This is a genomic window from Ruegeria lacuscaerulensis (assembly GCF_013034745.1).
Classification (GTDB): Bacteria; Pseudomonadota; Alphaproteobacteria; order Rhodobacterales; family Rhodobacteraceae; genus Ruegeria; species Ruegeria lacuscaerulensis_B.
Genome location: NZ_WQGP01000007.1, coordinates 55806 through 169962 on the forward strand (window position 1 = coordinate 55806; position 114157 = coordinate 169962).

111 protein-coding genes and 1 riboswitch (1 of these 112 running past the window's edge) are annotated in these 114157 nt (G+C 59.2%); of the genes, 70 read left to right on the forward strand and 41 right to left on the reverse strand.

All coding sequences use genetic code 11. The features are described 5' to 3' along the window. The first annotated feature begins 16 nt into the window (after positions 1-16). Positions 17-433 carry an iron response transcriptional regulator IrrA gene (gene irrA, locus GOV79_RS14690; protein WP_170769903.1) on the forward strand — a complete coding sequence of 139 codons (417 nt, stop codon included), beginning with the start codon at positions 17-19 and terminating at the stop codon, positions 431-433. A 2-nt stretch (positions 434-435) separates the two neighbouring features. On the opposite strand, the gene GOV79_RS14695 is transcribed toward irrA, so the two are convergent. Then, entirely contained in the window at positions 436-1326 is an 891-nt protein-coding gene (locus GOV79_RS14695; protein ID WP_170790344.1) for a LysR family transcriptional regulator, read from the reverse strand. Positions 1327-1412: 86 nt separating this feature from the next. Between GOV79_RS14695 and GOV79_RS14700 the strand changes: the two genes are divergently transcribed. Beyond that, positions 1413-2210, forward strand: a complete 798-nt coding sequence (locus GOV79_RS14700; RefSeq protein WP_170790345.1) for a phytanoyl-CoA dioxygenase family protein — start codon at positions 1413-1415, stop codon at positions 2208-2210. A 68-nt stretch (positions 2211-2278) separates the two neighbouring features. Here the strand turns inward: GOV79_RS14700 and GOV79_RS14705 are convergent, their stop codons facing one another. Next, positions 2279-3142 carry a glycosyltransferase family protein gene (locus tag GOV79_RS14705; protein WP_170790500.1) on the reverse strand — a complete coding sequence of 288 codons (864 nt, stop codon included), beginning with the start codon at positions 3140-3142 and terminating at the stop codon, positions 2279-2281. A 120-nt stretch (positions 3143-3262) separates the two neighbouring features. Between GOV79_RS14705 and miaB the strand changes: the two genes are divergently transcribed. The 10 genes from miaB (at position 3263) to GOV79_RS14755 (ending at position 13805) form a co-directional block, all read left to right on the forward strand. Then, on the forward strand, positions 3263-4582 hold the full coding sequence (gene miaB, locus GOV79_RS14710) for a tRNA (N6-isopentenyl adenosine(37)-C2)-methylthiotransferase MiaB (protein WP_170769906.1): 1320 nt from the start codon (positions 3263-3265) through the stop codon (positions 4580-4582). A gap of 218 nt (positions 4583-4800) precedes the next feature. Continuing rightward, positions 4801-5532 carry an outer membrane protein gene (locus GOV79_RS14715; RefSeq protein ID WP_237218030.1) on the forward strand — a complete coding sequence of 244 codons (732 nt, stop codon included), beginning with the start codon at positions 4801-4803 and terminating at the stop codon, positions 5530-5532. A gap of 156 nt (positions 5533-5688) precedes the next feature. Continuing rightward, positions 5689-6711 carry a PhoH family protein gene (locus GOV79_RS14720; RefSeq protein ID WP_170790346.1) on the forward strand — a complete coding sequence of 341 codons (1023 nt, stop codon included), beginning with the start codon at positions 5689-5691 and terminating at the stop codon, positions 6709-6711. Between the two features lie 38 nt (positions 6712-6749). After that, positions 6750-7244, forward strand: coding sequence for an rRNA maturation RNase YbeY (ybeY, locus tag GOV79_RS14725; protein ID WP_170790347.1), 495 nt, complete (start codon positions 6750-6752; stop codon positions 7242-7244). Between the two features lie 36 nt (positions 7245-7280). Next, complete coding sequence (locus GOV79_RS14730) at positions 7281-8168, forward strand: hemolysin family protein (protein ID WP_170769909.1); 888 nt, start codon at positions 7281-7283, stop codon at positions 8166-8168. Then, positions 8165-9661: an apolipoprotein N-acyltransferase gene (gene lnt / locus GOV79_RS14735; protein ID WP_170790348.1), complete on the forward strand. Its 1497-nt coding sequence runs from the start codon at positions 8165-8167 to the stop codon at positions 9659-9661. The genes GOV79_RS14730 and lnt overlap by 4 nt, the downstream gene beginning before the upstream one ends. A gap of 42 nt (positions 9662-9703) precedes the next feature. Then, positions 9704-9752: riboswitch (SAM-SAH riboswitch) on the forward strand. A gap of 5 nt (positions 9753-9757) precedes the next feature. After that, positions 9758-10939, forward strand: a complete 1182-nt coding sequence (gene metK / locus GOV79_RS14740; RefSeq protein ID WP_170782922.1) for a methionine adenosyltransferase — start codon at positions 9758-9760, stop codon at positions 10937-10939. A 125-nt stretch (positions 10940-11064) separates the two neighbouring features. Further along, on the forward strand, positions 11065-11775 hold the full coding sequence (gene trmB, locus GOV79_RS14745) for a tRNA (guanine(46)-N(7))-methyltransferase TrmB (RefSeq protein WP_170790349.1): 711 nt from the start codon (positions 11065-11067) through the stop codon (positions 11773-11775). A gap of 69 nt (positions 11776-11844) precedes the next feature. Beyond that, positions 11845-13191 carry a 3-phosphoshikimate 1-carboxyvinyltransferase gene (aroA, locus tag GOV79_RS14750; RefSeq protein WP_170769913.1) on the forward strand — a complete coding sequence of 449 codons (1347 nt, stop codon included), beginning with the start codon at positions 11845-11847 and terminating at the stop codon, positions 13189-13191. Continuing rightward, positions 13188-13805 (forward strand): (d)CMP kinase, encoded by a 618-nt coding sequence (locus GOV79_RS14755; RefSeq protein WP_170790350.1) that lies wholly within the window; start codon positions 13188-13190, stop codon positions 13803-13805. The genes aroA and GOV79_RS14755 overlap by 4 nt, the downstream gene beginning before the upstream one ends. A gap of 31 nt (positions 13806-13836) precedes the next feature. Here the strand turns inward: GOV79_RS14755 and GOV79_RS14760 are convergent, their stop codons facing one another. Further along, the gene (locus GOV79_RS14760) at positions 13837-14316 is read right to left on the reverse strand and encodes a YHS domain-containing (seleno)protein (protein ID WP_170769915.1); all 480 of its coding nucleotides are present in this window, start codon (positions 14314-14316) and stop codon (positions 13837-13839) included. A 218-nt stretch (positions 14317-14534) separates the two neighbouring features. Here GOV79_RS14760 and GOV79_RS14765 point away from each other — a divergent pair, with 218 nt between their 5' ends. The 8 genes from GOV79_RS14765 to trpB all read left to right on the forward strand — a co-directional run bounded on the left by GOV79_RS14765 (position 14535) and on the right by trpB (position 22081). Beyond that, positions 14535-15068 (forward strand): hypothetical protein, encoded by a 534-nt coding sequence (locus GOV79_RS14765; RefSeq protein WP_170790351.1) that lies wholly within the window; start codon positions 14535-14537, stop codon positions 15066-15068. Between the two features lie 121 nt (positions 15069-15189). Continuing rightward, positions 15190-16869: a tryptophan halogenase family protein gene (locus GOV79_RS14770; RefSeq protein ID WP_170769917.1), complete on the forward strand. Its 1680-nt coding sequence runs from the start codon at positions 15190-15192 to the stop codon at positions 16867-16869. Positions 16870-17010: 141 nt separating this feature from the next. Beyond that, complete coding sequence (locus GOV79_RS14775) at positions 17011-17304, forward strand: DUF6525 family protein (protein WP_269150140.1); 294 nt, start codon at positions 17011-17013, stop codon at positions 17302-17304. A 225-nt stretch (positions 17305-17529) separates the two neighbouring features. Then, positions 17530-19206 (forward strand): 30S ribosomal protein S1, encoded by a 1677-nt coding sequence (rpsA, locus tag GOV79_RS14780; protein ID WP_170769919.1) that lies wholly within the window; start codon positions 17530-17532, stop codon positions 19204-19206. Between the two features lie 270 nt (positions 19207-19476). Next, a complete protein-coding gene (gene ihfB, locus GOV79_RS14785; protein WP_050603110.1) occupies positions 19477-19761 on the forward strand; it encodes an integration host factor subunit beta in 285 nt (94 codons plus the stop codon). Positions 19762-19767: 6 nt separating this feature from the next. Further along, positions 19768-20118 (forward strand): lipopolysaccharide assembly protein LapA domain-containing protein, encoded by a 351-nt coding sequence (locus tag GOV79_RS14790; RefSeq protein ID WP_170783005.1) that lies wholly within the window; start codon positions 19768-19770, stop codon positions 20116-20118. A 6-nt stretch (positions 20119-20124) separates the two neighbouring features. Further along, positions 20125-20766 carry a phosphoribosylanthranilate isomerase gene (locus GOV79_RS14795; RefSeq protein WP_170790353.1) on the forward strand — a complete coding sequence of 214 codons (642 nt, stop codon included), beginning with the start codon at positions 20125-20127 and terminating at the stop codon, positions 20764-20766. Between the two features lie 67 nt (positions 20767-20833). Continuing rightward, on the forward strand, positions 20834-22081 hold the full coding sequence (gene trpB, locus GOV79_RS14800; protein WP_170790354.1) for a tryptophan synthase subunit beta: 1248 nt from the start codon (positions 20834-20836) through the stop codon (positions 22079-22081). Positions 22082-22201: 120 nt separating this feature from the next. Here trpB and GOV79_RS14805 read toward each other — a convergent pair whose 3' ends face one another. From GOV79_RS14805 to GOV79_RS14835, 7 genes are all read right to left on the reverse strand, one after another. Continuing rightward, complete coding sequence (locus tag GOV79_RS14805; protein WP_170769922.1) at positions 22202-22579, reverse strand: DUF2237 family protein; 378 nt, start codon at positions 22577-22579, stop codon at positions 22202-22204. 9 nt (positions 22580-22588) lie between these two features. Next, positions 22589-23752, reverse strand: coding sequence for a serine hydrolase domain-containing protein (locus GOV79_RS14810; RefSeq protein ID WP_170790355.1), 1164 nt, complete (start codon positions 23750-23752; stop codon positions 22589-22591). Between the two features lie 82 nt (positions 23753-23834). Continuing rightward, entirely contained in the window at positions 23835-24515 is a 681-nt protein-coding gene (gene pth, locus GOV79_RS14815; protein WP_170790356.1) for an aminoacyl-tRNA hydrolase, read from the reverse strand. Between the two features lie 126 nt (positions 24516-24641). Continuing rightward, on the reverse strand, positions 24642-25295 hold the full coding sequence (locus tag GOV79_RS14820; RefSeq protein ID WP_170769925.1) for a 50S ribosomal protein L25/general stress protein Ctc: 654 nt from the start codon (positions 25293-25295) through the stop codon (positions 24642-24644). 247 nt (positions 25296-25542) lie between these two features. Further along, positions 25543-26709: an alpha-hydroxy acid oxidase gene (locus tag GOV79_RS14825; protein WP_170790357.1), complete on the reverse strand. Its 1167-nt coding sequence runs from the start codon at positions 26707-26709 to the stop codon at positions 25543-25545. 153 nt (positions 26710-26862) lie between these two features. After that, positions 26863-27654, reverse strand: a complete 792-nt coding sequence (trpA, locus tag GOV79_RS14830; RefSeq protein WP_170790358.1) for a tryptophan synthase subunit alpha — start codon at positions 27652-27654, stop codon at positions 26863-26865. Positions 27655-27732: 78 nt separating this feature from the next. Further along, positions 27733-28218 (reverse strand): acyloxyacyl hydrolase, encoded by a 486-nt coding sequence (locus GOV79_RS14835; RefSeq protein WP_170769928.1) that lies wholly within the window; start codon positions 28216-28218, stop codon positions 27733-27735. 193 nt (positions 28219-28411) lie between these two features. Here GOV79_RS14835 and ychF point away from each other — a divergent pair, with 193 nt between their 5' ends. Then, on the forward strand, positions 28412-29509 hold the full coding sequence (gene ychF / locus GOV79_RS14840) for a redox-regulated ATPase YchF (protein WP_170769929.1): 1098 nt from the start codon (positions 28412-28414) through the stop codon (positions 29507-29509). A gap of 22 nt (positions 29510-29531) precedes the next feature. Here the strand turns inward: ychF and GOV79_RS14845 are convergent, their stop codons facing one another. Then, entirely contained in the window at positions 29532-29888 is a 357-nt protein-coding gene (locus GOV79_RS14845) for a YybH family protein (protein WP_170782911.1), read from the reverse strand. Between the two features lie 156 nt (positions 29889-30044). Between GOV79_RS14845 and GOV79_RS14850 the strand changes: the two genes are divergently transcribed. From GOV79_RS14850 to GOV79_RS14865, 4 genes are all read left to right on the forward strand, one after another. Then, a complete protein-coding gene (locus tag GOV79_RS14850) occupies positions 30045-30926 on the forward strand; it encodes a LysR family transcriptional regulator (protein ID WP_170790359.1) in 882 nt (293 codons plus the stop codon). Between the two features lie 85 nt (positions 30927-31011). Beyond that, positions 31012-32715, forward strand: a complete 1704-nt coding sequence (locus GOV79_RS14855) for an NAD(P)H-dependent oxidoreductase subunit E (protein WP_170790360.1) — start codon at positions 31012-31014, stop codon at positions 32713-32715. A gap of 14 nt (positions 32716-32729) precedes the next feature. Beyond that, entirely contained in the window at positions 32730-35513 is a 2784-nt protein-coding gene (gene fdhF / locus GOV79_RS14860; protein ID WP_170790361.1) for a formate dehydrogenase subunit alpha, read from the forward strand. A 94-nt stretch (positions 35514-35607) separates the two neighbouring features. Further along, positions 35608-36117 carry a thioesterase family protein gene (locus tag GOV79_RS14865; RefSeq protein ID WP_237217226.1) on the forward strand — a complete coding sequence of 170 codons (510 nt, stop codon included), beginning with the start codon at positions 35608-35610 and terminating at the stop codon, positions 36115-36117. Here GOV79_RS14865 and GOV79_RS14870 read toward each other — a convergent pair. The 4 genes from GOV79_RS14870 to GOV79_RS14885 form a co-directional block, all read right to left on the reverse strand. Beyond that, positions 36111-40184: a translocation/assembly module TamB domain-containing protein gene (locus GOV79_RS14870; protein ID WP_237218031.1), complete on the reverse strand. Its 4074-nt coding sequence runs from the start codon at positions 40182-40184 to the stop codon at positions 36111-36113. The genes GOV79_RS14865 and GOV79_RS14870 overlap by 7 nt on opposite strands. Continuing rightward, positions 40181-41983, reverse strand: coding sequence for an autotransporter assembly complex protein TamA (locus GOV79_RS14875; RefSeq protein WP_170790362.1), 1803 nt, complete (start codon positions 41981-41983; stop codon positions 40181-40183). Before GOV79_RS14875 ends, GOV79_RS14870 begins: the two co-directional genes overlap by 4 nt. Before the next feature lie 325 nt (positions 41984-42308). Next, positions 42309-43295 carry a type I glyceraldehyde-3-phosphate dehydrogenase gene (locus tag GOV79_RS14880; RefSeq protein ID WP_170790363.1) on the reverse strand — a complete coding sequence of 329 codons (987 nt, stop codon included), beginning with the start codon at positions 43293-43295 and terminating at the stop codon, positions 42309-42311. A 54-nt stretch (positions 43296-43349) separates the two neighbouring features. Further along, positions 43350-43673 (reverse strand): hypothetical protein, encoded by a 324-nt coding sequence (locus GOV79_RS14885; protein WP_170790364.1) that lies wholly within the window; start codon positions 43671-43673, stop codon positions 43350-43352. Positions 43674-44067: 394 nt separating this feature from the next. Between GOV79_RS14885 and GOV79_RS14890 the strand changes: the two genes are divergently transcribed. Further along, entirely contained in the window at positions 44068-44424 is a 357-nt protein-coding gene (locus tag GOV79_RS14890) for a hypothetical protein (protein WP_237218032.1), read from the forward strand. 7 nt (positions 44425-44431) lie between these two features. Here GOV79_RS14890 and GOV79_RS14895 read toward each other — a convergent pair whose 3' ends face one another. Then, positions 44432-45367 carry a 2-hydroxyacid dehydrogenase gene (locus GOV79_RS14895; protein WP_170790365.1) on the reverse strand — a complete coding sequence of 312 codons (936 nt, stop codon included), beginning with the start codon at positions 45365-45367 and terminating at the stop codon, positions 44432-44434. A 124-nt stretch (positions 45368-45491) separates the two neighbouring features. On the opposite strand from GOV79_RS14895, the gene GOV79_RS14900 reads away from it, so the two are divergent. The 4 genes from GOV79_RS14900 to GOV79_RS14915 all read left to right on the forward strand — a co-directional run bounded on the left by GOV79_RS14900 (position 45492) and on the right by GOV79_RS14915 (position 49167). Beyond that, a complete protein-coding gene (locus tag GOV79_RS14900) occupies positions 45492-46727 on the forward strand; it encodes an acyl-CoA dehydrogenase family protein (RefSeq protein ID WP_170790366.1) in 1236 nt (411 codons plus the stop codon). A gap of 8 nt (positions 46728-46735) precedes the next feature. Beyond that, positions 46736-47542 carry a thioesterase family protein gene (locus tag GOV79_RS14905; RefSeq protein WP_170790367.1) on the forward strand — a complete coding sequence of 269 codons (807 nt, stop codon included), beginning with the start codon at positions 46736-46738 and terminating at the stop codon, positions 47540-47542. Positions 47543-47614: 72 nt separating this feature from the next. Continuing rightward, the gene (locus GOV79_RS14910; RefSeq protein ID WP_170790368.1) at positions 47615-48262 is read left to right on the forward strand and encodes a DUF1007 family protein; all 648 of its coding nucleotides are present in this window, start codon (positions 47615-47617) and stop codon (positions 48260-48262) included. Continuing rightward, positions 48247-49167, forward strand: a complete 921-nt coding sequence (locus GOV79_RS14915; protein ID WP_170790369.1) for a nickel/cobalt transporter — start codon at positions 48247-48249, stop codon at positions 49165-49167. The genes GOV79_RS14910 and GOV79_RS14915 overlap by 16 nt, the downstream gene beginning before the upstream one ends. Here the strand turns inward: GOV79_RS14915 and truA are convergent. Next, the gene (gene truA, locus GOV79_RS14920; RefSeq protein ID WP_170790370.1) at positions 49164-49931 is read right to left on the reverse strand and encodes a tRNA pseudouridine(38-40) synthase TruA; all 768 of its coding nucleotides are present in this window, start codon (positions 49929-49931) and stop codon (positions 49164-49166) included. The genes GOV79_RS14915 and truA overlap by 4 nt on opposite strands. Positions 49932-50038: 107 nt before the next feature. Between truA and GOV79_RS14925 the strand changes: the two genes are divergently transcribed. The 10 genes from GOV79_RS14925 (at position 50039) to GOV79_RS14965 (ending at position 59762) form a co-directional block, all read left to right on the forward strand. Continuing rightward, complete coding sequence (locus GOV79_RS14925) at positions 50039-51451, forward strand: YcjX family GTP-binding protein (RefSeq protein WP_170790371.1); 1413 nt, start codon at positions 50039-50041, stop codon at positions 51449-51451. After that, positions 51448-51903 (forward strand): GNAT family N-acetyltransferase, encoded by a 456-nt coding sequence (locus GOV79_RS14930; RefSeq protein ID WP_170769943.1) that lies wholly within the window; start codon positions 51448-51450, stop codon positions 51901-51903. Before GOV79_RS14925 ends, GOV79_RS14930 begins: the two co-directional genes overlap by 4 nt. After that, a complete protein-coding gene (locus GOV79_RS14935; protein ID WP_214648134.1) occupies positions 51896-52885 on the forward strand; it encodes a YcjF family protein in 990 nt (329 codons plus the stop codon). Before GOV79_RS14930 ends, GOV79_RS14935 begins: the two co-directional genes overlap by 8 nt. Before the next feature lie 54 nt (positions 52886-52939). Next, a complete protein-coding gene (locus GOV79_RS14940; protein WP_170790373.1) occupies positions 52940-53650 on the forward strand; it encodes a VIT1/CCC1 transporter family protein in 711 nt (236 codons plus the stop codon). Between the two features lie 76 nt (positions 53651-53726). After that, positions 53727-54089: an NAD-dependent epimerase/dehydratase family protein gene (locus GOV79_RS22375; protein WP_331252645.1), complete on the forward strand. Its 363-nt coding sequence runs from the start codon at positions 53727-53729 to the stop codon at positions 54087-54089. A gap of 36 nt (positions 54090-54125) precedes the next feature. After that, entirely contained in the window at positions 54126-55049 is a 924-nt protein-coding gene (locus tag GOV79_RS14945; protein WP_237218033.1) for an SDR family oxidoreductase, read from the forward strand. Next, entirely contained in the window at positions 55049-55528 is a 480-nt protein-coding gene (locus GOV79_RS14950) for a DUF2269 family protein (RefSeq protein WP_170790504.1), read from the forward strand. Before GOV79_RS14945 ends, GOV79_RS14950 begins: the two co-directional genes overlap by 1 nt. A gap of 205 nt (positions 55529-55733) precedes the next feature. After that, complete coding sequence (ileS, locus tag GOV79_RS14955) at positions 55734-58637, forward strand: isoleucine--tRNA ligase (RefSeq protein ID WP_170790374.1); 2904 nt, start codon at positions 55734-55736, stop codon at positions 58635-58637. Between the two features lie 125 nt (positions 58638-58762). Next, positions 58763-59218 (forward strand): methylated-DNA--[protein]-cysteine S-methyltransferase, encoded by a 456-nt coding sequence (locus tag GOV79_RS14960; protein WP_170790375.1) that lies wholly within the window; start codon positions 58763-58765, stop codon positions 59216-59218. Positions 59219-59294: 76 nt separating this feature from the next. Further along, positions 59295-59762 carry a hypothetical protein gene (locus GOV79_RS14965; protein ID WP_170769948.1) on the forward strand — a complete coding sequence of 156 codons (468 nt, stop codon included), beginning with the start codon at positions 59295-59297 and terminating at the stop codon, positions 59760-59762. Here GOV79_RS14965 and GOV79_RS14970 read toward each other — a convergent pair. From GOV79_RS14970 to fsa, 4 genes are all read right to left on the reverse strand, one after another. Further along, entirely contained in the window at positions 59759-60454 is a 696-nt protein-coding gene (locus tag GOV79_RS14970; protein ID WP_170769949.1) for a CDP-alcohol phosphatidyltransferase family protein, read from the reverse strand. The two genes, GOV79_RS14965 and GOV79_RS14970, sit on opposite strands and share 4 nt — an antisense overlap. A 70-nt stretch (positions 60455-60524) precedes the next feature. Continuing rightward, positions 60525-61445, reverse strand: coding sequence for a tyrosine recombinase XerC (locus tag GOV79_RS14975; RefSeq protein WP_170790376.1), 921 nt, complete (start codon positions 61443-61445; stop codon positions 60525-60527). After that, positions 61442-62149 carry a DUF484 family protein gene (locus GOV79_RS14980; protein WP_170769951.1) on the reverse strand — a complete coding sequence of 236 codons (708 nt, stop codon included), beginning with the start codon at positions 62147-62149 and terminating at the stop codon, positions 61442-61444. Before GOV79_RS14980 ends, GOV79_RS14975 begins: the two co-directional genes overlap by 4 nt. 199 nt (positions 62150-62348) lie before the next feature. Further along, complete coding sequence (fsa, locus tag GOV79_RS14985; protein WP_170354905.1) at positions 62349-63002, reverse strand: fructose-6-phosphate aldolase; 654 nt, start codon at positions 63000-63002, stop codon at positions 62349-62351. Positions 63003-63061: 59 nt separating this feature from the next. Here fsa and GOV79_RS14990 point away from each other — a divergent pair, with 59 nt between their 5' ends. The 4 genes from GOV79_RS14990 (at position 63062) to GOV79_RS15005 (ending at position 67979) form a co-directional block, all read left to right on the forward strand. Next, entirely contained in the window at positions 63062-65287 is a 2226-nt protein-coding gene (locus tag GOV79_RS14990) for a primosomal protein N' (protein WP_174839490.1), read from the forward strand. 73 nt (positions 65288-65360) lie between these two features. Continuing rightward, complete coding sequence (locus GOV79_RS14995) at positions 65361-66593, forward strand: MFS transporter (RefSeq protein ID WP_170769953.1); 1233 nt, start codon at positions 65361-65363, stop codon at positions 66591-66593. A gap of 64 nt (positions 66594-66657) precedes the next feature. Continuing rightward, on the forward strand, positions 66658-67530 hold the full coding sequence (locus GOV79_RS15000) for a 50S ribosomal protein L11 methyltransferase (protein ID WP_170790378.1): 873 nt from the start codon (positions 66658-66660) through the stop codon (positions 67528-67530). Next, the gene (locus GOV79_RS15005) at positions 67497-67979 is read left to right on the forward strand and encodes a hypothetical protein (protein WP_237218034.1); all 483 of its coding nucleotides are present in this window, start codon (positions 67497-67499) and stop codon (positions 67977-67979) included. Before GOV79_RS15000 ends, GOV79_RS15005 begins: the two co-directional genes overlap by 34 nt. A 104-nt stretch (positions 67980-68083) precedes the next feature. Here GOV79_RS15005 and GOV79_RS15010 read toward each other — a convergent pair whose 3' ends face one another. After that, a complete protein-coding gene (locus GOV79_RS15010; protein WP_170769956.1) occupies positions 68084-68296 on the reverse strand; it encodes a DUF1127 domain-containing protein in 213 nt (70 codons plus the stop codon). A gap of 332 nt (positions 68297-68628) precedes the next feature. On the opposite strand from GOV79_RS15010, the gene ruvC reads away from it, so the two are divergent. From ruvC to GOV79_RS15100, 18 genes are all read left to right on the forward strand, one after another. After that, positions 68629-69126: a crossover junction endodeoxyribonuclease RuvC gene (gene ruvC / locus GOV79_RS15015; RefSeq protein WP_170769957.1), complete on the forward strand. Its 498-nt coding sequence runs from the start codon at positions 68629-68631 to the stop codon at positions 69124-69126. Continuing rightward, entirely contained in the window at positions 69123-69800 is a 678-nt protein-coding gene (ruvA, locus tag GOV79_RS15020; RefSeq protein ID WP_170790379.1) for a Holliday junction branch migration protein RuvA, read from the forward strand. The genes ruvC and ruvA overlap by 4 nt, the downstream gene beginning before the upstream one ends. A gap of 4 nt (positions 69801-69804) precedes the next feature. Then, positions 69805-70824, forward strand: a complete 1020-nt coding sequence (ruvB, locus tag GOV79_RS15025; protein ID WP_170790380.1) for a Holliday junction branch migration DNA helicase RuvB — start codon at positions 69805-69807, stop codon at positions 70822-70824. A 64-nt stretch (positions 70825-70888) separates the two neighbouring features. Beyond that, on the forward strand, positions 70889-71512 hold the full coding sequence (locus GOV79_RS15030; protein WP_170782890.1) for a hypothetical protein: 624 nt from the start codon (positions 70889-70891) through the stop codon (positions 71510-71512). Further along, positions 71509-71892: a tol-pal system-associated acyl-CoA thioesterase gene (gene ybgC / locus GOV79_RS15035; protein WP_170782889.1), complete on the forward strand. Its 384-nt coding sequence runs from the start codon at positions 71509-71511 to the stop codon at positions 71890-71892. The genes GOV79_RS15030 and ybgC overlap by 4 nt, the downstream gene beginning before the upstream one ends. 111 nt (positions 71893-72003) lie before the next feature. Continuing rightward, positions 72004-72699 carry a protein TolQ gene (gene tolQ, locus GOV79_RS15040; protein WP_170769962.1) on the forward strand — a complete coding sequence of 232 codons (696 nt, stop codon included), beginning with the start codon at positions 72004-72006 and terminating at the stop codon, positions 72697-72699. 1 nt (position 72700) lies between these two features. Continuing rightward, positions 72701-73177 (forward strand): protein TolR, encoded by a 477-nt coding sequence (tolR, locus tag GOV79_RS15045; RefSeq protein WP_170790381.1) that lies wholly within the window; start codon positions 72701-72703, stop codon positions 73175-73177. Positions 73178-73186: 9 nt separating this feature from the next. Then, a complete protein-coding gene (locus tag GOV79_RS15050; protein ID WP_170790382.1) occupies positions 73187-74293 on the forward strand; it encodes a cell envelope integrity protein TolA in 1107 nt (368 codons plus the stop codon). Next, complete coding sequence (gene tolB, locus GOV79_RS15055; RefSeq protein ID WP_170790383.1) at positions 74290-75609, forward strand: Tol-Pal system beta propeller repeat protein TolB; 1320 nt, start codon at positions 74290-74292, stop codon at positions 75607-75609. The genes GOV79_RS15050 and tolB overlap by 4 nt, the downstream gene beginning before the upstream one ends. A gap of 87 nt (positions 75610-75696) precedes the next feature. Next, complete coding sequence (gene pal, locus GOV79_RS15060; protein WP_170769966.1) at positions 75697-76209, forward strand: peptidoglycan-associated lipoprotein Pal; 513 nt, start codon at positions 75697-75699, stop codon at positions 76207-76209. Between the two features lie 4 nt (positions 76210-76213). Further along, a complete protein-coding gene (gene ybgF, locus GOV79_RS15065; protein WP_170790384.1) occupies positions 76214-77038 on the forward strand; it encodes a tol-pal system protein YbgF in 825 nt (274 codons plus the stop codon). After that, positions 77035-78288 carry a tRNA lysidine(34) synthetase TilS gene (gene tilS / locus GOV79_RS15070; RefSeq protein ID WP_170790385.1) on the forward strand — a complete coding sequence of 418 codons (1254 nt, stop codon included), beginning with the start codon at positions 77035-77037 and terminating at the stop codon, positions 78286-78288. Before ybgF ends, tilS begins: the two co-directional genes overlap by 4 nt. Before the next feature lie 76 nt (positions 78289-78364). Next, entirely contained in the window at positions 78365-80281 is a 1917-nt protein-coding gene (ftsH, locus tag GOV79_RS15075; protein WP_170782882.1) for an ATP-dependent zinc metalloprotease FtsH, read from the forward strand. A 90-nt stretch (positions 80282-80371) separates the two neighbouring features. Next, positions 80372-80947 (forward strand): MOSC domain-containing protein, encoded by a 576-nt coding sequence (locus GOV79_RS15080; protein WP_170790386.1) that lies wholly within the window; start codon positions 80372-80374, stop codon positions 80945-80947. A 186-nt stretch (positions 80948-81133) separates the two neighbouring features. Beyond that, the gene (locus GOV79_RS15085; RefSeq protein WP_170769970.1) at positions 81134-82810 is read left to right on the forward strand and encodes a formate--tetrahydrofolate ligase; all 1677 of its coding nucleotides are present in this window, start codon (positions 81134-81136) and stop codon (positions 82808-82810) included. A 58-nt stretch (positions 82811-82868) separates the two neighbouring features. Continuing rightward, positions 82869-83174: a chorismate mutase gene (locus GOV79_RS15090; RefSeq protein ID WP_170790387.1), complete on the forward strand. Its 306-nt coding sequence runs from the start codon at positions 82869-82871 to the stop codon at positions 83172-83174. A gap of 51 nt (positions 83175-83225) precedes the next feature. Next, entirely contained in the window at positions 83226-84116 is an 891-nt protein-coding gene (gene folD / locus GOV79_RS15095) for a bifunctional methylenetetrahydrofolate dehydrogenase/methenyltetrahydrofolate cyclohydrolase FolD (protein WP_170790388.1), read from the forward strand. A 200-nt stretch (positions 84117-84316) separates the two neighbouring features. Then, entirely contained in the window at positions 84317-85054 is a 738-nt protein-coding gene (locus tag GOV79_RS15100) for a LytTR family DNA-binding domain-containing protein (protein WP_170790389.1), read from the forward strand. A gap of 5 nt (positions 85055-85059) precedes the next feature. Here the strand turns inward: GOV79_RS15100 and pdeM are convergent, their stop codons facing one another. The 14 genes from pdeM to GOV79_RS15170 form a co-directional block, all read right to left on the reverse strand. Next, on the reverse strand, positions 85060-85722 hold the full coding sequence (gene pdeM / locus GOV79_RS15105; protein WP_170790390.1) for a ligase-associated DNA damage response endonuclease PdeM: 663 nt from the start codon (positions 85720-85722) through the stop codon (positions 85060-85062). A 44-nt stretch (positions 85723-85766) separates the two neighbouring features. Next, positions 85767-88175 (reverse strand): ligase-associated DNA damage response DEXH box helicase, encoded by a 2409-nt coding sequence (locus GOV79_RS15110; protein ID WP_170790391.1) that lies wholly within the window; start codon positions 88173-88175, stop codon positions 85767-85769. Between the two features lie 39 nt (positions 88176-88214). After that, positions 88215-89522: a DUF8689 domain-containing protein gene (locus tag GOV79_RS15115; protein WP_170769976.1), complete on the reverse strand. Its 1308-nt coding sequence runs from the start codon at positions 89520-89522 to the stop codon at positions 88215-88217. A 117-nt stretch (positions 89523-89639) separates the two neighbouring features. Then, on the reverse strand, positions 89640-90185 hold the full coding sequence (locus GOV79_RS15120; RefSeq protein ID WP_170769977.1) for a prepilin peptidase: 546 nt from the start codon (positions 90183-90185) through the stop codon (positions 89640-89642). A 3-nt stretch (positions 90186-90188) separates the two neighbouring features. Continuing rightward, complete coding sequence (locus tag GOV79_RS15125; protein WP_170790392.1) at positions 90189-91040, reverse strand: tetratricopeptide repeat protein; 852 nt, start codon at positions 91038-91040, stop codon at positions 90189-90191. 11 nt (positions 91041-91051) lie between these two features. Further along, positions 91052-91609, reverse strand: a complete 558-nt coding sequence (locus tag GOV79_RS15130; protein ID WP_237218035.1) for a tetratricopeptide repeat protein — start codon at positions 91607-91609, stop codon at positions 91052-91054. Between the two features lie 50 nt (positions 91610-91659). Further along, entirely contained in the window at positions 91660-92646 is a 987-nt protein-coding gene (locus GOV79_RS15135) for a type II secretion system F family protein (protein ID WP_170769979.1), read from the reverse strand. Between the two features lie 10 nt (positions 92647-92656). After that, positions 92657-93625, reverse strand: a complete 969-nt coding sequence (locus GOV79_RS15140; RefSeq protein ID WP_170769980.1) for a type II secretion system F family protein — start codon at positions 93623-93625, stop codon at positions 92657-92659. A 12-nt stretch (positions 93626-93637) separates the two neighbouring features. Then, entirely contained in the window at positions 93638-95080 is a 1443-nt protein-coding gene (locus GOV79_RS15145) for a TadA family conjugal transfer-associated ATPase (protein WP_170769981.1), read from the reverse strand. 24 nt (positions 95081-95104) lie between these two features. Beyond that, entirely contained in the window at positions 95105-96340 is a 1236-nt protein-coding gene (locus tag GOV79_RS15150; protein WP_170769982.1) for a CpaE/TadZ family protein, read from the reverse strand. Positions 96341-96541: 201 nt separating this feature from the next. Then, on the reverse strand, positions 96542-97177 hold the full coding sequence (locus GOV79_RS15155) for an OmpA family protein (protein WP_170782874.1): 636 nt from the start codon (positions 97175-97177) through the stop codon (positions 96542-96544). A gap of 16 nt (positions 97178-97193) precedes the next feature. After that, the gene (locus tag GOV79_RS15160; protein ID WP_170782873.1) at positions 97194-98600 is read right to left on the reverse strand and encodes a type II and III secretion system protein family protein; all 1407 of its coding nucleotides are present in this window, start codon (positions 98598-98600) and stop codon (positions 97194-97196) included. Between the two features lie 190 nt (positions 98601-98790). Beyond that, positions 98791-99672, reverse strand: a complete 882-nt coding sequence (cpaB, locus tag GOV79_RS15165; RefSeq protein WP_170782872.1) for a Flp pilus assembly protein CpaB — start codon at positions 99670-99672, stop codon at positions 98791-98793. A 458-nt stretch (positions 99673-100130) separates the two neighbouring features. Next, the gene (locus tag GOV79_RS15170; protein ID WP_170769986.1) at positions 100131-100343 is read right to left on the reverse strand and encodes a Flp family type IVb pilin; all 213 of its coding nucleotides are present in this window, start codon (positions 100341-100343) and stop codon (positions 100131-100133) included. A 370-nt stretch (positions 100344-100713) separates the two neighbouring features. Between GOV79_RS15170 and GOV79_RS15175 the strand changes: the two genes are divergently transcribed. Continuing rightward, a complete protein-coding gene (locus tag GOV79_RS15175; protein ID WP_408015521.1) occupies positions 100714-101556 on the forward strand; it encodes a lytic transglycosylase domain-containing protein in 843 nt (280 codons plus the stop codon). A gap of 40 nt (positions 101557-101596) precedes the next feature. Here the strand turns inward: GOV79_RS15175 and GOV79_RS15180 are convergent, their stop codons facing one another. The 5 genes from GOV79_RS15180 to tldD form a co-directional block, all read right to left on the reverse strand. Further along, positions 101597-102223, reverse strand: coding sequence for a CoA transferase subunit B (locus tag GOV79_RS15180; RefSeq protein WP_170782870.1), 627 nt, complete (start codon positions 102221-102223; stop codon positions 101597-101599). Further along, positions 102223-102927 carry a CoA transferase subunit A gene (locus GOV79_RS15185; protein ID WP_170790394.1) on the reverse strand — a complete coding sequence of 235 codons (705 nt, stop codon included), beginning with the start codon at positions 102925-102927 and terminating at the stop codon, positions 102223-102225. The genes GOV79_RS15180 and GOV79_RS15185 overlap by 1 nt, the downstream gene beginning before the upstream one ends. 92 nt (positions 102928-103019) lie before the next feature. Next, complete coding sequence (gene topA, locus GOV79_RS15190) at positions 103020-105638, reverse strand: type I DNA topoisomerase (RefSeq protein WP_170790395.1); 2619 nt, start codon at positions 105636-105638, stop codon at positions 103020-103022. A 142-nt stretch (positions 105639-105780) separates the two neighbouring features. Then, positions 105781-106908 (reverse strand): DNA-processing protein DprA, encoded by a 1128-nt coding sequence (gene dprA, locus GOV79_RS15195; RefSeq protein ID WP_170790396.1) that lies wholly within the window; start codon positions 106906-106908, stop codon positions 105781-105783. A gap of 237 nt (positions 106909-107145) precedes the next feature. After that, positions 107146-108567: a metalloprotease TldD gene (gene tldD, locus GOV79_RS15200; RefSeq protein ID WP_170790397.1), complete on the reverse strand. Its 1422-nt coding sequence runs from the start codon at positions 108565-108567 to the stop codon at positions 107146-107148. A gap of 176 nt (positions 108568-108743) precedes the next feature. On the opposite strand from tldD, the gene coxB reads away from it, so the two are divergent. The 7 genes from coxB to thrC form a co-directional block, all read left to right on the forward strand. After that, positions 108744-109655 (forward strand): cytochrome c oxidase subunit II, encoded by a 912-nt coding sequence (gene coxB / locus GOV79_RS15205; RefSeq protein WP_170790398.1) that lies wholly within the window; start codon positions 108744-108746, stop codon positions 109653-109655. Positions 109656-109728: 73 nt separating this feature from the next. Then, positions 109729-110685, forward strand: a complete 957-nt coding sequence (cyoE, locus tag GOV79_RS15210; RefSeq protein WP_170769994.1) for a heme o synthase — start codon at positions 109729-109731, stop codon at positions 110683-110685. Then, complete coding sequence (locus GOV79_RS15215) at positions 110682-110843, forward strand: cytochrome c oxidase system small membrane protein (protein WP_170782863.1); 162 nt, start codon at positions 110682-110684, stop codon at positions 110841-110843. Before cyoE ends, GOV79_RS15215 begins: the two co-directional genes overlap by 4 nt. After that, positions 110843-111418: a cytochrome c oxidase assembly protein gene (locus GOV79_RS15220; RefSeq protein ID WP_170782862.1), complete on the forward strand. Its 576-nt coding sequence runs from the start codon at positions 110843-110845 to the stop codon at positions 111416-111418. The genes GOV79_RS15215 and GOV79_RS15220 overlap by 1 nt, the downstream gene beginning before the upstream one ends. Positions 111419-111440: 22 nt before the next feature. Continuing rightward, positions 111441-112256, forward strand: a complete 816-nt coding sequence (locus tag GOV79_RS15225) for a cytochrome c oxidase subunit 3 (protein ID WP_170769997.1) — start codon at positions 111441-111443, stop codon at positions 112254-112256. A gap of 155 nt (positions 112257-112411) precedes the next feature. Further along, positions 112412-113089 carry an SURF1 family protein gene (locus GOV79_RS15230; RefSeq protein ID WP_170790399.1) on the forward strand — a complete coding sequence of 226 codons (678 nt, stop codon included), beginning with the start codon at positions 112412-112414 and terminating at the stop codon, positions 113087-113089. Next, positions 113086-114157 carry the 5' portion of a threonine synthase gene (gene thrC / locus GOV79_RS15235; RefSeq protein ID WP_170790400.1) on the forward strand. The gene runs 317 nt beyond the window's last position, so the window shows 1072 of its 1389 coding nt (coding positions 1-1072); its start codon is at positions 113086-113088; its stop codon lies off the right edge, out of view. Before GOV79_RS15230 ends, thrC begins: the two co-directional genes overlap by 4 nt.

Below are 114157 nucleotides of genomic sequence, written 5' to 3' on the forward strand. Positions count from 1 at the left end.
AATCGGTATCGGATTCATGACACCAGAAAGCCAGAGCATAGCCACTAATTGGTTGGTTCACGCCGGATTGCGCCCGACACGTCAGCGCGTGGCCCTGGCGGAGCTTTTGGTGGGTGACGGAAATCATCGTCATGTCACCGCGGAAAGCCTGTTTGAATCGGCCAAAAAGAACGGCGATGCTGTGTCTTTGGCGACGGTCTACAACACGCTGCGCGCGTTCTGCGAGGCCGGGGTGTTGCAGGAAATCACCGTGGACGGTTCGAAAAGCTATTTCGACACCAACACCCATGACCATCCGCATTTCTTCTGGGAAGACGAAGGCCGCCTGAGCGATGCGCCGTCGGACCAGTTGGTGATTCAGCGCCTGCCTGACGCGCCTGAGGGGGTCGAAATCGCGTCGGTCGATGTGGTGATCCGTCTGCGGAAGAAATAACCTTACGTCGATAATTCAGCCAGGACCTGTTGCGCCCGTTCGGTAAGCGCATCCAGCGGTCCCGTACCGTGCCGCGCCAGCACAACCGGCTCGCGCGCGATCTGGTCAGTGACGGGCAGGCTGACCAGCGGCGTTCCGTCGTAGCTGAGCGGGGCTGGGATGTTGGCATAAGTCATCGCAACCCCTTCTTCATGCGCCGCAAAGCTGCGTTGAATTTCTAGCGATGCTGCCCGGTGAGCAACCTTTGGGGTCTGTCCGGCTGAGCGGAAGAGATTGAGAAAATGTTGTGCCGAAAGCCCTTCATCCGACAGGATCAAGGGATAGGCGGCCACGTCACTTAACGAGACGTGTTCCCGCCCCGCAAGCGGGTGATCCGGAGACATCACTGCGTTCGGGGAATTTGCAAACAACTGCGTCGTCGAGAAGCCAGCATCCAAAGTCAGGCCGTAGGTGAATGCCAAGTCGATTTCCCCCTGAACCAGGCCCGAAACTAGGCCCTGAAAATCCGCCACGCGGTAGGTCACAGCGACATCTGGGAGTTCCCTGCGCAACAGGCGCAAAGAACGCGCCAGCAGGAACGGCGCAAGATCTTCGAAACATCCCAAGCGCAGGCGCGCCGCCGCAGGTCCCTCGGCGGATGCGTTTTCCAGTTGAGCTGCGCGGGCCAGCAGGGCCTCGGCCTGTTCGATGAACCTGCGCCCTTGCGGCGTCAGGCTCATGGCTGCGCCGCGTTTGCGGGTGAATAGTGGGTGGCCCACTTGTTCTTCGACCCGTGTCAGGGCGTTGGACAGGGCGGGTTGCGACACATTCAGGTACTGCGCTGCCGCCGACAGGCCCCCATGTCGACCGATGGCGCAGACATATTCGTACTGTCGTAGAGAAAGATATAACATGATTTTATATCTACCTTCAAAAGATATGACTTGAACAGAGTGCAATGCCATGCGCAGATCATCGCACAACCGGCTCGGAGACGAACATGACCCACTCCCTTGTGACGCAAGACATGATCGACACTTATCAGCGTGACGGCGTCGTGCTGATCAAGGGGCTGTTTGCCGACTACGTTGATCGCCTGCGCGACGGAGTAGCAGCGAATATGGCGGATCCCGGTCCATATGCCTCGGACAACAAGAAACAGGGCGAAACGGGACTGTTCTTTGACGACTACTGCAACTGGTCGCGAATCGAGCAGTTTCAGGACGTAGTCCACAACTCTCCGGCGGCCGAGGTCGCGGCGGATCTTATGCAATCGCAGACCGTGCAAATGTTTCACGATCATGTGCTGGTGAAAGAGCCGGGGACCTCGATGGCGACGCCCTGGCATCAGGATGGGCCGTATTACTTTGTCGAGGGTCGGCAGACGATCAGCTTTTGGTCCCCGCTGGACTCGGTGACACAGGCAACCTTGCGCTGCGTGGCCGGATCGCATCGGTGGGAGAAAGAGGTATTGCCGACCCGCTGGGTGTCTGAGGAGGGGTTCTTTGCGGATGAGGGCCAGTACATCCCTGTACCTGACCCGGACACCGAAGGGATGAATGTGGTCGAATTCGAAATGCAGCCGGGCGACGCGGTAGCTTTCAACTATCGCACATTGCACGGCGCACGCGGGAATCACTCGGACAGCCGCCGCCGCGCGTTTTCGTTGCGGTTGGTGGGGGATGATGCGCGCTATGTGGAGCGACCCGGCCGCACCTCACCCCCGTTTCCGGGCCATGACATGGTGCCGGGGCAGCGCCTGCGCGAGGATTGGTTTCCGATGGTGTGGCCGCGATAGGGGGCTCTGCCCCCGGCGCGGCGGGGCCGCACCTCCCCCGGGATATTTTTGGCCAGATGAAGGGCGGATCAGAACCATTGTCCCGGTTCGATCAGGCCCAGGTCCAGCAACTGGTTTGAGGTCCATTCGAACGCGACCGAGTTGCGCCATTGAAAACTTGGGATTTCAAAGGTCGATCCTGCGTTTGATTTCAGAGCCTTTGCCGCACGGAAGGAACAGATCGCAGCCGTCAGGTTATGATGCCAGGGGCAGGAATAGGTGTTGTATTCCTGTGTGTTGAACGTGTGATCTGACCGGAGCGTCAGGCCCTTGCGGGATTTGAACAGACCAATCCGGTCGATGCGGCGGCGTTCATAAGGAATGTGATCTTCAAACCGCCAGCGCAGCCCCCCTGACATGTCCAACTGCCGTTCAACCGGGTGGCCGTCGGGCGTGTGGCGGTTGTGTGCGTAGTACCCGCTTCGGTCCAGCATCGCGCGATCCGGAGCAACCCCGTTGGGGAAAGCCGCCAGATCGTCAGCATAGAGGTCGACCACGTGGGTCAACATTGCATCACGGCGTTCTTCGGTGTGAAAGGCCAGCATCTCGCCGATGGTGCGGGTCTCGCAGAAGGGGAAGAACAGGTATTCGGCGTTGTAGCAATAATACATCCAACGCGTCGGGGCCGATGCGATCATAGTATTGATCGTGTCGAAGACGACTGTGCGCGGGGCGCAGGTCAAAGTGACACGGTGTATGCGCTCGGCCAGATCGTCGGACAAAGTGAATTCGGTGGGCATGAAGGCTACCAGCGCAGCGAAGCCGAGGTTCAGGTGGTGACGGATCGTGCTTTCGACCTCGACCTCATCCTCGGCAAAGATCAGAGCAATTGGGCCTTTTGACAGCGTGGGCATACCAGATCGCAGAAAGGAATTCACCGAGTCGTATTGCATGGCCTGTTCGCGCTCGTCTTGCTGGCGTTTCGGGCCAAAATCGGGTAATCGCGCGGGCATTGCAAGCGGCGTTCGTAAGGTATAGACGACGCCGATCCCGCGAACGCAAAGGCCTTACCCATGTCGGAACCCAAAAAGCTGTACATCAAGACCTATGGTTGCCAGATGAACGTCTATGACAGCGAGCGTATGGCCGAAACGCTGGGCGGTCAGGGATATGTGGAAACCCAAAGCCCCGATGACGCGGATATGATTCTGCTGAATACCTGCCATATCCGCGAAAAGGCGGCTGAGAAGGTCTATTCCGAGTTGGGTCGCTTCAAAGGGCTGAAAGCGGAAAAGCCCGATTTGAAGATCGGTGTGGCCGGTTGTGTTGCACAGGCCGAGGGTGAAGAGATCATGCGTCGTCAGCCTCTGGTCGATCTGGTGGTGGGGCCGCAAAGCTACCACCGTCTGCCCGAGATGGAGGCCAAGACCCGCGAGGGCGCCAAGGCGCTGGACACCGACTTCCCCGAGGAAGACAAGTTCGAAAAGCTCAAGAACCGGCCCAAAGCCAAGCGTGGCCCGACGGCGTTTTTGACCGTTCAGGAAGGCTGCGACAAGTTCTGTGCCTTCTGCGTTGTGCCCTATACCCGCGGGGCCGAGGTTAGCCGCCCGGCGGATCGCATCATCCGTGAGGCGCAGGATCTGGTCGAACGCGGCGTGCGTGAGATCACTTTGCTGGGTCAGAACGTCAACGCCTATCACGGGGCCGGACCTAACGGTGACATGACGCTGGCCGGGCTGATCTGGGAGTTGAACAAGGTTGACGGGCTGGAGCGTATCCGGTTCACCACGTCGCACCCCAACGACATGGCCGATGACCTGATCGAGGCGCACGGAACCTGCGACAAGCTGATGCCCTATTTGCATCTGCCGGTTCAGTCGGGCTCGGATCGAATTCTGAAGCGGATGAACCGCAGCCATACGGCAGACAGCTATTTGCGTCTGATCGAACGTATTCGCGAGGCACGGCCGGATATCATGATGTCAGGCGACTTCATCGTGGGCTTCCCCGAGGAAACCGATGCGGATTTTCAGGCGACATTGGATTTGGTTGAGCAAGTCAGATACGGATACGCGTATTCGTTCAAATATTCGACCCGTCCGGGAACGCCTGCAGCCGAGCGGTCTCAGGTTGATCCTGAGGTGGCGGATGACCGCCTACAGCGCCTGCAGGCCGTGATAACCCGGCATCAACGCGAAATTCAGGATGCGATGGTGGGCCGAAACGTGCGTGTTTTGTTTGAAAAGCCGGGTCGTCTACCGGGGCAGATGGTCGGAAAATCCGAGTATCTTCATTCGGTTCACGTGGCCGACGCGGATTTGGCCATCGGAGAGTTGCGAGACGTACGCATCACCTCGTCGGGCGCGAATTCGCTGGCGGGTGAGCTTGTCTGACACGCGCGCTATCTGTGATGAAAACGCCAAGGGTCAATTTGAACTGAAAATTAACGCTTGATTTATCGCTTCGTTCTATGCTCCGAGAAAAGCCAGATTTTTTAGGGACCTACGACATTTGTAGCCTCTGAATTTTCGGGTTGTGTACTGACGCGGGCAAAGTGTCTGGGCCTTGGAGGGTGCGAGTGGTAGTCGAAAGAAATAAAACAAAGCTTTGTTTGCAGTTTGTTTTGGCGGTGATGGTTTCGCTTTTGGGGCTCTCAGGGGCAGCGATTGCGGGCAATACCGATGCCGCCTTGTCAGACCCTCCGGTATTGGATCCGCAGCGGGTTGATCGCGACGTTAGCGCTTTCTATCTGGGATTGACGGCGGGATACGCAAGTGGCGGAACGGATCAGTTCGGTTTGGCCACACCAGGCGGCACGTTTCCCATTGGCGAATTGGACTTGAACGGGTCATTCGGTGGTGTTCGGGCTGGATGGCGCGGTGTTCTTCCGGCCAAAGGCGGGGGCGACTATGTTTACGGCCTTGAAATCGGGTATGAGTTCGGCTCGATTGACGATGAAACAACCGCGCTGATCAGTGGAACGACAGTCACCGGCGGGTCCGAAGTGTCGGACGTGTTGTCCATCCGCTTCCGCAATGGCCTGACAAACAAAAGCGGCTCCATCCTTTATTTTGTGTCCGCTGGCTATGTGCGCGGCGACATCGAAACGACAAACAGCATTACCACCGGCGCAACGACACAGTCATTTCAGGAGAGTGACAGCCGGGATGGATTCTCGCTGAGTATTGGGGCTGAGCATTACCTGAACGACGATTGGTCAATTACCGGCGAATATGAATATGTTCAGTTTCAGGGTGAGGATATCGAATTTGGTAACGGATTCTCGACCCGTTCCACGCCGGAGTATCGCAGTCTTCGGTTTGGCCTGACTTATACGTTCTGATTTGCAGAGGGTGCTCTGTCGAATACCGGGATGATTGGCTGAAATCACAAACAATCGGCGGAATTGTCATCTGATCCGGAAAATTTGAATCTGTGGCTTGCACCTACCGGCAATTGTTGTCACGCTCAGGGTGAAACGCCAAGACAGGAGAACGGATTGGCCATCGGTGCCCTGACCCCACCGCAAGATGAAATGCCCCAGCGTGAGGCGTTTGTTGAATTTCCAGACAACCGGTTGTTGATTGACCTTTGCGGCGAATATGACCGCAATCTGACCGACATCGAAAACAAGCTATCGGTGCAGATCGTGCGCCGTGGCAATCAGCTTGTCGTCATGGGTGACGAGGAAGCCCAGAAACAGGCGATTGAGGTGCTCCAGGCGCTTTACACGCGTCTGGAAGGCGGGCGCGAGGTTGAAGCCGCAGATGTGGATCGTGAGTTGCGCATGGGCGGGTCCGAGACCGGAACCGGCAGCCGCGACGGCGATCAGCTTGAGATGTTCAAGGGCGGCACGGTCGAGATCAAGACTCGCAAGAAACTGGTCGAGCCCCGCACGGATGCGCAGAAAGCCTATGTGCAGTCGCTGTTCAACAATGAACTAGCCTTTGGAATCGGGCCGGCAGGCACGGGTAAAACCTATCTTGCCGTTGCTGTTGGTGTGTCGATGTTCATCGGTGGGCATGTGGATCGCATCATCCTCAGCCGTCCGGCGGTCGAGGCGGGCGAGAAGCTGGGATACCTGCCCGGCGATATGAAGGACAAGGTCGATCCCTACATGCAGCCGCTCTATGATGCGTTGAACGACTTTTTGCCCGGCAAGCAACTGGCCAAGCTGATCGAGGAAAAGCGGATCGAAATCGCGCCGCTGGCCTTCATGCGGGGGCGTACCCTTGCGAATGCCTTCGTGGTGCTTGATGAGGCGCAAAACGCCACGACCATGCAGATGAAGATGTTCCTGACCCGTCTGGGTGAAGGTAGCCGGATGGTGATCACCGGTGACCGCTCGCAGGTCGATCTGCCGCGCGGGGTGCAATCGGGGCTGGCAGATGCGGAACGTTTGTTGAAAACGATCCCGAATATCAGCTTCAACTACTTCACTTCCAAAGATGTGGTCCGCCACCCGCTTGTCGCCGCCATTATTGAGGCGTATGAGGCCGACGCGGGGCGTGAAACCGGATAAGGCCCGCGCCGCGGATACCGGGTATTGGGCGAATTGACATGGCTATTGAACTGACGGTCGAAGACCCCCGTTGGAGAGGTCTGGAAGCATTGGTAGACCGTGCCGCTCAGGCGGTGTTCCATCGTTTTGATCTGGATGCAGAGCTGTGTGAAGTCAGTGTTCTGGCCTGCGATGATGCCCACATTGCCGCGCTGAACGCCGAGTTTCGGGAAAAACCCAGCCCGACCAACGTGCTGAGTTGGCCCGCCGAGGATCTGTCGCCCGAGGCCGCAGGCGATATCCCTGACCATCCGCAGCCCGATTTTACCGGTGAAATCGCTCTTGGGGATATCGCCATTTCCTTCGATACCTGCACCCGCGAGGCTGCCGAGGCAGGCAAACCCATGGACGATCACGTGACGCATCTGATCATTCACGGATTGTTACATCTGCTGGGCTATGATCACATTCGTGACCCCGACGCCACTTTGATGGAGGGGCTTGAGGTCGAGATACTTGGCAAAATGGGTATTGATAACCCATATATAATTTAATACGGGCCAGTCAGGCCGATCATTTGGACTAGGATAATGGGCGAAACAGACGGCAGTTCTATGGCGGCGCAAAGCGCGCAACCGCAGAACAGCGGCGAAAACAGCAAAGAGAAGACAGGGTTTTTCTCGCGAATAGTAGATGCGTTCTCAACCCCGACCGAGGGGGAGGCCACTGCGATGAATGGTCATGACACTGAGGCGACACAGCCACGCGGCATGATCAACCTGCGCCGGATGCGGGTTGAAGATGTGGCCATTCCCACGGCAGAAATCGTGTCAGTTCCTTCGACCATCTCCAAAGACGAGCTTGCGCAGGTGTTTCGCGAAAGCGGTCTGTCGCGGATACCTGTTTATGAAGGGACACTGGATACGCCTTTGGGCTTCGTGCACCTTAAGGATTTCGCGCTGACCCATGGGTTCAACGGAACATCATCCGAATTCGATCTGGTCTCGATGTTACGGACTTTGCTGTTTGTTCCGCCCTCGATGCCAATTGGGGTTCTGCTGACCAAGATGCAGACAGAACGTAGACATATGGCCTTGGTGATCGACGAATATGGTGGTGTTGACGGGTTGCTGACCATCGAAGACCTGATTGAGCAGGTTGTGGGTGAGATTGCAGATGAGCATGATGCTGACGAAAGTCAGTTATGGGTGCAGGAAAAGCCTGGCTGCTATGTCGTTCAAGCCCGTGTCCCAGTCGAGGAGTTCGAGGCCGAGATTGGAAGGTCTCTGACCAGCCACGAGGATGTGGACGAGGAAGAGATCGACACGCTGGGCGGGTTGGTCTTTATGCTGTCCGGCCGCGTGCCTGCGCGCGGCGAGGTTGTTTTGCATCCCGAAGGTCCCGAATTCGAAGTGATTGACGCTGACCCGCGTCGTATCAAGCGCCTGCGCGTAATGTTGCCGGATCTTGTTGCATGACCCCTGTGGGGGGCTGGCCATTCTGGCTAATCTTCCTGTCTGCCGCAGTGCTTGGTGGCGTGGCCGCCTTTGGCCTTGCTCCGTTCGGGTATTGGTGGGCGACGGTTATCGCGCTGACGCTGCTGGCCCCGGTTTACCTGTCCAGCAAAAGCCGGGGGCAGGCGGCCAGGATCGGTTGGGCCTTCGCGACGGGCTATTTCGCCCATGCCCTAAGCTGGATCGTTGAGCCATTTCTGGTCGACGCGCCGCGCTACGGATGGATGGCGCCTTTTGCGCTGGCGTTTATGGCCGGAGGGCTTGCCCTGTTCTGGGCTCTGGCATTTTGGGTGGCACGAAAACCCGGCGCATCGGGGGTGGGGCAAACTGTTTTGCTCGCTCTGATCATCGCGCTGGCAGAAGCGGGGCGTGGCTATGTGCTGACCGGGTTTCCGTGGGCCGGGTTGGCGCAGGTCTGGGTGGACACACCCGTGGCGCAGGTTCTTGCTCTGACCGGGCCCTATGGGTTGGGGGCGTTGACCTTGCTGGCTACTCTGCCGCTGGGCGCGGCGCTGTCGCGGCGCAAGGGGATTTTCCTGCCTTTGTGTCTGTCGGTTGGTTTTGTAGGTCTGGGTTTAGGATACGCCGCGATGCGCCCGGACGTTACCAATACCGAACACATCGTCCGTCTGATCCAGCCGAACGCGCCGCAGCACCAGAAATGGGACCCAGACTATGCTCCGCTTTTCTTTGCCCGCCAGATTGAATTTTCGGCGCAGCAGCCACGCCCGGACCTGATCGTGTGGCCGGAAACCTCGGTTCCCGCTTGGCTGGGTAGCGCGCAGCCTCATCTGGACGCGATTGCCGAAGCCGCGCAGGGAACGCCGGTTTTTCTGGGCATTCAACGGGGGGATGGGCCCCGGATCTACAACTCGATGATCTACCTGAATGAAGATGGGCAGCAGCAGGGCCTGTATGACAAGCACCATCTGGCCCCGTTTGGCGAATACGTTCCGTTTGGGGACGTGATGGCCCGGTTCGGCATTCACGGCATGGCCACGACCACGGGCAACGGCTTCAGCGCCGGTCCGGGCGCTGAGCTGATCGAGGCGGGAAAGCTGGGGCTGGCCCTGCCGTTGATCTGCTATGAGGCGGTGTTCACGCAAGATGTCTTGTCGGCACCGGGGCGCGCGGATTTTCTGATGCAGATCACCAATGATGCTTGGTTTGGCACTCGGTCCGGGCCGTATCAGCACCTCGCCCAAGCCCAAATGCGCGCGGTTGAACAGGGCCTGCCAATGATGCGCGCCGCCAATACTGGTGTCTCGGCGATGATCGACCCTTTGGGGCGGATCACCAAGGCACTGCCACTTGGAGAGGCGGGGTTTATCGACGCGCTTTTGCCTGCCCCGCTGGCTCGGACACTGTATGCGCGGATCGGCGACTATCCGGTCTTTTTTGTGCTATTCGGCCTGACCGCGCTGCTTTGGCGCAACGCCCGGCGGGTAGACGCATAAATACCGATTGACCCCGGCTTTGTGCGGGCGTATCCCCTCGCATGCCCGTCACAACGGCTTCCTGGCGTGATGGGGAAATCTTAATGGAGCACATTCATGTCCCGACAGAACTATACTTTCACTTCGGAATCCGTGTCCGAAGGGCACCCGGATAAGGTCTGCGACCGTATTTCCGATGCTGTACTTGATGCCTTTTTGAACGAAGAACCCGAAGCACGCGTAGCGTGCGAGACGTTTGCCACCACCAACCGGGTTGTCATCGGTGGCGAAGTTGGCCTGTCGGATCAGGACAAGTTGCACGACTACATGGCGCATATCGACGACATCGCGCGCGCCTGTATCAAGGATATCGGCTACGAGCAGGACAAGTTCCACCACGAAACCGTCGAAGTGACGAACCTGCTGCACGAACAATCCGCCCATATCGCGCAGGGTGTCGATGCCGCCGATGACAAGGACGAAGGGGCAGGCGATCAGGGGATCATGTTCGGCTATGCCACGACCGAAACGCCTGCGTTGATGCCGGCTCCGATCCAGTATTCCCACGCGATCCTGCGTCGGTTGGCTGAAGTGCGCAAAAACGGCTCCGAGCCTGCGCTGGGCCCCGATGCCAAGTCGCAGCTTTCGGTTGTCTACCGTGACGGAAAACCTGTCGGTGTCAGCTCGATCGTGCTGTCGACCCAGCATCTGGACGCGGCGCTGAGCTCGGATGACATCCGCGCCATAGTCGAGCCTTATATCCGCGAGACTCTTCCCGAAGGTTGGCTGTCGGCCGAGACCGAATGGCACGTAAACCCGACCGGCAAATTTGTGATCGGCGGCCCCGATGGCGATGCTGGCCTGACTGGTCGCAAGATCATCGTGGACACCTATGGGGGTGCAGCACCTCACGGTGGTGGCGCGTTCTCGGGTAAAGACCCGACCAAAGTGGATCGTTCGGCCGCCTATGCCGCACGCTATCTGGCAAAGAATGTAGTGGCTGCCGGTATGGCTGAGCGTTGCACGATCCAGCTCAGCTATGCGATTGGCGTGTCCAAGCCTCTATCGATCTACGCGGATACGCATGGCACGGGCCAGATCGCAGATGCAGCGATCGAAAAAGCCGTGGGCCAGGTAATGGACCTGACCCCGCGCGGCATCCGCGAGCATCTGCAACTGAACAAGCCTATCTACCAGCGCACTGCAGCCTACGGCCACTTCGGCCGCGAACCCGATGCCGATGGCGGCTTCAGCTGGGAAAGCACTGATCTGGCGGACGCGCTGAAAGCGGCGGTCTGATCTTAGACCAAAGGTGCGCCCATTCGGGCGCGCTCTATTCTGGTGCTTTTTGGGGGCGGCAGGTCTGTTTAGTGGACCGGTCGCCCTCTTGCGTCCGTGGTTTCGGCACAGTATGGGCTCGGCCCATGAGCACCGAGATCCCCCAACGCCCCCGCCGGAACTTTTATGGCCGCTTCAAAGGCAAAACCCTGAAGCAAAGCCAGAAGACCTATCTAAGCGAAGACCTTGATGCGCTGTCCCCGGGTGCGGTCGATTGGGAGAGCAACCCTGAACGCAAGCCGCTGGACTTGCAGGAGCTGTTTGACGGTCGCGACGTCTGGCTTGAGGTCGGCTTTGGTGGTGGTGAGCACCTGGTGCATCAGGCTGCGCGCAATCCTGACATCGGCATCATAGGGGCCGAACCTTACATTAACGGCGTCGCCATGTTGTTGGGTAAAATCCGGCAGGCGGGGGTTGAGAACCTCGCCGTCCATCCCGGCGATGCGCGTGATCTGTTCGATGTGCTGCCCGAGGCCAGCATTTCCCGCGCGTTCCTGCTCTATCCCGATCCGTGGCCCAAGACGCGGCACCATCGCCGCCGCTTTGTGACACCGGAGCACCTGGAGCCGCTGGCGCGGGCGCTGAAACCGGGTTCGATCTTTCGCGTGGCGACGGACATTCCCGACTATGTCCGCCAAACGCTCGAGGAAGTGCCGCGCGCGGGGTTCGAATGGCTGGCGGAGCGCCCCTCTGATTGGCGCGAACCGTGGGACGACTGGATTTCCACCCGCTATGAACAGAAAGCTCTGCGCGAAGGGCGCACGCCGCACTACCTGACCTTCCGCCGCAAGGACTGATTGCCGCTGGACCATCTGGCCTCAATTCGCTAATCGGCTAAGGCACTGATAGCGAAAACAGGAGCCCCCATGTCCGGACACGGCACGCCCATCCCGATGACCTCGCATCCCTGCGGTCCGCTGACCGGAACGGCAGAGGTGCCCGGCGACAAGTCGATCTCGCACCGGTCGCTGATTTTGGGCGCGATGGCAGTGGGTGAGACGAAGATTTCCGGCCTGCTGGAAGGCGAGGATGTTCTGGATACCGCCAAGGCCATGCGCGCCTTTGGGGCTGAGGTTACGGATCACGGTGGCGGTGAATGGACCGTGCATGGCGTGGGCGTTGGCGGCTTTGCCGAGCCAGATCAGGTGATCGATTGCGGCAATTCGGGCACGGGTGTGCGGCTGATCATGGGTGCGATGGCGACCTGCCCGATCTCAGCCACGTTTACCGGCGATGCCAGCCTGAACAAACGCCCCATGGCGCGGGTGACGGACCCGCTGGCGCTGTTTGGGGCGCAATCGGTTGGCCGCTCGGGTGGGCGTTTGCCGATGACCATTGTGGGTGCCGCCGAACCGGTTCCGGTGCGCTATGAAGTTCCGGTTCCGTCGGCGCAGGTGAAATCCGCTGTGCTGTTGGCCGGTCTGAACGCACCGGGCAAAACCGTGGTGATCGAAAAAGAGGCCACTCGCGACCATTCGGAACGGATGCTGGCCGGGTTCGGCGCAGAGATCACCGTTGAGGATACCGATGAGGGCCGGGTGATCACCTTGACCGGTCGCCCTGAGTTGAAACCGCAGGTTATTGCCGTGCCGCGTGACCCGTCCAGTGCGGCCTTTCCGGTTTGCGCGGCGCTGATCACGCCGGGTTCGGATGTGCTGGTGCCGGGCATTGGCCTGAACCCGACCCGCGCGGGGCTGTTTACCACGCTGCGCGAGATGGGTGCGGACCTGACTTATGAGAATGAGCGCGAAGAGGGTGGCGAGCCGGTCGCTGACCTGCGAGCGAAATACTCGCCCAACATGAAGGGCATCAACGTGCCGCCGGAACGCGCGGCCTCGATGATTGACGAATACCCGGTGCTGTCCGTGGTTGCGGCCAATGCCACCGGCACCACGATGATGGGCGGCGTGAAAGAGCTGCGCGTCAAGGAAAGCGACCGGATCGACGCAATGGCCCGCGGGTTGCGCGCCAATGGTGTGACCGTGGATGAGGGCGAGGATTGGTGGTCGATTGACGGTCTGGGCATCGGCAATGTCCCCGGCAGCGGCACCTGCGAGAGCTTTCTGGATCACCGCATCGCCATGTCGTTCATGGTGATGGGAATGGGAGCGAAATCGCCGGTCTCGGTTGATGATGGCGGCCCGATTGCGACTTCGTTCCCGATTTTTGAACCGCTGATGGCTGCGCTGGGCGCCAAGGTCGTACGCACATGAGCTTTACGGTCGCCATAGACGGCCCTGCAGCTGCTGGGAAGGGCACGATCTCGAAAGGGGTTGCGGCACATTTCGGCTTTGCGCATCTGGACACCGGGCTTTTGTACCGCGCGGTGGGGCGGCGGACGCTGGAAGGGATGGAGCCCATCGCGGCGGCCGAGGCCCTGACCGCCGAGGAGTTGCAGCAGGGCGATCTGCGCACGGCCGAGATCGCTCAGGCCGCGTCGAAAGTGGCGGTGATCCCCGAGGTTCGCGCGGCTTTGGTCGATTTCCAGCGCGCCTTTGCCCGTCGGGTTGGCGGCGCAGTGCTGGACGGGCGTGACATCGGAACCGTGATTTGCCCTGAGGCCGAGGCCAAGCTGTTCGTCACCGCCAGCGCCGAGGTGCGCGCAGAACGGCGGTATCTGGAACTCAGTACCAAAGGCGACGATGTGACCCGTGAACAGGTCCTTGCTGATGTGCGCGAGCGCGATGCCCGCGATGCCGAGCGGAGTACAGCCCCGATGAAACCGGCTGAGGATGCCGTTTTGCTGGATACTTCGGACCTCAGCGTCGAAGAGGCCCTGGCACAGGCCATTACGCTGATCGCAGAACGCAAGCCCGCGACGCCGTAGCGCCGCGGGTGATCGCTGCGAGGTGTCGGGATTACAGCTCGCCGACTGCGATGCTTTTGATTTTCGACCACTGACCATCGGCTGTTTTTGCCGTGCCGGGGACGTCTTTCAGGAAGGCGGCGCGGGTTTCTGCATTCAGGAACAGGTACAGCTTGCCATCTGCAATTAGGTACTGATCCGGGTCGCCATCAAATTTCTTCCCGACCGACACACCGAACGAGCAGAAACCGCCATGTTGGGGCAGATACGCCGCCGGGTTGGCCTCGAACGCGGCGAGGTTATCCGCCGAGGTGAAATAGTACGATGCGCCATCATAAGTCGCCGAGTGGTTGGCAAAGCCTTCCACCGGATTGCCATTTGTCACCAGCGCCACCAGGTCGACACCATGCGCGGCCAGTGGAGCGCCCGCTGCTGAAATGCCGTTCGAGACGTTGATTTCGTCTGCTGCAAAGGCCGGTGCAGCAACCAAGGGCAGGGCGGCGATCAGGGTGGTCAGGATCAGAGATTTCATTGCGTTTCCTTACGTGCTTTGGGCTCAGAGCGGTCGGGGTATCCGTCGCTGAAACAAATCTAACAACGCTCAACCGAACGAACTATGACAGAAAGGACTTACAGTTTTGCAGATCGTTCAAAATTGCGGCGCTTCTCGGTGATGCCTTCACTAAGCTTTGTTTGGTCACGTGACCTGCTGCCTTTTATGCTGACACTGAAACCAGCGGGAGCCTCGCCATGATCCGACTAGCCTTTTTCATGATATTTCTGGCCACAGGTCTGGCTGCTCAAGAGGCGCAAGAGACCCCGGTATTGGAACCTCCCATGACCTATGAACGGCTGGGTAAAATTCTGTTTGCATTGGATCCCGAGGCACTGCCGCAAGGTCCGGGTTTTCAACTAACATTGGGCGACGTTCCGGTTTTTGTTGTTACTGATATCAACGCCGACCGGATGCGGGCCATGGTGGCGATTGTCAGTGCGGACGATCTGTCGCCAGCGGATCTGCAGCGCGTGATGCAAGCGAATTTCGACAGTACTTTGGATGCACGCTATGCCATAGCCAATGGTACGTTGTGGGCGGCCTATATCCATCCGTTGTCGGCGCTTGAGAAGGATCAGCTGATCTCGGGTCTGGCGCAGACAGTGAATATAGCCAAGACATATGGCACGCTCTATTCCGGTGGTGCGGCCGAGTTTGGGGGCGGTGACAGTCAGGGTTTGCAGCGCGCCCTCATCGAAGAGCTTTTGAAGAAGGGCGAGGAAATCTGAACGCCGATGTCGCGGTGCAGACTTCTGCTATCTGGCAACATTTCCAAAGCACCGGTCATAGGCTCTGGCTAGGTTAGGGAAAGCTGTTATAGTCCCCCAAAACAAGGGGGAGCAGAGCCTAATGAGCAAGCGTTTGAGCAAGATTACCATCGTGGGTGGTGGCACAGCGGGGTGGATGACCGCGTTGATCCTCGAGATGGTGTTTTCCCGCACATCCGCCCCCAAGGACCGCCCCCGCATCTGCCTGATCGAAAGCCCAAATATCTCGACCGTGGGTGTGGGCGAAGCAACCGTGCCGCGTATGCCGGTCACACTGCGTCAGGCAGGCATATCCGAGCGCGATTTCTTCCGCGAAACCAACGCGTCGTTCAAATTGGGTGTGAAGTTCTGCAACTGGAACAAGGACGCCAAGGGCAATCGTATCGACTATATGAACCCATTCGCGCATGGCCAGTTGCTGGAAGGGTTGGAGGCCTCGGAATATTTCCTGCGCTTCGGCAACGGGGATCGGGATTTCACTCAATCCATTGCCCCGCATGATGATCTTGCGCGGCTGTGCAAAGGTGCGCGTCCTTTGGGCGCGCCGGAGTTCGAACAACGGTTCGGCTATGCCTACCATCTGGACGCGGTGAAATTCGCCGGGATGCTGACGAAGGTTTGCACCAAACGTGGCGTCGAGCATATTCAGGATGAGGTTCAGGCGGTTGAACTGGACGAACAGGGCAATGTCAGCCACCTGATGCTTGAACGCAAAGGCCGTCATGACATCGAGATGGTCGTGGATTGCACCGGATTCCGGGGGTTGATCATCAATCAGGCTCTGGGTGAGCCGTTCATGGATTATTCGGACTATCTGCCCAATGACCGGGCCATGGCGTTGCAGGTCGAACATCCCAATCCGGAGAAGATCGAAAGCGCCACGCGCTCGACAGCGTTGGGGGCGGGTTGGACGTGGCGAGTGCCATTGTTCAATCGCGTAGGCACAGGCTATGTGTATTCTTCGGCGCATCGGACGGATGATCAGGCAGCCGATGAATATCTTGAGTGGCTGGGCGACAGCGGCAAGGGCCTTACGCCACGTGTGATCCCGATGCGGGTTGGGCGAGTGCGCAATGCCTGGGTCAAGAACTGTGTAGCCATCGGCCTATCGGGCGGCTTTATCGAGCCGCTGGAAAGCACCGCGATCCATATGATCGACCACGCCATCCGTTGGTTCGCGGAACATCTGCCGACGCGTGACATCGAGCCGTCGTTGCGCGCGCGCTATAACCGGCAGATGGACAAGCTCTACAATGAGGTGCTTGAATTCATCTGTCTGCATTACCGGTTGGGCAACCGCACGGATGACCAATACTGGATCGACGCGCGGACCGAGATGAAAATCCCCGATCGTCTGGCTGAGAATCTTGAGCTTTGGCAGCACCGCCTGCCGATGGAGCATGATGTGGAGTTCGCCACCCTGTTCGACCATCGCGTTTTCCAGACGGTACTGTTGGGCAAGCAGGTCTACGACACGGGCTATGGTACAGGTATCCGTGACCGCATCCGACCGCTGAAGAAACCGATTTGGTTCCAGTGGTGGAAGGGTGCGAAGGTAGACCTTGCGCAGATACTCAAATCCATGCCGGACCATAAAACGCTGCTGCGCGATATTCGTGGCGAGCTTGAGAAACCGGCCTTCGGCAAGCCAGCCAAACCGACAGTGGCGATGCCTGGCACGAAACCGGCCCCAGTGGCGGTGCAGAATATGCCGAACTTTGCCGAGATTCAAAGTGGTGCAAAGGATCTGCAACTGTTTTGAGAAGTCTGGGCGCTTTGCGGCGCCGCGTCTTTAGCATGGAAAGGGCGGTGAATTGATCCCGCCCTTTTTGCATTTGGAGTGCTTGTCTAACCAGCATTGGAATGTAATAACATTACAAAAAATTTTGTGACGAGGTTTGCCATGCGACGAAACAAGACCGGGCGAGGCGGTCGTAATCTTTGCAGCGGTCTAAAGCGGCGGCGCAGGGTGTCTCCGATGCGAACCTATGATTCCCTGCCGCCTGAATTGCGCGGCTGGTTGGCAGCGGCATGCCTGCCGTGGAGCCCGGCCTCGGCGCTGAAGATCTGGAACCGGTCGGGCGGATCGACGGATATTGCCGGGGCGCTGTCCCGACTGGATGCCATCGAACGGTCGATGTTGCAGAAGGACGCAGGCATCTGGCACATGAAAGATAGCCGAACAGCCGGTAACTAAGGGCTTTGCTCTTGCACATTACCTGAATTCGGCCTATACGCGCGCTGTCTGAACAAGGGCGGTCAACGTCCGGATGACGTATCTGAGCAGGGCCGGGTTACCTCGGCCCTTTGTGTTTGTGTAATCGGATGCGCACCGGGTCACGCCAGAGGACACCATGAAACAAGACCGGCGGAGACAACCGCTCGGCCAGCAAAATCGTACTGTAAAGGAAAACAACGCCACATGGCTAACGCATCCATGGAGGAATTCGAAGCCCTCCTGAACGAAAGCTTCGAAATGGACACGCCCGAAGAGGGTTCTGTTGTCAAAGGCAAGGTTCTGGCGATCGAAGCCGGCCAAGCCATCATCGACGTCGGCTACAAAATGGAAGGCCGCGTTGATCTGAAAGAATTCGCAAATCCCGGCGAAGCCCCTGAAATCGCTGTAGGCGACGAGGTCGAAGTTTACCTGCGCGCCGCAGAAAACGCCCGTGGCGAAGCCGTCATCTCGCGCGAGATGGCCCGCCGTGAAGAGGCATGGGACCGTCTGGAAAAAGCATATGCCGACGACCAGCGTGTCGAAGGTGCAATCTTCGGTCGCGTCAAAGGTGGCTTCACCGTCGATCTGGGCGGCGCAGTTGCGTTCCTGCCCGGCTCGCAGGTTGATGTTCGCCCCGTGCGCGACGCTGGCCCGCTGATGGGTCTGAAGCAGCCGTTCCAGATTCTGAAAATGGACCGTCGCCGTGGCAACATCGTTGTGTCGCGTCGCGCAATCCTGGAAGAATCGCGTGCCGAACAGCGTGCCGAAGTTATCGGCAACCTGTCCGAAGGTCAGACCGTCGAGGGTGTTGTCAAGAACATCACCGAATACGGTGCATTCGTTGACCTGGGCGGTGTTGACGGCCTGCTGCACGTCACCGACATGGCATGGCGCCGTGTGAACCACCCGTCCGAGATCCTGACGATCGGCGAAACCATCAAGGTTCAGGTCATCAAGATCAACAAAGAGACCCACCGCATCAGCCTGGGCATGAAGCAGTTGCAGGAAGATCCGTGGGATCTGGTTGCTGCGAAATACCCGCTGGGCTCGGTCCATCAGGGGCGCGTCACCAACATCACCGACTACGGCGCGTTCGTCGAGCTGGAAGCCGGTGTCGAAGGTCTGGTGCACGTATCCGAGATGTCCTGGACCAAGAAAAACGTCCACCCCGGCAAGATCGTTTCGACCAGCCAGGAAGTCGACGTCATGGTTCTGGAAATCGACGGCGCCAAGCGTCGCGTGTCTCTGGGCCTGAAGCAGACTCAGCGCAACCCATGGGAAGTGTTCGCAGAAACACACCCCGAGGGCACCGAGGTCGAAGGCGAAGTCAAGAACATCACCGAATTCGGTCTGTTCATAGGCCTCGAAGGCGACATCGACGGCATGGTTCACCTGTCCGATCTGTCCTGGGACGAGCGTGGCGAGGATGCGATCCAGAACTACCGCAAAGGCGATATGGTTTCGGCCGTTGTCTCGGAAGTTGACGTTGAGAAAGAGCGTATCTCGCTGTCGATCAAAGCCCTGGGCGGTGACAAGTTCGCCGAAGCCGTGGGCGGCGTGAAGCGTGGCTCGGTCATCACTGTCGAAGTCACTGCGATCGAAGATGGTGGTATCGAGGTGGAATACGAAGGCATGAAATCCTTCATCCGCCGTTCGGACCTGTCGCGTGACCGCGCCGAGCAGCGCCCCGAGCGTTTCTCGACCGGTGACAAGGTCGACGTCCGCGTCACCAACGTTGACAGCAAAACCCGCCGTCTGGGTCTGTCGATCAAGGCGCGCGAAATCGCCGAAGAGAAAGAGGCTGTAGAACAGTACGGTTCGTCGGACTCGGGCGCGTCGCTGGGCGACATCCTGGGTGCAGCGCTGAAGTCGGGCGACTAAGCCCGGACCTCAGTCCAAGCAGAATTTGCGGCCCCGCATGAGAGTGCGGGGCCGTTTTTGTTGCGAATCAACACGTTCCGATTTGCAGGCTTTATTCATCTGTGGTTCACGATTTGCAGGCCAATTCCCCGACAAGTGCAAAAATTCGCGTGAGTTTGACGTAGAATCAAGGTCGCACACACAGAGTCAACGTTCCCCCGAACCAAGTTTTTTTCTATAGTGATCAGAATAATAGACATGGTAATCCGGTCGCCTGGGAGGGTAACGCACATGATCCGTTCAGAACTGATTCAGAAAATCGCCGACGAGAACCCGCATCTCTACCAACGCGACGTCGAGCGGATCGTGAATACTGTGTTCGAAGAGGTGACGGATGCCATGGCCCGCGGGGACCGGGTGGAACTGCGCGGATTTGGCGCGTTTTCCGTCAAAAAGCGCGACGCGCGGGTTGGCCGTAACCCTCGGACAGGTGAGACTGTTCAGGTGGAAGAAAAATGTGTTCCATTTTTCAAGACAGGCAAGTTGCTAAGGGACCGTTTGAACGGTAAAGCCTAAGGCATGATGCGCTACATTCGATATGCTTTTCTGGCGACCCTCGGGATCGTCCTGATTTCGGTCTCGCTGGCCAACCGCGAAGCCGTTGAACTGACATTGATGCCTCAGGCGATTGCCGATCTGGTCGGGGTCAATTTCAGCATTTCGCTGCCGTTGTTTATTGTGGTTCTGGGCAGCATCGTGGCCGGTCTGGTCATCGGTTTCCTGTGGGAATGGCTGCGCGAGCACAAGCACCGCGCAGATGCGTCGGCCAAGACTGGCGAAGTCCGCAAGCTTGAGCGTGAGGTCAAGAAGCTCAAGAAGAAACAGAACGAAGGCAAGGACGAGGTCCTCGCCATTCTGGATGAGGCCAGCTAAGGCACCATGTCCGGTATTTCGGTCAAAATATGCGGCCTGACCGCCCCTGAGCACGTGCGCGCAGCAGCTGAGGCCGGCGCGCGGTATGTAGGCTTTGTCTTCTTTCCAAAATCGCCCCGGCACCTAGAAATTGAGGCCGCGGCCGCTATGGCCCATCTGGTGTCTGTCGGCGTGGCCAAAGTTGCGCTGACTGTCAATGCCTCGGACGCGGAACTGGACAGGCTTGTCGCGGATGTACCGCTGGACATGTTGCAACTGCATGGCAAGGAAAGCCCCGACCGCGTGGCTGATATCCGGCAGCGTTACGGCTTGCCTGTGATGAAGGCCATAGGTGTGGCCGAGCCCGAAGATCTAATGGCGATTGATCTGTATTCTGAGGTGGCCGACCAATTGCTTATCGACGCTAAGCCGCCTCGCAACGCCGAATTGCCCGGCGGGAACGGTCTGGCCTTTGACTGGCGCCTGCTGGCTGGGCGCAAATACTGGCGGCGTCCGTGGATGTTGGCGGGTGGCCTGACCCCTGACAACGTGGCCGAGGCTGTCCGCATGACCGGGGCACAACAGGTCGATGTATCCTCGGGGGTCGAAAGCGCGCCGGGGGTCAAGGATGCCGGTCTGATCCGCGCATTTGTTGACGCAGCAAGCTGATACGTTTTGCCATGGCAAATCCCCCCGCTACCTCCTATGAACAACGGGAATGACGAGGGAGACACCCATGGCCAACGATCTTTTCAATTCCTTCATGTCCGGCCCGGATGAGCAGGGCCGTTTTGGCATCTTCGGCGGACGGTTTGTCAGCGAGACCCTGATGCCGTTGATCCTGTCGCTGGAAGAGGAATATGAGAAGGCCAAAGACGATCCGACCTTCTGGGCCGAGATGGACGATCTGTGGGCGAACTATGTGGGTCGTCCCTCGCCGCTGTATTACGCGGAACGCCTGACCGAACACTTGGGCGGCGCGAAGATCTACCTCAAGCGCGACGAGCTGAACCACACCGGCGCGCACAAAATCAACAACGTGCTGGGCCAAATCATTCTGGCGCGCCGTATGGGCAAGACCCGGATCATCGCCGAGACCGGCGCAGGGCAGCACGGCGTGGCCACCGCCACAGTATGCGCCAAGTTCGGCTTGAAGTGCATTGTCTATATGGGTGCCCATGACGTGCAGCGTCAGGCCCCCAACGTGTTCCGTATGCGCCTGCTGGGGGCCGAGGTGATTCCGGTCACGTCCGGTCGTGGCACGCTGAAAGACGCGATGAATGACGCGCTGCGCGATTGGGTGACGAATGTGCGCGACACGTTTTACTGTATTGGCACCGTAGCCGGTCCACACCCGTACCCTGCAATGGTCCGCGATTTCCAGTCGATTATCGGCAAGGAAGCCAAGGAACAGATGTTGAAGGCCGAAGGCCGTCTGCCCGACACGATCATTGCCGCCATCGGTGGCGGATCGAACGCGATGGGCCTGTTCTACCCGTTCCTTGACGACAAATCGGTCAATATCATCGGGGTCGAGGCCGGTGGCAAAGGTGTAAACGAGAAGATGGAGCATTGCGCCTCGCTGACCGGCGGTCGTCCTGGCGTGCTGCATGGCAACCGCACCTATCTGCTGCAGGATGATGACGGTCAGATTCTGGAAGGCTATTCGATTTCGGCCGGTCTGGACTATCCCGGTATCGGGCCGGAACATTCGTGGCTGAACGATATTGGCCGCGCAAACTATGTCTCGATCACCGACAAAGAAGCACTCGAGGCGTTCCAGCTCTGCTGCGCTACCGAAGGAATTATCCCGGCGCTGGAACCCAGCCACGCGCTGGCCCACGTGATGAAAATTGCGCCCGACCTGCCCAAGGATCACCTGATCTGCATGAACATGTGCGGGCGTGGCGATAAGGATGTGCAGACCGTGGCCAAGTATCTGAACTTCGATATGTCAGATACCGAAGGGCGTACGGCGGGCTAAGCGCCATAGCGTTAAACGTTTGGAGCCGGCCCCAAAACAGGGCCGGTTTTTTCGACCGCGCCCACAAGAGGGCCCGCGCGGCGGTCTATTGATGTCGCAAACCAGAGGTTCAGCCAGGTCTCAATCACCTGCAGCCGCGTGGTCGCGTAGTATATCCAGCGGCACCACTTCTAAGGCGCGTTGGTGTGTGGCCTCAAGGTGTACCATGGGCGCGCAGCCTTCGTCATGCGCTTGCAGGAACCGCCCGGCGCACAGGCACCAACGATCCCCGGGTTTGAGGCCGGGAAAGTCGAACTCTGGTCGAGGGGTGCTCAGGTCGTTGCCGACATATTTGGAAAAAGCCAGAAACTCGGCCGTCATCACAGCGCAGACGGTGTGGCTGCCCTGATCCTCGGGGCAGGTGTTGCAAGCGCCGTCGCGAAAGAACCCGGTCAGCGGATCGCGGGAACAGGGCGCAAGCACGCCGCCCAGTACATTTATGCTGTCCTGTTTCTGCATAATCCGACTTTACAGGCTTTGCGCGATGCTGCGGAACATTTCTACATTGGCCTCATTCACCCCGTCATCGCGGAATTTACGGTCCGCGCCGGTTGTTACGATCAGAACGCCCCGAGGCTGATCGAAATAGATATATTGGCCATAGACGCCGCGGGCCAGAAACTCACCCTCATGCGCGCCGACGGGAATCCACCACTGATAGCCATACCCGATCTTGCCCGCCTGTGTTGGGGCGCTGGGCAGAACGGATTCGGCGATCCAGTCGGCAGGGACCAGTTGCTGCCCCCCATAGGTGCCATTTTGTAGGATCATCTGCCCAAAGCGGGCGAAATCACGGGTGGTAAAGTTCAGCCCGCCCAACACAAAGGCCACTCCGGCACCGTCCGCCACATAGTAACCATCGTGTTCCAGACCTAGCGGCTGAACGATCTTTTCGGTCAACAGATCCGAGACGCTGCGCCCGGTCGCCCCTCGGATCACCATGCCAATGACATGTGTGTCGATGGACACGTATTGCCATTGCGCGCCCGGTTCCACGAAAATGTCCTGCAACGAGGCCGCGAAATCGTCCAACTCACCACCCAAGGCCACCACGCGTCCCATCCGATTGATATCGGAGTTCGGGTCGAAATAGTCTTCGTTAAAGGTGACGCCGCTGGCCATGTTCAGCACGTTGCGGACTGTTGCCCCATCATAGGCCGTACCCGCCAGCTTGGGCGCATATTGTACCACCGGATCGTCCAGCGAACCGATCGCGCCTTCGGCCAGCAGGATGCCGAACAGGGCCGATAGATAGCTTTTCGCAACCGACCACGAAATCCGGCGATCGTCGGGACCGGTGCCCAGGTAATATTCCTCGAACCGGATATCGCCATCCTGCATCACCAGCAGGGACGTCACCGCCCGGTCCTCGATCCATTGATCGGTGCCCTCGGGCAGGTCGAATCCAACGCCATAGGGCAATTTGCTGGTTGGGCCGTTACCACGGGGCAAGGCGACCGTTAGAAACGCCTCATCCATATGAGAGAAATTGTGGACGATCTTTTCTTCGGAGAACAAAGAGTTCACGGCCAAGAGCCGTTGAATTTCCTCGCGCTTCCAGACCCCGACAACGATTGCGGCCAGCGCCAGCATCAAGGCGACGCGCAACATCCACTTCAGCAGTGATCTCATATGTCTCCTCCCATAGACGTGCCGCATTGGACCGCGTGCGGCAGCCATCTGCAATCAGGACGTTACGGCAAGAGCTAAGGGGCTATTTAAACTTATCCAGCAGTTTCTGCATGGCCGAGCGGTCATCAACCTGTGGTTCCGGCTTTGGTTGGGGCGCAGGTTTTTGCGCTTTGTCTGCAGTTTTCGACGATCGCGGCGGCGCGGTGCGCATGGCAACCGCGTTCATGAACTTGCCACCGTCACCATCGGCCAGATGCCCTGCACCATCCGAGACACCGCGTAGCACATCATCCAACCAGTCGGTATCAGCCTTGGCGAAGTCGCCCAGAACATAGGGCGAGACCATCTCTTTCCGCCCTGGATGCCCGATCCCAAGGCGCACACGGTCATAGGCCGGGCTGATATGTTCGTGGATTGACCGCAGTCCATTGTGCCCCGCATGCCCGCCGCCTGCCTTGACGCGCACTTTGCCAGGGGCAAGGTCCAACTCGTCATGGAAAACGGTCACGTCGGTTGAGTCCAGCTTGTAGAACCGCATCGCCTCGCCCACGGACTGGCCCGAGCGGTTCATGAAGGTTTGCGGCTTGATCAGCAGAACCTTTTCACGGCCAAGACGACCTTCGGCAATCTCGGCCTGAAACTTGGATTTCCAGGGACCGAAATTGTGATCTTCGGCAATCCGGTCCACGGCCATAAAGCCGATATTGTGCCGGTTGCGAGCATATTTCGATCCGGGGTTCCCCAATCCGACAAACAGTTTCATAAGCGCGCCCTTGTCTGATGCTACAGGTTGATGCCACGGTTTGCCCCCTGCTTTCCAGCCCACAGGGCAAAAGAAAACGGGGCCTGGATCAGGCCCCGCTTCAAACTCCAAACACCGGGTCTGGGTTTATTCTTCGGCTGCGTCCTGGCCGACGACTTCAACCTCATCCGCGGCCACTTCTTCGCCTTCCTCATCATCGCTGGACGACAGGCCGGTCGGGGCCGAGATGTTGGCGATCACGAAGTCACGGTCAATGGTCGGCTTGGTGCCTGCGGGCAGGTCAACTGACGAGATGGTGACAACGTCGTTGATGTTCAGACCGGTCAGATCAATGGTGATCTTCTCAGGAATGTCACCAGCGGTGCAGACCAGCTCAACCTCGGGACGGACAACCGTCAGAACGCCGCCCTTCTTGATGCCGGGCGCTTCGTCTTCGTTGACGAACTCAACGGGGATGAACAGCGCGATCTTGGTGGTCCGACGCAGACGCATCAGGTCCAGGTGGGTCGGCAGGTCTTTGACAACGTCACGCTGAACGTCGCGGCAGATGACGCGAACGTCTTCGTGTCCTTCAACCTTCAGGTTCCACAGGGTCGACTTGAAGCGGCCTGCTTTCAGGCGCTTGAACAGAACGTTGAACGGGATGTTGATCGGCAGCGGCTCTTTGTCGCCACCAAAAACAATGCCCGGAACCATGCCGTCGCGGCGTGCTTGACGAGCGGCGCCCTTGCCTGTCCCCGTCCGTTCCAGAGCTACGAGATCAGGAATCTCACCAGCCATGATATATCTCCAATTGTTAGGGCGGGCATCCTCCAAGGCTGTATGCCCGCGTGAAGCCGCGTCCTTAGCTTGATTCATTGGATTTGGAAAGGGCTTTTTCGAGCCATCGTTTTTTTGCGAGGCTCTGCCTCGCGCTCCGGGATATTTGGGGCCAGATGAAGAGCGGATCCAGACTTCATCTGGCTGAAAATATCCCGGGGGAGGCGCCCGGAACGGGCGGCGGGGGCGGAGCCCCCTGACCCAGTGATCACTTTTGCCAACGGCCCCCGAAACCTTCGGGCACCAACAGGTTGTGCGGCCCGACGTCCCCGAGATTGCGTTCACCGCACAGCGCCATTGTTGTGTCGAGTTCCTTGTGGATCACCTCCAGCGCGGTGGTGACACCTTTTTGTCCCATCGCTCCCAGACCATAGACAAAGGCGCGGCCAATATAGGTGCCTTGCGCACCCAGGGCGACGGCTTTCAAGACGTCCTGGCCCGAGCGTATGCCGCTGTCCAAATGGACTTCAACATCATTGCCTACGGCGTCCATGATTTCGGGCAGTACCCGGATTGAACTGAGCGCGCCGTCCAGTTGGCGACCGCCGTGGTTTGAGACAACAATCGCATCCGCGCCCAGTTTGGCGGCTATCTTTGCGTCTTCGGCGTCCAAAATGCCCTTGAGGATCACCTTGCCGCCCCATTGCTCCATCAGCTTTTCGACCTTGTTCCAGTCGAGGCTGGGGTCGAACTGCTCGGCCGTCCACGCGCCAAGGGACGAAGCATCCGATATCCCTTCGACATGGCCGACGATGTTGCCGAATTCGCGGCGCTTGGCGCCCAGCATCTCAATCCCCCAGGACCATTTGGTCATGAGGTTTGCGATGGTTTTGGGCGTCAGCTTTGGTGGTGCAGACAGGCCGTTCTTGAGGTCTTTGTGCCGTTGGCCCAGGATTTGTAGATCCAGTGTAATGACCAACGCGGAACACTGGGCGTCCTTGGCTCGTTGAATGAGGCGGCTGACATAGTCCTGATCTTTCATCGTATAGAGCTGAAACCAGAACGGTTTGGTCGTGTGCTCTGCCACGTCTTCGATCGAGTTGATCGACATGGTGGACAGGGTGAAGGGCACGCCGAACTCCTCGGCGGCTTTGGCGGCCTTGATCTCTCCGTCCGCGTGTTGCATGCCTGTTAGACCGACCGGGGCCAAGGCGACCGGCATTGACACGTCCTGACCAATCATCTGCGATGCGGTTGAACGCCCTGACATATCGACGGCAACCCTTTGCCGTAGGCGGATGTCATCGAAATCCGAGCTGTTGTCGCGGAAGGTCTGCTCGGTCCAGCTGCCGCTTTCCGCATAGTCATAGAACATACGCGGGACACGCCGCTCATAGATGCGTTTGAGGTCTTCTATGTTGGTGATGACGGGCATGAAGCAGGCTTTCGTAGGATTGGTTCACTTTGTTTACCAATCTTTATGCCGCGTCGCAATGTAAGGTTTGAGCAGGATTTTAGTGCGCTAACACAAAACCGCGACTGGGGCCTCCAGGCGCGGTTCATGGTCTTGATGTCGAGCAGGGCAGGGTCAGGCGGAGTGTGCGCCGTCAGATAGGGATTTTACGAAATCCAGAACCTCGGCCACCGGTTTGCCAGCCGCGATCTGGCTGACAATGGCGGATCCCACTACGGCCCCGTCAGCAACGCTTGCAATGGCCTGCGATTTCTCGGGCGTGTTGATGCCAAAGCCGACGATGACGGGCAGGTCTGTGGCGGATTTGATGCGGGCCACTTCGGGGCCGACATTGGTGGCCTGGGCCTCGGCTGCGCCGGTGATACCGGTGATTGAGACATAGTACACAAAGCCGGACGTGTTTTGCAAAACGCGCGGCAGGCGCTTGTCGTCGGTCGTAGGGGTCGCAAGGCGGATGAAGTTCAGGCCTGCAGCCTGCGCAGGCAGGCAGAGTTCATCGTCTTCTTCGGGCGGCAGGTCCACCACAATCAGCCCGTCGATGCCAGCTGCTTTGGCATCGGCCAGAAAGGTATCTACCCCACGGCTGTAGATCGGGTTGTAATATCCCATCAGAACAATCGGCGTCGTGTCATCCGTTTCGCGGAATGCACGGGCCAGGTCCAACGTGCGCTGCAAGGTCATCCCTCCGTCCAGGGCACGCTGACCTGCGGCCTGGATGGTCGGACCATCCGCCATAGGATCGGTGAAAGGCAGGCCAAGCTCGATCACGTCCACACCGGCCCCCGGCAATCCTTTGACGATCTCAAGCGAGGTGTCAAAGTCGGGATCACCAGCCATGATATAGGCAACGAAAGCCTTTTTACCCTCGGCCTTGAGAGCGGCGAACTTGGCGTCGATACGGGTCATCTGCGGTCCTTGCATTCAGGTTTGAACCTGATGTGCAGAAACTTTCGCCGGAAATCAATCCCGACCACTCAGATTGGCCTAGAACCCGTAGTGATACCGCAGGAACAGCGCGTTGACGCCGGGGTTGAAGCTTTCTGTGCTGGCGTTCGACTTGTGAGTGACAGCCAGCGAAATGGCGTTGCCGCTGTCCAAGGTATAGCCAACTCCCAGAAGGCTGCGAATCTGAAAGCCACCGCCCAAGTCATTGTCGCCGTTAGAGGCGTTAAAGTAGCCTGGCATCACACTCAACTCAGCGAACCAGCGATCCGAGAAGGAATAGATGCCCACCAGACCTGCGCCGATATGCGTGTCACCGTCGGTGTCGACAGTCAGGGCTGCACCCAGACCAGCGCTGAAGCGCGTTGCTTCGTGAAACGGGCGATGCTGGTATTCTAGCGAAAAGACGCCCTGATCGTCGCCGTTGCCGTTAGAAAAATCCGCAAAACCCGCGCCAAAGATGACAGATTGGGCCTGTACCGAGGTTGCAGCCACGAGCAAGGCGACAGAAGTAAGTAACGCTTTCATTGGGTTCTTCGTCAATTAATTGTGTGTGTGTTCCTAATTGGGGACCATGACCCGCGCGGTTCAACTCACGCAAGTACAAATACCGTAACGGTTTAGTGAAGCTGCGGTGGCCATCTGCCGGTTGCACCGCTTGGGTTGCGCATTTTCCACAACCCGCCTAGAAGACGCCGTCACATCGCTTCAGGAGGCCGCAATGGGCTTTAAAATGGGAATCGTGGGTCTGCCGAATGTGGGCAAGTCGACCTTGTTCAACGCGCTGACCAAGACTGCCGCGGCGCAAGCGGCGAATTTCCCGTTCTGCACCATCGAGCCGAATGTGGGCGACGTGGCCGTGCCGGACGAGCGTTTGGACAAGCTGGCGGCAATTGCGTTCTCGAAGCAAATCATCCCGACGCGCATGACCTTCGTGGACATCGCCGGTCTGGTGAAGGGGGCGTCAAAGGGCGAGGGGCTGGGCAATCAGTTTCTGGCCAATATCCGTGAGACCGACGCGATCGCCCATGTGTTGCGCTGTTTCGAAGATGGCGATGTGACCCATGTGGATGGCCGTGTCGACCCGGTGGCTGATGCTGACACGATCGAGACCGAACTGATGCTGGCCGATCTGGAAAGCATCGAAAAGCGCCGCGCCAATCTGGTGCGCAAGCTGAAGGGCAACGACAAAGAGGCGCAGCAACAAGACCGCCTGCTGGCCGAAGCGCAGGCTATGCTGGAAAGCGGTAAACCCGCGCGGCTGGTTGAGGTTACGGCCGAGGACGCCAAGGCGTGGAAGATGCTGCAACTGCTGACCACCAAACCGGTTCTGTATGTCTGCAACGTGTCCGAAGAAGAAGCCGCCGAGGGCAATGAATATTCCGCCAAGGTCGCTGAAATGGCTGCCGCGCAGGGCAATTCTCACGTCATCATCAGCGCCAAGATCGAAGAAGAGATTAGCCTGCTGGAAGCAGACGAAGCCGAGATGTTCCTGACCGAGATGGGTTTGGAAGAACCCGGCCTCGACCGTCTGATCCGCGCCGGTTACGACCTGCTCAAGCTGGAAACCTATTTCACCGTCGGCCCGAAAGAGGCCCGGGCCTGGACCATTCGCACCGGCACCGCGGCACCGCAGGCCGCTGGCGTTATCCACGGTGATTTTGAAAAAGGCTTCATCCGCGCCGAGACCATCGCCTATGACGACTACATCGCCGCTAATGGCGAGCAAGGAGCCAAGGAGGCAGGCAAGATGCGCGCCGAGGGCAAGGGCTACATCGTCAAGGACGGCGACGTGATGCACTTTTTGTTTAACAACTGAGCCCGTCTGGCAAACGTCTGTATCAAAGCTTTTCGTTCAGACTGCAATGGCTGATCAGCCACCCGCCGTCAGGTTGCCGGTACAAAACGTTAAGGGATGTCCCGTAACCGGTCGTCCCTTCACTAAAGTGGACAAGGCACCAGCCGATTTGACCGTCGATGCCGGCCTGAACAACCGTAACGATTTTGTCCTCGCCACCTTCCTCAACCCATTCAGAATGGGTAGCTTCTATAGCCTTTCGGCCTTTGGCTGCAGGGCCGTAGGGCGAAAATAGTTGTGCGTCATCCATAAAGAATGACGCACAACCAGTTGCATCTTTTAACCGATAGCAATCAACATACTTGTCATACAATTTCTGAAAAACTTCTACTGCGGTCATCCGAAGCCTCTCCGTGTTGCCCTTGCCGTGTATTACAGGCGAGTTTCTTGAGTAAGACAAGAATGCGTTCAAAGGTATGCTCGCCTGCAGACGGTGCTTTTCCCGCAGGTTAATACGGCTAAAGTGGTCGTCGGCCCGTTATTGGAAAACTCGAATATGATCGAAATCCGCGACCTCCAACTCCTTAGCGCCCTTGCGCGACACCAACATTTCGCCAAGGCAGCTGAGGAATGCGGGATATCGCAGCCCGCGTTCTCGATGCGCATCCGCAATCTTGAGGACCGGTTGGGTGTCTCGATCGTCCGTCGTGCCAACCGGTTTCAGGGCCTCACCGAAGAGGGCGAGATGATGGTTCGTCGGGCACGGCGGATATTGGATGATTCCAAGGCGCTGGAGCAACAAGTGCTGGCCGCGCGGGGAGAGATTACGGGCACGTTGATCCTAGGGGTCATTCCGACGGCGATCGCTTTCACCGGGCGGCTGATCAAGCGTTTGCAGCAGGCGCATCCGCGCATCCTGTCGCGGATTGAGACCATGTCGGCCAGCGCCATTCAGCACCGGCTGGATGAGGGAAGTCTAGACGCGGGCATCACCTATGGCGACAGTATCGGCACCGATCTGCGGCAGGTTCAGCCTCTGTACGAGGAAGCCTATGTGCTGCTTGTGCCCTCGCATATGACCGAACAGACGGGTCCGATCCCCTGGGCACAGGTGGCCGAATTTCCGATCAGCCTGCTTGAGCCGCAGATGCAGAACCGCCGCATTCTGGATCGAATATTCGCCGAACAGGGCCTGCATCCGCATGTGGTGGCGGAAACCAGCGGCTTTACCGCCTCGATGGTCATGGCGCGCGAGGGGCTGGCAGCCACTGTTGTTCCGCGCGTTCTGGTGCGTGCTTTGGGCGATTTGCGGGGCACCAAGGTGCTGCCGCTGGTCGATCCTGTTGTCAGCAAACCGATTTGTCTGGCCACCCTGACCCGCGAGCCCGAATTGCCCACGGTCGAGGCTTTGCGCGCCGTCGTCGCCTCATTGCGGTGATAAGCTGTCGTTATCGTGCGATAGCGATAAGAGATTTGACGATATGCTGGTCTGATGAGACACGGGGCCTTAATCGGAGGGCATCATGGCACCATTAGACACCAAGCCATCAGGCGCACCCAAGGGCGTCTGGAAGTCAGGTAAAGGCAAGGGGCGGCACACGCCCAAAGGCCGTCAGTTCACGGATGAGGCGCAGGCCGAAGTTGCGCGCCTGCTGGGCGCCCGCCCGCGCCGTCGCGATCTGCTGATCGAATTCCTGCATTTGATTCAAGACGAACACGGCCATATCAGCGCCGACCACATCGCCGCCTTGGCGGTCGAGATGCGCATCGGTCAGGCCGAGATTTATGAGACCGCCACCTTTTATGCCCATTTCGATGTGGTGAAAGAGGATGAGACGCCTCCGCCCGCGCTGACGATCCGTGTCTGTGATTCCCTGTCCTGCGAAATGGCCGGTGCCCAGCAGTTGCAGAAGGCGCTGGAGGATGGTCTGGATGCGTCGGAGGTTCGCGTCGTGCGTGCGCCTTGCATGGGTCGTTGTGACACCGCGCCTGTGCTTGAGATCGGTCACAACCATATCGACCACGCGACCCCCGAAAAGGTTCAGGCCGCGATTGCTGCCGATGATACGCATGCGCATCTACCCGACTACGAAACCTTCGCGGCCTATGAGACGAACGGCGGTTACGCCAAGCTGAAAGAGCTGCGCGACATCGGTGATTGGGAGCAGGTGCAGGAAGACGTCCTGTCCTCAGGCCTGCGTGGTCTGGGCGGTGCGGGTTTCCCGTCGGGCAAGAAATGGGGCTTTGTTCGCATGAACGAAGGCACCCGCTATCTGGCCGTGAACGGCGACGAAGGCGAGCCCGGCACGTTCAAGGACCGCTACTATCTTGAGCGCACGCCGCACGTTTTCCTTGAGGGCATGCTGATCGCCGCATGGGCGGTCGAGGCCGAGACCTGCTTTATCTACATGCGCGACGAATACCCGGCGGTGCTGGAAATCCTGCACCGTGAGATTGCCGCGCTGGAGCAGGCCGGTATCGTTGCGCCCGGCTATATTGACCTGCGTCGGGGTGCTGGTGCGTACATCTGCGGTGAAGAATCCGCGATGATCGAATCCATCGAGGGCAAAAAGGGCCTGCCGCGCCACCGTCCTCCGTTCGTGGCCCAGGTCGGCGTGTTCAACCGCCCGACCTTGGTCCACAACGTCGAGACGCTGTATTGGGTGTCGAAAATCTGCCGCGAGGGCCCGCAGGTTCTGAATTCAGTTGAAAAGAATGGCCGTAAGGGCCTGCGTAGCTACTCGGTCTCGGGCCGTGTCGCGAAGCCGGGTGTTTACTTGTTGCCCGCAGGTTCGACCATTCTTGACGTGATTGATGCCGCCGGTGGCATGGCGGACGGCCATGTATTCAAGGCGTATCAACCGGGCGGGCCGTCGTCAGGTCTTCTCCCCTCCCATATTGACGACGTCCCGCTCGACTTTGACACGTTGCAGCCGCTGGGCACGTTCATCGGGTCGGCTGCCGTGGTGGTTCTGTCCGATCAGGACACGGCCCGCGATGCGGCGCTGAACATGCTGCGGTTTTTCGAGGATGAAAGCTGTGGTCAGTGTACGCCCTGCCGCGCAGGCTGTGAAAAGGCGGTCAAGCTGATGCAGGCCGACAAGTGGGACACCGATCTGCTCGAGGATCTGTGTCAGGTGATGGGCGACGCCTCGATCTGCGGTCTGGGGCAGGCGGCTCCGAACCCGATCCGCCTTGTCATCAAACATTTCGCTGACGAAATCTGAAGGGAGACAGAGCCATGCTAGACGCAAGCCCAAACAAGACCGTCACCTTCAACCTGAACGGCGAAGATGTCACCGTGCCCGAAGGCTGGACCATCTGGGAAGCTGCCAAAGGGCAGGGGTTCACCATTCCGCACCTGTGCCACAAGCCGCAGCCCGGCTATCGCCCGGACGGCAACTGCCGCGCCTGCATGGTCGAGGTGGAAGGTGAGCGCACTCTGGTCGCCTCGTGTATTCGTCCTGCGGCGGACGGTATGGTGGTCAAGACTGACAGTGACCGCGCCGAGAAATCACGCGCCATGGTCATGGAACTGCTGGTCGCTGATCAGCCGGAGGAAGCGCATGACACTTCCAGCCACTTCTGGGATATGGCCAAGCTGAACGATGTAACGGGCAGCCGGTTCCCGGCTAAAGAAGCCGAGAAAATCCCGCTGCTGGATGACAGCCACGTTGCTATGCGCGTCAATCTGGACGCCTGCATCAACTGCAATCTCTGCGTCCGTGCCTGCCGCGAGGTTCAGGTGAATGACGTGATCGGCATGGCCGGTCGTGGCCATACTGCGCAGGTGGTGTTCGACCAGAACGACCCGATGGGCGATTCGACCTGTGTAGCCTGTGGTGAATGCGTTCAGGCTTGCCCCACCGGCGCGCTGATGCCTGCCACCGTTCTGGACGATCAGCAGAAGGGCGACAGCAAGGATTATGACAGCGAAACCGAAAGCGTCTGCCCGTTCTGTGGTGTGGGCTGTAAGGTCTCGCTGAAGGTTAAGGACGGCAAGGTCAAATACGTCGAGGGCATCAATGGCCCCGCCAACGAAGGCCGTCTGTGTGTCAAAGGCCGTTTTGGCTTTGATTACATCCACCACCCGCACCGTTTGACCAAGCCGCTGATCCGGCGCGAGGACGCGCCTGCCAAGGGGCTGAATGTCGATCCCGCGAACCTGTCGACCCATTTCCGCGAAGCGACATGGGAAGAGGCGATGGATCTGGCCGCCTCCAAACTGGTGGCCCTGCGCGACGAAGACCCGCGCAGCGTGGCCGGTTTCGGCTCGGCCAAATGCACCAACGAAGAAGCCTATCTATTCCAGAAGTTCATCCGTCAGGGGTTCAAGCATAACAATGTCGACCACTGCACCCGTCTGTGCCACGCGTCGTCTGTGGCAGCGCTGATTGAAAATGTCGGATCAGGTGCGGTGACAGCTGCGTTCAACGATATCAAGGACGCTGATGTGGCGATCATCATCGGGTCGAACCCGATTGAAAACCATCCCGTCGCGGCAACGTATTTCAAACAATTCGCCAAACGCGGCGGCAAGCTGATCGTAATGGATCCGCGCGGCGTCGGCATGCGCAAGTTTGCCGATGAGATGCTGCAATTCCGCCCCGGGGCAGATGTCTCGATGCTCAACGCGATCATGAACGTGATCGTCGAGGAAGAGCTTTACGACAGCCAGTACATCCACCGCTGGACCGAGAACTGGGAAGCGGAGAAAGAGCATCTGCGCCAGTTTACGCCCGAAGCAATGGCCCCGATCTGCGGTATCGAAGCCGATCAGCTGCGCCGCGTCGCGCGCACTTTTGCGCAGGCCAAGGCCGGTCTGATTTTTTGGGGGATGGGCGTCAGTCAGCACATCCATGGCACGGATAATTCGCGCTGCCTGATCTCGCTGGCCCTGATGACCGGCAACGTTGGAAAACCCGGCGCAGGTCTGCACCCGCTGCGCGGTCAGAACAACGTGCAAGGTGCCTCGGACGCGGGTCTGATCCCGATGTTCCTGCCCGACTATCAGACTGTGACTGACGATGGCATTCGCGCCAAGTTCATCGAGGTTTGGAACTCGGACGACTTCTCGAACGAGAAGGGTCTGACGGTGACCGAGATCATCGACCAAGCCTACCAGGGCAACATCAAGGGTATGTACATCATGGGTGAAAACCCGGCCATGTCTGACCCGGATGTGAACCACGCCCGCGATGCGCTGGCCAAGTTGGACCTGATGATCGTGCAGGATATCTTCCTGACCGAGACAGCGAACTATGCCGACATCATCCTGCCTGCCTCGGCGCTGTATGAAAAGAACGGCACCGTGTCGAACACCAACCGTCAGGTGCAGCGGGTGCGCCCCGCCGTGCCGCCTCCGGGTGAGGCGCGCGAGGACTGGGCGATCACTGTTGAACTAGCGCAGCGCATCGGGCTGAACTGGGGCTACACGGACGTGTCTCAGGTGTTTGATGAGATGAAGCTGACAATGGCATCGCTCGATAACATCACTTGGGATCGACTGAAGTCCGAGACGATCACCTATCCGTCTCTGTCCGAAACCGATCCTGGTCAGTCCATCGTGTTTGGTGATGGCTTCCCGCGATCGGACGGTAAGGCCAAGTTCACCCCGGCAAGCGTTATCCCGCCGGATGAAGCCCCGGATGACGAATACCCGATGATCGCCACTACGGGCCGTCAGCTGGAACACTGGCACACCGGGTCGATGACGCGCCGCTCGAACGTTCTGGACGCGGTTGAGCCCGAGGCGAACTGTTCGATGAACCCCCGAACGCTTAAGTTGATGGGGATCGAGCCGGGCGAGACAATCCGACTGACGACCCGTCGCGGCAGCATCGACATCATGGTGCGCGCCGACCGTGCGATTGCCGAGGATATGGTGTTCATCCCCTTCGCCTACGTCGAGGCGGCGGCCAACATCCTGACCAACTCGGCTATCGACCCTTATGGCAAAATCCCCGAGTTCAAGTTCTCGGCCATCAGGGTAGAAAAGATCGAAGACGCTATCGCGGCGGAATAACCGAACAAAGGCGGCCCTTATGGCCGCCTTTAACTTTTCTTGACAGCAGGGTTCGTGCGTCCAAACATGCCGCCCTGTTGCGAGGATGATGCAGATGACAGAACCGTTAAGCGGGCATGACGGCCCCTATGATGCGCCGGTCGAGATTCGGGGCTTTGAAGTGCTGCCCGAATGGATCGACTATAACGGCCATATGAATGTGGGCTACTACGGCGTTGCGTTCGACATGGCGCTCGAGCGGCTGATGGTGGATCATCTGGGCTTGGGTGAGGTGCAGGTCAACGCGCTGGGGCAGGGACCCTATGTGCTGCAATCGCAGATGTCCTTCCTGCAAGAGGTGCTCGAGGGGCAGCCTCTGACATTTCGTATCCGCATGTTGGATGCCGATCACAAGCGCGGGCATTATTTTGCCGAAATGCTGTCAGACACGGGAGAGGTTTGCGCCACGCAAGAGGCGTTGTTCATGAATGTCAGCCACACCACCGGTCGGTCTGAGGCGTATCCAGAGTGGGCCGCCGCCCGGTTGGCCCAAATGGTGCGCGACCACGCGGGGCTTACGCCTGCGCCGCAGGTCGGTCAGCCGATTGGTATCCGCCGTCAGTAGTCGCGTTGAAAGAACATGCCGATCCCTGTCTCACCCTGTCCGTCGACAGTGCCGCGCACGGTGAAGTTATCCGTCACGTCCAGGTTCAGGTTCACCTCGGTGTCACCTTCGGTGTTCACGGTGAAATCGGTATAGAGGTTGTCGCTCAGATACGCGCCTGCGCCCAGGCGTCCAGCGCCGCCCTCGGTGGCGCCGATATCAACTGTATCAACTCCGGTGCTGTCGCGCAGGCCTTTGGTCGCGTCCCCGCCCGCCCCGCTGAGCTGCGCCAATGACGCGGCCATCTGGGCGATGACAAAGGGCGACAATTCCGAGAACCGGTTGCCGAACAGCAGGATCGCCAACGCCTCTTCTGCAGGGCGCTCGGGGTCTGAGAATACATTGACCTCGGGCGCATCCAGCGGGCCTGCGATCTCGATTGTCGCGGTGCCCTCTGATGTGCTGGTCGAGGATGCGAACTCGATATAGGGCGTCAGGTCGCCTTGCAGGGTTACGACCCCCTTGGTCAGGGCCAGACGGCGGCCAAGGATGTCCAAGTTACCTCGGATCAGCTCGATCTGACCGGATGGGACCACGGAACTGGTTGTCCCGCCAATGAACAAACGCCCACCCAGCTCTGCATTTACGCCGCGACCGCGCACGAACACCGCCTTCGGAGCCAGCAGTGAAACATCAAGCGCGATGCGCGAGTCGCTTTGGGTGGCCTCCTCGTCCACGATCAAACCAGCGCGTTCCCGCGTCAGGTAGCTGGCCGGGCTTTCCCCGACATGTTCGATATTCGGGATCGGCGCGGCACCTACGGCGCCGGACGCCGCAGCAAGATTGATATTGGTTTCGCCGAAATTGATCTGGCCTGAAACGGCACTGTTGGCAGCCAGAGCGCCGGTCAGCGCGATCTGACCGTTCAGCGATGTTTCGAATAAGAGCTGATCTGTCAGCACCAGATTGTTCAGCGTCGTCGTCACATTGACGTTGAAGGGCGGGGTCAGGTCAATCGGTCCGGACACGTTGAAACTGCCACCCGAGCGCGGGCCGCCGGTTATCGCAATGGTTGCCCGGCTTTGCGCTAATGTTACCGTTCCGTCGATCCCGGTGAAGGTCTGTCCTGCGGTTGGCAGCGCCAGCGAGGTGCCGTTGGTGGTGATTGTCCCGCTCAGCGCATCCAGCGCGGGCTTGCCCTTGAGCGCCACGTCAAACTGGGCCGTGCCGTCGATCTTGTTGGGCGAGATGAACAGGTTCGCGATGCCGATATTGACACCGCCCACGGCCTTCAAATCGGCTTCGCCCGAGGTTTCATCGAACGTACCCGACAAAGTGCTGTTAATTTGTGCCGGACCTTCGGTGTTGGAATCGATGGTCCAGACCCCGTTCTGCCGCTTTGCCGTGCCGCTTGTGGCGACTGAGCCAGGGAACTCTGGCAGGAACCGCTCGATCCGGTTGAACTTGGCGTCAAAGTCAAAATCCGCCGAACCGTCCGCGTCTACCGACCCGATCAATGACGCGTAGGAGCTGTCGGGACCACTCAGGGTTGTCGTGCCCTCGACGCCATCCGCGGTGGGTGCGACATTGCCGGTCAATGTTAGCGGCCCTGACAGGATGTCCGTGATCCGCGCTAGGTCATCCAGCTGAACCGAATAATTCAGCCCGCCCGACTGACGCGCCACCTTGCCCGACGCATCGGCCGAGATTGCGGTGCCCTTCAGGCGAAAGGTTCTGACATCCAAGCCTTCGTCGCTGTTTTGGGCGTCCACAGACAGGGTCGTGCGGCCCTGAATTAGGCGGTCCACAAGGTCCATTCCAATCTGGATATTGTCGGCATCCACATCACCTTGCACATCAAAAGCGCGGCTCGATAGGTCGCCGCTGCCCGTCAAATTGGCGTTGACAACACCGGTCAGTTCCCGATCCGCAATGCCCGAGAAAAGCGACAGGTCGGGCACGACCAACTGCACCGTCCCTTCACCCGAAGGCGCGTCCGTTGGGTTGTTGACCGTCGCCTGTACCTGCGCACGCAGCGCTGTGCCGTTCACGGTTGCTTTGCGAATTTCAATCTTGTCGAGCGAACGCGCGCCATCCCACAGAATCGTGGTTTGCCCGGTCAGCAATGGATCGTAATCGGCCAAGCCGGTCTGTAGATCGCGCGCGACGATGTTGAGCGTACCGTCGAATTCTTGTGTTTGCGCGGTGCCCTGGCCCGCGAACTCGGCCCGGACAGAGCCGCCCAGATCATGTTGGGCCAACCTGGAAAAGACCGACAGATCCGGGGCGTTGACTTTTGCCTGACCGTCAATTGTCAGGTTTCCATCTGGTGTCGTGACATTGCCACTGGCCTCGACCTGCGCGGCGGAACTGTCCAGAGCGAAGGTACGCACCGTGATGCCGTCCGCCCCCCGCTGACCGTCCAGCGTGACGATGGTGTTGCCGGTGATAATCGGGTCGATATCCTCGCGCCCAGTCGACAGGTCGGCCCCCTCAACGGTCAGTTTGCCGTCAAAGCTGCCATCAAGCGGGGATCCTTTGCCCTCGACTCGCGCCGTGATCTGACCGCCCAGTTCCATCTGCGCCAGATCGGAAAAGCGCGACAGGTCGGTTGCGTTCAACTCGGCCGAGCCATCGATGCTGAGCCCGCTGTTCAGGCCGTTGACCAGCGCATCCAGCGCCAGATCATAGTCCGAGCCGATCAGCTCGAACCCGGACAGGTTCAAGGACTGATCGCTGCCATAGTCGAACTGTCCGTCCAATATGATCCGCTGCCCCAAAGCGGCGTTCAGGGCGGGATCGTTCAGGTCAATGCCGGAAACACTGGCCTGAAGATCGCCGCTGACCGCAAAGCCCTCGTCCTGATCCAGAACGCCCTGAGCGGTAATGCGCGCGTTTTGCAGATTGGCTTGCGGTGCGTTCAGCCCGTTGGCCGTCAGGCTGAGATCCCACAGATTGCCGTTTTTCCGGTCAAACAGCGCCGAAATCTGTGCCGCTTTGATCGACGTATCCCCACCTGCGACGGGTAGGGTCACGGATTGCCCGTCGGGCGGGGTGATCCGCCCTTGCAGGGCCGCCAGTTGCAAAGCGCTGCCTTCGCCCAGTTGCAATTCCCCTTTCAGGCTCAGAGCCTGCGTCGTCAGTTCAAGGTCCGATACTTCCAGAGCGCCGTCGGGTTTGGTCTGCCCGTCGACGAACAGGCGGGTCTCGGGGCCAAAGAACGGGTCAATCTCGGCGGTCAGAAACGGGGTCAGGTCGCCGCTGAGGTTGGTGGTGAAGGCGATACCCTGATCGGCCTCAGCCGCGCGCAGGCGCACTTGGCCCGAAACGCGCTGCTTGTTATCGCTGCTCAGCCCGATATCGGCAGTAAAATCCGTCAGCGGGCCTGATCCCTTGGCCGTCAACCCAATCGGCGGGCTGTCAGGGATTTTCAGCGCGGTCGATATGAGCCCGCCCGACGCCTCGATCACCTGCAAATCCAGTGTGATCTGGCTCGAGTCGTTCTGGAATCCAGCGGTCAGCTTGATCTCATCCCCGGCGCGATCCAGCCGGGTGATGTCCAGATTGGTGTCCATCGTTCCGTCGGCCAGAGACAGATTTCCAGTGACAGACAGATCGGCCGCCACACCGATTAGAGGCTCGCCCAAGGCCAGCTCATCCACCCGAATCTCGCCGATCTCAATGGAAACCGGCAATTCAGGAAGTTGAAAGGGCTGTGTCTCAGCCGAAGCGGCGGGCTCTTCCGTTGTCGTCGCCCCCGGCGCGCGGGCGATGTCAATTTCCTGCGCTGTCAGTGCATTGACCGAAAACCGTCCCCGGATCAGGGCCAGTCGGTTCCAATCAAGCTGGGCGTCCTTGATGGTCAGCCAGACACCTTCATCATCGGCGACAGTGATTTCCTCGATCGTGGCACGGGCGCTGAGCGCGCCTTGCAGGCCCTTGACCGTTACGTTCTGATTGTCGCCCGACAATGTGTCCTGCAAGAAGGTCTCGAGCATACTGCCGCCGCCGTCTTCCTGCGCGAATACCGGCGGTGCGATTGCGATCAGAGTGGCACTGACAATCGTATATGAAGTGCGTCGTATCAAAATGCCTGTCCGATCCCGATATAGAATTGCAGACCATTGCCCGTGTCACCCTGAACCGGCACAGCCAGATCAAGCCGCAACGGGCCAAAGCCGCCCAAATCGTACCTGACCCCCAGACCAGCCCCCGAATGGGAATTCGCCGTGCTGGTCACAAAAGCTGTCGTATCGACCGCCCCGTAGTCATAAAACCCAACCAACGAGATAGTATCAGTGATTTTACCACGAACTTCGCCCGAAAGCCCCAAAAACGACTTGCCGCCTGCGACCTCATCTCCGACGGGGATACCAAGGCTTTCAAAGGGCTGCCCGCGAACAGTGCCTGCACCGCCAGAATAGAACAGGAAGTCCGGGGTCACACCGTCCAGCGAGGGGCCGATGACTGAGCCGATTTGCACCCGACCCGCCAGAACGATGCGCCCGTCGGTTCCAAGGCTGGTATAGCTGCGCGCATCCGCGAAGAAGCGGGCACCTGTTTCCGTGCCTGACAGTCCAACAAATGGCATAGCCTGCGCATCCAGATAGAACCCGCGCGTGGCGCTGACCTTACTGTCGCGTTCATCCCACTCGGCGCGGAACGGAAGGATGAAATATCTGAATTTGCGCCCATCGCCGAAGGCGTCGTCTGCGTTTGACAACTGGAACCCCGCCGAAGCTTCGGCATAAAGCCGGTCCGAGAAGGTCCGGCGTGCACCATATGCCAGCGAGGTGATTGACACACTGTAGTTGTCCGTATTGCGGCGGTCGATCAGGGCATTCCAGAAGGTGCTGTCATCGGGGCCAAGCCGGTCTGGCTGGTCCAGTCGCAAGCCGATCCGGCCATCCAAGTCCTCGGACCCGCCGATGTTGCGCAATGCAGCTTCAAAACGCAGACGCTCGGCGCGTTTGAACACGTTGCGGTGTGTCCAGGTGGCGGTCAGGTCGATCCCATCGCGCGAGGCTATTTCGAAACCCAGCGTCAGGCGGCGCCTGGGCAGGTCTTCGAAATAGACGTCGAAATCCAACGTGCCGTCGGCGTTCGGGGTTTCACGCTCTTCGATGGCGACCACATTGAACGTTCCGGTCCTGCGCAATCGGGTGCCGACCTTCTGGATTTCTTCGGGTGAATAGACCTGACCCGAGGGGAAACCCGCGATCTTTTCGATCGAAGAGTGTTTGACGTCAGAATCACCCAGAATGAACATTTCGCCAAATCTCAGGCGCGGACCGGGATCGACGTCGATCTCTGCGTCCAGCCGGGCCTGTGGGTGGCGCGCGATCACCTTTTGCCCGGCGACATCGGCCTTGGCATGACCCACGTTGCGCCAGCCCTGAACACCGGCCGAGGCCGCGCGCTGGATGGCCCCAGTCGAGGCGGGTTTGCCAATCGCAAAATCCTCGGGCAAGACGGTTTCCGGCGCAATCGGTCGCAAGGTCGCCTCGCCAAAACGGTAGGAGGGGCCCGTTGCCACGGTAATCACCGCGCGGTCTATCTTGGCCGGGACGCTGAGCGAGCTGAGCTCTGCTGCTTCCTGACCATCCAGCTTGATGCTGACTTCCGGGCTGAAATATCCCTCATCATACATGATCTGGACGATGGTCCGGTAATCCGACAGGGCAGCGGACAGGATTTCCAGAGGAGTATCCAACCCGCGGGATTCTGCGGTGGTAACCGAAGATGTCTTCTCGATCCGGTCAACCAACTCTTGCGGAGCGCCTGGCGCGACCAGCGAGGTTTCCAGAGCGGACAGTCCGGTCGGCATTGCGGCAGCCACGATGCCCAGTAACAAGTTTTTAGAAAAGCGCAGCCTGCTTCCCTGCATCTGTTGGCTCCAACTGCCCAAAAACGAACGCAATATTGCTGCCTAATGAAGGGTGACAGCTCTTTCTGAACAGTTAGATCATCAGTCGCTGCGTTGGGAAAGAAATTATCGAATATGTACTGGGAATTGCAGTCGGGTGTGGTGGCCAAGACCCTACGCATTGGTGCTAGAGGACCGTATTGAATGGTAGTGGCGCGTTAAATTGGTGATATTGGGCCGCATCGCGGCAGGTCGCGCAAAAGCGCCATATGAATTCAATGGGCGGGTGCTCGTCAGCGTCACGTTGGTCTGCGACCCGGAGGGTGCTGTAGCTGGTCCGCGATTTTTAGCTTGCAGCCATTAGCTGCGCGACATCCAGCATCCGGGCGGAAAAGCCCCATTCATTGTCGTACCAGCCGAATACGCGGACCTGGTGTTCTCCGATTTGACGCGTCTCGGGGCCAGCGATCACCAGAGACTCGGGGCGCGTGCGCAAATCCGATGAGACCAGAGGTTCATCCGTCCAGCCCAGAACCGGCGATTGTGCCACGACCTCTCGCAGCGCTGTTTCGAAAATTTTGGCCGACATACCGCGTTCCAGCGTCACGATCAGATCGACTGCTGACACGCTGGCCGTGGGAACCCGTACCGCCGCGCCCGAGATACGGCCCGCAAGATGGGGCAAAACCTCGTCGATCAGATGCATGGCGCTGGTGGTTGTCGGAACCATCGACAGCGCCCCCGCCCGCGACCGGGTCAGGTCACCGCGGGGCGCGTCCACCATGGGCTGGCTGTTGGTATAACAGTGAATGGTGGTCATGTGCCCGGAAACGACGCCGCCGATCCCGTCCAGCACCTTGACCAGAGGCGCCAACCCGTTGGTCGTGCACGAGGCATTCGAAACGATGCGCGCAGACCCAAGCTGATCTTCGTTTGCTCCAAGAACAATCGTAACTTCGGTCGCAGGTGATGGGCCCGAGATCAAGACCTTGCCTGCACCTGCCACCAACCCTTGACCAGCCACATCCGAAGTTCGGGCAACGCCGGTGCAATCCATCAGCACATCCACGCCTGTCAGATCAACGCGCGACAGGTCGGGGCTGTGCGTCACGGGAATCCTGCGCCCGTCCACGACCAAATGGGCGTCGTCCTGATCTACCTGTCCCGCATAGGGGCCAAAGGTGCTGTCATATTTGAACAGATAGGCACAGGTCTCCAGCGGTGCGATATCGTTGATCAGCACCAGGTCGATACCATTGTCCTGCGGCATGGCCAGCAGCTGCCGCAGGATCGTGCGGCCAATGCGGCCGAATCCGTTGATCGCAAGTTTCATGCGCAAGCTATGGCAGCGCGTTGCGTTGACCTCAATGCCCGTTTTGTGCCGGGTTCAGTTACAGCTAACTTGGGAAAAGAACTGGCCCGAGATGTTCTGATACATGCTGGATACGATGGGTTTGCACCCGGTGGCCTGCTGGATCGCCGCAATGGCCTGTAGCGTGCGCAGTCGCGGCGGCGGGCCAAATGGATTGAGGTTATTGTTGTCCCGCGTCGCACGATATACGATCGGACCATCCGAGACTTGCGTGATCGCCCAGGTACGGCTGAAGACCGAGACGGACTTGGTCTCTTCCTTGGCGACAACAGGGGTTGCGTCAAAAGCCGTCAAGCCGATGACAGCGGCCAGCGCCAACAGGGATCCACGCAGTACCATTGAACAATCTCCAGTGCTAAAAAACTACACGTATTTCACCAGATTCAACTCATCCTGTGAAGCCCTGCGCCAAAGAAACCGCTCGGAAACACACTGTTTTTACAGGGTTATGGGCATGCGACGCTACTTGTCCCAGAAGGTCGGGTATCAAAAACGTCCTGAAAAGCTGGAATGTGCGGCTTGCGGGCAGGGAATGTGAGGGTGATGAGCGCGCAAATCTGGACCAGAGCCAAGCAGCGGCTTTGGAATTTGGGTCGTACCTATTGCGAAGGGTTCCGATGCCTTGGGGCGGGGACGGCTGTGTTTGACTGATGGGCGCGGCGGGGGCTTGGACGCACGGTCAGAGCCTGTATAGTGTTGATTGCAAATTCATTTCGAAAAAGAAGAGGCAGCTATGATGGCCCGGATTATTTCAGCTACGGTTTTGGCGGTGGCGTTGACCGCCGGCACGTTGAGCGATGCGAAACCATTGTCGCGGATCATCGCAGAAATGGGGCTGAGCCCTGACGATTTCAAAGTCGTCAATGCGACGGCAGACGCGATGCTTGAATCCGGCAGGCCGCAAGTAGGGGCAGAACAAAGCTGGAGCAATCCCGAAAGTGGGTCCAAAGGCACAATTCGGGTGCAAGGCGTGCGCGACAATTGCGTGCAACTGCAACACTTTATCCAGCCCGACGGCACCGATCAAACGCGTGAGGTAGGCACACAGCGTTGCCGCAGCGCGGACGGCAAGTGGATTTTGACCCCTTGAACCGCCATCAATAGCCGCGTGTGCGGTCTACCTCATGAAGCAGGGGCGATCCTGCATTCAGCCGCCGGTAATTCTCGGCCACATCAGCCAATGCGTCGCCCAAATGCCAACCCGAAACATGCGGGGTGATCGTGACACCGGAATGGGACCAGAGCGGGCTGTTCGACGGAAGCGGCTCGGTGCTTGTCACGTCCAGAACCGCGTGAGCCGGGCGGCCCACATCCAGCGCGTCAATCAGGGCCGCCTCGTCGATCAGGTCCCCGCGTCCAGCATTCAACAGCTGGCTACCCGGTTTCATAGTCCCCAGTATGTCGGCATCAAACAGGCCCTTGGTTTCAGGGGTCGAGGGCAAGATCGCGCAGACATGATCACATTGCCCCAGCAGTTCGGGTAGAGCATCATCGCCGTGAAGGCAGGTTACGCCGCCAATTTCTTTGGGCGAGCGGCTCCACCCCAAAACTTGAAAGCCGATTGCGCGCAGCATCAGGGCGCTGCGTGACCCGATATGCCCCAGCCCCAGTACGCCGACCGTGGTATCGGGCGAATAGCCGGGCTCTTTTGGCAGCCATTCGGCTCGGGTCTGGGCGGCTTCGTAAAAAGGCATGTGGCGCTGGTGGCGTAGAACATAGGCCACGAACCACTCGGCAATGCCTTGCGCGGGCGCATCCGGTTTCAACCTTGCGATGCGGACGTGGTCTGGCAGATTTGGGTTGCCCACAATCGTTTCAACCCCTGCACCAAGCTTTTGCACCAGTTTAAGGTTGGGCAATTCTTTTAAGCGCGCGTCTCGCAGTCCAGCCACAGCCACCATGGTAATCTGATCCGCATCGCCGATCGTATCGGGCGTCCGCACATCCAGATCAGGGTCCACAGCCCGAATGTCACGAGCGATATCCGCATCACCCATCCAGCCGGTTAACCCGGTTTCGATCAACAGCGCCATATTTGTCTCCACCTACTAATTTGATTGAGTTGACGTTTCGTCACCCAACTGGACATCATGTCGGCAGCTAAGTCATTCTCAGGCCGAAGGTAAAGCCCGTCTGCCGGGTGCAAGGAGGAAGCCCATGAACATGTCATTCACCCTGCGCGAGGAAAACCGCGCTCTGCTGCAACGGGTGGTCGAGATGATCCGTGACGAGGTGATGCCGCTGGAGGCAGAATATCAGGGCGAAATCGCCAAGGGCAACCGCTGGCAATATACCGAAAGACAGGCCGAGATTTTGGAAGGTCTGAAAGCCAAGGCCAAGGCGGCGGGGCTGTGGAACTTCTGGCTGACGGATAGCGAGAAGGGGATTGGGCTGACCACGGTCGAATATGCCTTTTTCGCTGAAGAGATGGGCAAGACCCCGTTGGGGGCCGAGGTGTTCAACTGCTCTGCGCCTGATACCGGCAACATGGAGGTGTTCGAACGCTACGGCTCGGAAAAGATGAAAGAGCAGTGGCTGAAGCCTCTGCTGGACGGCCAGATTCGCTCGGCTTATCTGATGACGGAACCAGATGTGGCCTCGTCGGATGCCACGAATGTGTCGATGTCCTGTGTTCGGGACGGGGACGACTATGTTCTGAACGGCGAAAAGTGGTGGTCGTCGGGGGCGGGCGATCCGCGCTGCAAGGTCTATATCGTGATGGTTAAGACCGCAGGCGAGGAACAGCCCAAGCACCAGCGTCAATCGATGATCGTCGTGCCAGCCGACACGCCGGGGATCGAGGTTCTGCGCCCGATGGAAGTTTATTGCCATGACGATGCGCCCCATGGGCATATGCATATCCGGTTCACCAATGTGCGCGTTCCTGCAGAAAACATCCTGCTGGGCGAAGGGCGTGGATTCGAGATCGCGCAGGGCCGTCTGGGGCCGGGACGTATCCACCACTGCATGCGCGCCATCGGTCAGGCAGAAAGCGCGCTGGAACAGATGTGCAAAAGGTCGCTTCAGCGCGAGGCATTTGGCAAGAAACTGGCGCAGCTTGGGGCGAATTTCGATATCATCGCCGAATGCCGGATGGAGATCGAGATGGCCCGCCTGCTGTGCCTGAAGGCCGCGTGGTACATGGATCAGGGCGATGCGCGGGCCGCTGCGCCGTGGATCAGCCAGATCAAGGTCGTGGCCCCTCGGGTCGCGTTGAAGGTGATTGACGAGGCGGTCCAGATGTTTGGTGCGCAAGGGATCAGTCAGGATACGCCGTTGGCCACGGCCTGGACCCACGTGCGCACGCTGCGTCTGGCCGATGGGCCGGATGCAGTGCACCGCCGTCAGGTCGCGCGGGCCGAGTTGAAGAAACACACGCAGGAAAAGGTGTAAGCATCGGTATGCAGGCAGAGCTCGACGGGAGCCAACCCGCCTATTTCCAAATCAGCCCGGATGGCGCATTTGTGGGCAATGACGCGGCTCGGGGACCTTGGTCCGCCGATCACTGCCATGCGGGTCCCGTCAGCGGCCTGATCGTGCGCGCAGCCGAAACCGAGGTCGGGCCCGAGAAGATGCTGACCCGACTGACAGTAGACTTGTTGCGCCCGCTACCGCTGGCCGGACTGCGTGTCGCCGCCGAAACGACCCGCCGCACCAAGACATTGGCTACCACGCGGGTGACGGTGCATGACCTTGACGACACGCTTTGCGCGACGGCCACGACCATGCATCTGGTGCGCCGTGACCTTGGCCCCGTTGCGAATGTGACCATGCTGCCGCCGCAGTTGGAGGACGCAGTGACCGGGCCGTTTCCGATTGGTGAGACCCGCCACAACCTGCCCGGTTTCGCCAATCACTCTGACATCCTCTACCCCAAAGGCGGCAATCAGGGTCCAGGGCCCAAAACCATCTGGATGCGGACGCCGCCGCTGTTGGCGGACGAAACGCAATCTCCTATCCAGGCGCTCTGTCCGCTGGCCGATTGCGGCAACGGTATTTCGTGGAACGCGCCGACAACCGAGATGGGCTTCATGAACACTGACCTGACGGTTCAAATCCACCGCGAACCGGTCTCGGACTGGCTGGCGTCAGAGTCGGTCTGCCATTGGCAGCCATCGGGTATCGGCATGTCGCAGTCGGTTTTGTTCGACACCCAAGGCCCCGTGGGCACGGCCCTGCAAACACTGGTTCTGTTTCCTCCGGCCTGAAGGTGCGCCGGTTTCTGCGCGTTGGCTTGAATGTGCATTGTCGCGGCGGGGACAAGGCCCTATCTTCCGATCATGCGTTTGTTGATCTCCTTGTTGACCTGTTGCCTGCCGATCCCGGCATTGGCCCACCCTCATGTTTTCATCGACACGGGGCTGGAGTTTATCGTGGATGACGCGGGCAACCTGACCCATGTGCGCGTCACTTGGGCCTATGATGAGCTGTATTCCCTGTTCGAGCTTGAAGACAGAAAGCTGGATCAAGATGGTGATGGTCTGCTGAGCGAAAGCGAGCAGGCGTTTTTGGCCGGGTTCGACGCCCAATGGCTGGAAGGCTACAACGGTGATCTGGTTCTTTGGTCCGAGGGGCGCATCGTACCTTTGTCGGGTCCGGCAGAGCCCACGGCCACCACCGAAAATGGCCGCATCGTCTCGACCCACCTGAGGGCGGTTGAGGGCGCACCAGTGGCGGCATCGGCGCTTTCAGCCAAAGCGTTCGACGAGACCTACTACACCGCCTACGAAGTGACACGCCCTGTGACGGTCACGGGAAATATATCGTGCAATATCGAAAAGATTGTTCCCGACATTGACGGCCAGCTTGCGCAGATGCGGGCGTTCCTTCTGACATTGGATGCCGATTATGATCTTGAGGAAAACGATATCCCGCTGGTGGGCGAAGACTTTGCGACTGAGATCCGCGTTTCATGTCCAAGTACCTGATTGTCCCTGTCGCCTTGGCTTTGGGCCTGCTGTTGTGGTTCTGGGGCAGCGGAGGGTTTGACAACCTCGCCGCTTGGGCCGCCGGGGAACAGCGGGAATTTCAGAACCAGATCGCCCGATCCCTGCGTGCTGCGCGGGCAGAACAGCCTCAGGCCGTAGCCACTCTGTTGACCGTATGTTTCGCCTATGGGTTTTTTCACGCCATCGGTCCCGGTCACGGCAAGGTGCTGATCGGAGGCTATGGACTGGGCCGCAACGTCGCCTTTTGGCGTTTGTCTGCGATCAGCGTGCTGTCCAGTCTGGGCCAGGCCGTCACGGCTGTTGTGCTGGTTTATGCGGGTGTTCTGGTGTTCCAGATGTCGCGGGACAGTCTGGTTGGCACGACCGAGCAGGTCATGGCCCCGGTCAGCTACGGCGCCATCGCTGCAATCGGTCTGTGGCTGGTGTTCCGGGGCCTGCGTAGTTTCGCCCGCCGAAACCGGGCGGAGAAATCTCACGCGCATCATCACCACGATCATCATCACCATGATCATGAGGTCTGTTCCGATTGCGGCCACCGCCACGGCCCCACCGCTGAAGAAGTGGCGCAGATCGGCAATTGGAAAGAGGCGGCATTGCTAATCGCAGGCATCGCGGCGCGCCCCTGTACCGGCGCTTTGTTCGTGCTGATCCTGACGTGGCAGATGGGTATCGCCATGGTGGGTATTGCCGGTGCGTTCGCCATGGCACTGGGCACGGCGACAGTGACAACTCTGGTCGGTTGGACTTCGTTTGGCTTGCGTGGCGGGTTGTTGGCCTCAGCCTCTGCCACCCGTTTCGCGCAGGTGCTGGCCCCCACGATTGAACTGGTGGCAGGGTTGTTGATTGCCGTTATTGCTAGCGGGCTGCTGCTGCGTGCGATCTAGTTGAAGATGGGTTCGGGATAGCCGACCCGCGCCAGATACAGCCCCTGCGGCGGGCATACGGGCCCGCAGGCGGCGCGGTCTTGTGCCTCTAACGCGTCCCGCACATCTTCGGGTGACCAAGCACCGGCGCCCACCCGTTCCAGCGTGCCGACGAAACTGCGGACCTGATTGTGCAGGAAAGACCGCGCGCGGACGTGAAAGTGAATCTCGGGACCAGAGAAACCCTGCACCTGTTCAACCCGCAGCTCATCCAGCGTTTTCACCGGGCTGGCGGCCTGACAAATGGACGACCGGAAGGTGGTGAAATCATGCCGCCCGATCAGCATATCTGCCCCGGCCTGCATCGCCGCCACGTCCAGTTGGTGATTGATCTGCCAAACTTGCCCCGCGTCATGGGTCGCGGGCGCGCGGCGCATCAGGATACGGAACAGATACTGCCGCTCGACCGCTGAGAACCGGGCATGCCAATCGTCCTCGACCCGCGCGGCTTGCACAATCGCAACAGGGTCGGGCTTGAGGTGATAGTTCAGCGCCTCGGACAGGCGAAACGGGTCCCAATCCTTGACCAGATCGCAATGGGCGACCTGTCCCAGCGCGTGAACGCCCGCATCAGTACGACCAGCGGCGGCAATGGTATGCGCGCCGGGTTGAATGCGCGACAAGGCCTGCTCGATCGCCCCCTGAACCGAGGGTTGATCCTTTTGCCGCTGCCATCCGGCAAACGGTTCTCCAAGGTATTCGACTTTCAGCGCGTATCTGGGCATGTGCTGCTGGTAGCGCGCGGTGACGAGACGGGCAAGGGCAGGAAAGCGCTGGTATGTCGCGCAACGGCTACCTATCTTGGGAAAAACGATAAAAGCGGGACGACAATTTGGTCATTTCATCGCTGGCAGACAGTCTTGTGCGCGGATTTGAAACCGTGGGCGACAGCGTGTCCGAGGCATTGTTCGAACCGGTGATCCGTCTGGGTGTGACCGGCTTGGCACGGTCGGGCAAGACGGTGTTCATCACGTCGCTGGTCGCCAACCTGCTGGACCGGGGCCGGATGCCCGGCTTAGTGGCGCAGCAAGAGGGGCGGATCAACGCAGCCTATCTGCAACCCCAGCCCGACGACACGGTGCCGCGGTTCGATTATGAAAACCATTTGGCAGCCCTGACCGGCCCAAAGCCGCATTGGCCGGACAGCACGCGGGCGGTTTCTGAACTGCGCCTGTCCTTCAAGGCCCGGCCTGCCGGATTGCTGTCCGGCCTGCAGGGTCCGCGTAAGGTTCATCTGGACATCGTGGATTACCCCGGCGAATGGCTTTTGGATCTGGCTTTGCTGGACAAGTCCTATGGGTCATGGTCGTCTGAGACGTTGGATCGTATCACCAACCGCGCCGAGGCAGCAGGCTACCTTGCGCAGGCCAAAGCCGCCGACCCAGAGGCCGAGCATGATGAGCCGCAGGCGCAGGCCCTGGCGAAGGCGTTTTCCGATTACCTCAACACCGCGCGCGATGCCGGTTACTATGATTGCACGCCCGGACGGTTTTTGCTGCCGGGGGACTTGGCGGGTTCTCCGGTTTTGACCTTCGCGCCGCTGCCTGTCGAAGGGAGTGGTGCAAGACGCAGCCTGCACCGCGAAATGGCCCGTCGGTTCGAGGCGTATAAATCGCAAGTGGTCAAACCCTTCTTCCGTGATCACTTTTCGCGCATTGACCGGCAAGTGGTACTGGTTGATGCGCTGGGCGCGATTCACAAAGGGCCGCAGGCAGTTGAGGATATGCGCCGCGCGATGGGCGATATCCTGTCGGCGTTCCGGCCGGGGCGGAACGCGTGGCTCAGCCGGTTGCTGCTGGGAAAGCGTGTTGAACGCATCCTGTTTGCCGCCACCAAGGCGGATCATCTGCACCACCACCAACACGCCCGTCTAACCCACATCATGGAGGCGCTGACCCGCGACGCCCGCGATCGCGCCAGCTTTGCCGGGGCGGAAACGGCGGCATTGTCGCTGGCCGCGCTCCGGGCCACGACCGAAGAAATTCGCACACATGATGGGGTGGACTTGCCCTGCGTGCGCGGCACTTTACTGGACGGGAAGCAAGCCGCTTTCTATCCCGGCGAGTTGCCCGACGACCCCGCGCATCTGTTGGGGCCTGCGCGCAACGGGGCTGAAAGCTGGCTGGGCGAAGACTATGGGTTCATGGCCTTTGCGCCCGCGCAGTTGACCCTGCGCCCCGGTGACGGCCCTCCGCATATCCGGCTGGACCGCGCGGCCCAGTTCCTGATCGGAGATCGGCTATGACGGTAATCCTGCGACCTGCCCGCAGCACCGATGCCGGAGCCACCGGAGAAATCCTGCACGGATTCGCCCGCGAGCATGACTGGATGCCCGAGCTGCATTCCCGCGCGGAAACCATCGCCTTTTGCGGCCGGATGATAGATCAGGATTGGGTCACCGTCGCGGAATCCGACGATGGTGTAGTCGGGTTTCTGGCCCTGAACGGGGTCGAGGTACACTCACTATATCTAAGTGCCCCGGCACGTGGGCAGGGGATCGGACAGCGCTTGCTGGATCACGCCAAAGCCGAACGCTCACACCTGTCGCTGTTCGCCTTTCAGGCCAATGGTGGCGCGCGCCGGTTCTACGAACGCAACGGGTTCGCCGAGGTTGCCCGCAGCGATGGTTCTGACAACGACGAAAACCTGCCCGACATTAAATATGTCTGGCATCGAGAGGAACACGCAGATGGCTAAAGGTCCGGTCCTGATTGATCTGGAGGCCGAGGCCCCCGGTGCGGACGTGGCGCAGGCACCGCCGGTTCCGGATGTCGCCGCTCCGCAGGGGCAGGCGATGCAGACCGCTGCGCGGTTGGCAGCGCGAAAACCTTCGGCCTTGTCGCGTTGGTTCTGGGGGCTGGCGGCGGCTGTGATAGGGGCTGTGGTCTCGGTCGCGGCTTGGGATTTCGTGACGTCTCTGTTGCTGCGCGCGCCGGTTCTGGGCTGGGTCGTAACGGGCCTGATCGGCGCGTTGCTGGTGGTCGGGCTGATCATCGCCCTGCGCGAGCTGGCTGCGATTGGGCGTCTGTCGCGGGTGGACGGGATGCGCCGCGCCGCCGATGCCGCGCTGGCCGAGGGTGATCTGGGGCAGGCGCGGGCAGTCACGAACCGGCTGATTGCCTTCTACAAGGGGCGCGACGACACCAAATGGCGCCGCGATCGCCTATCCGAACGCATGGGCGAGCAGTTTGATGCCTCCGGCCTGCTGACCCTGACAGAAGACGAACTTCTGGCCCCGCTGGACGAAGCCGCCAGCCGCGAGGTTGAGGCCGCCGCCCGTCAGGTGGCCACGGTGACGGCGCTGGTTCCGCTGGCGCTGGCAGATGTGGTGACGGCACTGGCGGCTTCCCTGAGGATGATCCGGCGAATTGCTGAAATCTACGGGGGCCGCGCCGGGTTTCTGGGCAGCTGGCGTTTGACTCGCGCTGTGTTCGTGCATCTGGTGGCCACGGGCGCGGTGGCTGTGGGCGATGACCTGCTGGAACCGGTTCTGGGCGGCTCGGTCCTAAGCAAACTGTCCCGCCGGTTCGGCGAAGGTCTGGTCAACGGCGCGCTCAGCGCGCGCGTCGGGGTGGCCGCGATGGAGGTCTGCCGCCCGCTGCCTTTCTCGGACCGTCACAAGCCCTCGACCCGGCGGATCATCAAAGGGGCGTTGGCGGGATTGTTTTCCAAGACTTGACCTGACGCAAAGACCTCTGCCCTGCTGGTTGCCATACCAAAGGTGGAGCCAGCCATGACCGAGCACGGACACAGCCAGCAGGAAATTGCAGCCCGGATCAACGCGCCCCCCGGTCGGGGCGTGTTGCGCGATGTAGTTTACGGCGGCATCGACGGATCGGTGACGACTTTTGCGATCGTAGCTGGCGTCGCGGGGGCCGGGTTGTCGCCGTTCATCATCGTAGCCTTGGGGCTGGCCAATGTGCTGGCTGATGGGTTTTCCATGGCGGCAGGTAATTACTCGGGCACCAAAGCTGAGTTGGACAATATCCGCCGCATCCGCGCCATCGAAGAGCGCCACATCCACCTTTACCCGGATGGTGAGCGCGATGAAGTCCGGGAAATCCTGTCGCAGAAGGGCCTGTCGGGGCGCGTTCTGGATGAGGCAACCGATGCCATCACCGCCAATCACGACAACTGGATCAACCTGATGATCGAGGGTGAATATGGTCTGGGCAGTGTGGACCCGCACCCGATGAAGGCCGCGATGGCGACGTTTCTGGCCTTTCTGGTTGCGGGCATGATCCCGCTCTTGCCGTTTCTGGCCGGGGTCGAGCGCGCCTTTGCGCTCTCAGCTTGGATGACGATGGGGGTCTTTTTTGCCATCGGCGCGCTCAAAAGCCGCTGGTCGCTGGCCCCGTGGTGGCGGTCGGGTGGTGAGACCTTGTTGATTGGGGGCGCTGCGGCATCAATCGCCTATCTGGTTGGATCGCTGTTTCATCCCTGACGGCTAGAATTGTCGCAGGCGGCACAGTCCCCATGGCGGATATACCTCAGATGGCTAGGGTGAAGGCATCAACGTGGTGGCGAGGTGTGCTCTGACACTCACTGGGAAAAATATCCTTGTTCTAGGCGCTTACGGCTTCATAGGCGCGGCGGTGGTCCGCGCCTTGCGAGGCCGGGGCGCGCAGGTCACGGGGCTTGTTCGTAAGCCTGTGCAAGGCGCGTTGCTACTGGACGGAATTAAGTTGGTTCAGGGCGATTTGCGCCGCTTTACGCACCCGCAGGATTGGGAGGCCGCACTCACTGGCATCGACTGCGTTGTGAACTGCGCAGGCGCATTGCAGGACGGCCCCTCGGATGATCTTGCGGTGGTGCATCATCACGCCATTGCAGCGCTGGGTCAGGCCTGTGCAAAACGAGGTGTTTCGGTCGTACAAATATAAGCCGTCGGGGCGACGCCCAATGCGGACACCGAGTTCATGCGCACGAAGGCCGCTGGTGATGCGGCCCTTGAAAGCAGCGGTGCGGACCTGCGGATTTTGCGCCCCGGGCTGGTTATCGGGCAATCAGATTACGGTGGAACGGCCCTACTGCGGATGCTGGCAGCGGTTCCGCTGGTGCAGCCGATTGCCTATCCAGCGACACCGGTCCAGTGCGTTGGGATGGAGGATTTGTGCCATGCCGTGGTTACCTGCTGCGCCGACGAAATACCGCAAGGCGCCTACGATCTGGTTGAGGATCAAGCCCAATCGTTGGGGGATGTCCTGGCCACCACGCGCCGTTGGCTGGGTTTCCCAGCGGCCCGTTTTCGGCTTGTCATGCCTCCGGTCTTGACCAAGGCAGTTGCACGGTGTGCTGACGCGCTGGGCTATCTTGGGTGGCGCTCGCCCCTGCGCAGCACGGCGATGACGGTCATGGCTTCGGGTGTTATGGGTGATCCCGCGCCCTATCGCGCAGCAACGGGTCGGTCGCTCAGGCCGCTGCCCGAAATTTATGGGTCAATGACCAGCGCGCGTGAACACAGGCTGACCGCGCGAATGTCCTTGTTGGCCCCGCTTGTCATAGCTGTACTGAGTCTCTTCTGGGTCCTGTCCTGCATTTTCGGATTGGTCGGACTGCCCGAGGCTGCCGGTGTTCTGACCGAGGCCGGATGGACCGATGCCGCTGCCGTCAGTTCTGTCGTGTTCTGGTCTTTCGTCGATATCGCTTTGGGACTGGCCGTTCTATATCGTCCTTGGACCGCGCGCGTGTGCCTGGCGCAAGTTGGGGTGGCAGCGTTCTATGTGCTGGCGGCAACGGTTGTGACACCAGGCCTGTGGCTGGACCCGTTGGGCCCACTCGTCAAAGTGCTGCCTGCAATGCTGCTGTCGCTGGTTGTCTGGCCTATGGTGCAAAGCCGATGATGGATCCAGACCTGATCCTGCGATGGCTGCACGTCATCGGTGCAAGCGTTCTGCTGGGCACGGGAGCCGGGATCGCGTTTTTCATGCTGATGGCGCATCGGTCCGGCGACGCGCGGTTTATTGCGCAAACTGCCCGTGTGGTCATTCTGGCTGACCTTCTGTTCACGACGACCGCCGTAGTCGTCCAACCCGTGACCGGAGCTTTGTTGGCCTGGCGACTGGGTTGGTCCCTTGCCGAAGGGTGGATCGTGCTGTCGCTGATGCTTTACGGCGTGACGGGCGTGTTCTGGCTGCCTGTGGTGTGGATACAGGTCCGCCTGCGGGATCTGGCACAGACGGCTGCTGCACAGGGTGCACCACTGCCTGACAGCTATCACCGATTGTTCCGCATCTGGTTCTTATGCGGCATCCCGGCCTTTCTTTCGGTGCTGAGCATCCTGTGGCTGATGATTGCGCGCCCCGCGATCGAGCTGTTTTGAACCGCGCCATTCGCCGCAGGGGGCGGAAGCTCTGGACCATCTGCCAAGGGCGTCTTATAAGCGCGGCCATGTATGACCGGATGGCCATCATTATTCGAATTATATCCCCGGCGCTCTGACATCCTGAGACGCCGGGCAAAGGTGTTTGAGACCTCGCACCGACCGCTTCGATCCATACGACCAGATCATCCAAAGGACGCCCCCAATGTGCGCCGATACACCTGATTACAAAGACACGCTGAACCTGCCCAAAACCGATTTCCCCATGCGCGCTGGCCTGCCCAAGCGCGAACCTGCATGGCTGGAGCGTTGGGAAACCATCGGCGTCTATGACCGCCTGCGTGAGAAGGAAGGCCGCACGCCCTTTACTTTGCACGATGGCCCTCCCTACGCGAACGGCCACCTGCATATCGGACACGCGCTGAACAAGACCATCAAGGACATGATCGTGCGGAGTCATCAGATGATGGGCCACGACGCGCGTTACGTGCCCGGCTGGGACTGCCACGGCTTACCCATCGAGTGGAAGATCGAGGAACAGTACCGCAAGAAGGGCAAGAACAAGGACGAGGTGAACATCGTCGACTTCCGTCAGGAATGCCGCAAGTTCGCCGAGGGCTGGATCGACATCCAGCGGGAAGAGTTCAAGCGTCTGGGGATCACCGGCAATTGGCCTGATCCTTACATCACCATGGATTATCACGCCGAGGCCGTGATCGCCGATGAGTTCATGAAGTTCCTGATGAACGGCACGCTCTATCAGGGGTCCAAACCCGTGATGTGGTCGCCGGTCGAAAAGACCGCTCTGGCCGAGGCTGAGGTCGAGTATCACGACAAGGAAAGCTTCACCATCTGGGTGAAGTTCAAGGTCGTGAATGCAGGCGATCTGGATGATGCGTTTGTGGTGATCTGGACGACGACCCCTTGGACGATGCCGTCGAACAAGGCGGTCGTTTACGGCAAGGACATCGCGTATGGCCTTTACGAAGTCACCGGCGCGCCGGATGAATGCTGGGCCAAAGTAGGTGACAAATTCCTGCTGGCCGACAATCTGGCGGCGGATGTTCTGGGCCGTGCCCGTTTGAACGACGATCAGTGGACCCGCGTCCGCGACGTAACCACGGATGAGCTGGCAGGCGTGCAACTGACCCACCCGCTGGCCGGGGCCGAGGGCGGCAATGGCGAATGGGATGACATCCGCGATTTCCGCGCCGCTGAATTTGTGACCGATACCGAAGGCACCGGTTTCGTTCACTGTGCGCCGTCGCACGGGATGGAGGAATTCGAGCTTTATCGCGATCTGGGTATGTTGGAACAGGTCATCACCTATAACGTGATGGATGACGGCTCGTTCCGTGCCGATCTGCCGTTCTTCGGTGGCAAATATATCCTGTCCCGCAAGGGCGGTGAAGGTGACGCGAACAAGGCGGTGATCGACAAGCTGGCCGAGGTTGGCGGGCTGCTGGCGCGGGGCAAGATCAAGCACAGCTATCCGCATTCGTGGCGTTCGAAGGCTCCGATCATCTATCGCAACACACCGCAGTGGTTTGCATCCGTGGATCGCAAGCTGGACGATGGCATGGGTGAGATGGGGGACACCATCCGCGAACGCGCCCTGCGCTCGATTGATGAACTGGTGAAATGGACCCCGCAGACGGGTCGTAACCGCCTGTATTCGATGATTGAGGCCCGCCCGGATTGGGTGCTGTCCCGCCAGCGTGCGTGGGGTGTGCCGCTGACCTGTTTCACCAAGAAGGGCGCTCTGCCCACCGATGCCGATTACCTGCTGCGCAACGCCGATCTGAACGCACGTATCAAAGCCGCGTTCGAGGAAAACGGCGCGGATATCTGGTACACGGACGGGTTCAAGGAACAGGTGCTGGACGGCATAGCCAACCCGGACGACTATGATCAGGTGTTCGATGTGCTGGACGTATGGTTTGACTCGGGTTCGACCCACGCCTTCGTTCTGCGCGACCGTGAGGACGGGACCGAGGACGGCATCGCCGATGTCTATATGGAGGGTACCGACCAGCACCGCGGTTGGTTCCATTCGTCCATGCTGCAGGCCTGCGGCACCAAGGGCCGTGCGCCCTATCGCAACGTGGTGACGCACGGCTTTACGCTGGACGCCAAGGGCAACAAGATGTCCAAATCGCTGGGCAACACCATCGTGCCGGAAGAGGTCATCAAGCAATATGGGGCCGATATCCTGCGCTTGTGGGTGGCTCAGACTGACTATACCGCCGACCAGCGGATCGGGCCGGAGATTCTGAAAGGAACCGCTGACAGTTATCGTCGTCTGCGGAATACCATGCGGTTTATGCTGGGATCATTGGCTGATTTCACCGAGGCTGATCGCGTCGCGCCCGAAGATATGCCGCGTCTGGAACGCTGGGTTCTGAGCCGTCTGGCCGATCTGGATGAACAGGTGCGCAAGGGCTATGCCGCGTTCGATTTCCAGGGTGTGTTCAGCGCTGTGTTCACTTTTGCCACGGTAGATCTGTCCTCGTTCTATTTCGACGTCCGCAAGGATGCGCTCTATTGCGACGGCGATAACCAGCGTCGCCGCGCAGCCCGCACCGTGCTGGATATCCTGTTCCACCGTCTGACCACATGGCTGGCGCCGGTTCTGGTCTTTACCATGGAAGAGGTCTGGCTGGAGCGGTTTGGCGGTGATGACAGCTCGGTCCATCTGGTGGATTTCCCGGACACGCCGGCCGATTGGCGCGATGCGGAACTGGAAGCAAGCATGGCCAAGGTGCGCCGCGTGCGTCGTTCGGTGACGGCTGCGCTGGAGGTTCAGCGTCAGGACAAAGTCATCGGGTCCAGCCTTGAGGCCGCGCCGATCGTCTATGTTGAGGACCAGGAAACCCGTGATCTGCTGGCTACTTTCGATGTGGACGATATGTGCATCACCTCGGGGTTGACTGTTACGGGTGATCCGGCCCCGGCCGAGGCTTTCCGCGTGCCCGAGATTGAGGGCGTTGCGGTGGTGTTCGAAAAGGCCGAGGGCGAGAAATGTCAGCGGTGCTGGAAAATCCTGCCGGATGTCGGGCGTCATGTCCATACGGGTGTCTGCGGGCGCTGTGACGAGGCGTTGGCGTAACGTCTCTGGATTTGGAGTTCTGCGAGGCTCTGCCTCGCGCTCCGAGGTATTTTTGAACAGAAGAAGATTGGGGCGCAGCCTGTTGGGGGTTGCGCCTTTTCTCAATTCGCGGTCAGGTTCTGGCTATGCCGATGATTGCTGTCGATACGCGATTTGGACGTCTGGGGATTGAAGAGACGGGTGGTGCGATTACCCGTTTGGTCTGGGATGGACGCAATGAAGGTGAGGCGTCAGCCTTGTTGCGTGAGGCGGCAGCGCAGATGGCGGCCTATGATCAGGCGCGGTTGGAGCGGTTTGATCTGCCTTATCGTGTGGCCGGTTCTGACTTTCAGCGGCAGGTATGTGATCTGATGTATGCGATTCCACTGGGCGAGACTGTGACCTATGGGGATATTGCCAAACAGCTTGGTCGCCCGGCGCAACCTGTGGGGCAGGCCTGTGGGGCGAACCCGATCCCGGTCATTATTCCGTGCCATCGGGTGTTGGGGGCAAATGGATTGGGTGGGTTTTCCGGTGACGGCGGCGTGGAGACCAAGGTGGCCTTGTTGCGGCACGAGGGCGCGGCAGGGTTGCTGATCTGAGAGTGGAAAGCTATTGCAATCCATCCGCTTGCGTCCCAACTTGTATCACATAGAGAATTCGAAGGATGTTTTTGGCATGACCGTTCAAGCCGACCCCGCCGCGCGCAAGAAAGCCATTATTGACCGTTTGATGTCACTGGAAGAACAGGAGCTGGCGACCGCGCAGGCGCATTACGATGCGTTTCTGAAGGATTCTCAATTGGACGACCGGGAAGGGCACGACAAGGATGATATCGCGGCTTCGCGTGAGAATGCGGATCTGGCGGCGGCTTTCGACGCGCCCTTGCAAGCGCATCATGCCAAGATCGACGTGATCGAGAACACCGATTTTGGGCTGACCGATACAGTCCAGCCCGGTGCCGTTGTAAAGTTTAACAACCGGAGTTTTGTGGTCTGCGTGTCGACAACGCGGTTCGATGTGGACGGGACGACCTATATGGGGATTTCGACCCAAAGCCCGATCTATCTGGCGATGACCGGCCTGCAGGAGGGCGACGTGTTCACCCATAACGGGACCGAGTTTGAGGTCGAGGAAATCCTTTAGGCTTTTTGCTGTGGGATCACCTGTTGGGCGATCCCTGCAAAGACTAGGTACAGGCTGGTGATCACCAGCCCCCAATGCGCCCAGCTTTCGGGATGAAAATCCACCCAGGCCGCCCATCCGGCGAAAAAGGTCCAGGCGAGGGCCATGGGGAGGGTGACGCTGCGCCAACGCTCGGTCCGGACGGGATGCACGAATTTTAACGGCAGGAACATGGCCAGAGCCAGTAGGGAGACCATGAGCAGGATGACCCAGAAATTGGGTTCGAGCGCGAAGATCACAATGACAAACATGTTCCAGCAGCCGGGAAAGCCCGAGAACGAGTTGTCCTTGGTCTTCATCCGAGTGTCCGCGAAATACATCGCGCTGGCGAAGGTGATGACGATGATCGCAAACCAGCCGGTCCAGCCATCCATCAGCCCGGATTTAAACAGGGCGAAGGCGGGAATGAATACATAAGTCAGGTAATCGATAATCAGATCCAGCAATACGCCGTCAAACTCGGGGGCGTTTTTCTTGACGTGATAGTGCCGCGCCAGTGGGCCGTCGATGCCATCGACAATAAAGGACACGACCAGCCACAGATACATCAGACTCCATTTTTCTTCGACAGCGGCCAGCATGGCCAGCATCGCGAAAACGGCGCCGGTTGCAGTAAAAAGATGGACGGAGAGAGCTTTGAATCTGAGTGTCATGCGCGTGTCATGTACGATGCGTGTCCAAGATGCAAAGCAAAATGCCCTGTTTGGTGAAATTGCAATTGTGTCAGGCTTTCGGGTGTGTGCGGTCGTAGACTTCCATCAACCGGGCGGTGTCCACGGCGGTGTAGGTTTGCGTGGTCGACAGAGAGGCATGCCCCAGCAATTCCTGTATGGCGCGAAGATCGCCGCCCGCAGACAGCAGGTGCGTGGCAAAGCTGTGGCGCAACGCATGTGGGGTGGCCGTCGCGGGCAGGCCCAACTGCTGACGCGCCTTGGCCATGACGCCCTGAATGGCACGCGGGTTCAGCGCCCCGCCGCGGACACCACGAAACAATGGCTTGGTCTTGTCCAGCGGATGAGGGCAGAGCGCCAGATACCGGTCCAGAGCTGCTTGTGCGGCGGGCAGGACCGGGACGATGCGCTCCTTGTTGCCTTTGCCAACAATTCGCAGCGATTGTGGCAGGGGGGCGTCAGCGCCGGTCAGCGACAGCGCCTCGGAAATCCGCAACCCGCAACCATAGAGCAATGTGACCACGGCCACGTCGCGCGCAGAGACCCAATCATTGGTCGATTGCAGTTCGACCGTTTCGATCAGGGCGCGGGCAGCATCTTCGTCGACGGGGCGGGGCAGTTTCTTGGTGAATTTGGGCGCGCGGGTCGACAAGACCGCGGTCGGCTCGAACCCTTCACGTTCTGCCAGCCAGCGGTAGAAGCTTTTGACAGCCGACAACTTGCGCGCCAGCGAACGCGCGCCGACGCCCGAGCCGCGCTGATCCGCCATCCAAGCCCGCATATCGGATACGGTGATCCGAGCCAGTGCTGCCAAACCCTGACGCTCGCTATGGTGCAGGGTCATAAAGGATAGGAAATCATTCACGTCGCTGCGGTAGGCGGCCTGAGTATTGGTTGATCGGCCTGAAAGCGCGACGAGACCCTCCAGCCAGTGCTGCAACGCGTCGCGGCAGGCCGGAGAGATCAGGCTCATGACAGCCAGTTGCGCATGGACCGTTCAAAAACACCGGCAAAGAAGGTCAGCAGGTCGGTGCCAAGTTGCGGTGAAAAGTGGTTGGGGTCTTTCGCGCTCATGATGATCATGCCGGGCAGGCGGCCTTCGCCCAAGTCCAGCCGCATACAGGCTTCGGACCGCAGGTGATCGGCCTGATCGCCGAAGATGCGGTGTGTGGGGTGGATGACCTCGCGCAGCACGACTTCGCGGGCAGGGCCGCTGCGATCGAAAGTCAGGTAGTTGTCGACAAAGCCGGGCTCGACTACGGCCAGCGCTCCGCCCAGTTTTTCGATCGCGGGGTCTTCCTGCAGGACGGTGGTTTCCAGGACCAGCGTGATCCGATCCACGCGCAGAATTTCGGCGACGTCTGAGCCAAGGGTGGTCAGGAAGTCCTCGAACCCTGTGGGCTCCAGCAGGCGCAGGATTGCGCGGTGCACCTGATTGGTACCCGCAAGGTTTTCATAAGCGGCCGCGATGACCGAGCGGTGGGTGTCTTCAAGCCGATCCAGCCGCGCTTCGAGCCGCTGCATGGCGATGCCGCGCAGGTCGACGATGTTATCTCCGCGCGCTTGTTCATTGGCGGCGACGAGGGCCTGCATCAGGTCCTTGTCGTCCAGCACGGCGTCAGGCTCGGCCAGAATCGCCTCGCGGAGAGTGTCCTTGAGTTTGGTATTGCTGCTCATGTCCCGTCCGGTCTTTTTTATGTTTTGCGGCCTTATAACACGGCTGGACCGATTTGCCTTGGGAAAAGTGAGCCTTTGGTTGGATTTCCCGTCATTTGCGCGACGGGGCCTCTCCCGCCTGCAAGACCCTGATCTGCGATCAGGGCTGGCAGTTGGGCCGGGCGCGGTGCCTGGCAGCACCGCGCGGCAGTGTCAGGGATCAGAGGATTTTCTGACCGGTCTTGGCCCAGTCGGCCAGGAAGGTTTCAAGCCCCTTGTCGGTCAGCGGGTGATCGGCCAGTTTCTTGATCACGGCGGGCGGGGCAGTGATCACGTCGGCGCCGATGCGAGCGCTGTCGGTCACGTGGTTCACGGTGCGGATCGAGGCGGCCAGAATTTCGGTCTCGAATCCGTAATTGTCATAGATCTGGCGGATATCAGCGATCAGATCCATGCCGTCGAGGTTGATATCGTCCAGACGGCCGATGAAGGGCGAGATAAAGGTCGCGCCCGCCTTGGCGGCGAGCAGTGCCTGATTGGCCGAGAAGCAGAGCGTGACGTTGACCATCTGGCCTTCGTCGGACAGGGTTTTACAGGTTTTCAGCCCTGCCCATGTCAGCGGAACTTTCACGGCGATATTCGGCGCGATCTGGGCCAGCTTGCGGCCTTCGGCGATCATGTCGTCAGCTTCGGTGGCGACGACTTCGGCGGATACGGGGCCGTCGACCAGATCACAGATCTCTTTGGTGACTTCTAGAATATCGCGGCCCGATTTCAGGATCAGCGAGGGGTTGGTGGTCACACCGTCTACCATTCCCAGATCGTTCAGTTCGGCGATGGCGTCGATCTCGGCGGTATCTACGAAGAATTTCATGCGGGCAGTCCTTTGATGGGTTGGCCTTGGTTGCGGATGGCTTTACCCCAATAACACCGATGCTGAAACCCCCGACCCGAGGAGATGCGGTGAGCGCGCAGGAGTATTTCGATCAGGGTGAGCTGGTGGCTGTGCTGACCACACAGCCCTTGGACCGGACGCTGGATTACAAAGCGCCCGAGGGCGGGTGTTTTCTGGGCGCGTTTGTCGAGGTGCCGCTGGGCCCGCGCAAGGTTCTGGGTGTGGTTTGGGGGCCGGGGCTGGGCGGTTTTGATCTGGCCAAGGCGCGATCCGTGATCCGTGTGCTAGAGGTCGCGCCGATGCGCGAAGAGATGCGTCTGTTTCTGGGCAAGGTGGCCGACTACACGCTTACACCGATGCCTGCGATGCTGCGGTTGGCGACCCGTGCGCCGGGGCTGAGCGATCCGCCGTCGATGCGGAAAATCTATCGTTTGGGAGATGCCGAGCCAGACCGCATGACCGATGCGCGGACCCGCGTGCTTGAGGTGCTGCGCGACTACGGCGGTTTGGCGTTCACGTTAAAGGAGTTGGCCGAGCAGGCGGGGGTGACGTCCTCGGTCGTCAAGGGGTTGGTCAAGCAAGGCGCAGTGCGCGAGGAAGACAGCCCACGTGATTTGCCCTATCCCCGGCTGGACCCGGACTTGCCGGGCAAGGCGTTGACTGACGATCAGGCCGCCGCGGTCGCGCGCCTGCAGGCTGGGCAACGTTCCGGGGATTATGGGACAACGTTGCTGAAGGGTGTCACCGGCTCGGGCAAGACCGAGGTTTACCTAGAGGCCGTCGCCGAAGCCCTGCGCATGGGGCGGCAAGCGCTGGTTCTGCTGCCCGAGATCGCCCTGACCGCCGAATTCCTGACGCGGGTCGAGGCTCGGTTCGGCGCGCGGCCTGCCGAATGGCACTCGGGTGCAACCATGACCGAACGCCGGCGGGTCTGGCGCATGGTCGGGCAGGGGGAAGCGCAACTGGTCGTCGGCGCGCGTTCGGCGCTGTTTCTTCCGTTCCGCGATCTCGGGCTGGTGGTGGTCGATGAAGAACACGACACCTCTTACAAACAGGAAGACGGCGTGCATTACAGCGCGCGGGATATGGCGGTGCTGCGGTCCTCGGTCTGCGGCGCGCGGGTTGTTCTGGCCAGTGCGACGCCGTCGCTGGAAAGCTGGGCTAATGCCGAGGCCGGCAAGTATGAGCGGCTGGACCTGACCTCGCGCTTTGGGGCGGCGGTGCTGCCCGAGATGAAACCCATCGATATGCGGGCCGAGCAGATGCAGCCGGGGACATGGATTTCGCCGTCGCTGCGGCAGGCGGTGCGGCAGCGGATCGAACGCGGGGAACAATCGCTGCTGTTCATCAACCGCCGTGGCTATGCGCCAGTGACGCTGTGCCGGGCGTGCGGGGAGCAGATCGCCTGTGATCATTGCGATGCGCGGATGGTTGAACACCGGTTTCTCAAACGACTGATGTGCCACCAGTGCGGTGAGACAAAGCCCATGCCGGATACCTGCCCGTCATGCGGGGTCGAAGGCAAGCTTGCCCCGGTCGGGCCGGGGATCGAGCGGCTGGCAGAAGAGGCGGAGGCCACTTTCCCCGAGGCTAAGATCGCGATGCTGAGTTCCGATCTGTTCGGTTCAGCCCGTGCATTGAAGGCCAAGATCGAAGAGATCGCCGAGGGCGACGCGGATATCGTCATCGGCACGCAACTGGTGGCTAAGGGGCACAACTTTCCCAAACTGACGCTGGTGGGGGTGATTGATGCCGACCTTTCTCTGCACGGGGCGGACCTGCGAGCGGCGGAACGCACGTTCCAGCTTATGCGGCAAGTTGCGGGCCGGGCCGGGCGGGCGGATAAGCCGGGGCAGGCACTGTTGCAGACGTTTCAGCCTGAACACCCGGTGATCCGCGCCATTCTGTCAGGCGATGAAGAAGGGTTCTGGAAGGCCGAGGCCGCCGGGCGTCAGGCCGCAGGCGTCCCGCCCTATGGGCGCATGGCCGGGATCGTGCTGTCCGGGCCCGAGGTCGGTCCGGTTTTCGACATCGGCAACGCGATGGCACGCAACGATGCGCCGCTACGTGCTATAGATGCCCAAGTCTTCGGACCTGCGCCCGCGCCAATAGCACGAATACGCGGGCGGCACCGTGTACGCCTGCTGGTCAAAGCCCCCAAAGGCGCGCCGATTCAGGATGCTATCGCCCGCTGGATTGCGCCCCTGCGTCTGAAGGGCGATATCCGCCTGACCGTCGATATCGACCCGCAGAGTTTTTACTGACCTCTGCACCGGTGCAGACCGCCTGTGCGTCTGCCCCCTCGCCAAACCGAAAAAATGAGCGTAGAGCGGTGTCATGCTGAAACCCATGCCGCTCTCTGATGCGCAGAGCCTTCCGTTCTGGCGCCGTCCCATAACGCTCTTGTTCATGATGGCGTTGATGATGCCCATTGCGTTTAACGCATGGAGCGCGCTGCTTAACAATTTTGTCATCGAGGTCGCGAATTTCGACGGCGCAGACATAGGCCTGCTGCATACGGTTCGTGAAATTCCCGGATTTCTGGCCGTAGGCGTGATCGCGGTGATCATCTTTATCCGCGAGCAAGTGCTGGCGATGATCTCGCTGATGATGCTGGGCGTTGCGACGGCAATCACTGCGTGGTTCCCCAGCCTTGGCGGGCTGCTGTTCGTGACGCTGTTCAGCTCGATCGGGTTTCACTATTACGAGACGGTAAACCAGTCGCTGCAACTGCAATGGTTGCCCAAGGATCGTGCGCCGCAGGTGTTGGGCTGGCTGGTCGCGATGGGCTCAGCGGCGACAGCAGTGGTGTACGGTTTGATCGTGCTGACATGGGACCGGTTCGATCTGTCCTATAACTTCGTCTTCATGGCAGCGGGCGGCGTGACGGCTCTGTTGGCGCTGTTCTGCCTGCTGGCTTACCCGCAATTCGATGCGCCGACGCCGCAGACCAAGAAACTGATCCTGCGCAAACGCTATTGGCTGTATTACGCCCTGCAATTCATGGCCGGTGCCCGGCGGCAGATCTTTGTCGTCTTCGCAGGCTTCATGATGGTCGAGAAATTTGGGTTCGAGGTGCATGAGCTAACCAGCCTCTATCTGATCAATCTGGTGATCAACATGGCCGCCGCTCCGATGCTGGGCAAAGCCGTGTCCGTGTTCGGCGAGCGCCGCACGCTGATCTTCGAGTATGCCGGTCTGGCCATCGTGTTCGCGGCCTATGGCGGCATCTATTGGTTTGGCTGGGGCGTGGTGCTGGCCGCGATCCTTTACGTGATCGACCACGTGCTGTTCGCGCTGGCATTGGCGCTGAAAACCTATTTCCAGAAAATCGCCGACCCTGCCGATATCGCACCAACCGCAGCCGTGGCCTTTACGATCAACCACATCGCCGCCGTGTTCCTGCCGGCGTTGCTGGGTTTGCTGTGGGTGGTCTCGCCCGGCGCGGTGTTTACGCTAGCGGCAGCGATGGCGATGATCTCGCTGGCCTTGTCGTTGCTGATCCCGCGCCACCCCGAGCCGGGCAATGAAACCATCCTGTCAAAATACGCCCCGGCCCCTGCGGAATAAGCCAGCGCTTGACCTTGCCTGCCCGGCGGCCTAGGCGCAGAGGAAACCCAAACAGGAGGCCCCCATGCCCACATTCACTGCGCTGACCACTCTGATGGGCAAGAAAGCCGCCGAAGGCTTGGGCGAAGCAATGGAGCGTCTGGAGCCGGAACCTACCGGCGTTGGTGTGTTCGAGGTCGAGGACGGCTCGGGCCTATGGGAGGTTGGCGGCTATTTCACCGAAACCCCAGATGAAACCGCGCTGGCCGTTCTGGCCGCCGCGTTCCAAGCCAAGCCCTTTGTCGTCTCGGAGCTGCCCGAAACCGATTGGGTCGCCCATGTGCGTCGCGAACTGGCTCCGGTCGAGGCCGGGCGCTTCTTTGTTTACGGCAGTCACGACGCCGACCAACTGCCCGAAGGCCGCATTCCCCTGCTGATCGAGGCCGCGATGGCCTTTGGCACCGGGCATCACGGCACCACACTTGGTTGCCTCAAGGCGCTGGATTATCTACTGAATGAGGGGTTCGAGGCGACAAAAGTGGCCGATATCGGCTGTGGCACTGCCGTTCTTGCCATGGCCGCCGCGCGAGTCTGGGATGGAGATATCATCGCCAGCGATATTGATCAGGTGGCCGTGGATGTGGCCGAGGCGAACCTGAAAGCCAATGGCATGGCCGGTCAGGTGCAGTGCGTCGAGGCTGCCGGGTTCGATCACCCCGACCTGAAGGCCCACGCGCCCTATGACCTGATCTTTGCCAATATCCTCAAGGGGCCGCTGGTCGCGTTGTCGCCGGAAATTGGGGCGAATCTGCGGGTAGGGGGGTACGCGATCTTGTCGGGAATCCTCAATGAACAGGCCGATGATGTGGTTTCCGTTTATTCACAAAACGGGTTCAATCTGGCCCGTCGGGACGAGATTGGCGAATGGACGACGCTAATCTTAAGCAAACAGGGCTAAAATCGGGCCATTTACAGGAGTTTTGTGGATTCCTGCCACTTTTTTGGCGCAATCTCTGTCTACCGTTCAAAGATGCATATCGGGGGCGGTTATTGGAGGCTGCCATGACTGGAAAACAACTGGAATTTGATCAGCGCGTTCATCGTCTGAACAAAAAACACGCGAAACTCAGCCGTGGTTATCGTGCGACGATGCGCAAAGATGGCCTGGTGGTGATGAGGCCGCAGCGCGTTCAGTCTGCGGTGCCTGCCAAAGTGTTGCTGATGTGCCTTGTGGGCTTTTTTGCATTCAAGACCTTTCTTTTAGCGAGCCTTGGGCCGTCCGCCTATGAATACCGCGTTGACAGTCTGAGCCAAGGGACGTCGGTCGAACAGGCTGGGGCCTGGATCATGCAGATTGACCCGATTTCTGCCTTTCTGGCCGCGCAGGTCTCAAGCTATCTGCCCTGATTTTTTGCAAATCTGAATCAGAAACGCCGCGCATAAATCAATGCGCGGCGTTCTGCTTTGCCCCCGAGGGAGGAGATAGGGGCGTGTGAGTGGTGGTCTAGATCTTACCGGCGGCTATCCGCTACGACGTCAATATCGCCGCGGCACATGCCAATATCGTCCAGTTCACGGTCACTCAGACCGCTCAGCGCGTTGCGGGTCACGCGGGCGTCGTTCCATTCCACAACGGCGTTCACAACCGCTGCAAAAAATCCGCCGATACGGCCAGCAAGGCCGAACGAGCCAGTGGTGGCGCGGGTGGTATCCAGTACGGCCATATCCTGTTTCCTTCTGGTTAGAGTTCAGTTTCAATCCTTCGTTTGAGCGGCATTTAGGGATGTCGATCTGACACCACAAGCGACGAAATTGCATGTGTCCTATGCGTTTTCTGCAATGCTCTGAAAACGTGAAAGCCCCTTAATTTACTGGTCATTTTTGCTTAATCAAACACGTCGAATTCAGGCATTTCGCGGTCGCAAACAGGCCATTGTGTCGCCCCTCGAGCAGGTCTGTCGTTTTTGGACTTTCCGTCAATTCGCTTGGAAAATGTTCACGCTTCGTGCTAACCCGTAAGAAAGATCACAAAAACCCGAGCAGGCTGGGGCACAACATGCGGATTTTGGGCATTGATCCGGGGCTGAGAACCCTGGGATGGGGCGTCATCGAATCGCATGGCAGCCGCCTGAGCCACGTGGCCAACGGGCTATGCAAATCCGACGGTGATGATTTGGGCGAGCGGTTGTTGTCTCTGCACAACCAGATTGTCGAGGTGATCGCCGAACACACGCCCGATCAGGCCGCGATCGAACAGACTTTCGTGAACAAGGACGGTGCGGGCACGTTGAAACTGGGCCAGGCGCGCGGGGTTGCGCTTCTGACGCTCGCGCAAGCCGGGTTGCCGGTAGGGGAATATGCGCCCAACCGGGTCAAGAAAACAGTTGTGGGCGTGGGGCATGCCGAGAAAGAGCAAGTCTTGCACATGGTCAAGCTGCAACTGCCGGGGTGTCAGCCCAAGGGCGCAGATGCGGCAGATGCGCTGGCGATTGCGATCTGCCATTCCTACTATGGCGCAGCGCCGCAGGCGCGGATGAAAGAGGTGCGGGCATGATCGGAAAACTCACTGGACGCCTGGATTACCGCGCAGCAGACCACGTGCTGATCGACGTGCGCGGGGTTGGTTATATCGTCTATTGCTCGGACCGGACCATGGCGGCTCTGCCGGGCGTGGGGGAGGCAGTCTCGATCTACACGGACATGGTGGTGCGCGAAGACCTGATGCAGCTTTATGGGTTTCTGTCTTTGGTCGAGAAGGAATGGCACCGCCTGCTGTGTTCGGTGCAGGGGGTGGGGGCCAAAGTGTCTTTGGCGATCCTGTCTGCGCTGGGCCCGGATGGGGTCAGCCGTGCGATTGCCTTGGGTGATTGGGGCGCGGTCAAGGCGGCCAAAGGCGTGGGGCCGAAAACCGCGCAGCGCATCGTATTGGACCTGAAGGACAAAGCGCCGGGCGTGATGGCCATGGGCGGCACCGTGACCGAGGCGATGGACGGCCCTGTGCCTGAGCCGGTCGAACTGATTGAGCCAGCGCCTGCGCCCAAACGCGCTGCGAAACCGGCCTCGGGCAATGCGGCGGCCTCGGCTGGTGCGTTGTCGGCCCTGTCGAACCTCGGCTATGGCCCGTCCGAGGCGGCCTCGGCCGTGGCCGAAGCGGCCGCCAGCCTGCCGGACGCCGGTGAGGCTGATCTGATCCGGGCGGCGTTGAAACTGCTGGCTCCGAAAGGCTGAATGGATGACTGACGCCGACCCCACCCTGCGCCCTGACCCTTTGCCCGAGGATAACGACCGCGCCCTACGCCCTCAGGGGTTGGACGAGTTCATCGGTCAGGCCGAGGCGCGCGCGAACCTGCGCATTTTCATCCAGTCGGCTCGTCAGCGGGGCGAGGCGATGGACCATACGCTGTTTCATGGCCCTCCGGGCCTTGGCAAGACGACGCTGGCGCAGATCATGGCGCGCGAGTTGGGGGTGAATTTCCGCATGACCTCTGGCCCGGTGCTGGCCAAGGCCGGGGATTTGGCGGCGATTCTGACCAATCTGGAATCGCGCGATGTGCTGTTCATCGACGAAATCCACCGTCTGAACCCGGTGGTCGAAGAGGTTCTGTACCCGGCGATGGAGGATTTTGAGCTTGATCTGGTGATCGGCGAGGGCCCCGCCGCGCGGACCGTGCGGATCGAGTTGCAGCCCTTTACTCTGGTCGGGGCGACGACCCGGATGGGTCTGCTGACCACGCCTCTGCGGGATCGCTTTGGCATTCCGACCCGGCTGCAATTCTACACGGTCGATGAACTGCACGAGATCGTCACGCGAAACGCCCGTAAACTGGGGGCTCCTGCTGACGACGCAGGCGCGCGCGAGATCGCGCGGAGGTCGCGCGGGACCCCTCGGATCGCGGGGCGGCTGCTGCGTCGCGTGGTGGATTTCGCTATCGTCGAAGGCGACGGGCGGATCACGCGGGATCTGGCCGATGGTGCTTTGACACGTTTGGGCGTGGACAATCTGGGATTGGACGGCGCGGATCGTCGGTATCTTAAGCTGATCGCCGAGAACTACGCCGGTGGACCAGTTGGGATCGAAACCCTTTCAGCAGCGTTGTCGGAAAGCCGGGATTCGCTTGAGGAAGTGATTGAGCCCTATTTGTTGCAGCAGGGTTTGATCCAGCGCACACCGCGCGGGCGGATGCTGGCACAAAAGGCGTGGACGCATTTGGGTATGGCAGCGCCTCGGGGGCAAAGCGATCTGTTTGGTTGAATTATAGCGCTAGGGATTTTAAGCCTCCGGCGGCCATATTTGAAACGAGAAGAAGGGTCTGCGCGTGACACCTGATCAAATCGAAGCGCTGTTCACCCGCGAAAGCGGCGAGTTTTTGTTCGCACGTTGGGGGCGTCCGATTGTGCCCATCGTTTTCGGGGTGGAAGATGACACCTTGGCCACGGTCAAAGGGGCGTTCGAAGCGGTCGTCACGCTGGCCGGTCACAAAATGGCGGAAACGGACCCTGAACTGGGGGCCAACTGCATGGTGTTCTTCTTCCGGGACTGGAATGAGCTGTTGGAAGTGCCGGACCTCGATCGTCTTGTCCCGGACCTAGCACCTTTGGTCGAACGACTGGTTGCGGTAGACGCCAACCAATATCGTATCTTCCGGTTCGAGGAAGACGGCGCAATCCGTGCCGCGTTCGTGTTTTTGCGAATGGACAAAGAGCTGTCGAAGGTGCCTGCCGAAACTCTGGCGCTCAGCCAGGTGGTGCAGACCGTTTTGCTATGGTCCGACACGGCATTTCGCACACAATCACCTTTGGCGGTGGCGGGTGAGGCCACGATTTTGCGGCCAGACATTGCGGGTCTGATCCGCGCGGCCTACGATCCGGTATTGCCGGGTGCGGCGCAGGATGCCTCTCATGCGTTGCGCCTGTTTGCCAGATTGGAGCAACCGCAATGACCCATACCTATGCCGTCCGGGTTTTCTATGAAGACACCGATATGGGGGGTGTGGTCTATCACGCGAACTATCTGAAATTCATCGAGAGGGCGCGCTCGGACTATGTGCGCAATATCGGTAACGACCAGAATGCGATGCGCGATGCGGGTATTGTCTGGGTCGTGCGTAAGATCGAGGCCGAATATCTGGCCCCTGCGAAATTCGATGATGAGTTGACGATTGAAACTTGGATCACGTCGCTGTCTGGCGCGCGGCTGACGATGGCGCAGCGGGTGACACGGGGCGAGACCGAAGTTTTCACCGCCTCGGTCACGGCGGTCTGCATGAATGCGCAGGGCAAACCGGTGCGTCTTCCGGCAGAGATTCGCGCATTGATGTAACATTTTGCGGGACCAGGGTGGTTCTGTTGGCTTTTCATATCCAACTGCGTTAGCGTTTATCAAAACAAGGCCAAACGAACGGCCATCAGGCAAAAACTAAAGAGCAGGTTCATGGAAGCTGAAACGCTGGCGCTGGCGCAGGAGATCGACTTCTCCATGTGGGGGCTGTATGCCCGCGCGACCTTTATCGTCAAACTGGTGATGCTGATGCTGATCGGTGCGTCGATTTGGTCTTGGGGGATTATCATCCAGAAAATCATCAACTACCGAGCCGCCCGACGCGAGGCGCAGGTGTTTGATGAGGCGTTCTGGTCCGGCAACCCCTTGGATGAATTGTTTGAACAGATCGGCACGCAGCCCGATGGCAGTTCCGAAAAGATCTTCGCCGCAGGCATGATCGAGTGGCGTCGTTCACATCGCACCGATGGCGGGCTGATCGCGGGGGCCACAGCGAGGATTGATCGGTCAATGGATGTGGCCATCGCCAAAGAGTCCGAGACGCTGCAAAAGGGTCTGCCGGTCTTGGCGACGGTTGGCTCGACCGCGCCCTTTATCGGGCTGTTCGGCACGGTTTGGGGCATCATGAACGCCTTTATCGAGATTGCCGAACAACAAAACACCAATCTGGCGGTTGTAGCCCCCGGTATTGCCGAGGCTTTGCTGGCGACCGGTCTGGGCCTGTTGGCCGCGATCCCGGCGGTGATTTTCTACAATAAACTCAGCGCGGATAGTGACCGGATCGTGGGCGGCTATGAGGCCTTTGCAGACGAATTCGCCACCATCCTGTCGCGTCAGTTGGACAGCTAGGATGGGCGCTGCGGTTCAGCAAAGCTCGGGCAGCAATGGACGCAGACGCGGACGTCGTCGCGGTCGTGCCCAGCCAATGGCTGAGATCAACGTCACGCCCTTTGTGGATGTTATGTTGGTGTTGCTGATCATCTTCATGGTCGCCGCACCATTGTTGACTGTCGGGGTGCCGGTGGACCTGCCCAAGACGGCGGCCAGTGCATTGCCCGGTGATAATGAGGAACCTTTGACCGTGACGCTGACCGCAGATGGTCAGGTTCAGATTCAGACGACAGATGTTCAGCGTGATGAATTGATTGGCAGATTGCGCGCCATCGCGTCCGAGCGCAGCAGTGACCGTGTGTTCCTGCGGGCGGATGGCTCGATCCCTTATGCGCAGGTAATGCAGGTAATGGGTGCGTTGAATGCGGGTGGGTTTTCCAATGTCGGTCTCGTCACCGACACGGGCGGTCCGACGCTTGACGAAGGTGGAGAGTGAGGCGGCACGGTGGATACCGGCACCAAGATCTCGGCGATTGCCCATGTCAGTTTGATCGGATGGGCCTTGTTCGGCGGCACGTTCCGGTCCGAACCTTTGCCGATGGCCGTGCAGGATGTCTCGGTGATCTCGGCTGAGCAATTTGCGGCAATGACCGCTCAGCGGGATGCGCCCGAGGTGACAACGCCTGCGGCCTTGCAGCAGCCTGACACGCCGGTTGAAGAGGTGACGCCGCCCGAGCCGGTCGAAGAAGATCAGACGGTGCCCGAGGTGTCGGAGCCATCCGAGCCCGAGCCTGACCCGGTGCCCGAGGCGGTGGAACCGCCGCCCGAGCCGGTGGTAATCGAACAACCCCCAGCGCTTGAGCCGCCCGCGCCAGAGGTGGCCGCCTTGCCCGTGCCCCCCGGCCCCGAGGCGCAGCCGCGCCCGGCAGACAAGGTTGCGCCAGAACCCGTTGCACCGCCTCCGCCCGAGGCTGCACCCGATGACATTGAAACGCCCGCTGTGTCCTTGGAAGAAGGCGCCGAGATCCAGCAAGAGCAACAGGATCAGACCGCTCCCGAAGAGGTCACGGATGAGATCGTGACCGAGGCCGAGGAAGCCAGGGAATACGCGCCCCGCAGTTCTCCGCGGCCACAGGTTCGGCCAAACCGACCGCCCCCTCCGGTGCAGTCTGAGGTGGCAGAAACACCCGAAGTCGAGCCCGAGACACCTGCGCCGCAGCCTGCGGACGAAAGCGCCATCGAAGATGCGTTGGCCGAGGCGCTGGGGCAGGGCACAGAACCCTCTGGCCCGCCGCTGACCAGTGGTGAGAAAGATGCAATGCGTTTGGCAGTGTCCAAGTGCTGGAATGTAGGGTCGTTGTCGACCGACGCCTTGCAGACTGTGGTCGTTGTAGGGTTTTCGCTCACGCCGGATGGCAATGTGGTGGGCGGCAGCTTGCGTTTGATTGAAAGTTCAGGCGGTTCCGACGGCGCAGCAAGACAAGCCTATGAGGCCGCCAGACGCGCAATTCTGCGTTGCGGGGCAAAAGGATATGACCTGCCTGCTGACAAATACGCGCAATGGCAGGATATTGAGATTACATTCAATCCCGAGAGGATGCGGATCAAATGATGAGATTTCTGACCAGCCTGTTGCTCGGCCTGACGCTTCTGACAGCACCGGTTCATGCCCAGAACGGACCGCTGCGCTTGGAACTGGATCAGGGGATCATCGAACCCTTGCCCTTCGCGGTGCCCAGTTTCGTGCCCGACGGTCCCGCTGCGGCTCAGTACGCGCAAGATATCACACGGGTTGTTGCAGCGGACCTCACCGGCACAGGGCTGTTCCGCGAAATCCCGTCTGATGCATTTATCAGCCGGGTCAGCAGCTTTGAGGCGCCACTGCAATTTGCCGACTGGAAGGCGATCAATGCCGAGGCGCTTGTTACTGGGGCGGTAAATGTCTCGGGCAACCGGCTAACGGTCCGCTTCCGGGTATGGGATGTATTCTCCGGGCAAGAGCTTGGCAACGGGCTGCAGTTCGCAGGTACTACGGATGGCTGGCGGCGCATGGCGCATAAGGTGGCCGATCAGGTCTATAGCCGCGTGACGGGTGAGGGCGGTTATTTCGATAGTCGCGTGGCCTTCGTGTCGGAAAGTGGCCCCAAGGATCAGCGCCTGAAACGTCTGGCGATCATGGATTACGATGGTGCCAACGTGCAGTACTTGACCGACAGCGCCGCCATCGTTCTAGCCCCGCGCTTTTCGCCGACGGGTGACCGGCTGCTTTATACCAGCTATGAAACCGGCCAGCCACGCATCTATGTGTTGGATGTGGACCGCGTCCGCCGCACCGAGCTGAACACGCCCGGCGGCACGATGAGCTTTTCACCTCGTTTCTCGCCGGATGGACGCTCGATTGTCTATTCGCTGATTCAAGGGGGGAATACGGATCTTTGGAAAATGGATCTAGCCTCGGGGCAGAGCGTGCGTTTGACTAACACGCCGGCGATTGAGACCGCGCCCAGCTATTCGCCAGATGGGTCGCAAATCGTATTCGAAAGCGACCGCTCGGGCACGCCGCAACTGTATATCATGCCTGCAAATGGGGGTGAGGCGACGCGGATCAGTTTCGGTCAGGGGCGTTATGGTACGCCGGTCTGGTCCCCGCGGGGCGATCTGGTCGCTTTCACCAAGCAAAACAAAGGTCGGTTCCATATCGGCGTGATGCGCACCGATGGCAGCGAGGAACGGTTGCTGACTTCGTCCTTTCTGGACGAGGGGCCGACATGGTCGCCCAATGGTCGGGTGATTATGTTCACCCGTGAAACCCAAGGCGCAAGCGGTCGGGCGACGCTTTATTCGGTGGATATCTCGGGGCGCAACTTGCGCCCGGTGCGAACGCCAGATGGCGGCAGCGATCCGTCCTGGGGGCCTTTGCAGAATTGATCGCGGGGGCGGTCGGAAAAGTTCACAAGAAACCCGCGCTGTGATACACAGGCGGCAACAAACAGAAAACACAACGAGGCACTTGAAATGAACGTATTGGGCAAAGTGGTAGCTTTGGGCGTGCTAGGCATTCTGGCCGCCTGCACCAGCAACGATCCCTCGACATTAGGAGGCGGCCTTGGCGGCGGCGCAAATGGTGGTGGTCTGGCCGCAGGATCGCCCAGCGATCCGCGCTCACCTGCTTATTTCCAGCAGACCGTCGGCGACCGGGTTCTGTTTGCGATCGATCAGTCGACCCTTACACCGCAAGCGCAGACCGTTCTGCAGGGTCAGGCGGACTGGCTGTTGGCGAACCCCGATTTCGTGGCAACCATCGAGGGCCACGCAGATGAACAGGGCACTCGCGAATACAACCTTGCACTGGGCGCACGTCGGGCGAATGCGGCCCGCGAATACCTGATCTCGCGCGGGGTGGCGGGCAACCGTCTGACCACGGTCAGCTTTGGCAAGGAACGCCCGATCGAGATTTGCAGTACCGAGGATTGCTATTCCAAGAACCGCCGTGCGGTTACGGTGCTGACCGGCTCAACACTGGGGTAAGATGATGAAAGTTGCAGGATGGGTTCTGGCCGCGGTTTTGGCGACCGCCGGGGTGGCACAAGCACAGGATCAGCAGACCCTAGCCGATATCCGGCAGGAGTTGACCGTGTTGCATGTGGAAATCCAGCGTCTGAAACGTGAGTTTTCGACGACGGGGTCACCGTCACCCAACCTGTCCGGTAGTTCGGTGCTTGAACGCGTCGACGCCATCGAGGCCGAGTTGCAGCGCCTGACCCGTCAGACTGAGCAGTTGAACCAGCGGGTGCAGAATATCGTCACCGACGGCACCAACCGCATCGGCGATCTGGAGTTCCGTTTGGTTGAGTTGGAAGGCGGCGATCTGAGCACGCTGGGCGAAACCTCGACCCTAGGGGGTGAGACGCAGATTACGGCAGCTGCTCCGACAACGCCTGCTGCGCCCACGGCGACTGATCAGGGTGAGTTGGCGATAGGCGAACGCGCGGATTTCGACGCTGCCGCGCAAGCGCTGGCCGAGGGCAATTTTCAGGCCGCAGCCGACCAGTTTGCAAGCTTTGATACCTCATATCCCGGCAGCCCTCTTGCGCCCGAAGCTAACCTGAAGCGCGGGCAAGCGTTGGAAGGGTTGGGCGACACTCGCGAAGCGGCGCGTGCCTTTCTGGCCAGTTTCACCGGTGATTCCGAGGGGACTTTTGCGCCCGAGGCTTTGTTTGAGCTCGGCTCGGCCTTGGGTCGACTGGGACAAACCGATCAGGCTTGTATAACACTCAGCGAGGTTGGGGTGCGGTTCCCGGCATCCCCAGCGGCCTCTAGCGCGACACAGGAAATGGCGTCGCTGGGCTGTTCTTGACCACATTCCCCGACAAGTTGAAGGATGCGTTGCGCAGGCGACTGCCCGCGCAACTGCCTGCCCGTTTGGGGGTTGCAGTGTCAGGTGGCGGCGACTCGGTCGCTTTGCTGCACCTTCTGGCAGAGATCGCGCGCGCGCAGGGCGTTTCGCTGTACGTTGCAACGGTGGATCATGGATTGCGCGCTGAATCTCGCGCTGAAGCCGATCGGGTTGCCGAAATGGCCCGAGACATGGGGTTGCCCTATGAAGTGTTGCGGTGGACCGGATGGGATGGCAGCGGCAACTTGCAGGATCAGGCGCGGCAGGCCCGGTACAGGTTGCTGACCGACTGGGCCCGGCGCAATGATGTACCCGCTATCGCACTCGGTCACACTGCCGACGATCAGGCCGAAACCGTCCTGCTGCGGCTTGGTCGCGCGTCCGGCGTCACGGGCCTGTCTGGGATGCCTGCTGCGCGCGAGCTGAACGGGGTGCAACTGCTCAGGCCGCTTTTGGATGTCACCCGACAGGAGTTGCGCGACTACCTGAATGCACACGGGTTGGACTGGATAGAAGACCCTTCGAATCACGACCTGCGCTTTGATCGGATCAAAGCGCGCGAGGCTCTGGCAGGGTTGGATGATATCGGCATAACCGCCCGATCCCTCAGCCGGGTGGCTGACAACCTTGCACAAGCGCGCGAGGCTTTGGACGTGTTTACGCAGGAAACCGCGCGTCAGGTTCTGCGGGCTGAGACGGGCGACATTTGCGTTGATCGCGCTGGCTTTGTGGCGCTGCCCAGCGAGATCCAACGGCGTCTGTTGGTGGGCAGTATCCAATGGATCGCGGGTGCAGGCTATCCGCCGCGGCAGATGGCGGTCGAACAGGCTCTGTCGGCTTTGCGCCAAGCAGAAACAACCACAATCGGGGGATGTATGGTGGTTGCCAAGGACGAGAACACGTGGATTTGCAGGGAACTAGGGGCGATTTCCGTACAACTTTCCAAGCCGGGCGATTTGTGGGATAGCCGCTGGATCTTGACCGGTCCGCAAAGATCAGACGCGCAAGTCCGCCCATTGGCAGAGGCTGGGCTGCGGCAGTTGCCCGACTGGCGTGCTTTGGGAAAACCGCGCGCGGCGCTTGTGGCATCGCCCGCGATTTGGGCAGAAGACACGCTGCTGTCGGCGCCTTTGGCGGGTTTTTCCAATGGTTGGCGGGCGGAATTGGCGTCAGAAGTGCCCGAGTTGCACTCTTCTTTTTTATCGCATTGAACCTGCTTGAATCATCTCTATTTTATAGGGCAACCCGGCAGACCCCCATCTGCCGAAATCTTTTGGGAGATTTTCCTTGGGCAACGCTCGTAACATCGCCTTCTGGGTCGTTCTGTTTTTACTGATCCTAGCACTGTTCAATCTGTTCAGCGGACCGGGTGGAACGCTTCAGAGCAATGAAAGAACTTATTCCGATTTCGTCACAGCCGTTGAAAGCGGCGAGGTTAAGAATGTGACGCTGGATGGCGAACAGATTCGCTACACCACGCAAAGTGGTGCCAGCTATGTCACCATCAAACCCGGGGATGCCGAAGTCACCAAGCTGTTGATCGACGAGAACATCCCGGTGCGGGCGGAAAAACAGCAGCAGTCGGGCTTTCAGTCGTTCCTGATCACATTGCTGCCCTTCCTGCTGCTGATCGGTGTCTGGGTCTATTTCATGAACCGGATGCAAGGCGGCGGTAAAGGTGGCGCGATGGGTTTTGGCAAGTCCAAGGCCAAGATGCTGACCGAAAAGCATGGCCGAGTGACCTTTGACGACGTCGCCGGTATCGACGAGGCCAAGGAAGAGCTGGAGGAGATCGTCGAATTCCTGCGCAACCCGCAGAAATTCAGCCGTCTGGGCGGCAAGATCCCGAAAGGCGCTTTGCTGGTCGGCCCTCCGGGTACTGGTAAGACACTTCTGGCCCGTGCGATTGCAGGTGAGGCAGGCGTGCCCTTCTTCACGATCTCAGGATCGGACTTTGTCGAGATGTTCGTGGGTGTCGGTGCATCGCGTGTGCGCGACATGTTCGAACAGGCCAAGAAAAACGCGCCCTGTATCGTGTTCATCGACGAAATCGACGCCGTGGGCCGCCATCGTGGTGCGGGTTATGGCGGTGGCAACGATGAACGCGAACAAACGCTCAACCAGTTGCTGGTCGAGATGGACGGGTTCGAGGCCAATGAAGGCGTGATCATTCTGGCGGCCACTAACCGTAAGGACGTTCTGGACCCCGCGCTGCTGCGTCCGGGCCGGTTTGACCGCAACGTGACCGTCGGCAACCCTGACATCAAAGGTCGTGAGAAGATTTTGGGCGTGCATGCGCGCAAGACGCCTCTGGGCCCCGATGTTGACCTGCGCATCATTGCGCGGGGGACGCCGGGCTTCTCGGGCGCCGATCTGGCGAACCTCGTGAATGAGGCCGCACTGATGGCCGCGCGTGTTGGTCGCCGCTTCGTCACCATGGAAGATTTCGAGAACGCCAAAGACAAGGTGATGATGGGGGCTGAGCGCCGCAGTATGGTGCTGACGCAAGACCAGAAGGAAAAGACAGCGTATCACGAGGCTGGTCACGCTGTGGTCGGTCTGGAATTGCCGCTGTGCGATCCGGTTTACAAGGCCACGATCATCCCGCGCGGTGGTGCATTGGGTATGGTGGTCTCACTGCCCGAAATGGACCGCTTGAACTATCACCGAGATGAGTGCGAACAAAAGCTGGCCATGACCATGGCCGGTAAGGCCGCCGAAGTCATCAAATACGGTGAGGATCATGTGTCGAACGGTCCCGCTGGCGATATCATGCAGGCCAGCCAATTGGCGCGTGCGATGGTGATGCGCTGGGGCATGTCGGACAAAGTCGGTAATATCGACTATGCCGAGGCGCATGAAGGCTATCAGGGCAACACTGCTGGTTTCTCGGTTTCTGCCCATACCAAAGAGCTGATCGAGGAAGAGGTGAAGCGCCTGATCCAGCAAGGATATGAGCGTGCCCACAAGATTCTGACCGACAAAAACGAAGAATGGGAACGCTTGGCGCAAGGCCTGCTGGAATACGAGACCCTAACCGGTGACGAGATCAAGCGCGTGATGAACGGCGACTCTCCGACGGAAGGTGACGACGAAGGCGATAGCCCTGACGAGGGCAACGCGCCCAGCGTTACGGCCATTCCGAAGACCAAGGTCAAGAAAACTCCGCCCGATGGCGGGATGGAGCCAGAACCGACCGCGTAACAGCAAAAACCCGAGCTAAGGCTCGGGTTTTCTTTTCTTTCCGACGTGCCTGCCGTCTAGTGCCCGTGAAAAGCTGTAAAGGGGATGATTATGCCGGTCATGCGCGAAACGGAATTCATGGGCGAAGTGGTCTGGTTGGGCCATGTACCGGCTGGTCAGTCCATCCGTGCCGACTCCGTACCCGCTTTGTCGCTGGGTTTTGCAGGTGTCGCCGGAGAGCGGCATGAGGGCGAAAACCGCGCTTCATGTGTGCGGATGACGAACCTTTATCCCAAAGGCACAGAAATCCGAAATGTGCGGCAACTCTCGGTGCTGTCTGAAGAGGAGATGCAGGCAACCGCTACCGAGATGGGGCTTGAAACGCTGGACGCGTCCTACCTGGGGGTCAGCATCCTTTTGCGCGGTATTCCTGACTTTACCCATATCCCGCCTTCGTCGCGTCTGCAGGGGCCGGATGGAGTAACGATCACGGTGGATATGGAAAACCGCCCTTGCGTGATTCCCGGCCGCGAGGTCGAGGCCGATTTGCCCGGCCATGGTGCCGCGTTCAAGCCCGCAGCCAAGGGGCGGCGTGGGGTGACTGCATGGGTTGAAAGGCCCGGAGCGCTACATCTGGGTGACCAGCTAAAGCTGTTCGTCCCCGATCAGCGCGCTTGGGCACCTTAAGACACAGGATTTCCGATGGGAAACGATCAAGCTTACGTTACGCGACCCCCTAAGTGACGCTACGCCGTTTCACGGCGTGATTATGTCGGAATCCATATCCATCGCTTTGGTACACAATTGTATGGATTGATCAGCACCGGGCTATTTGCGCCGGTTTGCAAGGCATTCAATCAGGGATCTTGCCCAATGAGCTACAAATCCGACATCGAAATCGCCCGCGAAGCGAATAAGAAACCGATTCAGGAAATCGGTGCCAAGATCGGCATCGAATCCGCCGATCTGCTGCCTTATGGCCACGACAAGGCAAAGGTCAGCCAGGACTTCATCAACTCGGTTCAGGACCGTGAAGACGGCAAGCTGATCCTTGTCACCGCGATCAACCCGACCCCTGCGGGTGAAGGCAAGACCACCACCACCGTGGGTCTGGGCGACGGCCTGAACCGCATCGGCAAAAACGCGATGATCTGTATCCGCGAAGCCTCGCTTGGCCCGAACTTCGGCATGAAGGGCGGCGCTGCAGGTGGCGGTTACGCGCAGGTTGTTCCGATGGAGGAAATGAACCTTCACTTCACCGGTGACTTCCATGCCATCACCTCGGCCCACTCGCTGCTGTCGGCGATGATCGACAACCACATCTATTGGGGCAACGAGTGTGACATCGACATCCGTCGCGTTGCATGGCGTCGTGTGGTCGACATGAACGACCGCGCTCTGCGTCAGATCACCGCCTCGCTGGGCGGCGTGTCGAACGGTTTCCCGCGTGAAGCTGGCTTTGACATCACCGTGGCGTCGGAAGTTATGGCGATCCTGTGCCTGGCCAACGACCTGAAAGACCTGGAAAAGCGCCTGGGCGACATCATCGTTGCTTACCGCCGCGACAAGACCCCGGTCTATTGCCGCGACATCAAAGCCGAAGGCGCAATGACCGTTCTGCTGAAAGACGCAATGCAGCCGAACCTGGTACAGACGCTGGAAAACAACCCGGCCTTCGTCCATGGCGGCCCGTTCGCAAACATCGCGCACGGCTGTAACTCGGTCATCGCGACCAAGACCGCGCTGAAAGTTGCTGACTATGTCGTGACCGAAGCAGGCTTTGGAGCCGACCTGGGTGCCGAGAAGTTCATGAACATCAAGTGCCGCAAGGCGGGCATTGCTCCGTCGGCAGTGGTGCTGGTTGCCACCGTGCGCGCAATGAAGATGAACGGCGGCGTTGCCAAGGCCGATCTGGGTGCCGAAAACGTCGACGCGGTTCAGTCCGGCTGCGCCAACCTGGGCCGTCACATCGAGAACGTGAAGTCCTTCGGTGTTCCGGTCGTTGTCGCTATCAACCACTTCGTCACCGACACCGATGCCGAAGTTGATGCGGTCAAGAAATATTGCGCCGATCACGGAGTCGAAGCGGTTCTGTCACGTCACTGGGAACTGGGCTCGGAAGGCTCGGCGCCGCTGGCCGAAAAAGTCGTGGAAATCGTCGAAGGTGGCACTGCTAACTTCGCGCCGATCTACCCCGATGACATGCCGTTGTTCGAGAAGGTTGAAACCATCGCCAAGCGCATCTACCGCGCCGATGAGGTTCTGGCCGACAACAAAATCCGTAACCAACTGCGCGAGTGGGAAGACGCGGGCTATGGCAACCTGCCGGTCTGCATGGCGAAAACCCAGTACTCGTTCTCGACCGATCCGACCCTGCGCGGTGCGCCCACCGGCCACTCGGTCCCGGTGCGTGAAGTCCGCCTGTCCGCTGGTGCCGGCTTCATCGTGGTTGTCTGTGGAGAGATCATGACCATGCCTGGCCTGCCGCGTAAACCTGCTGCGGAAACCATCTGCCTTAACGACGCAGGTGAGATCGAAGGCTTGTTCTAAGCCGGTTTTTGAACCATCTCATGGTCCGGGGATATCCCCGGTCCATGAGGAGATCGCTATGCCCACTCTGACACCTCCGCAAGTCTGTCATTCTATGCAGGAATTGCGGGTTCAGATCGATAAGCTGGACCGCCAACTGATCGAGATGTTGGTGACGCGCGCAGGTTACATCGACCGCGCCACGCAGCTTAAACCGGCCGAAGGGCTGCCAGCCCGTATCCCGGATCGTGTTGAAGAAGTGGTGCAGCGGGTACGCGACAGCTCGGATGCGTTGGGTATGGATCCTGATCTGGCCGAGCAGTTGTGGCGCATTTTGATTGACTGGTCGATTGCGCGTGAGGAGCGCGTTCTTGGGCCGGAATGAATGACCGGGCGCTTTGCGCCCGATCCGTTTTTGGAAAGAAGGGATCACAGGATGGTAGCCCAGGTTATCGACGGTAAGGCCTTTGCAGCGAATGTGCGTGCACAAGTGGCTGATCAGGTTGCAAAGTTGAAAGAGGAAAACGGTATCACGCCCGGTCTGGCCGTGGTTCTGGTGGGCGAGGATCCGGCCAGCCAGGTTTATGTCCGCTCAAAGGGCAAGCAGACCGTCGAGGTCGGCATGAACTCGTACGAGCACAAGCTGGACGCCGAGACCTCGGAAGAAGACCTGCTGGCACTGATCGACAAGCTAAACAACGATCCGGCCGTGCACGGCATTCTGGTGCAGCTGCCGCTGCCCAAGCACCTGAACGAAGATCTGGTGATCAACTCGATCGACCCGGCCAAGGATGTGGATGGCTTCCACATCTCGAACGTGGGTCTGTTGGGCACCGGCCAGAAGTCGATGGTGCCTTGCACGCCGCTGGGCTGTCTGATGATGCTGCGCGACCACCACGGCTCTCTGTCGGGTATGGACGCTGTTGTGATCGGTCGTTCGAACATCGTGGGTAAGCCGATGGCGCAACTGCTGCTGGGCGATAGCTGCACCGTGACCATCGCGCATAGCCGCACCAAAGACCTGCCGGACGTCGTGCGCCGCGCCGACATCGTTGTCGCCGCTGTGGGCCGCCCCGAAATGGTGCCGGGCGACTGGATCAAGGAAGGTGCGACTGTCATCGACGTGGGCATCAACCGCATTGAGCGTGACGGCAAGAACAAGCTGGTCGGAGACGTCGACTACGCCAGCGCCGCTGAGCGCGCAGGCGCGATCACGCCGGTTCCGGGTGGCGTAGGTCCGATGACCATCGCCTGCCTGCTGGCCAACACTCTGACAGCGTGCTGCCGCGCGAATGGCCTGCCCGAGCCCGAGGGGCTGACGGCCTGACCTGAATTTTTACTCAGGGCGAATAGAAAAGGCCGTGGAGTTCATCGACTCTTCGGCCTCTTTTGCGATTCATTGTGGAAATATTAAATTTGCACGGTCAGGCTTTTACGTGGAAGGAAACGGTGATAAATCAGTAATCCCAGCTGGTTACGACCTAGGTCGATGGACTGGCCGGGGCCGGGGGGATTTGCAGAGCCAATATGAAGACCATACTGAACTCAATTCTGGCCGAGTTTACTTTGCGCCGAGTGATCGCGGGTTTCGTTTTTCTGCCTTTGTTGGCTTTTGCGCTCCAACCTTTCCCTGAACTAAGCCTGCCATTCCTGTCGCGTCTGGTGTTCTGGTCCGGTGTCACGGCTTTGGCCATCGCGGCAACATGGGCTGCGCGGAGGATCAGCTGCAACTGGTTCAGAAAGTTAGAATTGTCGCGGCGTGATCTGGCGGTAATTCCGGTAATATTGGTGCTGTTCCTTCCCTGCTTATGGGTGATGGTCTGGCTGCTCTTCGCCGCGCAGGGAGCCCAGTCGCCCGGATTTTTGCCGGTTGCCTCTTATGGGGCTTTGTTCGCGACCGGGCTTTTGATGACGCGCAGCCCCATGCCCGAAGCGCCGGAAAAGATTGCTGTTCAACCCCGTCTGACCCGACGCTTGCCCAAGGGGTTTACCGGACAGATCTACCGATTGGCGGTGCGGGACCATTCCGTGGATGTCGTGACATCAGAGGGTACATTTACCATCCGGTCACGGCTTTCAGATGCGATTGACGAGATGGAGCCTGTCCTTGGGTATTGTACCCATCGGTCGCATTGGGTAGTTGGCAGCGCCATTGCTGGTGTCGAAAAACATGGTGGCAAGACGTTTCTGCGCCTTGAAAATGGCGACCTGGTTCCGATCAGCCGCAAGTACAAGCCCATGCTGGAAGAGCAAGGGATTGTCTGAATTCGCTATCTCGGCATAGGGACCATTTGGGGGTGCGTCCCGATCAAAATGGCCATTGCGTCAACCCCCATTAGTTCGGACACAGCAGCCTGTGTGCTGCGAAGACCGCCGGTATAGGTGCCATAGGCGGGCAGGATCAGGCGGCGATTGTCCAGCAGAAATGCGGGGCGCGAGATTGACCGTCCTCGTAGTTTTAGCCGCACCTTGGGATGGTAGTGGCCCGAGATTTCGGTCTTTCCGTCAGGGTGCGCGATATGGCGGAAGGTCAGGCCCGAAACTGAATGCTCGGCCAGATGCGCGCCGCCCAGATCGACCGGTCCGGGGTCGTGATTGCCTTCGATCCAAATCCAGCGGCGACCGGCTTGCAAGGCTGCGATCTGCAACCTTTCGGCTTCGTTCAGACCCTGCGTCGAGTCTAGGTCGTCAAAGCTGTCTCCTAAGCAAATTACCGTCTCGGCCTGTGTGTGGGCGATGTCCGAGGAAAGCCGCGCCAAGGTGTCCCGGTTTTCATAGGGCGGTAAGGTCAGGCCAGATCGGCGCGCCAGACGCTCTGACTTGCCCAGATGCAGGTCAGACACGCAAAGCAGGCTTTGTTCGGGCCACCAAAGCGCCCCGCTCCCCAAAGCGCGCAGCGTATGCCCCGCAAAGGTGAATGTCAGATCGTTCATGATACGTTCTTTGCGGGTTTTCTGCGGCGCTGCAAGCGGATTCGCTATGGTGCCAACCCTGCTTCTTGCAACAGCCGCGCGCTTTCTTCGGCCAACAGCCGCTCCTCGGCAGCGCCCTTGACGGGGACTTTGCCGACCTCAAGAAACAGGGGCGCGGCCAGCGGTGAGACGCGATCCAACCGCAACAGGTCGATGCGGTTGCCAATCCGTGCAATCATGTCCTCGATCCGGCCAAAGTCGACCAGACCGCGCATCGCCTCTTCGCGGGTGATCTGCATCAGCAGGTGGTCGGGGTCGTATTTTAGCAACGTGTCATACAGAATGTCCGAGGAAAACGTCGCCTGCCGCCCGCTTTTGCGCTGCCCGCCGGTGTTGCGCTCGATCAGTCCCGCAATGGTCGCCGAGCTGCGGAAGGTGCGTTTCATCACGGCATTACCCGCCAGCCACGTGTCCACTCCATCGCGCAGCGTCTCGGCCTGAAACAGGGGGCGCGGGTCGGTGACGGCGTCCAACCCCCAGATCAGGGTGGCATAGTCGGTGGCGACAAACCCCAGCGGCGCAAGGCCGGTTTCCTCCATCCGTTTTGTCAGCAACAAACCCAGCGTTTGCTGCGCATTGCGCCCGGCAAACCCGTAAACACACAGATGTTCGCGCCCGTCCGAGGGGAAGCTTTCGATCAGTAGCCGCTCACGGCTGGGAAGGCGTGAAACCTGCCGTTGCAGGGCTAGCCAGTCCGCCGTGTGCGAGGGCAGTTGTGGCCAGTCCGGTTGGGCAAACATACGCAGAATACGGTCGCTAAGCTGCGTCGAGGTGGCAAACTTCGTGCCCGAGAACACAGCGACTTTTGGCTTGCGATCCGCGCGTCGGCTGACCTCAACCGTCATGTCGCGCAGGCCTTCGTAACGCACGATCTGACCGCCGATCAGAAACGTGTCACCGGGGGTGAGCGTGGCGGCAAAGGCCTCTTCAACCTCGCCCAGCGGTTTGCCGCCGCGATTGCGTTTCAGCCGAACCTTCAGCGTGTCGGTGTCCTGAATCGTTCCCAGATTCATGCGGATGCGCTGCGCCGCGCGTGGATCGCGCAACTGCCACATGCCATCGGGGCGTCGTTGCAGCCGCTGCCAACGGTCGTAAGCGCGCAGGGCGTATCCTCCGGTGGCGCAGAACTCCAGACAATCATTGAATTGCAGGCGGGACAGATCGGCGAACGGTCCGGCGGCCACCATTTCCGAATAAAGCGCATCCGCATCAAACGGGCCTGCCGCCGCCGCGATCAGGATATGCTGACACAGCACATCGCGAGGTCCTGCGCCGCGCGGTTCCCCGTCCAAATCATGGGCTCGTGCAGCTTCGAGTGCTGCGACGCATTCCACCACCTCGAACCGGTTTGCGGGCACCAGCAGAGCCTTCGAGGGCGCGTTGTAGCGGTGATTGGCGCGCCCGATCCGCTGAACCAGACGTTTGACATTCTTGGGCGCACCGATCTGGATCACAAGGTCCACGTCGCCCCAGTCGATGCCCAGATCCAAAGAACCGGTACACACAATCGCGCGCAAGTCTCCTCGCACCATCGCGGCCTCGACCCGTTCACGCTGTTGCCGATCCAGACTGCCGTGGTGGATGCCAATGGGCAGGGCGTCGTCATTGGCGAGCCACAGGTTATGAAAGAAAACCTCGGCCTGCGCGCGGGTATTGTGAAAGATCAGCGTTGTTTTGTGCTCTTTGATCTGTTTCAGAACCGCAGGAATGGCATAGGCGGCCCCGCCGCCGGACCACGGCGGCAGCTCCTGGGTTTCAAGCATCTGAATGTCGGGGTCTGGTCCGGGGTCGGCCTGTACGATTTGGCAGGGGTCGGGGTGCCGGGCCAGAAACCGGGCGATGGCGTCCGGGTCCTCGACCGTAGCAGATAGCCCCACACGCCGCATAGTCGGGCCGAGTGTTTGCAGCCGCGCCAGCGCCAGCATCAACTGATCTCCCCGCTTGCTTTCGGCCAGCGCGTGAATCTCATCAACGATCACACGCTGTACCCCGTGAAACATGCGTTGCGCGTCTTCGTATGAGGTCAACAGGGCCAGGCTTTCCGGCGTGGTTAGTAGGATATGCGGAGGGTCCACCCGTTGGCGTTTCTTCTGCGTGGCCGAAGTGTCACCTGTGCGGTCCTCAATACGGATGGGCAGGCCGATCTCATCCGCTGGGCCCCGCAGGTTGCGCCGGATATCCGCCGCCAGCGCCTTGAGCGGCGAGACATAGATCGTATGCAGACCCTCTGGAGCACTTTCGGACAGTTCAGCCAATGTCGGCAGAAACCCGGCCATCGTCTTGCCGCCACCCGTGGGCGCGATCAGCAACGTTGCCGGGTCCATGGCCCGGTCGAACATATCTTGTTGGTGGGGGTGGATCGACCAGCCTTTGGTCGTGAACCAGTCGGTGATCCGGGCGGGAATCGGCGTCATGGCCGTATGATGACCCGCCCGGCGTCAGAATGGCAGGGGTTAGTGAACGATCTTTTCTTCTTTGACGAACATGTTCGCCCAGGCGCGGTCGATCAGGTCGGGGCTCATCTGATAGGGGATGCCTTCGAATTCGCAGATCGAGATCATCTGGTCGATCAGGAAGATCGGTTGATAATTGGCGTAGATATTGTTGATGGTTGGGTATTTGACCTTCAACAAATGTACCAAAGCAGCTTCATCCAGCGGCATGCCGCGTTTGCGGGCGACCATGGCGAAGATTTTCAGGAAGTTTTCCTGGTTCGGGCCGTCGATCTTGATCTTAAAGAAGATCCGGCGCAAGGCCGCTTGGTCGAAAATCTCATTCGGGTGGAAGTTGGTCGAAAAGATCACCAGCGTGTCAAAAGGCACCTCAAACTTCTCGCCCGATTGCAGACCTAGGATATCCTTGCTTTCTTCCAGCGGAACAATCCAGCGGTTGATCAGTGCCTGGGGTGGCTCGGCCTGACGGCCAAGGTCGTCCACGATAAAGATGCCGCCGGTCGATTTCAGCTGCAGCGGGGCCTGATAGGTCCGTGCGGTGGGGTTGTAGACCAAGTCCAGCATGCTCAGCGACAGTTCACCACCGGTCACAACGGTCGGGCGCTCGCACTGCACGTAGCGGGTGTCGAACCGTTTGCGGCGGCGAAGGCTGTTGGGGTCGTCAGCCTCTTGTTCGATCGCCGTGTGTACGATCGGGTCATAAACGGTGATCACCTGACCGGCATATTCGATTGCGCGCGGAACATAGACACTGTCCCCCAACGCATCGCGAATCCCGTTCGAAATCGAGGATTTACCATTGCCCGGCGGTCCATACATCAGGATCGAGCGACCCGCGCTGACCGCAGGTCCAAGGTGATCCAACAGGCTGTCGGGCAGAACCAGATGGCCCATAGCACCGGTTAGCTGATCGCGTGTCACCTGAATATTGCGGATCGACTGGCGCTTGACCTGTTCGCGGTACACGTCCAGCGGAACCGGCATCGCGCCAAAGTATTCCGACTGGCTAAGCGCATCCAGCGCCCGCGCCTTACCGGCATCGGTCAACTGGTAACCCATCTCATTGCCGCTATTGGCGTTCAGCGTACCTGTCGCCTCAAGCAATTTTTGTTCGCGTGAGATATCGATCAATTCCTGTGTTACCGCACCGGGCAGGCAAATCGCTTCGGCCACTTCCGAAACGGTGTCTACGTTCTTGCGGAACATCGTTTTCAACAGAATGTCCCGCATCATCACGATCGGAAGCCGCATTTCACCCAGCCCTTTGGGGGCAGGAGGGGCCATGACCGAGGTTGTCTGCATATTCATGAGCGTCGCCCGTCTATCCAGTATTCACGCCAAAAGCCCCCACGGGGCCGCTTGGTAGAAAAACTGGCCTTGCTTTGTGGCAGTACCAAGGCATCGACAAGGCGGGTTAATGATAGTTTACGAGCCGTAAACAGTTCCCAGTATCAGATAAAGGGCGAGGCTACCGCCAAGCGCAAATCCCATGGGAAATTGCTTGCCCCTGTTCCAGCTTTCCCATTCGGGCGCGATGGCCCTTAAGGGGGTCGCCTTGGCCAACCGATGCGTGGCAAATGCCGCCAATGTAGTTGCCATCAAAATCAGGATCACCGCGCGAAAATCGGCGGTCCACACAAACGGAGAAGCCGCCGCAATGAACTTGGCGTCCCCCGCGCCCATGACCCCGGCGACATTAAACAGGATGCCCAAAACCAGAAAGACGAGCGCGTGCAGAAGTTGCCAGATATAAGGTGGAAGGGAAATCGCAATTGGCCCCAGCCGCCCCTGCGTCCACTCCATTGACCAAGGAGGCAGTAGAAACAGACCGATCACCACAAAGACGCCAAACAACGCTACCACAGCGTGGTTCTTGATCAGCATCTCGCGCATGTCAGTGAAAGCGACATAAAAACAGATCGGCAGGACGAACGGCAAAAACCAAGCCGCGGCCTCTGCTGGGATGTGCATCAATCAGGCTTCCTCGAGCGCACGGAGCGAACGAACCGCTTCCTCGTAGTGCTGCGGGTGCGTGGAAATCGCTTCCCGGAACAGGTTCTTCGCAGTGGCAACATCGCCTTGTTTGACTGCGGAAATCCCCATTGTGTTCAGCAACATAGCGCGTTCAACCTGCGTCATCGGGACAACCGGCATCGCATAGTTTCCCTGAGCCGCACGCGCCAGAACCAGATTGTTCTTGGCGGTAAAGAGGGTCCGGTCCTGACGAATTGCTTCAGCGAACAGACGCTCGGCGTCTTCGTAATCGCCGCGCGACAGTTTGGAGTAGCCCCAATTGTTCATCACGCTTCCGGGACGGGTCGTCAAACCGACAGCGGTTTCATAAAAATGGTCCGCGCGGCTCCAATCTTTTTGAGAATCCGCGACAACCGCCTCGAGGCGATACCGTTTGAATGTCTCATAGGTTGGCGAAATACCGTCCAGCACCGTCTTGGCCTGATTCCAATCGCCCGACCGGACCAGCGCGTCCGCATACTCCACACGGTCCACGTTGCCGGACCCTTTCATAGTGGTGACCTTTTTCCAAGCGGCCTTCGCCTCGGTGGTGCGCTTCGCGCGAGACAGTGAAATGGCCAGACCGCGCTGCAAATCAATCCGACCAGGGTTCTTTGCGGCTGCGCCCTGGAAATAGGTCACGGCCTCGTTCGGGTCTGCGGCGGTCAGCAGAACATCGTTCAAATTGGTCTCGTCGATGACGTTTACTTCCTGAAACGTCTTTTCGACCTTTTCCTCTTCGGTTTCTTTTTCGCAGGCCGACAGGATCAGCCCACACAAAACCATCGACGGAATCAAGAATTGTTGGCGCATTTTTGCGTCCCTTACTGCTCTGGCTCTGGTTCCGGGAGCTTGCGCAGCGTAAATTGCCCGTCGCCTTGCTGCTCCAGTGTGTATTCTTGTTCTTCTGGAGTAGTATTAACAGGATTTTCCATTTTTGCGAGAGCTAAGCGCAGATTGTCCAGAATTGCGTCACTTTCGCCATTGTCCAACGCGAAGGCGCGCCGAAAGACCTGAGCGGCCTCAGGATATTCGCCTTTTTCGATCAGCAAAACGCCCAGATTGTTCCAGGCAACGGACCATTCAGGGTCCTCCTCGACCGCGCGGCGCAACAGGGTTTCAGCCGGCTTCAACTGCTTCAGACCCAGATTTGCAGTGCCCATACCGGTCAGGATTTCGGAGGTCATACCCTGATCCAGAGCGGCACGGGCAAAGGAATCCAAGGCAAGATCATATTCACCCGATACCAGCAGGCGATTGGCGACCACCAACGGATCCTCGGCCTCGCCATCCGGATCAAAGCTAGGCGGGGTGAGGTTGTCACTCTGCGTCGTTTCCGTGCAAGAGGCCACCATGGTAAAAACCATGATGGCCTGCAGCATGCGGCGCACCCTGTTTGAGACGCCCCTGTTTATGTTTTTCATCGGTTTTTTTAACCACTGCCAGTGTTTGCGAAATCCGAGATAGCTTTTGCCGAAGGACCGACCAAAATGACCAGCAACGGCGGCACCGTCAAAATCATTGTGGCAAGTGTCATTTTGGTTGGCAACTTGTTAGCGGCCTCTTCGGCCCGCATAACACGTTTGTCACGCATTTCGCTGGCATAAACCCGCAGAGCGTCTGCGATCGACGTCCCGAAAGTGGCCGACTGGATCATCACTGTCACGAACGAGTTGACGTCCTGCACCCCGCATCGCGTCCCAAAGTCACGCAGAACAGTGTCTTTGTCCTTACCAGCCTTCAGCTCGTAGGCGACGACCTCGAACTCCTGCGCGATGTCAGGGTAGGAGGCTTTCATTTCGGACGCGACCCGGACGATGGCCTGGTCCAATGATTGGCCGGCCTCAACACAAACCAGCATCAAGTCTAACGTGTCAGGGAAGCCGGCTTCAATGGCACCCTGCCGCTCGGCGACGCGTCTGGTGATCCAATAGCGGGGCAGGAAGTAGAGAGCGGCCGCAGGGATCAAAACGCGAATGATCATCTGTTGCGAGGTGAACTCCTGGTCTCCGGCAAAAACGGTTACCAAAGACATACCGATCAGTAGGCCGACGATGCCCAGAGCGAATTGCGCAAAGTGGAAGAAGCGAACGGCGTCCTTGGACTGATACCCCGCCTGACGCAGTTTGAGCTGCATTGCAGAGAGTTCTTCTTCATTTTTCGGCTCCAGAAAGCTCGAAAACTTTTCAAGCTGTTCGTTGCGGCCCGCGGTGCGCAGTTTGTCGCGCTTGTCCTTCTTGCTCTTCTTCGGTGCCGCTTGCGAACGCTGCAACTTTTTCAGCGGATCTTCACGCTGATTCATCATCAACGGAATGGCGACAAGGATCATTAGTACCCCCAGCGCGCCCACGATGATCAACGGGCCGAATTCGCCGAGATGTTCTGTGATCAAGTTATTGATATGGGTCAGGAATTCCATGGAGTCCTCCTCAGACCTTAATGTTTGTGAGAATGCGCATGACGATTAGGTTCACCGTGAGCATGATGCCAACAAAGAAGCATGCCGGGATAAACCAGGGATGGTCCAGAACCTCGTCATAGTATCCAGGGTCTTTCACCAGAATGAAGACCAGGCAAAAGACGGGGAAGCCGGACAGGAACTTACCGGACCATTTCGCCTCGGCCGTGATGGCTTTTACACGACGGAACAGACGGAACCGTGATCGAATGACAAGCGCCAAACCAGCAAGAACCTCGGCCAGGTTACCCCCGGATTGTTGCTGAATGCCGACGGCAACGGACAGAAAGCGCAGATCCTGCATGTCGAGCCGCTCGGCCAGATCCTTCAGGGCCTCGCCCACGTCGCGGCCATAGGCACATTCGTCCGCAATCACGCCAAACTCGGTTGCAAGTGGATCCTGAACCTCGTTCGCCACAATCTGGATGGTGGATACGAACGGGTTACCGACCCGAAGCGAACGCACCATCAGTTCCACAGCATCTGGCAATTGTTCTTCCAGCATGGCCATGCGCTTGCCGGCCTTGTGATTCACCCACGCATACACGCCTCCAACGCCGATAGCGATTGAGAGCGCAATACGCAGGACCACATCTGTCGCGGTTCCGATGCTCAACCCCATGAAGGCAAAGCCCGACACCAGGACCATGATCATGATCAGTTGCCGCGGCGAAAACGCAATCGCCGCCTTCTGCGCCTTGTCGGCCAGAAGCGAATAGAGCGGGATGCTCTGGGATTTCATGTGCTGCTGCATTTCCTTGCGCAGCTGTTCCAGAACCTGTTCGCGCCCGACACCTTTATCGAGCATGTCCAGACGTCGATTGACGCGGCTGTTTAAGCTGATGGATTTGCCAAAGGCGACCAGATAGATCCCTTCGACCAGTGCCAATACGGCGACGAAAATGACGACGTAAATAAGGGCCTCGACCGGCAGTTGCATGATAGGAACTCCTTACATTGTCGTCGGTTCATAGATCGCCGGGGGCAGGTCAAAGCCCCACAGACGGAACCGCTCGGAATAGTGGCTACGTACACCGGTGGCGGTGAAATGACCGATGATTTTGTTCTCGGGCGTCAATCCAACACGTTGAAATCTAAAGATTTCTTGCATCGATATGACGTCACCTTCCATGCCTGTGATCTCAGTGATCGAGGTCATTCGGCGCGAGCCATCCTGCAAGCGGCTGGCTTGCACGATCAGGTTCACAGCGCTTGAGATCTGGCTGCGGACCGCCTTGATCGGCATTTCGATCCCAGCCATTGCAATCATGTTTTCCAAACGCGAGATCCCGTCCCGGGCCGAGTTGGCGTGGATCGTGGTCATCGACCCGTCGTGACCGGTGTTCATGGCCTGCAACATGTCGATCACCTCGGCGCCACGCGTCTCGCCTACGATGATGCGGTCAGGGCGCATACGCAGGGCGTTTTTCAGACAGTCGCGCGGGCTGACTTCGCCTTTGCCTTCCACGTTGGGCGGGCGGCTTTCCATCCGGCCCACATGGGTCTGTTGCAGCTGGAGTTCCGCCGTATCCTCGATGGTCAGGATACGCTCGGCGTCATCGATAAAGCTGGACAGGGCGTTCAGCGTGGTCGTTTTACCCGAACCGGTACCTCCCGAGACGATCACGTTCAGCCGGGTCGACACGGCGGCTTGCAAATAGGCCGCCATTTCTTCGGTGAACGCGCCGAAATTGACCAGGTCGTCAATGCCCAGCTTATCCTTTTTGAACTTACGAATGGACACAAGCGAGCCATCCACCGCAATTGGCGGTACCATGGCGTTGAAACGCGAACCATCGGCCAGACGGGCGTCAACATACGGGTTGGATTCATCCACACGACGACCCACGGCGGACACGATCTTGTCGATGATCCGCATCAGGTGCTTTTCATCTTTGAACGTGATGTCGCTGATTTCCAGCTTACCATGACGTTCCACGAAAATCTGTTGCGGGCCGTTTACCAGAATATCGTTTACGGTATCGTCCTGAAGCAACGTTTCCAGCGGCCCAAGCCCGGTGACTTCGTCATATAGTTCTTTGTTCAGTTGCGAACGGTCATCGCGGTTGAGCACGATGTTCTTGTCTTCCAGAACCTCGCTGGCGATCGAGCTGATCTCGGCCCGCAGTTCGGCTTCGCCCGCATTCTCAAGGGCCGCCAGGTTCAGGTTCTCAAGCAGTTCACGATGCAACTCGATCTTGATCTCGCCCAACCGCTCCTTACGCTTGCGTTCCTTGTCACTTGCGACCGGCTCGGCGGTTTTTTTCTTGAGCGGACGCCGCGCGACCGCAGTCGCCGAAGCTGCTTTTTCCGGCGCCGGGGCAGGTGTCGCGGCTTGCGCCTTGATTGCTTCGACCGGCTGTCCGGCGGGCTGTTTCTTGTATCTTGAAAACACGTCGGATCCCCCTTTGGGATGATGTTACGCGGCCTCGGCGCTGCTGCTGCCAAGGGTGTGAAGTGACTTTGCCAGTTTTGCGATTTCCTTGCGCAATGGGTTCTTCGCTGCCGAATTGGCCAGCGGTAGACCGTGATCGCCGCTTTGCATCACCGGCTTGCCGCCGTCGGGTAGTTGCAGATCAATCGAAATACCCAGGCTTTCGCCCATACGTTTCACGCGGCTTTTACCGTTTAGATCAGTGAATTTCGGGGCCCGGTTCAGGGCAAACCGTAGCTTGTTGAAGGGCAGTTCCTCGGCCTGCAACGCGCGCTTGAGGCGTAGAGCGTTTTGGGCCGAGCGCATATCCAGCTCGATCAGGGCGAAATATACATGCGCGGCCTGAAGAACGGTTTCCGACCACTGCACCAGCGTGCTCGGCATATCGACGATCACATAGTCAAAGTGCTTGCGCGCGGTATCAATCACGCGCTGGATGTCTTCGGGAGTGATCAGATCCAGCGGAACCATGTCCGAAGGGGCCGTTAGAACCTGCATCTTGTCTTCGTAGCTTTGCAGCGCTTGCGAGAAGACATCGTCATCCATCGAATCCGTGTCTGACAGCATCTCGAACACCGTTTCGCGACGCGGCAGGTCCAGATAGGTCGACACGGTGCCAAACTGCAAATCCAGATCCAACAGGCAGACCTTCGGGGTTTCCTTGTCCGATGCGGTTGCCAATTCCCAGGCAAGGTTGACGGCCATTGTCGTCGATCCGACGCCGCCAGCCAGCCCATGCACAACGAACAAAGCACCTTCTTTCGACTCGCCCTGCGTCAGCTGAACCGCAGCTTGTTGTGCGACAACGACGGGGTCAGGCTGATTCATGCGCGCGATTGCTTCTTGCAGTTCGCCTTCGGGAAGAGGGTAGGGAACAAATTCGTCCGCGCCCTTGCGCAGCAACTGATGCAGCGATGCCGGAGTCACATCTTCGGCAATAAGGACGACTTTGATTTTCTTTTCTTTAGCGCGCGAGATGATCTCGCCCATCTGGGTCAGGTTGTCCTCGTCTTCGCCGTCAATGGCCAATGCGACGAATTCCAGGTTGTCCGCCTCGGGCTGTCCAAAGAAAGCAAGTGCTTCCGCAAATCCCAGATCGCCCCAGCGCTCACCCAGAGCGGCTTCCATATCTTCGATGAGCAAGTCGAAATTCTGGACATCTCTGCTGATCGTGCAGGCCAGAATGGCGGTGTTATCATCTTGCGTCGTTGCGCTTGTCATTAACCCAATCCTCATCATGAGGGCAGCCATCCCGGCGAACGCAATCGTTCGATCAGGCTGGCTGTTGCCCTGCTGCGACCTTTTACGGCCGACTTCACCCAATTGTTGAAAATGTGGCTTGGAACTTAGGCAAGATTTAGGCGCAAAAGAACCAATTGTAGGGAATTGGGCGACGATGTCGCCCAATTCAAGTTTATTGTTTTATTCGCCGCCGTCGGAGGTGTCACCGAGGTTCGTTTCAGCGCGCAACTGGCTTTCATACGTCGCGCTTCCGACATATTCGCGGTAGATCACTTCGGCGTATTTACCGTCCAGAATCAGCGGGTTACCGTCCACAAAGCCGGAAACCTCTGTCACGGTCCGGCGGTTGCGGCGGTCCCTGTTCGGCGTGTCGATTAACGGACGCGTTTTGCCGAAGGATACAACAGCCTCAAGACGGGAGCGTGAAATGCCCTGTTGAGTCAGGAATGCCACTGCTGCGTTTGCCCGGCGTTGACCCAAGGCTTGGTTGTAAGCCTGAGAGCCGACCGCGTCGGTGTGACCGTAAACCCGGAAGCGCGCTTCTGGGAATTGTTTGATCCAAGCCGCTTGCCGCAACAGAATCCGCCGTGCCGATTCATCCAGCTGTGCGCTGTCGAAGGCAAAGTTGATCTGCGTCGGCACCTCGGCGGCGAATCTCTGACCCAGAATCTGAGCGTAGCTCAGGTCGCCGTTCAGGACACGCGTGTTGTGCAGTGTCGCATTTCCGAATGCGCCTTGGTCGATTTCATATCCGGCCTCTCGCGTACACGCGGTGACAGAGACCGAAAGACCCAGTGCGATTATCCACTTTTGCATTGGTCCTATCCTCCTATCAATCCAGGACGTAGCCGTAAGAGCTACCGAAGTCCTGCTTGGCGACCTCAGAAGCCGCGCCGGCTCCGGCGGGTTCGGTTCGTGCGACACGGCCATTGATAAACAGATCAAATTCGCTGGGTGGTTTGACCCGATCTGTCGGCAATGCCAAAGCTTCGCCACGTGTGGGCGACACCAGGTGTGCCGTCACAATGATGACCAACTCACTTTGCGCACGCTGGTATTCCGCGCTGCGGAACAGGGCACCCAAAACCGGCACATCGCCGATCCAGGGAACCTGGCTGTTGATGTCGGTAAAGTCATCCTGAATCAGCCCAGCGATTGCGAAGCTCTCACCATCGCGCAGTTCAACAGTTGTGCTGGTTTGGCGAACGATGAAGGTGGGAACATTGTCACCCTGGATTGTGAAGTCCGAGTTTCCGTCAATGGCCGACACAGAGGCCGCCATTTCAAGATTAATAATGCCGTCATCCAGAACGCGGGGGATAAAGTCCATCTCTACGCCGAAGGCGCGATATTCGATCGCGATGACGCCATCGTCCTGTGGCACAGGAATCGGGACCTCACCACCGGCAAGGAAGGTGGCTTCCTGACCGGACAGGGCCGAGAGATTCGGTTCTGCCAGGCTGCGGGCCAGGCCTTTGGATTCCAACGCTTCAAGCAGCAGGCGAACCTGAGTAGACCCTGCGCCAAATCCAAAGAGGATTGCGCCGGTATTCGTCTGAACGACTGGAATGTTATTGTTCAACGCATTCGTCAGAGCCGGAAGGTTGTTCAACGTGTTGAAACCACCTGATGTGTCAGTCCCGGCAAAGCCCAGCGACGCGGTCAGGCTTTTGGCAACCGACCGGTTCATCTCGGCAAAGCGAACTTTCAGCATCACTTGTTGAACACCACCGACCGACATCAGGTTGGACACACGTTCGGGCGCGTAGCGCTCGGCCAACTCCAATGCGCGGGCCAGTTTGCCGGAACTGGATACTGTCCCGGACAATACGATCCCGTCATTGGCAGTTCGTACTTCAATCCGCTCATTGGGAAGGATCTGACGCAGACGCTCTTTGAACTCCGATACATCCGGCGAAACCCGGACCCGAACATTCGCAAGCAAGTTACCTGCACCGTCGAACAATGTCAGAGTGGTCAGACCGGGGGCTTTACCCAATACATAGATCGTGCGATCCGAAAGCGACGAAATATCAGCGATGCCAGCGTTGGCAATGCTGAGCTCGGCGAACGGCTGCTCACTCTCAACAACAATGGCGCGGTTCATCGGGACATCCAGCGTTTCCGCTGTTCCCTTCTTTACCACGCGAAGACTTTCAGCCCAGGCGGTCTCACCGATTGAACTGATAACAAGCGTCAACCCCAGCAGGGTTGCGCTGATCCAAGAATATATTTTCATGTGACCTGCCTCTCCGATCACGCCTCGTTTTAGGTTTAGCACCTTATGCCTGTTAACCCTGCGCGAATTACGAATTTATTGCAATAATCAAGGGTTTCTGGAATTTTCCTTATGTGGACAATTCGCAACATCCAAAATGAAACAAGCCGCGCAGAGGCGCGGCCTGTCATCCTAAAGCGCTGATTTGGCGCTAGTTTGTGCAGGGTGTCACGATTCCGGTATCAAAGATTTCGGCGCCGCGACGGGTCTTAATCGTGCAGACTTCTTCGACGGCTGCAGGTGCCGCAGGAGCGGTCTCTTTGATTCCCAACAACTTGCGTTGGTCAACCTCGACGGCGCTTGCAACCGTCTCATCTTGTACGCCAACCAGAGCCAATGACAAACGGCCTGTGTTCTGCGCTTGCGCTAGGGCGGCAATCTGTTCAGGTGTAGCCGCAACAGTAACAGTACGCGCGATCGTTGCGCCAGCCAGATCTGATCCGGCGGTTTGATCGACTGCAATCAACTCGATATTTGTCTGGATCAGACGAGTGATTTCGCCGTTGTTGCCGGCAATCGCACCGCTAAGAGAGCCGGTCCAATACACGTCGACCTTGTCGCTGGGGCGTAGGAAGCCCGAAACCCCCGAGGCCACGTCGACACGGATTGCGAACGCACGCATCCCTTTGGCAAGGCGCGAGGTCAGACCTGCTGCTTCGCCCGGCTCAGTCACTTTGACGGCCATCAAAGCTTCATCTTTTTCCATTGTCCTCAGTACAAAACGGTCGCCCTTTGCTGCTTCTGGAAAAAATGCTGCCATTTCGGAAAAAGTGCCTTCGGGAATCGCATCTTCGGGCCATTTCACGACGCGCACATCTTCCTGGGCGATGCGCTCACCATATTTCAGGGCGCGTGTTGATACCAAAACGTCAACAGTCGGCACGGATTTGACATTCGCCAAAGCCTCTTCCGCCGCTCGTTTCTGTCGCTCCACTTCTGCCTGAGTCTGGGCGATATAGTCCCGCGCCAAGTAAACAGCGCCACCGGCCAAAGCCACCCCTATAATCAGGACTAGTCCAAATACTGCACGCATTCGTGTCCCCTCGTATCATTTTGTTGTCGTTTAATCGCCGATTGGATTTCGGCCATGCTCGACCTTGGGTATCGGTCAATTGTGTCGAAAAGAGGGACAATCCCGATAGTTTTTGCGTTTTTTTGTGCAGAGCTTACTCAAGCCTACACTGAACTTAAGAATCTGGGCTGTCCGAAAAATCCAGGTCTATTTCATGCACAACTACAGACGAGACCGCGGCGCCGTTTCTGGCGTCCAAGTCTTTTACTGGTTCCGCTATGTAAAGGCCGATGAAAGAAGCGAATCCAACAATCGCGGCGGTCAAAACAACCCAGTCGACCGTGACTGCTCCATTTTCGCAATCCAAAAACTGTTTAAGTCTTTTTAGCATGTGGCACCATGGCAAGGACGCTTAAAAAAAATGGGGCCAAGCCTAACTAAGCATGACCCCACCGAATTTGTTTTCAACAGGAGTGGTATTACGGAGTAGTACCAAACGAAGTGTTGATGTCGGACGGAGTGTCAACCGTGCCAAGTGCGGTACCGACGTTGCGCGAAACAGTCGCGGTGCCGTCGCCGATCTGAGTGTAAGCAACTGCGGCCAGGCCGACGATAGCTGCGGTCAGAACGACCCAGTCAACTGTTACGGCGCCGTCTTCGTCTTTGCAGAAGTTCTTGATGAACTTGATCATGTTACGTCCCTCCTAAGGATCAAAATAGTTAAGTAAACCTCGGCGTCTTCCAGAGCTTTCTCTCTCAGTCCGCTCCCGACCGTCTCGGTATGGCATTATGTTTGACGGGCAGGCGTGGCAGGAATTGGGCCAAACCCCAAATTTTTTCGCTTAAGTTTAACTTTTTGATAGCTTTCACGGTAAGTCACTGAGAATAAACAATTAAAATATTCTCTTTTGCTCGAGGATGTGAAATCTGCGATGCAAAATTGCGGCAAATGAGGCGAATCTGCCCCAATTCACGTTGTTTTTATGGCCTTAGCCGTCGATTCCGGGTTCATATCAGCCAAAAGAAATCCGTGAGGCGGGCAAAATGAATCTCCGGAATGTAATGCTGAGCGTCAGCTTGGCGGTTGCGACGATATTGGCTCCTGTTCAAGCGCTTGCGCAGACGCAAGAGCCAAGAGGTGTCTATAAACGTGTCAAAGCGCCAAGGCCGGGGACGCGCCCACGCGTGACCGTGCAGATAACACCTCAGGAACATGCGGCGGCTCCGTCCGCGCCCAGTACCGGGGCAGAGATTGAGGTGCCGGAGGTAATCGCTCGTACCCGCGTCGCACCTCCGGCCTTGCCGGGCGGATCGGACAAACCGGTTGGGTCCTACAAAGCCTTCTGGGACAAGATATCTCCTGAATTGGCGCAGGCCCGGGCTGGCCGGTTGGAAGATGCGATGAATGCGCTGATCGCAATCAACGTGGCCTCCCCTCGGCTGCAGACCCTTCAGACCATTGCACAGCAGCAAGGGATTGAGATCCTGCGGCAGACCGTGGGCACTAATGTGTCCCCAGCATTGGTTTTGGCTGTGATCTCGGTGGAATCGGCTGGCCGGTCTGACGCGGTCAGTTCAGCAGGTGCACAGGGGTTGATGCAGCTTATGCCTGCCACTGCCAGGCGCTTTGGCGTCGAGGACAGTTTTCACCCCGGCCAGAACATCTCGGGTGGTGTGAAATATCTGGACTGGCTGATGAACGAGTTCGACAACGACCCGATTCTGGTGCTGGCGGGCTACAACGCAGGCGAGGGGTCGGTGCGCAAACATGCCGGGGTGCCACCGTTTTCCGAGACTCGGGACTATGTGCCCAAGGTGCTAGCGGCGTTTCAGGTGGCCCGCGCGCTTTGTTCCACGCCACCCCAATTCATTTCCGACGGCTGCGTGTTTCAGACGCTGAATTGAAATAGGCCCGCTTGAACCAGCGGGCCTTTTCATTGGATACTCAGTTGACGATATTGGCCTCGGTGGCGGCACGAATCTCGTCCTCGGTCACGCCCTCGGCGATCTCGACGATCTTGAGGCCGCCGTCGACCACGTCCATCACACCCAGATTGGTGATGATGCGGTTCACCACTTTTTTGCCTGTTAAAGGCAGGGTGCATTTCTTCAGCAACTTTGATTTGCCGTGCTTGTTGGTGTGATCCATCACTACGATCACGCGGCCCACACCTGCCACCAGATCCATCGCACCGCCCATGCCTTTGACCAGCACGCCGGGGATCATCCAGTTGGCCAGATCGCCTTCTTCATCGACTTCCATCGCGCCCAGAACAGCGGCGGCGATCTTGCCGCCCCGGATCATGCCAAAGGACGTGGCACTGTCGAAATAGGACGTACGAGATAGCTCGGTAATCGTTTGCTTGCCCGCGTTGATCAGGTCGGGGTCTTCCTCGCCCTCGAAAGGGAAGGGGCCCATGCCCAGCATTCCGTTCTCGGATTGCAGAGTGATGTCCTTGTCGCCCACATAATTCGCCACCAGCGTCGGAATACCGATGCCGAGGTTCACATACATGCCGTCTTCCAACTCTTGCGCTGCGCGGGCGGCCATTTGATTGCGGTCCCAGGGCATTATGCGTCCTCCTTCCTGCGGGTGGTGCGTTGTTCGATGCGCTTTTCGTGGCTGCCTTGAATAATGCGATGCACATAGATGCCGGGCAGGTGGATCGCGTCGGGGTCCAGCGAGCCACGAGGCACGATTTCCTCAACCTCGGCCACGCAGACCTTGCCGCAGGTCGCAGCGGGCACGTTGAAGTTCCGGGCAGTCTTACGGAACACCAGATTGCCGGTGTCGTCGGCCTTCCACGCTTTGACGATCGCGAGGTCGGCAAAAATGCCTTCCTCCATTATGTAAGTCTCGCCGTTGAAGTCCTTGTGCTCTTTACCTTCGGCGATCACGGTGCCCACGCCGGTCTTGGTATAGAAACCGGGGATACCTGCGCCACCGGCGCGCATACGTTCGGCAAGAGTACCTTGCGGGTTGAACTCTAGCTCGAGTTCGCCGGCCAGGTACTGACGCATGAATTCGGCGTTTTCGCCAACATACGAGCTGATCATCTTCTTGACCTGCTTGGTCTGCAACAGAATGCCGATGCCGAAATCGTCGACGCCTGCGTTGTTCGACGCAAAGGTCAGGTTCTGCGTACCTGCCTCCTTGATGGCCTCAAGCAACAGTTCCGGAATACCGCAGAGGCCAAATCCGCCTGCAGCGATGAACATGTCGTCATGCAGCAGCCCGTCCAGCGCCTCGGCCGCGTTTGCATAGATTTTTTTCATGAAAAAACTCCCCCAATGACATGGTGATGGGCAGGTTGTGCCGCCACGTCACGGGGAAGTCAACGAATCCAACAGGGTGGTGGTATTTCTACCTATGAGGCCGCCTTTTTGGCTGTCTTCTTCGCTGCGGCTTTCTTCTTGGGGGCAGCTTTCTTTTTGGTGCCTTTCTTGGTAGCGCGTTCGTTGACCAGTTCGATGGCCATTTCCTGCGTCACGTCCTCGGGCTTGATATCCTTGGGGATGGTCGCGTTGACCTTTTCCCATTTGACATATGGCCCATAACGCCCGTCCAGCACCTGCATCACGCCGCCATCAGGGTGATCGCCCAATTCCTTGAGCGGTTTTGCCGCCGCCCGACGCCCACGGCCCGGATTGGCGCGCTTTTCGGCCAGCATTTCAACCGCGCGGTTCATGCCGATTTCAAAGACGTCATTGGGGTCTTTGAGGTTGGCATATACCGGCTTCGCCTCTTCCGGCATCTGGTGCATGATATAGGGCCCGAACCGTCCGAAATTCGTGCTGATCATGCCGCCCTCGGGGTGTTCGCCGATCTGGCGGGGCAAGGACAGCAGCGTCAGCGCCTTGTCCAGATCCATGTCATCCTTGCTCCAGCCACGGGGGAGGGACGCACGCGGGGGTTTCTTGTTCTCGGGCGTTGGCTCGCCGCGCTGGACGTAAGGCCCGAACCGGCCGGATTTCAGCCAAATCTCATCGCCTGCATCTTCGCCCAACAGACGTTCGTCGCCTTCGGCCCCTTCACCCGCGATGGGGCGGGTATAGGTGCATTCGGGGTAGTTGCCGCAGCCGACAAACCCGCCGGTACGCGAGGTTTTCAAGTGCAGTTGCCCCAAGCCGCATTTCGGGCAAACGCGGGGGTCGGAGCCGTCTTCGCGCGGCGGATACAGCTGGGGTGCCAGCGCTTCATCCAGCTTGTCCAGCACTTCGGAAATCCGCAGATCGGACGTCTCGCCAATCGCGGCTGAAAAATCGCGCCAGAACTTGCCCAACAGGTCTTTGTAGTCGCGTTCGCCAGCGCTGACATCGTCCAACTCGCCTTCCAGATTGGCGGTGAACTCATAGCCCACGTACTGACGGAAGAAGTTCAGCAAAAAGATCGTGACAATCCGGCCTTTTTCTTCGGGGATCAGCCTGTTCTTATCCTTGCGCACATATTCGCGGTCCTGAATCGTGGTCACGATCGAGGCATAGGTTGACGGACGCCCGATCCCTAGCTCTTCCATGCGTTTGACCAGCGTGGCCTCGGTATAGCGTGGGGGTGGTTGGGTATGGTGTTGCAGGGCCAGAACGGCCTCATTGTCGGACAGAACTGCGGCCTTGTCCTCGGCTTTCGAGAACTGATCCTTAAGCGAGGTCTTGGCGAACCGCGCCGGATCGCCCTGCATGATCTGCGGCAGGCGTTTATCGTCGTCATCGGCAACGTCGTCGCGGCCTTCTTCATAGACGCGCATGAAGCCGTCGAACATGACCACCTGACCGGTGGCACGCAAACCGACTTGGCCGTCATCGCTGCCGATCTCGACCGTGGTGCGTTCCAGCCGTGCCGCGGCCATCTGACAGGCAATCGTGCGCTTCCAGATCAGGTCATACAGCTTGCGCTGATCCTCATCCGTGACCTTCAGGTCGCTGGCATCGCGCGACATATCCGTGGGACGGATACACTCGTGGGCCTCCTGCGCGTTTTTGGCCTTGTTCTTGTAGATGCGCGGGCTGTCCGGCACGTATTCCTTGCCATAGCGGTCAGAGATGGCATCGCGAGTGGCGGCCACGGCCTCGGGGGCCATGTCGATACCGTCGGTCCGCATATAGGTGATGTAGCCCGCTTCATACAGTCGCTGCGCCACCTGCATTGCATGGCGCGCGCCCATGCCGAACTTGCGGCTGGCCTCCTGCTGCAGGGTCGAGGTCATGAACGGGGCCGACGGGTTGCGCGCCGCAGGCTTCGCCTCGACGGAGGTAACGCTGAGTGCGCGGCTGGTGATCGCCTGCACAGCCAGTTCTGCCTGCGTGGCGTTTTTCAGGTCGTGCTTGTCCAGCTTGTTTCCAGCCAGAGTGACCAGACGCGCCTCATAAGTTTGGCCGCGCGGGGTCTCGAACAGCGCTTTGACCGACCAGTATTCGATCGGCTTGAATGCCTCTATCTCCATCTCGCGCTCGACGATCAGGCGCAGACAGACCGATTGCACGCGGCCTGCCGACTTCGCCCCGGGCAGCTTGCGCCACAGGACGGGGGACAAGTTGAACCCCACCAGATAGTCCAGCGCGCGGCGGGCCAGATAGGCTTCTACGAGAGGCATATCGACCTGACGTGGGTTCTGCATCGCCTCGGTCACGGCGTCCTTGGTGATGGCGTTGAAGGTCACGCGGCTGACGGGCGTGTCCTTCTTGATCGAGCGGCGCTTGGTCAGCGCCTCTTGCAGGTGCCAGCTGATCGCCTCGCCCTCGCGATCGGGGTCAGTGGCGAGGATGAGGGCGTTGTCTTCTTTCAAGGCGTCGGCGATGGCTTTGACATGCTTGCGGCTGTCGGTGCCGACTTCCCATTTCATCTCGAATTCATGTTCGGGATCGACCGATCCGTCCTTGGGTGGCAGGTCGCGCACATGGCCATAAGACGCCAGAACCGTGTAGTCGGGGCCAAGGTATTTGTTGATCGTTTTGGCCTTGGCAGGGGATTCTACAACAACTACAGGCATTTAGGGGAAAACCTCGCTCGACGAATTTGGCGCCTTCTATGATGGTGCAAAATGTGTAGGGCAAGAGCGAATTGTCAATGCGTTCCTTTGCTCATTGGAATTTAGAGGTGATTTCAAAGCGATACAGGCGAAAATCAGGCCTTTAAGCCGAAAGAGACAGCAACCCGCCCGGTTGACGTTGGATACGCCCTTCCAGCTCAAGATCCACAAGTGCAGGGCCGATTTCGCCAGCGGAGGCGGCGATGTCACGGATCAACTGATCCTCGGCAATTGGTGAGGGACCGAGGCGGGTCAGAATCGCCTGGTGCAACGTGGCAGGCGGGGTGGGCTTTGTGATTGTTGAGGTTTCCTGCGATCGAGTAGCTGTGAACAGGTCGTGCTGGGGCAGGGCTTCGATCACGTCTTCTGCCGAACGCACCAAAGTCGCCCCGTCGCGGATCAACAGGTTGCATCCTGCGGCGCGGGCATCAAAGGGATGGCCGGGAACGGCCAGAACTTCACGTCCCTGATCCAGTGCATCCCGCGCAGTGATCAGGCTGCCGGATTTGGCGGCGGCCTCGACCACGACAACCGCCTGCGCCAGCCCCGATATGATCCGGTTGCGGCGCGGAAAATGCCGGGCTTGCGGTGTCACGCCCATGGGCTGTTCCGATACACGCAACCCGGATTCGGCGATTTTATGAGCGAGATCAGTATTCTCGGCGGGATAGATCACATCTACGCCACCGGCCATCACAGCAACAGTACCTGTGTCCAACGCGGCCATATGCGCTGCGGTGTCGATCCCGCGTGCCAGGCCCGAGACGATGACATGTCCCTGTTTGCCAAGATCCGTCGCCAGCCCCCGCGCCATCCGCGCGCCGAGTGACGAGCAATTGCGCGCGCCAACCATCGCCACCGTAGGGTGGTGAATGATCGACACGTCGCCGATGGCCCACAGCATCGGCGGGGCATCGTTAAGATCGTTCAAAGCGTCAGGAAAATCGGCGGACCCAAGGCACAAAAGCTGCGCTTTGGCAGCTTTTGCGGCCTTGAGTTCCGCCTCAATCACGCCGGGCGGGCACGTTTCATACCCTTCAATACCGGCAGCGCGTGCCATTTCGGGCAGCGCGGCCAGCGCATTCTGCGCTGAGCCATGTTCCCGCAGCAGCCGACGAAACGTTGCCGGACCAACCTTGCGAGAGCGCAACAGACGAAGCCAGGAAAACCGATCCTCTTCCGTGGTGGGTGGGAGTGTGGGGTGATAGGAAGAAAGCTGCTCTTCGGTCATCCGTTGCTCCGCCTGATTGCAGAACTGGTTTACGACTGTAGGGGTTAACAGCTTCTGAATCCCCTCAAATTTTTCCGGTATTTTTGCGATTTGATCTCGTGACAATGTCTAGCGTTCTGAAAAATAACGAAAATATTTTCCGCAACAATAGGGCCACCAGATATTGCCCAAATCTATGCGCAGGATTTGGGGCGCAGTGTTAACCCTGCGCCCCAACAGACGAGCCACGATTCTAACCTAGGCCGCCGATCCGCCCACGGTCAGGCCGTCCATCAGAACGGTAGGTTGGCCAACGCCAACGGGCACCCATTGACCGTCCTTGCCGCACGTGCCCATGCCGGGATCCAGCGCCATGTCATTGCCAACGCCACGAATACGGTTCAGCGCGGACGGGCCATCGCCAATCAACGTGGCCCCCTTCACCGGTGCGCCGATTTTGCCGTTTTCGACACGGTAAGCCTCGGTGCACGAGAAGACGAATTTGCCATTGGTGATGTCCACCTGACCACCGCCAAACCCGACCGCCCAGATACCGTCCTTGATGTCAGCGACTAAGGATGCCGGGTCGGCGTCGCCACCCAGCATAACAGTATTAGTCATGCGCGGCATTGGTTTGTGAGCATAGCTTTGACGACGGCCATTCCCGGTAGGGGCAACCCCCATAAGACGCGCGTTCTGGCGGTCCTGCATGTAGCCGGTCAGGATGCCATCCTCGATCAAAACCGTGCGCGAACTGGGCGTGCCCTCATCATCGACCGAGATCGAGCCGCGCCGATCCGGGATCGTGCCATCATCTACCACGGTCACGCCTTTGGATGCGATTCGCTGCCCCATGAGCCCGGCAAAGGCGGAACTGCCCTTGCGGTTGAAGTCGCCCTCCAACCCATGACCGATGGCTTCGTGCAGCAGAATGCCGGGCCAGCCAGGGCCAAGCGCGACCTCCATCACACCGGCCGGGGCGGGGATGGCGTCGAGGTTGACCAGCGCGATCCTCAATGCCTCTCGCGCCTTGTCCTGCCAGTCTGCCGGGTCGATCAGCCCGTCCAACCCAACACGACCGCCCCCTCCGGCCGAGCCGCTTTCGCGGCGACCGTTCTGCTCGACAATCACCGAGATGTTCAGCCGCGTCATCGGTCGCACATCGCGTACCAGCACGCCATCGGGGCGGAGAATCTCAACCTCCTGCACAGCGGCAGCGATGGTTGCGCTGACTTGTACGACCCGAGGGTCCAGATCGCGGGCAAAGGCATCAATCTCGCGCAGGGTTTCGATTTTGACCGGAAAACTGGCGGATTCTATTGGGTCCTCATCCGTATAAAGCCGCTTGTTCGTAGCGCGCGGAGCGTCCGCCAGCGTTCCTCCGCCATCCCCAACCGCCAAACGCGCGGTTTCGGCGGCTCGTTTCAAAGCGCCGATCGAAACATCGGTGGAATGCGCGTACCCAGCCACTTCGCCTTGCACCGCCCGCAGGCCGAACCCTTCGGACGCGTCATAAGACGCAGTCTTTAGCCGACCGTCATCAAAGACCAACGCTTCGGATTTGCGACGCTCGACAAACAGCTCTCCGTCCTCGGCCCCGGCGGTGGCAGATTGAAGGACCGCAAGGGCTTCGTCCTGTGGAAGAACGCTTTCAAACGGGCGAAACGGGTCGTTGGGCATCACTTGGGACCTTTCGGGTTTGATCCAGATCAAAAATAGCGTCTGTTTGACGCAAGCATTTTGCTTTATCTACCCGCAGGAATATGGTTTTTAACGCGGCTAAAGACAACGGGAGAGGTGCGACCGATTCACACCTTTTCGCCAGGGACGCAAAGATCAAACGATCAGGACAGAACATGAAGAATGCTTTGATGCTTTCGGGCTTTATGACAGCCCTCTCCAGCCTTCCGGCCATGGCTCAGGAGCTTGAGATTATTGGCAAACCGGTTGATGGTGGTATGGGCTTCCAGCCCGCCGTGACCGAGCTGGCCACCGGAATTCAGCGGCTGGACGGGATGATTCTGGTGATCATTACCGCGATCTGTCTGTTCGTGGCTGGTCTGCTGATCTATTGCATCGTGCGCTACAATGAACGCTCGAACCCTGAACCTGCGCGGTTCTCGCACTATACCCCGGTTGAGATCGCGTGGACGCTGGGCCCGATCCTGATTCTGGTCTTTATCGGTGCATTCTCGCTGCCGGTTCTGTTCAAACAGCAGGAAATTCCCGAAGGCGACGTGGTGATCAAGGTTGTCGGCAACCAATGGTACTGGACCTATGAATACGTCGACCACGACTTTGCATTCGACAGCTACCTGCTGGGCCATCCGGCCACGCTGGACGAAGGTGCACGCCCGGCGGATGCCGATGTGACCCCGTTTGTTCTGGATGATGCAATGCGCGCCAAGCTGGCAGATGCCGGTTACAGCGATGATGAGTGGCTGCTGGCCACCGACACCGCTGTTGTCGTGCCCGTGGGCAAGGTCATCGTAATGCAGGTCACTGCGTCCGACGTGATCCATTCGTGGACCATCCCGTCCTTTGGCGTGAAGCAGGACGGTGTGCCCGGTCGTCTGGCCGAGCTGTGGTTCCAGGCCGACAAGGAAGGTGTGTACTTCGGACAGTGTTCGGAACTGTGTGGCAAGGACCATGCCTATATGCCGATCACCGTCAAAGTGGTCAGCGAAGAAGCTTATGAGGAATGGCTGCAGGGTGCTCTGGAAGAGTATGCAGGTCAGCCTGACACCTATCAGGTTGCCTCGAACTAAGCCCTTTGCGGCCTAGGTTTTAACAAGTGGGCTGCGCGGGGATCGCGCAGCTTTTGCCCCCAAAGGACCGGACATGAGCGACGCAAGCATCAATGCAAGCCAAGTGACCGCCTCGGCGCACGCGGATGAGGCCAGCTTTGGCGATTATTTCGCCCTGCTGAAGCCGCGCGTGATGACACTGGTCGTGTTCACGGCCTTGGTGGGTCTGCTGGCAGCACCGGTGCCGGTGCATCCTTTTGTCGGGTTCTGTGCCATTCTTTTCATCGCCATCGGCGGCGGCGCGTCTGGCGCGCTGAACATGTGGTGGGATGCGGATATTGATCGGGTGATGAAACGCACCAAGGGTCGACCGATTCCGGCAGGTAAAGTGCAGGAAGGCGAAGCGCTGTCGTTGGGATTGGCGCTGTCGGGCCTGTCGGTGATCATGCTGGGGCTGGCGACCAACTGGTTTGCTGGTGCGTTTCTGGCGTTCACCATCTTCTTCTACGTCGTCGTCTATACGATGTGGCTGAAACGCTCGACGCCTCAGAACATTGTGATCGGTGGCGCAGCAGGGGCCTTCCCGCCGGTAATCGGGTGGGTCGCGGCCACGGGCACGATGTCGATTGAGCCTTGGCTGATGTTCACCCTGACCTTCATGTGGACCCCGCCGCATTTCTGGGCGTTGGCGCTGTTCATGCGCTCGGACTATGACGACGCAGGCGTGCCGATGCTGACCGTGACTCATGGCCGCCGCGCGACGCGCAGGCATATCCTGGTTTACACGGGCCTTCTGGCGCTGCTGGCTGTTGGAACGGCATTCTCGGGCATTGGTGGTCCGGTCTATCTGACCGTCGCTATAGTGATGAACGCCTTGTTCCTGCGCGGTGCATGGGCAATTGCGCGCCGGACCGAGGACGACTCGGAAGCAGATAATTTCAAGGTCGAGCGGTCGTTCTTCAAACTGTCCCTGCTGTACCTTTTCCTGCACTTCGGCGCGATTCTGGTCGAAGCGTTGCTGAAACCCTATGGGCTGGGAGGCTGGTCATGAGCCTGCGCAAAAGCCACGAACTGCACGAACGTCGTTTTAGTCGCAATTTGGGCGTAGGCCTGACGCTGGCGGCGTTCATCGTGATCATTTTCGGTCTGACGATCGTCAAAGTCTCGGGCACCGATTTCAACATGGCGACGCAAGAGGTACAGAACTGATGGCGCTGTCTGGTCCTCAAAAGACGGTTGTTCAAACTGTGGGCGTCGTGGTGCTGATGGGCAGCCTCGCCTGGGCTGCGGTGCCGTTTTATGACTGGTTCTGCCGCGTCACCGGGTTTGGCGGCACCACAGGTGTGGCTGAAGCCGCGCCCGAGGATATTCTCGACCGCACCGTCACCGTCCGCTTCGACGCGTCAAAGGCCAAGGACATGGCGTGGGAGTTCAAACCGGTCGAACGTGAGATGGAAGTACGCATCGGTGAGAACGGGTTGGCCTTTTACGAGGCTTATAACCCGACGGACCGACCAATTGCGGGGCAAGCATCCTACAATGTCGCGCCCTATTCGGCCGGCGGCTATTTCCAGAAAATCGCCTGTTTCTGCTTTGAAGAACAGGTCCTGCAGCCCGGCGAGCGGGTTCAGATGCCGGTAAGCTTTTTCGTCGATCCTGAGATGGTCGAGGATCTGGAAGCGAAATATGTGCATACGATCACGCTGTCGTATACATTCTACGAAATTGACCTGCCCGAGGGCTATGCCGCCCTTGATGCGCAGGCTGATACAAACACGAACTAATGCCTTTAGGTGAGGGACGCTGATGGCACACGCTAAAAACCACGATTATCACATTCTGGCCCCGTCGATCTGGCCGCTGATCGGCGCCGTTGGCGGCTTTGTGATGCTGTTCGGAGCCGTCCTGTGGATGCACGGCGTCACGTCGTTCATGTTCTGGATGGGTCTGGTTGCCGTTCTATACACCATGTTCGCCTGGTGGTCCGAAGTGGTGGCCGAAAGCCGCGCGGGCGACCACACGCCGGTGGTGCGCATCGGCCTGCGCTATGGCTTCATCCTGTTCGTGATGTCCGAAGTGATGTTCTTTTTTGCCTGGTTCTGGTCGTTCTTCAAACATCGCATGTATCCGATGTACGACTATGCCGGAACCGAGTACATCCAGCCCGATATCCATGCGGTTGACCCGTTCCACCTGCCGCTGATCAACACCTTGGTCCTGTTGCTGTCGGGTTGTGCGATCACATGGGCGCACCACGCTCTGGTTCACAACAACGACCGCAAGGCGTTGGTGCAGGGTCTGGCTATCGGTATTGTGCTGGGTATTGCGTTCACCGGCTTGCAGGCGTTCGAGTATTATGAGCTGCTGGCGCATGAAGGCTGGGAATTCGGTGGCGACCAGTTCTATTCGAACTTCTTCATGGCAACCGGTTTCCACGGCGCGCATGTGATCATCGGGACGATCTTCTTGAGTGTCTGCCTGATCCGAGCACTGAAGGGCGATTTCACACCTGAAAAGCACGTGGGATTTGAGGCCGCCGCTTGGTACTGGCACTTTGTGGACGTCGTCTGGCTGTTCCTTTTCTTTGCCGTTTATATCTGGGGTCAGGCTCCGCTGTTCTGATGCGCTCAGATAGGTAGATTGCAAAAGCCGCCCCGAGGGGCGGCTTTTTCTCGATCGGGGGCGCAAGATTGCGCCCCATACAATTGCGTGGTTGCAATCGGGATTACGCTGCCCTTAACAAGACGCCGGTTTCTGTAACAAGGTTTCACCTGACTATGCGCCGCATTTTGTTCCTGCTGATCTTCGGGCTTGCCGGTCTGGGCGTGCTGCTGTCGCTGGGCGTCTGGCAGGTGCAGCGTTTGGCCTGGAAAGAAGGCGTTCTGGCCGAGATCGACTCGCGCATAGCAGCAGATCCTGTGGACCTGCCGCCGAGCGTTTCCGAAGACACCGACAAATACCTGCCGGTGACAATCTCGGGCGATATGGAGCCGGGGGAGATCCACGTTCTGGTCTCGGTCAAGCAGGTCGGGGCGGGCTATCGGATCATCCAGTCGTTCAGCACCGAGGATCGGACTGTTTTGGTGGATCGCGGCTTTGTGCCCACCACGGCGAAACTGGTCGAGCGACTGACCGGGCCAATGACCGTAACCGGCAACCTGCATTGGCCGGATGAGATCGACAGCTACACGCCCGAACCCGATATTGACGACAACATCTGGTTTGCCCGCGATGTGCCCAATCTGGCCGCCGTGCTTGGAGCCGAACCGATCCTGCTGATCGCGCGGTCGGAAACCGACCCCGGCATCACGCCTCTGCCGGTCGATACAGCGGGAATTCCAAACGATCACCTACAATATGCAATCACATGGTTTGGTCTGGCTCTGGTCTGGGCCGCAATGACCGGTTATTTCCTGTGGCGCAACCGCGCCCCTGCACAGAGTGAAGAGCAATGAAATATATCTCGACCCGTGGCCAAGCGCCGGAACTGACCTTTGAAGAGGCGATGCTGACCGGCCTTGCCCGCGATGGCGGCTTGTACCTGCCCGCTGAGATTCCGGTGATGAGCCATAATGAGATCGCCGCTCTGGCCGGTCTGCCCTATGAAGAGATCGCGTTCCGTGTGATGTGGCCCTATGTCAGCGGCTCGTTCACCGAGCAGGAGTTCAAGGACATCATCACCCGTGCTTACGAAGGCTTCGGCCATGACGCCCGCGCGCCCTTGAAGCAGCTGAACGAGAACCACTTCCTGCTGGAACTGTTCCATGGCCCTACGCTGGCCTTCAAGGACTTTGCCATGCAGCTGATCGGCCAGCTGTTCCAGGTTGCGCTGAAGCGGCGCAATGATCGTGTGACCATCGTGGGGGCGACCAGTGGCGATACAGGCTCGGCCGCGATTGAGGCGTTCCGGGGGCTGGACGCGGTGGATGTGTTCATTCTGTTCCCCCATGGTCGTGTCTCTGAGGTGCAGCGCCGTCAGATGACGACGCCCGCCGACAGCAACGTGCATGCGCTGGCCGTGGATGGCGATTTTGACGATTGTCAGGCCGCGCTGAAAGATATGTTCAACGATTTCGATTTCCGCGACGGGGTGAAGCTGGCCGGGGTGAACTCGATCAACTTTGCGCGGGTGCTGGCGCAGATCGTGTATTACTTCTCGGCGGCTGTCAGTGTGGGGGCACCGCATCGCAAGGTCAGCTTTACCGTGCCCACCGGCAATTTTGGCGATATCTTCGCGGGCTATCTGGCCAAACGCATGGGGCTGCCCATTGATCGTCTGGTTGTGGCGACCAACCAGAACGACATCCTGCATCGCTGCCTGTCGGGCGAGGGGTATTTCAAGGGCGACACTATCCCGTCGATCAGCCCGTCGATGGACATTCAGGTCAGCTCGAACTTTGAACGGGCGCTTTACTACGCATATGGCGAGGATGGCAGCGCCGTGGCGCAGTTGATGGATGAGTTGAAACGCGGGGGTTTCAACGTCAGTCAGGGCGCGATGGAGGCCCTGCGCGAAAGCTTCG

Excerpts from the sequence above, each read along its gene's own strand:
- irrA (WP_170769903.1), top strand. The coding sequence starts at position 17 with ATGACACCAGAAAGCCAGAGCATAGCCACTAATTGGTTGGTTCACGCC.
- GOV79_RS14695 (WP_170790344.1), bottom strand. The coding sequence starts at position 1,326 with ATGTTATATCTTTCTCTACGACAGTACGAATATGTCTGCGCCATCGGT.
- GOV79_RS14700 (WP_170790345.1), top strand. The coding sequence starts at position 1,413 with ATGACCCACTCCCTTGTGACGCAAGACATGATCGACACTTATCAGCGT.
- GOV79_RS14705 (WP_170790500.1), bottom strand. The coding sequence starts at position 3,142 with ATGCAATACGACTCGGTGAATTCCTTTCTGCGATCTGGTATGCCCACG.
- miaB (WP_170769906.1), top strand. The coding sequence starts at position 3,263 with ATGTCGGAACCCAAAAAGCTGTACATCAAGACCTATGGTTGCCAGATG.
- ybeY (WP_170790347.1), top strand. The coding sequence starts at position 6,750 with ATGGCTATTGAACTGACGGTCGAAGACCCCCGTTGGAGAGGTCTGGAA.
- GOV79_RS14730 (WP_170769909.1), top strand. The coding sequence starts at position 7,281 with ATGGGCGAAACAGACGGCAGTTCTATGGCGGCGCAAAGCGCGCAACCG.
- lnt (WP_170790348.1), top strand. The coding sequence starts at position 8,165 with ATGACCCCTGTGGGGGGCTGGCCATTCTGGCTAATCTTCCTGTCTGCC.
- metK (WP_170782922.1), top strand. The coding sequence starts at position 9,758 with ATGTCCCGACAGAACTATACTTTCACTTCGGAATCCGTGTCCGAAGGG.
- trmB (WP_170790349.1), top strand. The coding sequence starts at position 11,065 with ATGAGCACCGAGATCCCCCAACGCCCCCGCCGGAACTTTTATGGCCGC.
- aroA (WP_170769913.1), top strand. The coding sequence starts at position 11,845 with ATGTCCGGACACGGCACGCCCATCCCGATGACCTCGCATCCCTGCGGT.
- GOV79_RS14755 (WP_170790350.1), top strand. The coding sequence starts at position 13,188 with ATGAGCTTTACGGTCGCCATAGACGGCCCTGCAGCTGCTGGGAAGGGC.
- GOV79_RS14760 (WP_170769915.1), bottom strand. The coding sequence starts at position 14,316 with ATGAAATCTCTGATCCTGACCACCCTGATCGCCGCCCTGCCCTTGGTT.
- GOV79_RS14765 (WP_170790351.1), top strand. The coding sequence starts at position 14,535 with ATGATCCGACTAGCCTTTTTCATGATATTTCTGGCCACAGGTCTGGCT.
- GOV79_RS14770 (WP_170769917.1), top strand. The coding sequence starts at position 15,190 with ATGAGCAAGCGTTTGAGCAAGATTACCATCGTGGGTGGTGGCACAGCG.
- GOV79_RS14775 (WP_269150140.1), top strand. The coding sequence starts at position 17,011 with ATGCGACGAAACAAGACCGGGCGAGGCGGTCGTAATCTTTGCAGCGGT.
- rpsA (WP_170769919.1), top strand. The coding sequence starts at position 17,530 with ATGGCTAACGCATCCATGGAGGAATTCGAAGCCCTCCTGAACGAAAGC.
- ihfB (WP_050603110.1), top strand. The coding sequence starts at position 19,477 with ATGATCCGTTCAGAACTGATTCAGAAAATCGCCGACGAGAACCCGCAT.
- GOV79_RS14790 (WP_170783005.1), top strand. The coding sequence starts at position 19,768 with ATGCGCTACATTCGATATGCTTTTCTGGCGACCCTCGGGATCGTCCTG.
- GOV79_RS14795 (WP_170790353.1), top strand. The coding sequence starts at position 20,125 with ATGTCCGGTATTTCGGTCAAAATATGCGGCCTGACCGCCCCTGAGCAC.
- trpB (WP_170790354.1), top strand. The coding sequence starts at position 20,834 with ATGGCCAACGATCTTTTCAATTCCTTCATGTCCGGCCCGGATGAGCAG.
- GOV79_RS14805 (WP_170769922.1), bottom strand. The coding sequence starts at position 22,579 with ATGCAGAAACAGGACAGCATAAATGTACTGGGCGGCGTGCTTGCGCCC.
- GOV79_RS14810 (WP_170790355.1), bottom strand. The coding sequence starts at position 23,752 with ATGAGATCACTGCTGAAGTGGATGTTGCGCGTCGCCTTGATGCTGGCG.
- pth (WP_170790356.1), bottom strand. The coding sequence starts at position 24,515 with ATGAAACTGTTTGTCGGATTGGGGAACCCCGGATCGAAATATGCTCGC.
- GOV79_RS14820 (WP_170769925.1), bottom strand. The coding sequence starts at position 25,295 with ATGGCTGGTGAGATTCCTGATCTCGTAGCTCTGGAACGGACGGGGACA.
- GOV79_RS14825 (WP_170790357.1), bottom strand. The coding sequence starts at position 26,709 with ATGCCCGTCATCACCAACATAGAAGACCTCAAACGCATCTATGAGCGG.
- trpA (WP_170790358.1), bottom strand. The coding sequence starts at position 27,654 with ATGACCCGTATCGACGCCAAGTTCGCCGCTCTCAAGGCCGAGGGTAAA.
- GOV79_RS14835 (WP_170769928.1), bottom strand. The coding sequence starts at position 28,218 with ATGAAAGCGTTACTTACTTCTGTCGCCTTGCTCGTGGCTGCAACCTCG.
- ychF (WP_170769929.1), top strand. The coding sequence starts at position 28,412 with ATGGGCTTTAAAATGGGAATCGTGGGTCTGCCGAATGTGGGCAAGTCG.
- GOV79_RS14845 (WP_170782911.1), bottom strand. The coding sequence starts at position 29,888 with ATGACCGCAGTAGAAGTTTTTCAGAAATTGTATGACAAGTATGTTGAT.
- GOV79_RS14850 (WP_170790359.1), top strand. The coding sequence starts at position 30,045 with ATGATCGAAATCCGCGACCTCCAACTCCTTAGCGCCCTTGCGCGACAC.
- GOV79_RS14855 (WP_170790360.1), top strand. The coding sequence starts at position 31,012 with ATGGCACCATTAGACACCAAGCCATCAGGCGCACCCAAGGGCGTCTGG.
- fdhF (WP_170790361.1), top strand. The coding sequence starts at position 32,730 with ATGCTAGACGCAAGCCCAAACAAGACCGTCACCTTCAACCTGAACGGC.
- GOV79_RS14865 (WP_237217226.1), top strand. The coding sequence starts at position 35,608 with ATGACAGAACCGTTAAGCGGGCATGACGGCCCCTATGATGCGCCGGTC.
- GOV79_RS14875 (WP_170790362.1), bottom strand. The coding sequence starts at position 41,983 with ATGCAGGGAAGCAGGCTGCGCTTTTCTAAAAACTTGTTACTGGGCATC.
- GOV79_RS14880 (WP_170790363.1), bottom strand. The coding sequence starts at position 43,295 with ATGAAACTTGCGATCAACGGATTCGGCCGCATTGGCCGCACGATCCTG.
- GOV79_RS14885 (WP_170790364.1), bottom strand. The coding sequence starts at position 43,673 with ATGGTACTGCGTGGATCCCTGTTGGCGCTGGCCGCTGTCATCGGCTTG.
- GOV79_RS14890 (WP_237218032.1), top strand. The coding sequence starts at position 44,068 with ATGATGGCCCGGATTATTTCAGCTACGGTTTTGGCGGTGGCGTTGACC.
- GOV79_RS14895 (WP_170790365.1), bottom strand. The coding sequence starts at position 45,367 with ATGGCGCTGTTGATCGAAACCGGGTTAACCGGCTGGATGGGTGATGCG.
- GOV79_RS14900 (WP_170790366.1), top strand. The coding sequence starts at position 45,492 with ATGAACATGTCATTCACCCTGCGCGAGGAAAACCGCGCTCTGCTGCAA.
- GOV79_RS14905 (WP_170790367.1), top strand. The coding sequence starts at position 46,736 with ATGCAGGCAGAGCTCGACGGGAGCCAACCCGCCTATTTCCAAATCAGC.
- GOV79_RS14910 (WP_170790368.1), top strand. The coding sequence starts at position 47,615 with ATGCGTTTGTTGATCTCCTTGTTGACCTGTTGCCTGCCGATCCCGGCA.
- GOV79_RS14915 (WP_170790369.1), top strand. The coding sequence starts at position 48,247 with ATGTCCAAGTACCTGATTGTCCCTGTCGCCTTGGCTTTGGGCCTGCTG.
- truA (WP_170790370.1), bottom strand. The coding sequence starts at position 49,931 with ATGCCCAGATACGCGCTGAAAGTCGAATACCTTGGAGAACCGTTTGCC.
- GOV79_RS14930 (WP_170769943.1), top strand. The coding sequence starts at position 51,448 with ATGACGGTAATCCTGCGACCTGCCCGCAGCACCGATGCCGGAGCCACC.
- GOV79_RS14935 (WP_214648134.1), top strand. The coding sequence starts at position 51,896 with ATGGCTAAAGGTCCGGTCCTGATTGATCTGGAGGCCGAGGCCCCCGGT.
- GOV79_RS14940 (WP_170790373.1), top strand. The coding sequence starts at position 52,940 with ATGACCGAGCACGGACACAGCCAGCAGGAAATTGCAGCCCGGATCAAC.
- GOV79_RS14945 (WP_237218033.1), top strand. The coding sequence starts at position 54,126 with ATGCGCACGAAGGCCGCTGGTGATGCGGCCCTTGAAAGCAGCGGTGCG.
- GOV79_RS14950 (WP_170790504.1), top strand. The coding sequence starts at position 55,049 with ATGGATCCAGACCTGATCCTGCGATGGCTGCACGTCATCGGTGCAAGC.
- ileS (WP_170790374.1), top strand. The coding sequence starts at position 55,734 with ATGTGCGCCGATACACCTGATTACAAAGACACGCTGAACCTGCCCAAA.
- GOV79_RS14960 (WP_170790375.1), top strand. The coding sequence starts at position 58,763 with ATGCCGATGATTGCTGTCGATACGCGATTTGGACGTCTGGGGATTGAA.
- GOV79_RS14965 (WP_170769948.1), top strand. The coding sequence starts at position 59,295 with ATGACCGTTCAAGCCGACCCCGCCGCGCGCAAGAAAGCCATTATTGAC.
- GOV79_RS14970 (WP_170769949.1), bottom strand. The coding sequence starts at position 60,454 with ATGACACTCAGATTCAAAGCTCTCTCCGTCCATCTTTTTACTGCAACC.
- GOV79_RS14975 (WP_170790376.1), bottom strand. The coding sequence starts at position 61,445 with ATGAGCCTGATCTCTCCGGCCTGCCGCGACGCGTTGCAGCACTGGCTG.
- GOV79_RS14980 (WP_170769951.1), bottom strand. The coding sequence starts at position 62,149 with ATGAGCAGCAATACCAAACTCAAGGACACTCTCCGCGAGGCGATTCTG.
- fsa (WP_170354905.1), bottom strand. The coding sequence starts at position 63,002 with ATGAAATTCTTCGTAGATACCGCCGAGATCGACGCCATCGCCGAACTG.
- GOV79_RS14990 (WP_174839490.1), top strand. The coding sequence starts at position 63,062 with ATGCTGAAACCCCCGACCCGAGGAGATGCGGTGAGCGCGCAGGAGTAT.
- GOV79_RS14995 (WP_170769953.1), top strand. The coding sequence starts at position 65,361 with ATGCTGAAACCCATGCCGCTCTCTGATGCGCAGAGCCTTCCGTTCTGG.
- GOV79_RS15000 (WP_170790378.1), top strand. The coding sequence starts at position 66,658 with ATGCCCACATTCACTGCGCTGACCACTCTGATGGGCAAGAAAGCCGCC.
- GOV79_RS15005 (WP_237218034.1), top strand. The coding sequence starts at position 67,497 with ATGGACGACGCTAATCTTAAGCAAACAGGGCTAAAATCGGGCCATTTA.
- GOV79_RS15010 (WP_170769956.1), bottom strand. The coding sequence starts at position 68,296 with ATGGCCGTACTGGATACCACCCGCGCCACCACTGGCTCGTTCGGCCTT.
- ruvC (WP_170769957.1), top strand. The coding sequence starts at position 68,629 with ATGCGGATTTTGGGCATTGATCCGGGGCTGAGAACCCTGGGATGGGGC.
- ruvA (WP_170790379.1), top strand. The coding sequence starts at position 69,123 with ATGATCGGAAAACTCACTGGACGCCTGGATTACCGCGCAGCAGACCAC.
- ruvB (WP_170790380.1), top strand. The coding sequence starts at position 69,805 with ATGACTGACGCCGACCCCACCCTGCGCCCTGACCCTTTGCCCGAGGAT.
- ybgC (WP_170782889.1), top strand. The coding sequence starts at position 71,509 with ATGACCCATACCTATGCCGTCCGGGTTTTCTATGAAGACACCGATATG.
- tolQ (WP_170769962.1), top strand. The coding sequence starts at position 72,004 with ATGGAAGCTGAAACGCTGGCGCTGGCGCAGGAGATCGACTTCTCCATG.
- tolR (WP_170790381.1), top strand. The coding sequence starts at position 72,701 with ATGGGCGCTGCGGTTCAGCAAAGCTCGGGCAGCAATGGACGCAGACGC.
- tolB (WP_170790383.1), top strand. The coding sequence starts at position 74,290 with ATGATGAGATTTCTGACCAGCCTGTTGCTCGGCCTGACGCTTCTGACA.
- pal (WP_170769966.1), top strand. The coding sequence starts at position 75,697 with ATGAACGTATTGGGCAAAGTGGTAGCTTTGGGCGTGCTAGGCATTCTG.
- ybgF (WP_170790384.1), top strand. The coding sequence starts at position 76,214 with ATGAAAGTTGCAGGATGGGTTCTGGCCGCGGTTTTGGCGACCGCCGGG.
- GOV79_RS15080 (WP_170790386.1), top strand. The coding sequence starts at position 80,372 with ATGCCGGTCATGCGCGAAACGGAATTCATGGGCGAAGTGGTCTGGTTG.
- GOV79_RS15085 (WP_170769970.1), top strand. The coding sequence starts at position 81,134 with ATGAGCTACAAATCCGACATCGAAATCGCCCGCGAAGCGAATAAGAAA.
- GOV79_RS15090 (WP_170790387.1), top strand. The coding sequence starts at position 82,869 with ATGCCCACTCTGACACCTCCGCAAGTCTGTCATTCTATGCAGGAATTG.
- folD (WP_170790388.1), top strand. The coding sequence starts at position 83,226 with ATGGTAGCCCAGGTTATCGACGGTAAGGCCTTTGCAGCGAATGTGCGT.
- GOV79_RS15100 (WP_170790389.1), top strand. The coding sequence starts at position 84,317 with ATGAAGACCATACTGAACTCAATTCTGGCCGAGTTTACTTTGCGCCGA.
- pdeM (WP_170790390.1), bottom strand. The coding sequence starts at position 85,722 with ATGAACGATCTGACATTCACCTTTGCGGGGCATACGCTGCGCGCTTTG.
- GOV79_RS15110 (WP_170790391.1), bottom strand. The coding sequence starts at position 88,175 with ATGACGCCGATTCCCGCCCGGATCACCGACTGGTTCACGACCAAAGGC.
- GOV79_RS15115 (WP_170769976.1), bottom strand. The coding sequence starts at position 89,522 with ATGAATATGCAGACAACCTCGGTCATGGCCCCTCCTGCCCCCAAAGGG.
- GOV79_RS15120 (WP_170769977.1), bottom strand. The coding sequence starts at position 90,185 with ATGCACATCCCAGCAGAGGCCGCGGCTTGGTTTTTGCCGTTCGTCCTG.
- GOV79_RS15125 (WP_170790392.1), bottom strand. The coding sequence starts at position 91,040 with ATGCGCCAACAATTCTTGATTCCGTCGATGGTTTTGTGTGGGCTGATC.
- GOV79_RS15130 (WP_237218035.1), bottom strand. The coding sequence starts at position 91,609 with ATGCTGCAGGCCATCATGGTTTTTACCATGGTGGCCTCTTGCACGGAA.
- GOV79_RS15135 (WP_170769979.1), bottom strand. The coding sequence starts at position 92,646 with ATGGAATTCCTGACCCATATCAATAACTTGATCACAGAACATCTCGGC.
- GOV79_RS15140 (WP_170769980.1), bottom strand. The coding sequence starts at position 93,625 with ATGCAACTGCCGGTCGAGGCCCTTATTTACGTCGTCATTTTCGTCGCC.
- GOV79_RS15150 (WP_170769982.1), bottom strand. The coding sequence starts at position 96,340 with ATGACAAGCGCAACGACGCAAGATGATAACACCGCCATTCTGGCCTGC.
- GOV79_RS15155 (WP_170782874.1), bottom strand. The coding sequence starts at position 97,177 with ATGCAAAAGTGGATAATCGCACTGGGTCTTTCGGTCTCTGTCACCGCG.
- GOV79_RS15160 (WP_170782873.1), bottom strand. The coding sequence starts at position 98,600 with ATGAAAATATATTCTTGGATCAGCGCAACCCTGCTGGGGTTGACGCTT.
- cpaB (WP_170782872.1), bottom strand. The coding sequence starts at position 99,672 with ATGCGTGCAGTATTTGGACTAGTCCTGATTATAGGGGTGGCTTTGGCC.
- GOV79_RS15170 (WP_170769986.1), bottom strand. The coding sequence starts at position 100,343 with ATGATCAAGTTCATCAAGAACTTCTGCAAAGACGAAGACGGCGCCGTA.
- GOV79_RS15175 (WP_408015521.1), top strand. The coding sequence starts at position 100,714 with ATGCTGAGCGTCAGCTTGGCGGTTGCGACGATATTGGCTCCTGTTCAA.
- GOV79_RS15180 (WP_170782870.1), bottom strand. The coding sequence starts at position 102,223 with ATGCCCTGGGACCGCAATCAAATGGCCGCCCGCGCAGCGCAAGAGTTG.
- GOV79_RS15185 (WP_170790394.1), bottom strand. The coding sequence starts at position 102,927 with ATGAAAAAAATCTATGCAAACGCGGCCGAGGCGCTGGACGGGCTGCTG.
- topA (WP_170790395.1), bottom strand. The coding sequence starts at position 105,638 with ATGCCTGTAGTTGTTGTAGAATCCCCTGCCAAGGCCAAAACGATCAAC.
- dprA (WP_170790396.1), bottom strand. The coding sequence starts at position 106,908 with ATGACCGAAGAGCAGCTTTCTTCCTATCACCCCACACTCCCACCCACC.
- tldD (WP_170790397.1), bottom strand. The coding sequence starts at position 108,567 with ATGCCCAACGACCCGTTTCGCCCGTTTGAAAGCGTTCTTCCACAGGAC.
- coxB (WP_170790398.1), top strand. The coding sequence starts at position 108,744 with ATGAAGAATGCTTTGATGCTTTCGGGCTTTATGACAGCCCTCTCCAGC.
- cyoE (WP_170769994.1), top strand. The coding sequence starts at position 109,729 with ATGAGCGACGCAAGCATCAATGCAAGCCAAGTGACCGCCTCGGCGCAC.
- GOV79_RS15215 (WP_170782863.1), top strand. The coding sequence starts at position 110,682 with ATGAGCCTGCGCAAAAGCCACGAACTGCACGAACGTCGTTTTAGTCGC.
- GOV79_RS15220 (WP_170782862.1), top strand. The coding sequence starts at position 110,843 with ATGGCGCTGTCTGGTCCTCAAAAGACGGTTGTTCAAACTGTGGGCGTC.
- GOV79_RS15225 (WP_170769997.1), top strand. The coding sequence starts at position 111,441 with ATGGCACACGCTAAAAACCACGATTATCACATTCTGGCCCCGTCGATC.
- GOV79_RS15230 (WP_170790399.1), top strand. The coding sequence starts at position 112,412 with ATGCGCCGCATTTTGTTCCTGCTGATCTTCGGGCTTGCCGGTCTGGGC.